General features: G+C 58.8%; 111 protein-coding genes (1 of these 111 cut by a window edge). 66 read left to right on the plus strand and 45 right to left on the minus strand.

The genetic code is table 11. From position 1 onward, the window contains the following. The first annotated feature begins 379 nt into the window (after nt 1–379). A complete protein-coding gene (locus IE111_RS16925; protein ID WP_189610942.1) occupies nt 380–1042 on the plus strand; it encodes a TetR/AcrR family transcriptional regulator in 663 nt (220 codons plus the stop codon). A 186-nt stretch (nt 1043–1228) separates the two neighbouring features. Here the strand turns inward: IE111_RS16925 and yfbR are convergent, their stop codons facing one another. Beyond that, complete coding sequence (gene yfbR, locus IE111_RS16930) at nt 1229–1837, minus strand: 5'-deoxynucleotidase (protein WP_189610944.1); 609 nt, start codon at nt 1835–1837, stop codon at nt 1229–1231. Next, nucleotides 1834–2460, minus strand: a complete 627-nt coding sequence (locus tag IE111_RS16935) for a helix-turn-helix transcriptional regulator (protein ID WP_189610946.1) — start codon at nt 2458–2460, stop codon at nt 1834–1836. Before IE111_RS16935 ends, yfbR begins: the two co-directional genes overlap by 4 nt. 184 nt (nt 2461–2644) lie before the next feature. Here IE111_RS16935 and IE111_RS16940 point away from each other — a divergent pair, with 184 nt between their 5' ends. The 3 genes from IE111_RS16940 (at nt 2645) to IE111_RS16950 (ending at nt 5899) form a co-directional block, all read left to right on the plus strand. After that, entirely contained in the window at nt 2645–3451 is an 807-nt protein-coding gene (locus tag IE111_RS16940; protein WP_189610948.1) for an HDOD domain-containing protein, read from the plus strand. 219 nt (nt 3452–3670) lie between these two features. Beyond that, nucleotides 3671–4723 (plus strand): S66 family peptidase, encoded by a 1053-nt coding sequence (locus IE111_RS16945; RefSeq protein ID WP_189610950.1) that lies wholly within the window; start codon nt 3671–3673, stop codon nt 4721–4723. A gap of 54 nt (nt 4724–4777) precedes the next feature. Beyond that, nucleotides 4778–5899: a 1-acyl-sn-glycerol-3-phosphate acyltransferase gene (locus tag IE111_RS16950; protein WP_189610952.1), complete on the plus strand. Its 1122-nt coding sequence runs from the start codon at nt 4778–4780 to the stop codon at nt 5897–5899. Between the two features lie 175 nt (nt 5900–6074). On the opposite strand, the gene lolB is transcribed toward IE111_RS16950, so the two are convergent. Beyond that, nucleotides 6075–6632, minus strand: coding sequence for a lipoprotein insertase outer membrane protein LolB (gene lolB, locus IE111_RS16955; protein WP_189610954.1), 558 nt, complete (start codon nt 6630–6632; stop codon nt 6075–6077). Beyond that, complete coding sequence (locus tag IE111_RS16960) at nt 6632–8395, minus strand: tetratricopeptide repeat protein (protein ID WP_189610955.1); 1764 nt, start codon at nt 8393–8395, stop codon at nt 6632–6634. Before IE111_RS16960 ends, lolB begins: the two co-directional genes overlap by 1 nt. Nucleotides 8396–8958: 563 nt before the next feature. Between IE111_RS16960 and hemA the strand changes: the two genes are divergently transcribed. From hemA to prmC, 3 genes are read left to right on the plus strand one after another with little or no spacing between them, the layout of a single operon-like run. After that, entirely contained in the window at nt 8959–10221 is a 1263-nt protein-coding gene (hemA, locus tag IE111_RS16965; RefSeq protein ID WP_189610957.1) for a glutamyl-tRNA reductase, read from the plus strand. A gap of 7 nt (nt 10222–10228) precedes the next feature. Continuing rightward, entirely contained in the window at nt 10229–11314 is a 1086-nt protein-coding gene (prfA, locus tag IE111_RS16970; protein WP_189610960.1) for a peptide chain release factor 1, read from the plus strand. Nucleotides 11315–11330: 16 nt separating this feature from the next. After that, nucleotides 11331–12173, plus strand: coding sequence for a peptide chain release factor N(5)-glutamine methyltransferase (prmC, locus tag IE111_RS16975; RefSeq protein ID WP_189610962.1), 843 nt, complete (start codon nt 11331–11333; stop codon nt 12171–12173). A gap of 306 nt (nt 12174–12479) precedes the next feature. Here the strand turns inward: prmC and IE111_RS16980 are convergent, their stop codons facing one another. Beyond that, on the minus strand, nt 12480–12743 hold the full coding sequence (locus tag IE111_RS16980) for a site-specific integrase (protein ID WP_189610964.1): 264 nt from the start codon (nt 12741–12743) through the stop codon (nt 12480–12482). A 286-nt stretch (nt 12744–13029) separates the two neighbouring features. Here IE111_RS16980 and IE111_RS16985 point away from each other — a divergent pair, with 286 nt between their 5' ends. The 6 genes from IE111_RS16985 to IE111_RS17010 all read left to right on the plus strand — a co-directional run bounded on the left by IE111_RS16985 (nt 13030) and on the right by IE111_RS17010 (nt 17809). Further along, nucleotides 13030–13407: a nuclear transport factor 2 family protein gene (locus IE111_RS16985; protein WP_189610966.1), complete on the plus strand. Its 378-nt coding sequence runs from the start codon at nt 13030–13032 to the stop codon at nt 13405–13407. A 67-nt stretch (nt 13408–13474) separates the two neighbouring features. Further along, nucleotides 13475–13918: a hypothetical protein gene (locus IE111_RS16990; RefSeq protein ID WP_189610968.1), complete on the plus strand. Its 444-nt coding sequence runs from the start codon at nt 13475–13477 to the stop codon at nt 13916–13918. A 131-nt stretch (nt 13919–14049) separates the two neighbouring features. Beyond that, the gene (locus tag IE111_RS16995) at nt 14050–15000 is read left to right on the plus strand and encodes a hypothetical protein (protein ID WP_189610970.1); all 951 of its coding nucleotides are present in this window, start codon (nt 14050–14052) and stop codon (nt 14998–15000) included. Nucleotides 15001–15120: 120 nt separating this feature from the next. Further along, nucleotides 15121–16287 carry an SH3 domain-containing protein gene (locus tag IE111_RS17000; RefSeq protein WP_189610972.1) on the plus strand — a complete coding sequence of 389 codons (1167 nt, stop codon included), beginning with the start codon at nt 15121–15123 and terminating at the stop codon, nt 16285–16287. Between the two features lie 89 nt (nt 16288–16376). Next, complete coding sequence (locus IE111_RS17005) at nt 16377–16934, plus strand: hypothetical protein (protein WP_189610974.1); 558 nt, start codon at nt 16377–16379, stop codon at nt 16932–16934. A 95-nt stretch (nt 16935–17029) separates the two neighbouring features. Then, nucleotides 17030–17809, plus strand: coding sequence for a hypothetical protein (locus IE111_RS17010; RefSeq protein WP_189610976.1), 780 nt, complete (start codon nt 17030–17032; stop codon nt 17807–17809). A gap of 613 nt (nt 17810–18422) precedes the next feature. On the opposite strand, the gene IE111_RS17015 is transcribed toward IE111_RS17010, so the two are convergent. Then, nucleotides 18423–19493 (minus strand): IS91 family transposase, encoded by a 1071-nt coding sequence (locus IE111_RS17015; RefSeq protein WP_189610978.1) that lies wholly within the window; start codon nt 19491–19493, stop codon nt 18423–18425. After that, a complete protein-coding gene (locus IE111_RS17020) occupies nt 19490–20263 on the minus strand; it encodes a tyrosine-type recombinase/integrase (RefSeq protein ID WP_308427555.1) in 774 nt (257 codons plus the stop codon). Before IE111_RS17020 ends, IE111_RS17015 begins: the two co-directional genes overlap by 4 nt. Nucleotides 20264–20545: 282 nt before the next feature. Here IE111_RS17020 and IE111_RS17025 point away from each other — a divergent pair, with 282 nt between their 5' ends. The 10 genes from IE111_RS17025 to IE111_RS17070 all read left to right on the plus strand — a co-directional run bounded on the left by IE111_RS17025 (nt 20546) and on the right by IE111_RS17070 (nt 26753). After that, entirely contained in the window at nt 20546–21022 is a 477-nt protein-coding gene (locus IE111_RS17025) for a DUF2306 domain-containing protein (RefSeq protein ID WP_189610980.1), read from the plus strand. A 588-nt stretch (nt 21023–21610) separates the two neighbouring features. After that, nucleotides 21611–21907, plus strand: coding sequence for a hypothetical protein (locus tag IE111_RS17030; RefSeq protein WP_189610981.1), 297 nt, complete (start codon nt 21611–21613; stop codon nt 21905–21907). A 69-nt stretch (nt 21908–21976) separates the two neighbouring features. Continuing rightward, nucleotides 21977–22414, plus strand: coding sequence for a VOC family protein (locus IE111_RS17035; protein ID WP_189610983.1), 438 nt, complete (start codon nt 21977–21979; stop codon nt 22412–22414). Nucleotides 22415–22503: 89 nt separating this feature from the next. Further along, nucleotides 22504–22878: a hypothetical protein gene (locus IE111_RS17040; RefSeq protein ID WP_189610985.1), complete on the plus strand. Its 375-nt coding sequence runs from the start codon at nt 22504–22506 to the stop codon at nt 22876–22878. Between the two features lie 87 nt (nt 22879–22965). Then, complete coding sequence (locus IE111_RS17045; RefSeq protein ID WP_189610987.1) at nt 22966–23523, plus strand: dihydrofolate reductase family protein; 558 nt, start codon at nt 22966–22968, stop codon at nt 23521–23523. A gap of 98 nt (nt 23524–23621) precedes the next feature. Beyond that, nucleotides 23622–24125, plus strand: a complete 504-nt coding sequence (locus tag IE111_RS17050; RefSeq protein WP_189610989.1) for a GNAT family N-acetyltransferase — start codon at nt 23622–23624, stop codon at nt 24123–24125. 48 nt (nt 24126–24173) lie between these two features. Further along, entirely contained in the window at nt 24174–24464 is a 291-nt protein-coding gene (locus IE111_RS17055) for a hypothetical protein (protein WP_229805410.1), read from the plus strand. A 106-nt stretch (nt 24465–24570) separates the two neighbouring features. Next, a complete protein-coding gene (locus tag IE111_RS17060) occupies nt 24571–24912 on the plus strand; it encodes a hypothetical protein (RefSeq protein WP_189610991.1) in 342 nt (113 codons plus the stop codon). Nucleotides 24913–25098: 186 nt separating this feature from the next. Beyond that, nucleotides 25099–25971 (plus strand): PhzF family phenazine biosynthesis protein, encoded by an 873-nt coding sequence (locus IE111_RS17065; protein ID WP_189610993.1) that lies wholly within the window; start codon nt 25099–25101, stop codon nt 25969–25971. Then, entirely contained in the window at nt 25968–26753 is a 786-nt protein-coding gene (locus IE111_RS17070; RefSeq protein WP_189610995.1) for a DUF2785 domain-containing protein, read from the plus strand. Before IE111_RS17065 ends, IE111_RS17070 begins: the two co-directional genes overlap by 4 nt. Before the next feature lie 135 nt (nt 26754–26888). Here IE111_RS17070 and IE111_RS17075 read toward each other — a convergent pair whose 3' ends face one another. Next, nucleotides 26889–27773 (minus strand): HEPN domain-containing protein, encoded by an 885-nt coding sequence (locus IE111_RS17075; protein WP_189610996.1) that lies wholly within the window; start codon nt 27771–27773, stop codon nt 26889–26891. A 106-nt stretch (nt 27774–27879) separates the two neighbouring features. On the opposite strand from IE111_RS17075, the gene IE111_RS17080 reads away from it, so the two are divergent. The 3 genes from IE111_RS17080 to IE111_RS17090 all read left to right on the plus strand — a co-directional run bounded on the left by IE111_RS17080 (nt 27880) and on the right by IE111_RS17090 (nt 30072). Next, a complete protein-coding gene (locus IE111_RS17080; protein WP_189610999.1) occupies nt 27880–28266 on the plus strand; it encodes a hypothetical protein in 387 nt (128 codons plus the stop codon). Between the two features lie 72 nt (nt 28267–28338). Then, nucleotides 28339–28890 (plus strand): NADPH-dependent FMN reductase, encoded by a 552-nt coding sequence (locus tag IE111_RS17085; protein WP_189611001.1) that lies wholly within the window; start codon nt 28339–28341, stop codon nt 28888–28890. 156 nt (nt 28891–29046) lie between these two features. After that, nucleotides 29047–30072, plus strand: coding sequence for a sodium:calcium antiporter (locus tag IE111_RS17090; protein WP_189611003.1), 1026 nt, complete (start codon nt 29047–29049; stop codon nt 30070–30072). Between the two features lie 217 nt (nt 30073–30289). Here the strand turns inward: IE111_RS17090 and IE111_RS17095 are convergent, their stop codons facing one another. Continuing rightward, nucleotides 30290–31417, minus strand: coding sequence for a GGDEF domain-containing protein (locus IE111_RS17095; protein ID WP_189611005.1), 1128 nt, complete (start codon nt 31415–31417; stop codon nt 30290–30292). A gap of 255 nt (nt 31418–31672) precedes the next feature. Here IE111_RS17095 and IE111_RS17100 point away from each other — a divergent pair, with 255 nt between their 5' ends. Beyond that, the gene (locus tag IE111_RS17100) at nt 31673–32851 is read left to right on the plus strand and encodes a M24 family metallopeptidase (RefSeq protein ID WP_189611007.1); all 1179 of its coding nucleotides are present in this window, start codon (nt 31673–31675) and stop codon (nt 32849–32851) included. Between the two features lie 23 nt (nt 32852–32874). Here IE111_RS17100 and IE111_RS17105 read toward each other — a convergent pair whose 3' ends face one another. Further along, complete coding sequence (locus tag IE111_RS17105) at nt 32875–33552, minus strand: MaoC family dehydratase (protein ID WP_189611009.1); 678 nt, start codon at nt 33550–33552, stop codon at nt 32875–32877. A 142-nt stretch (nt 33553–33694) separates the two neighbouring features. Further along, the gene (locus IE111_RS17110; RefSeq protein WP_189611011.1) at nt 33695–34645 is read right to left on the minus strand and encodes a D-2-hydroxyacid dehydrogenase; all 951 of its coding nucleotides are present in this window, start codon (nt 34643–34645) and stop codon (nt 33695–33697) included. Between the two features lie 288 nt (nt 34646–34933). Between IE111_RS17110 and IE111_RS17115 the strand changes: the two genes are divergently transcribed. Next, complete coding sequence (locus IE111_RS17115; RefSeq protein ID WP_189611013.1) at nt 34934–35446, plus strand: hypothetical protein; 513 nt, start codon at nt 34934–34936, stop codon at nt 35444–35446. A 262-nt stretch (nt 35447–35708) separates the two neighbouring features. Here the strand turns inward: IE111_RS17115 and IE111_RS17120 are convergent, their stop codons facing one another. From IE111_RS17120 to IE111_RS17130, 3 genes are all read right to left on the minus strand, one after another. Continuing rightward, nucleotides 35709–37547 (minus strand): methyl-accepting chemotaxis protein, encoded by a 1839-nt coding sequence (locus IE111_RS17120; protein WP_229805423.1) that lies wholly within the window; start codon nt 37545–37547, stop codon nt 35709–35711. A gap of 225 nt (nt 37548–37772) precedes the next feature. Beyond that, the gene (gene pta, locus IE111_RS17125) at nt 37773–39938 is read right to left on the minus strand and encodes a phosphate acetyltransferase (protein ID WP_189611018.1); all 2166 of its coding nucleotides are present in this window, start codon (nt 39936–39938) and stop codon (nt 37773–37775) included. 15 nt (nt 39939–39953) lie between these two features. Then, entirely contained in the window at nt 39954–41144 is a 1191-nt protein-coding gene (locus IE111_RS17130) for an acetate/propionate family kinase (protein WP_189611021.1), read from the minus strand. Nucleotides 41145–41417: 273 nt separating this feature from the next. Between IE111_RS17130 and IE111_RS17135 the strand changes: the two genes are divergently transcribed. Continuing rightward, nucleotides 41418–42908, plus strand: a complete 1491-nt coding sequence (locus tag IE111_RS17135) for a peptidoglycan DD-metalloendopeptidase family protein (protein WP_189611022.1) — start codon at nt 41418–41420, stop codon at nt 42906–42908. Between the two features lie 331 nt (nt 42909–43239). Then, on the plus strand, nt 43240–44439 hold the full coding sequence (locus IE111_RS17140) for an ABC transporter substrate-binding protein (RefSeq protein WP_229805424.1): 1200 nt from the start codon (nt 43240–43242) through the stop codon (nt 44437–44439). A gap of 334 nt (nt 44440–44773) precedes the next feature. On the opposite strand, the gene IE111_RS17145 is transcribed toward IE111_RS17140, so the two are convergent. The 5 genes from IE111_RS17145 to lnt form a co-directional block, all read right to left on the minus strand. Continuing rightward, nucleotides 44774–46042, minus strand: coding sequence for a branched-chain amino acid ABC transporter permease (locus tag IE111_RS17145; RefSeq protein ID WP_189611026.1), 1269 nt, complete (start codon nt 46040–46042; stop codon nt 44774–44776). Continuing rightward, the gene (locus tag IE111_RS17150; RefSeq protein ID WP_189611028.1) at nt 46042–47043 is read right to left on the minus strand and encodes a branched-chain amino acid ABC transporter permease; all 1002 of its coding nucleotides are present in this window, start codon (nt 47041–47043) and stop codon (nt 46042–46044) included. Before IE111_RS17150 ends, IE111_RS17145 begins: the two co-directional genes overlap by 1 nt. A gap of 19 nt (nt 47044–47062) precedes the next feature. Then, nucleotides 47063–47767, minus strand: coding sequence for an ABC transporter ATP-binding protein (locus IE111_RS17155; protein ID WP_189611030.1), 705 nt, complete (start codon nt 47765–47767; stop codon nt 47063–47065). Further along, the gene (locus IE111_RS17160; RefSeq protein ID WP_189611032.1) at nt 47754–48551 is read right to left on the minus strand and encodes an ABC transporter ATP-binding protein; all 798 of its coding nucleotides are present in this window, start codon (nt 48549–48551) and stop codon (nt 47754–47756) included. Before IE111_RS17160 ends, IE111_RS17155 begins: the two co-directional genes overlap by 14 nt. Before the next feature lie 633 nt (nt 48552–49184). Beyond that, nucleotides 49185–50711: an apolipoprotein N-acyltransferase gene (gene lnt / locus IE111_RS17165; protein WP_189611034.1), complete on the minus strand. Its 1527-nt coding sequence runs from the start codon at nt 50709–50711 to the stop codon at nt 49185–49187. Nucleotides 50712–51071: 360 nt separating this feature from the next. Here lnt and IE111_RS17170 point away from each other — a divergent pair, with 360 nt between their 5' ends. From IE111_RS17170 to IE111_RS17205, 8 genes are all read left to right on the plus strand, one after another. Continuing rightward, nucleotides 51072–51749: a cyclic nucleotide-binding domain-containing protein gene (locus IE111_RS17170; RefSeq protein WP_189611036.1), complete on the plus strand. Its 678-nt coding sequence runs from the start codon at nt 51072–51074 to the stop codon at nt 51747–51749. Nucleotides 51750–52078: 329 nt separating this feature from the next. Continuing rightward, nucleotides 52079–52795 carry an outer membrane lipoprotein-sorting protein gene (locus tag IE111_RS17175; protein ID WP_229805411.1) on the plus strand — a complete coding sequence of 239 codons (717 nt, stop codon included), beginning with the start codon at nt 52079–52081 and terminating at the stop codon, nt 52793–52795. Between the two features lie 9 nt (nt 52796–52804). Beyond that, entirely contained in the window at nt 52805–54043 is a 1239-nt protein-coding gene (locus tag IE111_RS17180; RefSeq protein ID WP_189611040.1) for an ABC transporter permease, read from the plus strand. Beyond that, a complete protein-coding gene (locus IE111_RS17185) occupies nt 54043–55269 on the plus strand; it encodes an ABC transporter permease (protein WP_189611042.1) in 1227 nt (408 codons plus the stop codon). The genes IE111_RS17180 and IE111_RS17185 overlap by 1 nt, the downstream gene beginning before the upstream one ends. Before the next feature lie 10 nt (nt 55270–55279). After that, the gene (locus IE111_RS17190) at nt 55280–55969 is read left to right on the plus strand and encodes an ABC transporter ATP-binding protein (RefSeq protein ID WP_189611043.1); all 690 of its coding nucleotides are present in this window, start codon (nt 55280–55282) and stop codon (nt 55967–55969) included. Further along, nucleotides 55962–57176: a hypothetical protein gene (locus tag IE111_RS17195; protein WP_189611045.1), complete on the plus strand. Its 1215-nt coding sequence runs from the start codon at nt 55962–55964 to the stop codon at nt 57174–57176. Before IE111_RS17190 ends, IE111_RS17195 begins: the two co-directional genes overlap by 8 nt. Before the next feature lie 382 nt (nt 57177–57558). Next, entirely contained in the window at nt 57559–57963 is a 405-nt protein-coding gene (gene hisI / locus IE111_RS17200; protein WP_189611047.1) for a phosphoribosyl-AMP cyclohydrolase, read from the plus strand. A gap of 163 nt (nt 57964–58126) precedes the next feature. Next, entirely contained in the window at nt 58127–59005 is an 879-nt protein-coding gene (locus IE111_RS17205) for a DMT family transporter (protein WP_189611049.1), read from the plus strand. A gap of 297 nt (nt 59006–59302) precedes the next feature. Here IE111_RS17205 and IE111_RS17210 read toward each other — a convergent pair whose 3' ends face one another. Continuing rightward, complete coding sequence (locus tag IE111_RS17210; RefSeq protein WP_189611053.1) at nt 59303–60406, minus strand: citrate/2-methylcitrate synthase; 1104 nt, start codon at nt 60404–60406, stop codon at nt 59303–59305. Nucleotides 60407–60506: 100 nt separating this feature from the next. Between IE111_RS17210 and IE111_RS17215 the strand changes: the two genes are divergently transcribed. Next, entirely contained in the window at nt 60507–61394 is an 888-nt protein-coding gene (locus tag IE111_RS17215) for a LysR family transcriptional regulator (RefSeq protein ID WP_189611055.1), read from the plus strand. 18 nt (nt 61395–61412) lie between these two features. On the opposite strand, the gene IE111_RS17220 is transcribed toward IE111_RS17215, so the two are convergent. The 3 genes from IE111_RS17220 to IE111_RS17230 form a co-directional block, all read right to left on the minus strand. Then, nucleotides 61413–62336 carry a hypothetical protein gene (locus IE111_RS17220; RefSeq protein ID WP_189611057.1) on the minus strand — a complete coding sequence of 308 codons (924 nt, stop codon included), beginning with the start codon at nt 62334–62336 and terminating at the stop codon, nt 61413–61415. A 65-nt stretch (nt 62337–62401) separates the two neighbouring features. Next, entirely contained in the window at nt 62402–63040 is a 639-nt protein-coding gene (gene pgmB, locus IE111_RS17225) for a beta-phosphoglucomutase (protein ID WP_189611059.1), read from the minus strand. After that, nucleotides 63037–65355 (minus strand): glycoside hydrolase family 65 protein, encoded by a 2319-nt coding sequence (locus IE111_RS17230; protein WP_189611061.1) that lies wholly within the window; start codon nt 65353–65355, stop codon nt 63037–63039. Before IE111_RS17230 ends, pgmB begins: the two co-directional genes overlap by 4 nt. Nucleotides 65356–65573: 218 nt before the next feature. On the opposite strand from IE111_RS17230, the gene IE111_RS17235 reads away from it, so the two are divergent. Further along, nucleotides 65574–66635 (plus strand): PA0069 family radical SAM protein, encoded by a 1062-nt coding sequence (locus tag IE111_RS17235; RefSeq protein ID WP_189611063.1) that lies wholly within the window; start codon nt 65574–65576, stop codon nt 66633–66635. 258 nt (nt 66636–66893) lie between these two features. Here the strand turns inward: IE111_RS17235 and IE111_RS17240 are convergent, their stop codons facing one another. Beyond that, nucleotides 66894–68078 (minus strand): amino acid aminotransferase, encoded by a 1185-nt coding sequence (locus IE111_RS17240; RefSeq protein ID WP_189611065.1) that lies wholly within the window; start codon nt 68076–68078, stop codon nt 66894–66896. Between the two features lie 15 nt (nt 68079–68093). Further along, the gene (locus tag IE111_RS17245; RefSeq protein WP_189611067.1) at nt 68094–69041 is read right to left on the minus strand and encodes a DMT family transporter; all 948 of its coding nucleotides are present in this window, start codon (nt 69039–69041) and stop codon (nt 68094–68096) included. 340 nt (nt 69042–69381) lie between these two features. On the opposite strand from IE111_RS17245, the gene IE111_RS17250 reads away from it, so the two are divergent. The 3 genes from IE111_RS17250 to IE111_RS17260 all read left to right on the plus strand — a co-directional run bounded on the left by IE111_RS17250 (nt 69382) and on the right by IE111_RS17260 (nt 71398). Next, nucleotides 69382–69849 (plus strand): Lrp/AsnC family transcriptional regulator, encoded by a 468-nt coding sequence (locus IE111_RS17250; RefSeq protein WP_189611068.1) that lies wholly within the window; start codon nt 69382–69384, stop codon nt 69847–69849. Nucleotides 69850–69924: 75 nt separating this feature from the next. Then, on the plus strand, nt 69925–70383 hold the full coding sequence (locus IE111_RS17255) for a YbjN domain-containing protein (protein WP_189611070.1): 459 nt from the start codon (nt 69925–69927) through the stop codon (nt 70381–70383). A gap of 31 nt (nt 70384–70414) precedes the next feature. Next, nucleotides 70415–71398 (plus strand): CorA family divalent cation transporter, encoded by a 984-nt coding sequence (locus IE111_RS17260; protein ID WP_229805412.1) that lies wholly within the window; start codon nt 70415–70417, stop codon nt 71396–71398. A gap of 492 nt (nt 71399–71890) precedes the next feature. On the opposite strand, the gene IE111_RS17265 is transcribed toward IE111_RS17260, so the two are convergent. From IE111_RS17265 to IE111_RS17275, 3 genes are all read right to left on the minus strand, one after another. Beyond that, nucleotides 71891–72715: a mechanosensitive ion channel family protein gene (locus IE111_RS17265; protein ID WP_189611072.1), complete on the minus strand. Its 825-nt coding sequence runs from the start codon at nt 72713–72715 to the stop codon at nt 71891–71893. 150 nt (nt 72716–72865) lie between these two features. Then, complete coding sequence (locus IE111_RS17270; RefSeq protein ID WP_189611074.1) at nt 72866–73258, minus strand: MerR family DNA-binding protein; 393 nt, start codon at nt 73256–73258, stop codon at nt 72866–72868. Then, nucleotides 73248–75650: a heavy metal translocating P-type ATPase gene (locus IE111_RS17275; protein ID WP_229805413.1), complete on the minus strand. Its 2403-nt coding sequence runs from the start codon at nt 75648–75650 to the stop codon at nt 73248–73250. Before IE111_RS17275 ends, IE111_RS17270 begins: the two co-directional genes overlap by 11 nt. A gap of 367 nt (nt 75651–76017) precedes the next feature. Here IE111_RS17275 and IE111_RS17280 point away from each other — a divergent pair, with 367 nt between their 5' ends. Next, nucleotides 76018–76293 carry a DUF4404 family protein gene (locus tag IE111_RS17280; RefSeq protein WP_189611076.1) on the plus strand — a complete coding sequence of 92 codons (276 nt, stop codon included), beginning with the start codon at nt 76018–76020 and terminating at the stop codon, nt 76291–76293. 8 nt (nt 76294–76301) lie between these two features. Here the strand turns inward: IE111_RS17280 and IE111_RS17285 are convergent, their stop codons facing one another. Both IE111_RS17285 and znuC read right to left on the minus strand, forming a co-directional pair. Beyond that, nucleotides 76302–77102, minus strand: coding sequence for an iron chelate uptake ABC transporter family permease subunit (locus IE111_RS17285; RefSeq protein WP_189611078.1), 801 nt, complete (start codon nt 77100–77102; stop codon nt 76302–76304). Then, nucleotides 77095–77856: a zinc ABC transporter ATP-binding protein ZnuC gene (znuC, locus tag IE111_RS17290; protein ID WP_229805414.1), complete on the minus strand. Its 762-nt coding sequence runs from the start codon at nt 77854–77856 to the stop codon at nt 77095–77097. The genes IE111_RS17285 and znuC overlap by 8 nt, the downstream gene beginning before the upstream one ends. 90 nt (nt 77857–77946) lie before the next feature. Between znuC and IE111_RS17295 the strand changes: the two genes are divergently transcribed. The 10 genes from IE111_RS17295 to IE111_RS17340 all read left to right on the plus strand — a co-directional run bounded on the left by IE111_RS17295 (nt 77947) and on the right by IE111_RS17340 (nt 84169). After that, nucleotides 77947–78876 carry a zinc ABC transporter substrate-binding protein gene (locus IE111_RS17295; protein WP_229805415.1) on the plus strand — a complete coding sequence of 310 codons (930 nt, stop codon included), beginning with the start codon at nt 77947–77949 and terminating at the stop codon, nt 78874–78876. Further along, the gene (locus IE111_RS17300; RefSeq protein WP_189611083.1) at nt 78873–79562 is read left to right on the plus strand and encodes an HAD family hydrolase; all 690 of its coding nucleotides are present in this window, start codon (nt 78873–78875) and stop codon (nt 79560–79562) included. Before IE111_RS17295 ends, IE111_RS17300 begins: the two co-directional genes overlap by 4 nt. Continuing rightward, nucleotides 79559–79960, plus strand: a complete 402-nt coding sequence (locus IE111_RS17305) for a YiiD C-terminal domain-containing protein (protein ID WP_189611086.1) — start codon at nt 79559–79561, stop codon at nt 79958–79960. The genes IE111_RS17300 and IE111_RS17305 overlap by 4 nt, the downstream gene beginning before the upstream one ends. A 54-nt stretch (nt 79961–80014) precedes the next feature. Beyond that, on the plus strand, nt 80015–80878 hold the full coding sequence (locus IE111_RS17310; protein ID WP_189611088.1) for a substrate-binding periplasmic protein: 864 nt from the start codon (nt 80015–80017) through the stop codon (nt 80876–80878). 43 nt (nt 80879–80921) lie between these two features. Beyond that, on the plus strand, nt 80922–81227 hold the full coding sequence (locus IE111_RS17315; protein ID WP_189611090.1) for a hypothetical protein: 306 nt from the start codon (nt 80922–80924) through the stop codon (nt 81225–81227). Nucleotides 81228–81270: 43 nt separating this feature from the next. Beyond that, on the plus strand, nt 81271–82005 hold the full coding sequence (locus IE111_RS17320; RefSeq protein ID WP_189611092.1) for a pyridoxine 5'-phosphate synthase: 735 nt from the start codon (nt 81271–81273) through the stop codon (nt 82003–82005). A gap of 25 nt (nt 82006–82030) precedes the next feature. Beyond that, complete coding sequence (locus IE111_RS17325) at nt 82031–82636, plus strand: flavin reductase family protein (RefSeq protein ID WP_229805416.1); 606 nt, start codon at nt 82031–82033, stop codon at nt 82634–82636. A gap of 5 nt (nt 82637–82641) precedes the next feature. Further along, nucleotides 82642–83055, plus strand: a complete 414-nt coding sequence (locus IE111_RS17330; protein ID WP_229805417.1) for a YqaA family protein — start codon at nt 82642–82644, stop codon at nt 83053–83055. Nucleotides 83056–83189: 134 nt separating this feature from the next. Next, the gene (can, locus tag IE111_RS17335; RefSeq protein ID WP_373300926.1) at nt 83190–83843 is read left to right on the plus strand and encodes a carbonate dehydratase; all 654 of its coding nucleotides are present in this window, start codon (nt 83190–83192) and stop codon (nt 83841–83843) included. 14 nt (nt 83844–83857) lie between these two features. Beyond that, nucleotides 83858–84169, plus strand: coding sequence for a hypothetical protein (locus IE111_RS17340; RefSeq protein WP_189611096.1), 312 nt, complete (start codon nt 83858–83860; stop codon nt 84167–84169). Here the strand turns inward: IE111_RS17340 and bioA are convergent. From bioA to IE111_RS17360, 4 genes are all read right to left on the minus strand, one after another. After that, nucleotides 84146–85441, minus strand: a complete 1296-nt coding sequence (bioA, locus tag IE111_RS17345) for an adenosylmethionine--8-amino-7-oxononanoate transaminase (RefSeq protein ID WP_189611098.1) — start codon at nt 85439–85441, stop codon at nt 84146–84148. The two genes, IE111_RS17340 and bioA, sit on opposite strands and share 24 nt — an antisense overlap. A gap of 299 nt (nt 85442–85740) precedes the next feature. Further along, on the minus strand, nt 85741–88596 hold the full coding sequence (locus IE111_RS17350) for a valine--tRNA ligase (protein ID WP_189611100.1): 2856 nt from the start codon (nt 88594–88596) through the stop codon (nt 85741–85743). 264 nt (nt 88597–88860) lie between these two features. Beyond that, complete coding sequence (locus IE111_RS17355) at nt 88861–89496, minus strand: hypothetical protein (RefSeq protein WP_189611101.1); 636 nt, start codon at nt 89494–89496, stop codon at nt 88861–88863. After that, nucleotides 89496–89924, minus strand: coding sequence for a DNA polymerase III subunit chi (locus IE111_RS17360; RefSeq protein ID WP_189611102.1), 429 nt, complete (start codon nt 89922–89924; stop codon nt 89496–89498). The genes IE111_RS17355 and IE111_RS17360 overlap by 1 nt, the downstream gene beginning before the upstream one ends. Before the next feature lie 407 nt (nt 89925–90331). Here IE111_RS17360 and IE111_RS17365 point away from each other — a divergent pair, with 407 nt between their 5' ends. Continuing rightward, nucleotides 90332–91261: a DUF3179 domain-containing protein gene (locus tag IE111_RS17365; RefSeq protein ID WP_189611103.1), complete on the plus strand. Its 930-nt coding sequence runs from the start codon at nt 90332–90334 to the stop codon at nt 91259–91261. 157 nt (nt 91262–91418) lie between these two features. On the opposite strand, the gene IE111_RS17370 is transcribed toward IE111_RS17365, so the two are convergent. Both IE111_RS17370 and IE111_RS17375 read right to left on the minus strand, forming a co-directional pair. Further along, on the minus strand, nt 91419–92891 hold the full coding sequence (locus tag IE111_RS17370) for a leucyl aminopeptidase (protein WP_189611104.1): 1473 nt from the start codon (nt 92889–92891) through the stop codon (nt 91419–91421). A 212-nt stretch (nt 92892–93103) separates the two neighbouring features. Further along, the gene (locus IE111_RS17375; protein ID WP_189611105.1) at nt 93104–93586 is read right to left on the minus strand and encodes an RDD family protein; all 483 of its coding nucleotides are present in this window, start codon (nt 93584–93586) and stop codon (nt 93104–93106) included. Between the two features lie 110 nt (nt 93587–93696). Here IE111_RS17375 and IE111_RS17380 point away from each other — a divergent pair, with 110 nt between their 5' ends. Beyond that, nucleotides 93697–94017: an ArsR/SmtB family transcription factor gene (locus IE111_RS17380; RefSeq protein WP_229805418.1), complete on the plus strand. Its 321-nt coding sequence runs from the start codon at nt 93697–93699 to the stop codon at nt 94015–94017. 279 nt (nt 94018–94296) lie between these two features. Beyond that, a complete protein-coding gene (locus tag IE111_RS17385; protein ID WP_189611106.1) occupies nt 94297–94695 on the plus strand; it encodes a hypothetical protein in 399 nt (132 codons plus the stop codon). Between the two features lie 19 nt (nt 94696–94714). Here IE111_RS17385 and IE111_RS17390 read toward each other — a convergent pair whose 3' ends face one another. From IE111_RS17390 to IE111_RS17400, 3 genes are read right to left on the minus strand one after another with little or no spacing between them, the layout of a single operon-like run. After that, nucleotides 94715–95095 (minus strand): diacylglycerol kinase, encoded by a 381-nt coding sequence (locus IE111_RS17390; RefSeq protein WP_189611107.1) that lies wholly within the window; start codon nt 95093–95095, stop codon nt 94715–94717. After that, nucleotides 95092–97464: an ATP-dependent helicase HrpB gene (hrpB, locus tag IE111_RS17395; RefSeq protein ID WP_189611108.1), complete on the minus strand. Its 2373-nt coding sequence runs from the start codon at nt 97462–97464 to the stop codon at nt 95092–95094. Before hrpB ends, IE111_RS17390 begins: the two co-directional genes overlap by 4 nt. Beyond that, nucleotides 97461–97859 carry a hypothetical protein gene (locus IE111_RS17400; protein WP_189611109.1) on the minus strand — a complete coding sequence of 133 codons (399 nt, stop codon included), beginning with the start codon at nt 97857–97859 and terminating at the stop codon, nt 97461–97463. The genes hrpB and IE111_RS17400 overlap by 4 nt, the downstream gene beginning before the upstream one ends. Nucleotides 97860–97947: 88 nt before the next feature. Here IE111_RS17400 and IE111_RS17405 point away from each other — a divergent pair, with 88 nt between their 5' ends. Continuing rightward, entirely contained in the window at nt 97948–98319 is a 372-nt protein-coding gene (locus tag IE111_RS17405; protein ID WP_189611110.1) for an SEL1-like repeat protein, read from the plus strand. Here IE111_RS17405 and IE111_RS17410 read toward each other — a convergent pair. The 4 genes from IE111_RS17410 to bcp form a co-directional block, all read right to left on the minus strand. Continuing rightward, the gene (locus tag IE111_RS17410) at nt 98308–99279 is read right to left on the minus strand and encodes an asparaginase (RefSeq protein WP_189611111.1); all 972 of its coding nucleotides are present in this window, start codon (nt 99277–99279) and stop codon (nt 98308–98310) included. The genes IE111_RS17405 and IE111_RS17410 overlap by 12 nt on opposite strands. Before the next feature lie 368 nt (nt 99280–99647). Then, entirely contained in the window at nt 99648–100028 is a 381-nt protein-coding gene (gene folX / locus IE111_RS17415) for a dihydroneopterin triphosphate 2'-epimerase (protein ID WP_189611112.1), read from the minus strand. Next, a complete protein-coding gene (gene folE / locus IE111_RS17420; RefSeq protein ID WP_189611113.1) occupies nt 100025–100585 on the minus strand; it encodes a GTP cyclohydrolase I FolE in 561 nt (186 codons plus the stop codon). The genes folX and folE overlap by 4 nt, the downstream gene beginning before the upstream one ends. Before the next feature lie 417 nt (nt 100586–101002). Further along, nucleotides 101003–101482, minus strand: coding sequence for a thioredoxin-dependent thiol peroxidase (gene bcp / locus IE111_RS17425; protein WP_268245037.1), 480 nt, complete (start codon nt 101480–101482; stop codon nt 101003–101005). Between the two features lie 466 nt (nt 101483–101948). Here bcp and IE111_RS17430 point away from each other — a divergent pair, with 466 nt between their 5' ends. From IE111_RS17430 to IE111_RS17450, 5 genes are all read left to right on the plus strand, one after another. Continuing rightward, nucleotides 101949–103421, plus strand: coding sequence for a Wadjet anti-phage system protein JetA family protein (locus tag IE111_RS17430; RefSeq protein ID WP_189611114.1), 1473 nt, complete (start codon nt 101949–101951; stop codon nt 103419–103421). Further along, nucleotides 103411–104199, plus strand: a complete 789-nt coding sequence (locus IE111_RS17435; protein ID WP_189611115.1) for a DUF4194 domain-containing protein — start codon at nt 103411–103413, stop codon at nt 104197–104199. The genes IE111_RS17430 and IE111_RS17435 overlap by 11 nt, the downstream gene beginning before the upstream one ends. A 3-nt stretch (nt 104200–104202) precedes the next feature. Further along, entirely contained in the window at nt 104203–107832 is a 3630-nt protein-coding gene (locus tag IE111_RS17440; RefSeq protein WP_189611117.1) for an ATP-binding protein, read from the plus strand. A gap of 481 nt (nt 107833–108313) precedes the next feature. Beyond that, on the plus strand, nt 108314–108943 hold the full coding sequence (gene upp, locus IE111_RS17445) for a uracil phosphoribosyltransferase (protein WP_189611118.1): 630 nt from the start codon (nt 108314–108316) through the stop codon (nt 108941–108943). 275 nt (nt 108944–109218) lie between these two features. After that, nucleotides 109219–109932, plus strand: coding sequence for a winged helix-turn-helix domain-containing protein (locus tag IE111_RS17450; protein ID WP_189611119.1), 714 nt, complete (start codon nt 109219–109221; stop codon nt 109930–109932). Between the two features lie 30 nt (nt 109933–109962). Here IE111_RS17450 and IE111_RS17455 read toward each other — a convergent pair whose 3' ends face one another. Then, nucleotides 109963–110931, minus strand: a complete 969-nt coding sequence (locus IE111_RS17455) for a class I SAM-dependent methyltransferase (protein ID WP_189611120.1) — start codon at nt 110929–110931, stop codon at nt 109963–109965. A 508-nt stretch (nt 110932–111439) separates the two neighbouring features. Here IE111_RS17455 and IE111_RS17460 point away from each other — a divergent pair. Beyond that, nucleotides 111440–112060, plus strand: coding sequence for a hypothetical protein (locus IE111_RS17460; protein WP_189611121.1), 621 nt, complete (start codon nt 111440–111442; stop codon nt 112058–112060). Between the two features lie 28 nt (nt 112061–112088). Here IE111_RS17460 and IE111_RS17465 read toward each other — a convergent pair whose 3' ends face one another. Continuing rightward, a complete protein-coding gene (locus IE111_RS17465) occupies nt 112089–112397 on the minus strand; it encodes a hypothetical protein (protein WP_189611122.1) in 309 nt (102 codons plus the stop codon). A 734-nt stretch (nt 112398–113131) separates the two neighbouring features. Here IE111_RS17465 and IE111_RS17470 point away from each other — a divergent pair. Together IE111_RS17470 and tsaB are read left to right on the plus strand one after the other, a co-directional pair. Continuing rightward, on the plus strand, nt 113132–113896 hold the full coding sequence (locus IE111_RS17470; RefSeq protein WP_189611124.1) for a hypothetical protein: 765 nt from the start codon (nt 113132–113134) through the stop codon (nt 113894–113896). 152 nt (nt 113897–114048) lie between these two features. Further along, nucleotides 114049–114565, plus strand: partial view of a tRNA (adenosine(37)-N6)-threonylcarbamoyltransferase complex dimerization subunit type 1 TsaB gene (tsaB, locus tag IE111_RS17475; RefSeq protein WP_189611125.1) — the 5' portion only. Its footprint extends 182 nt past the window's final position; only the first 517 of its 699 coding nucleotides appear in the window; it begins with the start codon at nt 114049–114051; its stop codon lies off the right edge, out of view.

Below are 114565 nucleotides of genomic sequence, written 5' to 3' on the forward strand. Positions count from 1 at the left end.
AAATACCAATTGCGGGTGCCGGAGGGCATTCTAACCAGCATGAACGAGCCTAAAACCAATGTGATGCCGGCAAAAAAATACTCTCACAGCCTCACGGCCCACCAATAATTCGACCGATCCAACCTACTAACCCGTGCCCATTGTCGGTCGTTGCGGTCAAACTATTGGTGGGCCGTGCCCACCCTACGAAACCACACGGTCGACAAAATGCATCATGCCTGCTCCTGTAAAACAACCGCTTGATAATTGATCTATCGGTCAACTTTGCTATTGTCCATCTGTTGCAAAGGACGTTTATCCACCATAAGCTTAAAAAACAGTGCCGAATCAACCAGTTAGATTTCGGCCCCCTGAATCATTCGATGCGTAGGATATGACCATGGTCGACCAGGCCCAAAAACGACTCAAAGAGGCATTCCAGACCAAGGAAAAAGCCGGACGAATTCGCCAGCAGAACGAAGCCGTCATCCTTGAGGCCGCCGAAATCGAATTCGCCCAGCATGGTTTCAAGGGCACCTCGCTCAACGCCATCGCCGAGCGCGCGGGTTTGCCGAAATCCAACATACTGTATTACTTCCAGAACAAAGTCGGCCTGTATGGCGCGGTGCTCTCGGACATCCTCGACATGTGGAACCAGTCCTTCAACGACACCACCGCCGACGACGACCCCTTCGAGACCCTCAACACCTACATCCGCTCCAAGATTCGCTACTCACGCAGCCATCCGCTGGCGTCCAAGATCTTCGCCATCGAGATCATCCAGGGCGCGCCGCATCTGAAGAAATTCCTGGCGCAGGAGCTGCACAACTGGGTGGGCGATCGCGCCCGGGTCATTCAGGCCTGGATCGACGCCGGTAAGATGGACCCGGTCGACCCCGTGCATTTGCTGTTCCTGATTTGGGGCGGCACCCAGCACTACGCCGACTTCGGCACCCAGGTTCAATGGGCGCTGGATAAACCCGAGCTGGGGGATGAGGACTTTAAAAAGGCGGAAGACACCCTGTGCCACATTATTTTGAAGGGGATTGGGCTCGCCCGGTAGGAGCCCAGGCCCCTGCGCGACCCGAACGCGACTCATAACGTAGGGCAGAAGAGCCTTAGGCGAAATCTGCCAAGTGGGCGAAGCCCACCGTGGTGCCAGTTGGACAACTTGTGGCAAGGACATGGCAGATAACGCCCTTCGGGCTCTTCTGCCCTACGGGTTATGGTCGCGCAGGGGCCTGCGCTCCTACGGTTGGGTTCGGTCGTGCTGGGTGAGCAATTCATCCAGCGTCAGCTGGTAGGATTCGACAAAGGTCGCCATGAAATACTCCACCTCCGGTCGCTTCAACTGACGGATCGACCGTTCGATGTCCCGCTCCGCCGTCGTGAATTCCCTGTTGCCGGCGTGTATCTCGCTCTGGCATTTCAGATAGGCGCTGATCAAGTCCGCCGCCTTCACCAGATTCGCCACTTCCGGGTCTGATTCCCGATGCAGTAAATACGGCCGAAAGGCGTCTTTCATCGTATCCGGCAATTGCGCCAGCATTTCCTGCTCGGCCTCGTCCTCGATCGCCTTGTAGGCTTGGGTGATGGTGCCGGAGTGATACTTGATGGGGGAGGGCAGGTCTCCGGTGATGATCTCGCTGCAATCATGGTACAGCGCCGCCGTCGCCACCTGCTCCGGAGAACAGGTGCCGTTGAAGTGCTTCACCTGGATCACCGCCAGCGCGTGGGCGATGGTCGCCACCTGCCAGCTGTGTTCCATGACGTTTTCCTCAATGACGTTGCGTTTCAGGCCCCAGCGCTTGATCCAGCGCAGACGGCCGAGATAGGCGAAAAAACGGTAGGTGGTCATTCAGATTCCCGATGGCGAATGCGGTAGCGGCATCGCTGTCCATCCTGCAACAGATGCTCCTCGCGTTCAACGACATAATCCGGCCCCATGGCATCGCGGAACACCGCCAGCTCCGAGCGGCAGAAATTCTGACAGCTCTCCGCCGCCGCGCAAATCGGGCAGTGATGCTCGATCAGTTCCCAACCGCCATCGGTCGCGATCACCTCGGCCATATAGCCCTCGCGCGAGCGCTCCGAGGCCAGCCGCCGGACCTTGTCGTCGTCGCTTTCGGCCTCGGCCAGGCTCTGCCTGTACCGTTCACGCTGGGCTTTCTCCCGCTCGTTGATCAGTCGATCCAGTCCCTCATCACCGAAAAGCGTGCGGATGTGGTTCAGCAGCTCGACGGTCAGGTTATCGTGCCGATCCGGAAAACGCTCATGGCCCGATTCCGTCAACTGCCACAACCGACGCGGACGACCGCGACCGGCCACTTCCTCGTGCCAGTGCACCAGACCATCCCGTTCCAGGCGTTCCAGATGCCCGCGCGCGCCCATGCTGGTCAGGCCAGTGGCCTGGCCAACCTCGGCGGCGGTGATGGGGGTGGATTGTTTCAACAGGGTCAGAATATCGTCGCGGGCGCTCATTGATACCGATTCTCAACGTCTTCCCCGCTAGTGTGGCTATCCCGCCCGTCATTTCAAGGCAATACCCCATAGTTTCGGTCTATACTCCCGATACTGTGGTTGTTTTTTTGGTGGCTGGAACCCGCGCCGGGTGTCGGGTAATGCCCGGCCCCCTGCGCGGGTTTCGTTGAAATTGGAGTACATTGTGAATACGTCGTTTATGGAACGTTTGTTGGACGCCTTGAACCAGAATCGACTGGTTCTGCCCGCCTTTCCCGAAGCGGCCATGCGGGCCCGGGACGTCGCCGAACGTCTCGACGCCTCCGCCCTGGACGTCGCCCGGGAAGTCGCCAAAGACCCGGCCCTGACCGCCCGCATATTAAAAGTCGCCAACAGCTCCATGTTCGGCTTCCGACAAAACACCGGCAGCCTGCAACAAGCCATCAGCCGCATGGGGCTCGACCACACCAAGACCCTGGTCACCAACTTCGCCCTCATGCAATTGATGGCCCCACCCAAGGCCGCCTACGGCCAACTCATTGCCCGCGTGCGTACGCACTGCGCCGAAGTCGCCGCCGTGGCCTACACCATGGCCGAAATCGGTGGCCGGCAAAGCAAGAATCGGGCGCTGCTCGCCGGGATGTTGCACGACATCGGCTACCTGCCGTTGATTCAGTTCGCCAAGAACGAGCCCGATGCCTTCTTGCTCGATCCCGCTTTCATGGCCGAGCTCAAGGAATTGCATCTCCAGGTCGGCAACATGCTGATGATGTACTGGCAATTCGCGCCGGATCTGATGAACACCGTGTCCGACCACCATAACCTGGCCTGCGACAACAGTTCCGAGGTCTCCCTGCGCGAGGTGGTCGCGCTGGCCAATGCCTGGGTGCGTGCCGACGAGGTCGAGCGGGCGGAGTTGTTGCAGAGCGAACTGGCGGAGAAGGTCAACGTGACCGGATTCGGGAAAGAGCAGGAAGCGCGCATCGGGGAGATCAAGCGGTTCTTCAGTTGATGACTCGGTCGTTTTGTCATTCCGTAGGGCAGAAGTGGTCCGACATCTCGGGGCGTAGCCGATATCTGCCGTTGGTGGCAGTAAGGCACTCCATGGCCTCACTCAAACGGCAGATATCGCTTCGCTCTTCTGCCCTACCGTTTTAATCCGATTTTGGCGTACTATGCTGGAAACAGCGCCTCCGTATGGAAGCCAGCATTCTGACAACAAGGAGTTCTTATGAAAAACCTGCTCACCCCGCAGGCTTTGCAGGCTGGCGATCGGATCGCGGCGGTCAGTCTGTCCTGGGGTGGCCCCGGCTCTTACCCGGAACAATACGAACTCGGCAAGCGTCAACTCGAGGCCGCGTTCGGGGTGGAGGTGGTCGATATGCCCAACAGCCGCAAACCGGCTGAATGGGTGTGGCGCAACCCTGAGGCGCGGGCCGAAGACTTGATGATGGCGTTCGAGGATTCCAGCATCCACGGCATTTTCTCGACCATCGGCGGGGACGACTCCATTCGGTTGTTGCCTTATCTCCACCTCGATGTCATCCACACCAATCCCAAAGTCTTCATGGGCTATTCCGACAGCACCATCACGCACATGGCCTGTCTGAAAGCCGGTGTGCGCAGCTATTACGGGCCGTCCATCATGGCCGGTTTCGGTGAACGCGGTGGTATTCTGCCGTTTACCGAAGCCTGTGTGCGCCAGACCCTGTTCGAACCCCGCGCCAACTGGTGCCTGCCGCAAAACAACGGCCCCTGGGTGACCGAGGTGGTGCCCTGGGAAGAACCGGTCGACAACGGCCGTACCCGACCCCGGGAGACCCCGACCGAGTGGCGCTGGCTGCAGGGCGAGGGCCACGTTAATGGGCGCTTGCTGGGCGGTTGCCTGGACGTGCTCGATTTTCTGCGCGGCACCGAATTCTGGCCGGCGCGGGAACACTGGCAAGGCGCGATCCTGTTTCTGGAAACCTCCGAGGACGCACCGCCACCGGCCAACGTTAGCTATTTCCTTCGCTGCCTGGCCGCGATGGGCCTGTTGCAGAAGCTCAATGGCCTGCTTTTCGGGCGGCCCGGCGGGTGCCGGCCGGAGCGTTTCGGGGATTACGACGAGGCGATTCTCAAGGTGGTGCGCGACGAAGTCGGGCTCGATATCCCGGTGATCACGCACCTCGATTTCGGCCACACCGACCCGATGTGGGTACTGCCCCAGGGCGCCTTGATCGACATCGACTGCCGGGCGCGTAAATTGGTGCTCGGCGACCGCGCGACTCAACCGAGAGCCTGATTTTCGGTCGAAAATCGGGTAGAGTGGCGCGCTTTCCACTCTAACCGAGCCGGTATGACGACAGAATTCGACGACATTCGCCCCTTTCAGGATCATGAAGTGCCCAGCGTTCTCAAACGCGTGCTGGCCGACAAGGACATGCACCGTTCCCTGGGTGCCTGGGTGTCACCGGGTTTGAACCGCAAGGCGCCCTGGCTGCTGCACCCCCTGATTCGTGCCTACCTCGGTTGGCAGTTCCGGGGCGTGCGCACCGTCGATGGCTTCCAACCCCGGCTGCGCGGCTATTTGAAGCGGATTCTCGATAAAAGCGTGCAGGACCTGACGGTCTCCGGCCTCGACAAGCTGGACCCGAATACCGCCTATCTGTTCGTCTCCAACCACCGGGACATCGTCATGGACCCGGCCATGGTCAACTGGGCGCTCTATCACGCCGGCTTCCAGACCGTCCGCATCGCCATCGGCGACAATTTGCTGAGCAAACCCTTCGTTTCCGACCTGATGCGGCTGAACAAGAGCTTCATCGTCAAGCGCTCGGTCAAGGGCATGAAAGAGCGGTTCAAAGAAGCCCAAAAACTCTCCCGCTATATCCATCACTGCATCACCGAAGACAACGCCAACGTCTGGATCGCCCAGCGCGAAGGCCGCGCCAAAGACGGTTACGACAAGACCAAACCGGCGGTCATCGGCATGTTCAGCCTGAGCAAACCCAAGGACCGCAGCTTTGCCAGCTACATCAACGAGTTGCGCATCGTTCCCGTCACCATCAGCTACGAAGTGGACCCGCTGGAGCTCTCCAAGGCGCGCGAACTCTACGCCCAGGAACACAAAGGCGGCTACAAGAAGCGCGCCCACGAAGACGTCCAGTCCATCGCACGCGGAATGACCGGTTGGAAAGGGCGGGTGCATCTGGCGTTCGGAGAGGTTCTGCACGGGGATTTCGAAAAGGACGACGACGTGGCTGCCGCCATCGACGAACAGGTGCATCAGCTGTATCGGGTGTATGAGTCCAACGAATGGGCCTATGCCGAGTTGATGGGCGAGCCGATCAAACCGGCGACCGAAAACGCCGAGCAACTGGCGAAACGCGTCGCCGCCGCCCGGGATGAACTCAAACCCTACTTACTGCGGCAATACGCCAACGCCGTCCGCATGAAACGCGGCGAAGACCCCCTGTAGGAGCGCAGGCCTAAACCCTGTAGGAGCGCAGGCCTCTGCGCGATAAAAACTGTGGGAGCGCAGTCCCCTGCGCGAGATAAACTGTAGGAGCGCAGTCCCCTGCGCGACAAGGCCGAATTGACCCAGTGTGTGCCAACACCCCGGTCGCGCAGGGGCCTGCGCTCCTACAGGTTCCTTAGCTCTCGGTCATCCAGTTGCGGATAACCAGTCTGCCACTGCGGTCGTCCCGTTCGAAATCGATCCGCCGGGGCAGGGCGGTGGCACCTTCGCCGTAGTAGGACGGGTAGGTCACCTCCCAGCCGGATTGCCGAATCGTCGTCACCTGGCCGCTGTCCTCGGCCCGCAGCAACTCCGCCCGGCTGCCGGGGAAGGGCTTGGCCCGCACCCAATATTGCAGATGATCCAGCGGTAATTGGAGGTCCGCCACCTGATCGGCCAGTTCGCTCAACGACCCCGCCTGCCAGACGTCATTGCCGCGTTGCATGGTGACAAAGCCGGGCTGGCCCTTGATCTGCGCTGCACCCTGGCCTAAGGGCCCGCTGAGCTCAATCTCGAACGCCTGGGCCATCTGCTGCCATTCCACATTGAAACTGCTGGCCTCGTTGGTGTTGCGCACCGCCATCTTGCCGGTGAAGGACCAATGCTCGGTCAGTTCACTGCCGTCCGGCTGGGGACCAAAGTTCGCGCAACCGGCCAGAGTCGCCACGATTAACAGACTGACGAGAACACGCATCACAGTTCAATACCCAATCGATCCTGAACGGACGTGGCCGTCGGGCTTTGCGGATTCAAATCGAACGCATGGCGCAGCCACTTGCGGGCCTCCTCGCGCTCGCCCTGCTGCCACAGCACCTCGGCCAGATGAGCCGCGACTTCGTCGTTATCGAACTCCGCCAGCGCCTTGCGCAGCCACTCTTCCGCCGTCTCCAGATTACCCAGTCGGTACTCCACCCAGCCTTTTGAATCCATAATCGCCGGGTCGTCCGGGCGGATGTCCAGGGCCCGGTCGATGTATTCCCGGGCTTGCTGCAGGTTGCGGTCCAGATCCGCCCAGGTGTACCCGAGGGCGTTCAACGACGACGCATCGTCCGGGTCCATTTCCAGCGCCCGGGTCAGATTGTCTTCCAGCACCTGATAGCGCTTGAGACGGCCCGCCACCATGGCCTGGTCATACAACAGATCGGGGTTGTCCGGGAAGGTGTTCAGGCCCTCTTGCAACGCATCGAAGGCTTGCTCGTATTCTTCCCGGTTGCGATACGCATCCGCCTCGATGCGCCACAACACCGGAGCCTGCTCCGGGAACCGGCCCCGGGTCCGTTCCAGCAGCGCCGTCAGATCGTCCATCCGCTCGTCGCGCCACAACTCGCTCAGCTCGGCCAGACCGGAGATCAGAAATGGGGGCTCCTCAATGCTCAGGAACTGCTCGGCCGCTTGCTCCTCACGGGCGTTATCTTTATTGATGCGCCCCAGAAAATAATGCGCCTCATCGGCATAGTCAGTGGTCGACGTCAGTCGCTTGAACAGGGCCTCCGCCGTGTCGAAATCCCCGTTATCGAACGACTCCCGAGCGAAAGCGCGCACAATCACCGGCTCGTTCGGGAACCGGTTGAACAGCGACTCCAATACGGCCGTCTTGTCCTCATCGCCCTCGGCGTAGGCAAACCCGGCATAGGCCGTCGCCACCTGACTGTTTTGCGGGTACTTCGCCGCCAGGTCTTCCAGCGCCGTCCGCGCTTCACCCAAATCGTCCTGCTGCAACAGAATGCGGTATTCCAGCAATCCCCGACGCGGGCTGTCCCGAAGCGCCCGGGCTTCCCGAACCTTCGTCAACGCTTCATCGTACTGCTGCCGACTCGCCAACAACTGCGCACTCGCGAACGGCAGGCCACTGTTTTGGGGGTGTTGCTCCGCCAACCGGTTCAGCATCGTCAGCAACCGACCCTGTTCCGTCTCATCCAGACCTTCCGAACCGATCAGCGCCGCTTCCACATCCGCCTGCGGATCGAGCGTCAGCCAGCGATTCAGCGCCGCCTCACCGGACTCGAACCGACCCTCGGCCAGGCTCGCAATGGCCAGCGCCTGCCACGCCTCCGTCGACTCCGGCGACAGCGACGTCCAATGCTCCGCATGCGAAAGCATCCGCTCGTAATTCCCGACCACCTGATTCAGCGCCGCCGCCCGCCGGGCAATCTCCGCATCCTCCGTCGTCTGATCCAGTCGACTGTACAACTCCGCCGCCGTCCCGTACTCCTGCCGGTTCGTCGCGATCTCCGCCAATAGCAACTGATACATAATCTGCCCCGTCAACGGCTCCCGCTCAAACTCAGGCTCCGCCGCCGCCCGGGACTCATCCACCGCCCCGGACGGCTCCGCCCCCACCGGATCGGACTGCTCCGCCTGCTCTTGCGGCATCGCACTGCACCCCGCCAGACTCAAACTGAGCACCAACACAGACACAGGAGTTTTCAACCATTGAAACGGAATCATCATAGGCATCACATTCATCCGGAAAACCGACATCCTTAAACCAACGAAAAACAATACGTGGAAACTCACCACCCGGACCGACAACGCCCGGGCTTGAACACCCACCTAGTGTGCCAGATGCCCCAGGTCGTGTCCCTTCAGCGGTGCCCGTCACAGAGCGCCCACGCGAGAATGGGAGAGCATTAGCACGCCCCGAGTATAGGCAAATTGGGGCTTTACGCTTTTTTCGAACCTCATTCGGAGATGAGTAAAAGCATGTAAAGAAACGGAGCGAAAGACCCCAGAGCACTGTTTCGAGCCACGGATGCTCGGGTTACTCCGTCGGGGGATGTTTGGTTGTGAGGTGGCACGATAGTAAGCACCAAGGGGCGGGGCAGGCTCTGGAGGGGACATCTGAGCCATGGACTGGTGCGCCAGCCCGGGGCTAAGTTAAGCGCCCATGGATGGGTTCACAGCGGTCCCCGGAAGAGCCTGGCCCGTTCCTTGGTGCGGACCAAAGCCACTGTCGCCTAGATGAGTGAAAATCGGTAGACTACGCGCCTTTCAGACGCAGAGAACAGGCCCCGCCGCAGATGTCATTGTTGGCCATCGGTATCAATCACAACACCGCCTCGGTCGAGATTCGGGAAAAGGTCAGCTTCGCCCCAGAGACCATGTCCGAATCCCTCGCCTCCGTGTTGTCGATTCCCGGTATCGACGAAACCGTCATCATGAGTACCTGCAACCGCAGCGAAATCTACTGCGCCGTGCACGAAGCCGACAAAAGCACCGAAGCCCTGATCCAATGGCTCGCCGCCCACCACAACGTCGAAGCCGACCATCTGCGCCAGGCCATCTACATCCACAGCGACAAAACCGCCGTCGAACACCTCGGCCGTGTCGCCGCCGGGCTCGACTCCATGGTGCTCGGCGAACCCCAGATCCTCGGCCAGCTCAAATCCGCCTTCGCCGTCGCCCAGGAATACGACTCCGTCGGTCGCGAACTGAACCACCTGTTCCAGCACAGCTTCCGCATCGCCAAGGAAGTCCGCACCCGCACCGCCATCGGCGAAAACGCCGTCAGCGTCGCCTTCGCCGCCGTCAACCTGAGCACCCGCATCTTCGACCGGCTCGACAAATGCAAAGCCCTGCTGGTCGGCGCCGGCGAGACCATCGACCTGGTCGCCCGGCACTTGATCGACAAAGGCGTCAAAGACATCACCGTCGCCAACCGGACCCTCACCCGCGCCCAGGAACTGGCCTCCGAATTCGGCGCCAAGGCCATACTGCTGAGCGACATCCCGGACGAAATGCCGAACGCCGACATCGTCATCACCTCCACCGCCAGCCAACTGCCCATCATCGGCAAGGGCGTGGTCGAGCGGGCCCTGAAAAAGCGCCGGCACAAGCCCATCTTCATGGTCGACATCGCCGTACCGCGCGACATCGAAGCCGAAGTGGGCGACCTTTCGGACGTCTACCTCTATACCGTCGACGACCTTAAAACCGTCATCGAAGCCAATGTCCGCAGCCGCCAGAAAGCGGCCGAGGAAGCGCGCGACATCATCGCGAAATCGGCCGATGCCTTCACATTGAGCTTGAAAGAACGCCAGGCCGCCGACATGATTCGCCAACTGCGCACCAAGGGCGAGGACCTGAAAAACCTCGAACTCGAAAAAGCCAGGCGCGCGCTCGCCCAGGGCGGCGACCCGGAACAGGTGCTCGAACAACTCGCCCGCGGGCTCACCAACAAACTGCTGCATTCCCCCACGGTGGCCCTGCGCAAGGCCCATGGCGAGGGCGAAGCCGAGGTCTCCCGCTGGGCCTCCCGACTATTCGATTTGGACAACTCCTGAAGGGTGTATGAAAGACTCCATACGTCAAAAACTGGCTGAACTGGCCGACCGTTACGAAGAACTGGCCCTGCTGCTCTCTCAGCCCGACGTCATCAACAACCAGACCCAATTCCGCCAGTATTCCCAGGAATACGCCGAGCTGGAAGACGTGGTAGCCTGCTTCGAAGCCTACAAAACCTGCGAGAGCAACATTGAAGCCGCCCGGGCCATGCTCGACGACGCCGACCCCGAGATGCGCGAACTCGGCCAGGAAGAACAGCGTGAAGGCGAAGCCCGCCTCGACATGCTCGACCAGGAACTGCAGATCCTGCTGTTGCCGAAAGACCCGAACGACGGCCGCAACGTCTTCCTCGAGATCCGTGCCGGCACCGGCGGCGACGAAGCCGCCCTGTTCGCCGGGGACCTATACCGTATGTACGGCCGCTACGCCGAGAAAATGGGCTGGCGCATCGAGATCCTCTCCGCCAGCGAAGGCGAGCACGGCGGCTATAAAGAGCTGATTACCCGCGTCTCCGGCGACCGGGTGTATTCGCACCTCAAGTTCGAGTCCGGCGCGCACCGCGTGCAACGCGTGCCCGAGACCGAAAGCCAGGGCCGTATCCACACCTCGGCCTGCACCGTGGCCGTGATGCCCGAAGCCGACGAACTGGAAGAAGTCGAGATCGACAAGAACGACCTGCGCGTCGACACCTACCGCGCCTCCGGCGCCGGCGGCCAGCACGTCAACCGCACCGACTCCGCCGTGCGACTGACCCACCTGCCGACCGGCATTGTCGTCGAATGCCAGGACGAACGCTCCCAGCACAAGAACAAGGCCCGGGCCATGAGCCTGCTCGCCGCCAAACTGAAAGACGCCCAGGAAAGCGCCGCCGCCCAGGAACAGGCCAGCACCCGACGCAACCTGGTTGGCAGCGGCGACCGCAGCGAACGCATCCGCACCTACAACTTTCCCCAGGGGCGTGTAACCGACCACCGCATCAACCTCACGCTCTACAAACTGGACGAAGTGATGCAGGGCGCCCTGGACCATGTGGTGAACGTGCTGATTCAGGAACACCAGACCCAACTGCTGGCGGACATGGCTCAGCCCTGAGGCCGAGCCCACCACCATGCCTACCGTCAAGACCGCCCAAGCCCACGCCCGCCAACACGGCCTGGACCGGCTCGACGCCGACGTACTGCTCGGCCACGTACTCGGCCAGACCCGAACCTGGCTGTTCACCTGGCCCGACAAACCGATCACCGACGATGACTGGACCCGCTTCGACACCCTGGTACAACGCCGCCAGGCTGGTGAACCCGTCGCACACTTGGTCGGCGAGCGGGAATTCTGGAGCCTGCCCATCGCCGTCAACCCCAGCACCCTGATCCCCCGGCCGGACACCGAATGCCTGGTCGAAGCCGTGCTGGAACAGTTCGATATCAGCCCCAGACGCCTCGTCGACCTCGGCACCGGCACCGGCGCCATCGCCCTGGCCCTCGCCAGTGAACGCCCCGACTGGCACATCACCGCCATCGACCGCATCCCCGAGGCCTGCGAACTCGCCCACTACAATGCCGACCGCCTGGGCCTGCCCATCGAAGTCCTCCAAGGCAACTGGTGCGACCCGCTCGACGACCACAGCGTCGACATCCTCGTCAGCAACCCACCCTACATAGACGCCACAGACCCCCACCTGACCCAGGGCGACGTACGATTCGAACCCAAAACCGCCCTAATCGCCCCGGACCAGGGCCTGGCCGACATCAAAACCATAGCCGAGCAGGGCAAACGCGTCCTAAAACCGGGCGGCGCCCTCTACCTGGAACACGGCTGGACCCAAGCCAAAGCCGTAACCACCATCCTCACCCAACACGGCTACCAATCGGTAACCACCCAAAAAGACCACGGGGAACGGGATCGAATCACCGTGGGGTGGGTCGGTCCGACGTCTCGGCCGCCCACCATCTAAACAAACCACCAAACCATCCCCAAACCCGGACACAAACGACACAACCCCAAACACAACCCTTGAACAAACCCCAAAACCAAGGTAAACATACACACACCACAAAAAAACCGACCCTACTTGGCGTGTCATATAACCGACCGGGCGGTAGCGTGCCTATTCCAGAATTTCAGCACACCGGAATTGTTCCCCCCTCCCTCGGACGAACCGACACCTCGGGAGGGATTATCGCCACCGATTTTATTCCCCTCTCCCCTTGGGAGAGGGGTTAGGGGAGAGGGTCAAGCCAAGTCTTTTTTTCTCTCAGTCTCAGTCAAGGCAACCTAGTTGCCACATCCGCCCCTGATTAGAAAAGCCCAGATCTTTAACCCACAAACGCACACCTTCCATGATTCGAAGGCCGCTGCAATACATAAGCTGAGTGATAAGGCGGTGTAAACCGGACAGGTGACCGATAATGCGTTGGGCTTCGTCACGAGACAGCACGGTCGGCAGTTTTCGTGGCATTTGTGCCTTATTGAAGGTGAGTTGGCCGACATCCTGTTGTAAAAACTTTCTAAACAGAAAGACCATGCATTCAACGCGGTTCGCTGAGTGTTGATGGATGTGGAAAGCTCAACATGTAACGCGACGCATATCCCGGGAAGAGTCCGGAATATGTGTCTCCGAAGACGCTGATTCCCGGAATATGCGTCGGGTGAGACGGTTTTGTGGGTTTGATATCCGGTTTAGGGACGTCCCGTGATGGCCTGTAAGTACCGTGGTTGCTGGGCTCGGTCAGATCAGTGTGGTATCGTCACAGCGGTGATGTGCCGGAATAAGGGGCGCAGGCGACGATGAATAAACTGTTAAGGTGTTTATGAGTACTGAGAATCAAATAATTGAACTGGAAAAGTCGCTTCTTACTTTCGATGTAAGGCATTCTGAAGCTGAGCTAAGAAAAAGGATCGCGCCAAACTTTAAAGAAATTGGTGCTTCGGGTGCATATTTCGGTTTAGAGAATATCTTAGAACGTTTGCCTACTGAACAGACATGGAGCGCCATAGTACAAGACTTCGAGTTTACTCAGCATAGCGAAGAGATCTGCCAGCTGGTCTTCAGAGTTTTTATAAAAGGAAGTGATACTGACGAAGGTACATATTCTCTTCGAAGTAGTCTATGGCAAATGTTTGATGGTGAGTGGAAAGTGATTTTTCACCAAGGTACAAAGGTGGAGCCTTTTAAACTCGCACCTTAACAAATACAGGCAGTCGACGCGGAAAAGCCCGCGCAACTGCTCCAAACGTTATGCATATGGGTAAGCGATGAAAGCACGAGAATGGTTGCAACGATCACGCGAGGCTGAAGATCCTATTGATGGATTCTCAAATGCTTGGCGCGCCTTCAATCATTTGTACTTCCCGGTAAACGGGAAAAATGAACGAGATAAGATTCGGCGTTACCTTAAAGACAGCGTTGATGAGGCGATGGCCGAGCACCTACTAGAAGAGCATGAGGGTGAGCTAGATTACCTCACGGCTGAGCCTGTGATCGACATGCGCGGCAACGGTCGAGATACTGCCCGTAACATTGAAGAATTTCAGGATGGACGCGCACCCGTAGGAAAACTTCAGGAGATTTTTATGATTATCTACCAAGTCAGGTGCAACCTTGAGCATGGTCAGAAATCACCGTCTAGAAGGCGAGATGTTGAGCTTTGCAGGTCGGCGTGCCCGCTGGTTGAGCGCATCGTGGAAGAAAATGCATAACCAAGCAATCAAGTTCGCTCCCTGCGGTCGCCGGACGCTCGTTCCTCGCGCCGCTTATTGCGAGCGTTAAAGTGATTATTACCATCATACACATAAACGCGATGCGGCTTTCGACACCTTTAAGGCGGCATATGAATAATATTGAGTGGCTCGATTTTATCCCTTCGGCGATGTCAGCAATCGCGGCTGTTGCAGCCGCAGTTGCTGCAATTGTCGCGTTGAATACCAGCCGAAAAGCCAACACTCTTTCTGAGAAAAGCCTATTAGCAATACATCACAATTCGACCGCCATAGAACTTTCAAATGCAATCGAGGAAGTTAGACGATCAACAAAAGACTTATCAACAATCTCCTACAACGTGTGGGAAAAATGGGCTAGAGAAATAGAATCAGAAGATAATCGATCCGAAGGTGGCTTAGATCCCAGACCATTGCGACACGTTCTAACAAATGGAAGCGAAATGTTAGTCGACCATGGTGCATCACGAGGCCAATGGTATCAGCGCGCAATGCAATCGATGTTCTCCATCATAAGAGATGGAGCTGGACGACTAGATGAAGCCGAATATAGGCTCCTGTTAAAAGTAGCCGACGGAACGTACGGTGATTTTGAAGGTGCGTTTGGGACGCCTCCTGCAGATAAGGCAATAACCAAATCAAAAGCTTTTAAGTGGGTGTGTTACCAACTAATAAAGCGAGTCCCCTCCGAGGCTTGGCACAACTCATGGCGTTCGGCATGGTTAGCTAATGGCTGGATTGATCAGTATCGAATGGAATTCAAAAAAACAAGGCCGATCCTGGAGCAAACACTTTCATCGCTGAGAAAAGAAAAAAATAAAATTGAACACAGCGCACTCCCTCTAGAGGCCAACCCCAAACTACAACGCAAATACCAAAAGGTATTGGCTGAACTGGAAGTACTGGTGGAGGACTGCGACTTGGATCACATGGAGCCTTACCAAGAATGGGAATACAACGAAGACATCAGCCTGTTAGTGATTTATTCTATGGCTATAGCATTTCTAACCACTAAAGTAATTGATTCCATCGTATCGGAAAGTGAGTATATAAATGATTTCTAACAAAGCGTTCAAAATCGTTCGCTTTGCTCACTTGGACCTTCAAAGCTACGCTCTTTCGGCTCTTTAACTGTGGCGTTAGGGCTTCCGTTTTCGGCAAGAGCTGCTCTTAAAAGAGAAAAAATGAGTAAGAAAAAAGTCGATTCATTAAAGAATATTCGCGAAATGTTAGGGGCGATATCAGACCCGCTGAAGGAACATCGCGAGCTGATGGCCTCCATAGCCGATCCTTTGAAGGAACACCGCGAATTGATGGCGTCCTTTTCTGATCCGCTAAAGGAGCACCGCGAACTGATAGAGTCCCTTGCAGATCCTTTGAAGGAACACCGCGAATTGATGGCGTCCTTTTCTGATCCGCTAAAGGAGCACCGCGAACTGATAGAGTCCCTTGCAGATCCTTTGAAGGAACATCGTGAGATGATGGCCTCCATAGCTGATCCGCTACAGGAACATCGCGAATTGATGAAGTCCTTGGCCGATCCGCTAGAAGAACATCGAGAGATGTTAGCGACTATAGCCGATCCACTGAAGGAACATCGCGAGTTAATGGCGTCTCTAGCTGATCCACTCAAAGAACATCGGGCATTAATGGCGTCATTGGCTGATCCGCTGGAGGAGTTTCGTGCATCGATTGCGGGCATCCCGAATCCGCTAAAGGAACTTTCAACTTCTATTACGGGTATCGACTCATTTGAGCTTCTGAGAAATGTAGCATTTGAAATTGGTGGCGATCTATCGTTTGATGCGGAAGGGCTTATTTCCGTAGCTTCGAAACGGATGGCTGTTTCGGATTTACAAGATCTTTCTTATCAGGTTATACACGATTCTTCACTTGAGCCTTCGGGCACATTAGAGGAATCATTAAACAACCTGATCAATGAAATAAGATCACAAAAGGATCCTCTAACTCAAAAGCTTTTGATGTGGTTTGTATACCCATTGATTGTTGCTGTGATAGTTTCCTTTATCAATCCTGTTGTGAATAATTACGTTGAATCACACCTAAATGAAGATAAGCGATCCTTATCAAAAAAGATCGAGGCAAATGCGAGAAGATCCGTAGCCGATGGTTCTGTGTTAAAAGATTTCCGGTATGTGACCGCTGACACGCTGAATGTCAGATCCTCAGCTACTCAAAAATCGAAAACGATTGGATTGTTATACTTTGGTTATGCCGTAATAATAGTTGACCGACAAAAGAGCTGGACTCTAGTTGAGTGGAATGATCCGGACTCTGAAGTGCGAATATCTGGTTGGGTGTTTTCAAGATACCTTGCGAAATTCAATTAAGGCCCTAACAAGGCGCTGCTGTCGGACAAATTTTACGCTGTGCTCCAAATTTGCCGCAGAGCGCGACGTTACACGTACAAGGAAACATAATGAAATACTATATCCCAGTTGTTCTTGCTTTATTTGGTGCAGTAGATTGTTTTGCAGATAGTGGTGGGAGCTTAACCTATAGCTTTGATAAATACCCAGAGATTACACAAATTCTAAATCAGAATAATAGTGAAACTAATTGCGGGTCATTCGTCGATGTAGTAAGCGGAAGTGAAGATGGTGTATTTGAAATAAGTGAGACTTCTGATGAAAAGTTATATTTGGTTAACTATATAGACAACTGCAGCCCTTCTTGGAACTATGGGAGCACACTGATATTAAAAGATGATCATGGCTATAGAAAGGCTGATATAAGATTGCCTTACCAAAGTAATGTTGAAATAGAAGGTGTGCACTATAGGCTCTACAAAAATAGATCTGAATACTCAGATGGTATATATGTGGTCTACTACGACATAGCATGTGAAGAGGGAGATGATTATCTTTCTATTGGCACTTGCGAAAGCAGAAAAAGTTACTCAGTAACAATGAAATATGAGTTTTCAGGATCTGAGTTTCAATTGATTAGCAAGAACGCTACATTAAGAGATTGGTAGTAACTAGTAATTCTTGTAACAATTCACGGAAGGCGGACGGCTATTGGCCGCCACTTCGTTCTGCGTTATACTCTCAAAGTAGATCAGGATACTTGATGTTAAAAGAACTAAGTACGTCATTAAAGGCACAGCTGTATGAAAAAGTAAGTAGCCCGATTTTGGGTAGTATTGTAGTTTTCTGGTTAATATTTAACTGGGAAGCGGTGTTCTATTTTCTCTTGTCAGACTCGGCAATAGAGGAGAAGTTGGCATATATCCAGAGCAACTTCAGAAATTTTGACCGCAATGTTTTCTACCCTCTATTGTACAGCGCGTTGTTTTGCCTGCTGTATCCCATTGTTTCCTACATTCCGTTCTATATATGGGAGTGGACCTCCTCGCATAAATTGAGGTCTAAGAGCAAGCTTTCCCTATCGGAGCCATTATCTATCGAAAACTCAATTGCTATCAGAAAAGAGTTGATTGATAAGGAAGCAAAAATAAGAAAGATAATCTCTGAAAACAATAATGAAAAAGAAGAATTAGAGAGCGTAATAGGTAAGCTGTCCAGAGATAATGAAAGACTGTACAAAGTTATATCAAAATTTGAATCAATTCGCCCAGCTGAATACGTCGAGTTATCAAATGACCAAGAAACAGTTTTGACGTATTTTTCAAAATTGGAAGACAATCATCAATACATACCGAGTGATATCATCGGGGACAATGACGTATCACTAGATTTTGCTGTTAAAACTCTTGAACAGCTGGAAAAGAAAGGGCTTCTCAATAAATCAGGAGAAACCTTTGGAAATGAAGAAGGGTATGAGATTACAAATGCTGGAAGAAAGTACCTGGCTGACAAGGTGATTTCAGAGCATGAAAATAAATCATAACAAGCGCATGTTGTCGGACTGGTTTTCCGCTGCGCTCCAAACCATCCGCAAATGCGGGCGTTAACCAGGGAGTGATCGGTGAAGGTTGAGGCAATGATTGATGATTTAGAGTCAGCCTTGGATGGGTATTTGGCTACATCCCCTGACCACTTAGCGATGCTTGAGGTTAGAAGGCTAAAGAACGAGCTCAGATCGAATCCAGAGCGGGTTGTTGTGGAAATATGCGACTTTTTTAGTGGCCCCAAGACTGTGGTGACCGACTCGTTCCAATCGCCGGCCAGCAGGGAGGCAGCGTCAGAGGTTGAGTCGGCGAGAAAGCCTCTTGGAAATCATTTCGCCAAGCAGCGCAGAGAGCGCGGCCATAATGGTTAACTAATAAGGATAGGTCGCGCGAAGCCGCGACTTAATCCGGTAGTTGGACAAGCCCGAGTGACTTATTTATAGGAAGTTTATTAAGGCTGGATTCGGTGTGTTCGGGTACAACTCAACACCGGTACTTTCTCAAGGCCGAGCGAGGCCCGGCCTCCAGAGAAGCGTTCTTTAACATCGTTGTGCCATAGCGGTGATTTGCCTCCTCTGCCACGCGTGAGTTTATTCCTTTAGTGGATCGTCCCTACGCCCGTGCCGTTCGTCTACGCGTGGCGTGATCCGGAAAGTGGCGATGCACCAACCGCCAGCTTCCGCCACAGGCGCATCGACACGACCGGGTCAGTTCATGTGATGGAGCCATAAAAAACGAAGGCGTCAGTAATAATTGAACACGTTGACGCCGCCGACGGGCATTGCCATGCAGCAACCCATAGTCGCGCACCCGGTGAAAGCCCTTCGGCAACACGTGCTGCAGCACCAGCCAGAGAAAATCGGCGGCATGAAGTGTACGCTTTCGCCACTGCCGAGTCTGGCCGTCCCGATAACGGAACGTGATGCAGTCATCGCTCAGGCTCAGTATATTGCGCTCACTGATCACGCCCCGATACAGGTAGCGGGCCAAATAGGTCAGAGCCGGCTCGCCCCGACCGACGCGTTCGCACTGAACCACCCAGGCTTTGGGCAGGTCCCGGGGCAGCCAATAACCGGCTTCCTTCATTGCGGCGAGGAATTTCGCCCGGAAGACCTGGGCCAGTGCCCGACCGTTGAACAGGTACTTCCCGGCCTTTGCTTTCCAGCACAGGCCGGACCGATCCAGGCTGCCGCCGGGGATAATCACATGCAGGTGCGGATGGTAATCCAGGCGGCGGCTGTGGGTGTGCAGCACGGCCGTCAGTCCCAGCCGATCACCGAGGGCCGGATCGTTCCGGCCGAAGGTCTGCAGCGTATCGGTCGCCATCCTGAACAGGGTGGCATAGGTCCACTCGGGGTGGGTGCGGGCGAAGCCCCGCAGCTTGGCCGGCAACGTGAAGGTCACCAAATAGTAGGTCACCGGCAACAGCTTCCGGCGTTGTCGGTCCAGCCACTGGTTGTTGGTGCTATGCTGACAGGCGGGACAGGCCCGGTGCCCACACGAAGGGTAAGCGATCCGGGTCGCCCGGCACGCCTCGCATCGGTAATCCAGCACACCCCGGGCCGGGGTGTGACAGGTGCGAATGGCGTTCATGGCGGCATGGTGGTCGGCGGTTAACTGAGAGCCATGCCGCCGTTCCAACTCAGGCCGGTAACGCTCGACCAGTTCGGCCAGGGGGATCATGGCGCCACCCAGTCGATCTCGAAGCGGTCGATCAAGGCGTTGATCATCAGGGCACCGTTCTGCTGGGCTTCCTCGGTCATCTTGGTATAGATGGCGGTGGTGACCGGACTGACGTGCCCGAGCAGGGCCTGGATGGTGCGCAGGTTGATGCCGTTTTCCAATAGATGCGTCGCAAAGCTGTGGCGCAGGTTGTGGATGTGGACGTTCTTACGGATGCCGCATTCCTTCGCCACCAGCTTGATGGCGCGCTGAACGCCGCCCTTGTCCATGACCAGGGGTTGACCATCACGTTCGTGCGGCGGCTTGCCGCCGGGAAAGAGTAAGGTCGAATGGCGATGCGTCACCCAGTAACGGCGCAGGGCTTTCAGCGTCAACAACGGCAGCGGCACGAACCGGTCCTTATTGCCCTTGCTGCGGCGGATGTGGACCCGCATCAGGTGACTGTCGATGTCGCCGACCTGAAGGTGCAGCGTCTCGCTGAGACGCAGACCGAGGCTGTAGGTAGTCAGGAAATAGACCTGATAGCTGAGCTTACGGGTATGGTTGATGATGAGGTTCAGTTCCTCCATCGACAGAACGTCCTGCAGTGGCTGGACTTTCGGCGGCTTGACGATGGGGATCCAGTCCCAGGGGCGGTCGAATACGAACCGATAGAAGAACTGGATGGCGTTGCGGGCGACCTTGACGGTGCTCCAGGATCGGGTCTCGACCAAGTGCAGGAAATAGGCCTTGAGATCGGCGGGGCGGCGGTGAGGTGGTCTGGACAGCAGTCAAGAAACTCGGCAGCCTGCTGCAGGTAGTAGCCGTACATCTGCTGGGTTTTGGGGCTCTTGCCCTGTAGGATGAGGGTATCGAGGTGCTGTTGGTAGAGGGTATAGAAACGGTTCTGGTCTTGGCGGTTCATGATCGTTCTCCTCCGTTGGCCCTTCGGTATGAAGGGGGGAGGAAAGTTAAGACCATGATCTACTCGGCCGCTTTAGCGGCTTCGTTTAACAAAGGCAGCGGATGCGTCGCACCGCTGCTTTGGGCGTTAGCGCGGCGAGGAGAGGTCAGTGTTTAGCTCGAATATCGGACTTGTACATACGTTATTCGCAATTGGTGCGATAGCAACTGGAGGGCTCGTGGTTCTTTCCCGAAAGGGAACAAAGAATCATAGATTGATGGGTTATATATTTTTCAGTGCTATGGTTATAATGAATCTTACGGCACTTTTCACCCAATCGATATATTCTTTTGGTCCGTTTCATTGGATGGCAATTGGATCACTTGTGTTTGTTACAGGTGGTGTAGCGGCGCCAGTATTGTTTCGAAAGAACAAAAATTGGCTAAGAGTTCATTATGATCTCATGCTGTGGTCTTATGTCGGGCTCATTGCCGCAATGTTTTCGGAGATCGCCGTGAGGGTTCCGGCAGTGGGCACGGTTATTGGTGGCGGGGCTTTGTTCTGGATGCTAGTGATAGGGTCTAGCGTCGGTACATTCATTATTGGCGGTTTACTAATAAACGGACGCCGACGCAACTTTTTTTGAACAGTGTCGCTAACCATGCCAAGCACTTCGCCCCAGCGAAGCTGGGGAGGGACCTCGCTACGCTCGGTCCGTGTTGGCGACGTTAAGCATACGAGACGTTTGCCACGCTAGGAATTGATATCCAGAAGATTCAGAATCGCACAGTCCATGCACTGAACATTGCTTCTCTGTCCACTCTCGCGGCTGCTTTAATGTTGCCTGTTCCGGTAATTGAACGACTCACAGCCGCAGCTTGGCAGTGGTATAAGTTTGCTGGCAGCTCCAACGATGGCCACATCAATCTAAGTCTTGGAACGGGTTTGCTATTCTCCGGCCTGCTCACGATGACGTTTTGCTTTGGTCTGTGCATTTATCACCTTGCCAAACGTTGCTCGGTAATCCTTGCTATGACTTTGTCACGTTGGTCAATGTACGTTGTCTTGGCTGTTGCGGTTATTTACTGGCTTATGGGCATGAGTGGCCTCAATGTATGGCGGGCCTAACAAAGCCTTCAAACTTGCGCATTCTGCGCTGGACTGCAAAAGGCTGCGCCTTCAGCGGCCGTTTTTGGTAATGTTAAAGCTACAAACATTCAGTGACCGAGGTGTCATGAAGAAAATCCACACTATCTGGCTACTTTGTGTAGCCTTGTCCGTCTCGGTATTCGCGAACGTCATACTAGCCAGAACAAATTACATATATTTTGACGAAGCTTACGGCCAACTGGCTCAGCAGCACCTACTTAACACAAAAGTACGAAGTCAGTTGGAACAAGGAGATGTTGTGGCCGCGAAAACCCTTCTTGATCAGGTAATCGAAAATAAAGGTTCAATACTTGCTGTTTGTTTGATGGAAGCCTGTTCCAGCAGTGCACAAGAAATCCTGCGTGACGCTGGAAACCTTTAACAATTCACAACACTGGACGCCGCTGAAGTGGCACTGGTGTGCTTGGCATTATGTGCCCAAGGAGACATCATGACCATAAAGCGCATGGACAACGTCGGCATTGTGGTGGAAGACCTCAATGCCGCCATTGAATTCTACACCGAACTAGGCCTTACCCTCGAAGGCCGCGTGCCCGTCGAAGGCGAATGGGCCGGTCGCGTCACTGGGGTGCGCGACCAGCGCGTCGAGATTGCCATGATGAGTACCCCCGACGGTCACAGCCGTCTTGAATTCACGCGCTTCCATTTCCCGACCATCGCATCCGATCATCGTACAGCGCCTGTGAACTCATTGGGATACCTGCGCGTTATGTTCACCGTCGAGGACATTGAGGACACGCTCGCCCGGATCAGTAAACTCGGTGCGACCCTTGTTGATGAAGTCGTCGATTACGAAGACATATACCGGCTCTGCTACATCCGAAGCCCCGATGGTACTCTCATCGGCCTCGCCGAGGAGCTCGGATAGGCATGGTGTCTAACCAGGCCATAAAGTTCGCACACTTCGTACGTGGGGCCTCGTTTCACTCGGCTGCTTATGGCATTCGCTAAGGTGCTATGAAATATCTGATCTGGCTATTCTTTTCGGTTATGGTCCTCGGTGGCTTTTCCGGTAGGGAAATCCACCAAACTGGAGCGGAGGCAGGCTTGACTCACGCTTCGCAGAATCTCACGCTGGTGATCCTTGCATCGGCCTTGGCTATGTTCATTGTAGTTGGAGCCCAGGTATTAAGAAAGGAGCCAAAATATGGCCGTTGGGCTATTACTTTTATGGCACTGGGCTGCACCTATTTTGTATCTGGTGGTATTTCGGCCCTTGTATATGCAGGCACCTTCACACCCGGGAGTTTGTTACATCTTGCTGTAGGGACAGGAAGTTTCTTTGGCTTGCTGGGGGCATGGTTCGTTTACAGACGCCGCCACCTGAACTAATAATGAGGAAGTGCGTCAACGGGTTTGTGATCGTGCTAAAGGAGTCAGACGGGGGCGGCTCGAAACGCAGCTAAAACGGAGGATGCCATGGGACTTTTAACTTTTAGCATCAACGTTACCCTGGACGGCTGTGTCGATCACCAGGAAGGAATTGCCGACGACGAGACACATGCCTTCTTTACCCGCCTCATGGAAGAAGGCGGGGCCATGCTGTGGGGCCGAGTTACCTACGAAATGATGGAGAGCTACTGGCCAGCGGTCGCACGCGGCGAAGTGGAAGCACCCCCGGCGATACGTGAATGGGCGGTCAAGCTGGAGGCAAAACCGAAATACGTTGTATCCTCGACGCGAAAGGACTTTCCGTGGACTAACAGCCACCACCTGGTTGGCGACCTGCGAACGGCTGTACTGAAGCTTAAAGACGCGACACCGGACGGTGTGCTCCTCGGTAGTGGCAAGCTTGCAACCGAACTGGACCGGCTGGACCTTATCGACGAATACAAGCTACTCGTCCACCCCAGAATCGCAGGCCACGGCCCAACTTTGTACGAGACTGGGCTCCCCAGTACGCGGCGGCTCGAGTTGATCTCGGCGAAGCCGCTCCGCTGCGGCGCGGTCGCCATGCACTACCGGCGCGCGCGATAACAGGGAAATGATCATGTGCCTAGCACACTCAAGCCAATGGACGATCACTGCGTTCGCGCTGCGGTTGAGGGGCACAGTATTTATTGGAGTGTTAATCTGTGATTGAGTATCGAAAGGCGCAAATCGAAGAAATAGACGCGTTAAAAAAACTTCTATGGGAATACGGTCCCAACGAATGGAACTACTTAACTCACGAAGGTGTGAATGAGGAGTTTTCACTTGTAGCCAGTGGAAATGCGCAAGCCATCGTAGCAACACACGGTTCAAATATTATAGGTTTTGCGGTTCTCATTGACGGCATATTTAGCCCGAATTACATTGAGAAGTATTATTCTTTGAATGACATCCAGTTTGTAGGCGATGTTGTTGTTTCTTCAATGTACTCGGGCAAAGGTATTGCAACAAAATTACTGGAAGAGTGTTTGGCAGTAGCTAAAAGTAAAAAATTGAGCGCTGTCTTGATTGAAAGGCATGAAGAAAACCTGGCTTCAGCAGGAATGATGCGAAAAGCCAGGTTTAAAATAGTGGACACATTTCATGATCCTGCTAAGAGGAGTACAGGCTCTCAGAATAGTGTGATACTTGAATATGAATTACAATAATAGCAGCGGAATTACCTCGCCTTGGGTGTTAACTGTAAGGAAAGTATAGTGAAACCATTGGTAGTTACTCTTTGTGGGAGCACAAAATTCAAGCAGGCGTTTATTGATGCCAATTTCAATGAAACCATGACAGGAAATATCGTGTTAAGCGTTGGTGGTTTTGAGCATACTGATCTTACAAACGACGAAAAAAATATGTTAGGTGCTCTACATAAACGAAAAATTGATATGTCTGATGAAATACTTGTTATCAATATCGGTGGCTATATCGGAAAAAGTACCGAAGAAGAAATAGAATACGCTAGACAACGCGGCAAAGGCGTGCGATTTCTTGAATAATAAGCAATCCAAAGGTCGGCCCTGGTCCAGCTACTTAGCAAACTCAGGCAATGCGTCTCGATTCACGGGCGTGGTGCGGATGTTGAAGTTAAATTAGGGATCTTATATGAAAAGCCTTAATTCCGGTAATGCAGAAAGCCTTTGTAGGCCAATTATAGAGAATATTTTAATTGCTCATGACCAAGCGGATCAATCCCTTTTATATGGTCAACTTCCTGAGCTTATAAATATGCTGTCAAGAGAAGATTTTGAAGAAGCTGTTCAAAACCTAAAATCTCTAGGGAAAACTACCGAAGTGATTTATTTAGGTCACCTAAATAAGGTTGACGAGCACTTGGTTGTATGGAAAGTCCGTTATAGCGATAGCCAAGAGGAGCTTCTATGGTCACTGAACCTTGCCGATTCCGAAAATGGCCTGGTCGTAAATGGGCTTCTATTTGATCGGTAACAAGTTATTTGTCCGTAACATAAACTATGACTCGTAAACTCTCGTGTGTTGAATACGTAATACATAAAGCTCGTCCGTTGGGATGCATCGTAGAGTGATGATCTCGAGTTGTATTTCTCGGATATCGTCTTCAAGAGAGGAAATTTTAACTTTGCCCGTGCAGCGGACGATTTGGAGAAATAGATATTGAAGAAAGTTGAGGCTTTTTTGGTTAGTTCCTTTACCGAGAATGGCAGAGGAGGAAACCCAGCGGGCGTAGTGTTGCACGCAGATAATCTATCAAACGAAGAGAAACTGGAAATAGCCAAGGCTGTTGGTTATTCGGAGACAGCGTTTGTTTCTCGAGATGACGAAGCCGATTTTGAGTTGTCTTTTTATACCACAACCGGTGAAGTTGATTTCTGTGGCCACGCAACTTTAGCAGCATTTTCAACATTGTATAAAGAAGGAGTTTTAATCGAAGGTCAGTATATTCAAAGGACTAAAGCAGGTTTACTTGCTGTAAAAGTAGAGTCTGGTGGCCACATTGTAATGGAGCAGAAATTACCAGAATACCTTGGGGTGCTTGGTTACGAGACGGTTTCAGATTTTATTGGAGTAGACTCTGCAGTGTTAGAGTCGACTCAGTTACCTATCGAGGTTATCTCAACAGGTTTGGCTGATATTATTGTTGCAGTACCACGTGGATATCTAGATAAAATCAAAGTGAATGAACGTTTGCTGAGTGACTTCTGTAAAAAGCATAATATGATTGGTGTCCACGCATTTGAATTATGCGAGAAAGACATAGAGTTGACAGCCAGTTGTCGAAATTTTGCCCCTTTGGTTGGAATCCCAGAGGAGTCAGCAACGGGAAGTGCTAGTGGAGCATTAGCATGCTATCTGACCAAGCACCTTAAAGGCGCACAATCTAATTATTTTACTTTCGAGCAAGGTAGAGCAATGGGCTGTGTATCAAGAATTACAGCAACAGTCGAGACGAATGAACAGGATATAACCAAGGTTATAGTAGGTGGCTTTGCTCAGGAGATCGGGCGGCAGGAAATCTCCATACCTTGATTAATAATATTTCCGACTCAGCTATATTTATGGATATCTACAACCTTAAAAATCCGGACTCAAATGAGAGAGAAGCCCTGCTAGATGAGATTTGTTCATCTATCGAAAATGCTACTGTCAGTGAAGAAGACATAGAGAATTCCTTACTTCCCAAGGGCGTGGAAATTTGCTTGAGAGGTATAGGTGACCTAGAGTCAGATACAGTATTTGGACGATCATTTGGTTTGATTGTCATTGCCTGCATATTGGATAAGGACAATCGAAGTTGCTTCTTGGATGCATTTTCAATAGCTGAAATTGTCGAGTTTGTACTAAATTATATGCACCAAGAAAGAGATTTTAGAGGCTATGTAAACAATGAAAAAGGATGGGCGCATAGTGTCGCACATTTAGGGGACCTGCTCCATGAATTGTTAATGAGCTGCAAAGTTGATGATAAGGTTAAGGTTGAGCTGTTAAGTGCTTTCAGTAAATTCCTGACCCAACCGGAAATGCCTGTGTTTCTTTATGATGAAGACCAGCGAGTGGCCAGGGCCATATTTGGTCCTTTAAATGGAAAGCGGTTGAGTATATCTGTCGTTGAACAGTTTCTGGCCGAGTTAATTGGTGACAAACAATTCTGGTTAAATGATTACTTCAAACGAAGTGAGTCAACATCTAGGAAAAATAATGTTGGAAACATTCTACGTTCACTGTTGGTATTCGACTGTTGTGCTGAAGATGGTGTGTTACAGTCAATAGTTTTGAGTTGTTTGAAAGAGATAGATCTAGGGTTTCTTTAGAAAAATAATAGCAAAATGCTTTTGCGATGTGACTTTGAAAAGTCGCTCCGTAAAAAAATTTCAGATTAGCTCTTTTTCTTAGTGCGAGAACCTGCCCGTCGGAGGGGATGTGTCATGACATTCGAGACGATTTAATTATTCGGTGAATTCCACCAATTTCTTATCACAAACATCCTGTGTCAACGTCTGTAACCGGCTGACCTCTTCGGAAAGCCAGTTCAATTCTTCGTGAGTGATTTCATGGTGTTCGGAATACCGGGCATCAACATAGGCTCGTTTCAGTCGTTGAAAACTGCGGCGGTGGAATTTGGTGTCTCCTGGGAATACTGAGGAAAAACGTGGGTCTTGCTGAGCGCATAGTGAGCGCAAGTGTTCGATGTCGTGGGTTTTTGGTAGATAGTTAGTGCATACCAACAGGGCACAGCTGAAGTATCTTTCCGTTGCTTGATGTAATTGAAAGGCAGACTGCTTTAGCCATCCTTTACTGAATACTTCATTGAATATATATAAGAACTGATCGGCACTTTCGAACCATTGCTCGTAGTGTTTCTCGGCGATTTCCTTCCGTTCTTCAGCTGACAAGTCACCCGGCAAGGCCAGTGCACGATTGTCCGCACTGTATAATTCGATGCCTTGCTCGCGGATGTCCCGGAAGAAGTAGTGTCCTTTTTGCAATTGTTCGTTTATTTCCCCCAGCGTATGGACGATTAACCCCAGAGGAGCGCTAACGCGCCGCTTGATTCTGTCTTCGGCAGTCTGCCAGACCTCGTACTCCTCCACCAGAGCCGGCCGGTTGACGATCACCAGGATGTCGTAATCGCTCACATAACCATTGGCGGGGTCGTTGACCCAGGTGCCTTTGGCGTGGCTGCCGAAGAGGATGATCTTCAGGATGCGGTAGTTTAGCCGGCTTCCAGTTTTACCCTGCAAAAATTCATCCAGCACGTCACGCAATACCGTGGCGATGGTCTGTATGTCCCGTTGTTTGCGCTCGGGGAGGTGGTCGAGGGTCGTTTTCATGGGTTTCAGTCTACTACAGGACCGAACTTGTGGTACATAGGGGGCCGAGACCGATTGATTCCACTCACCGTCGTTTACTCGATGGTTAACTGAGGATAAGCAAGAGATGTTGAATCCTATTGTGGCAGCGTATGTTTTTGGCCTGCTTGCGGGCGTTGCAGTCCTGTTCCAGTGGGCGCTCGCCTTGGGTGCACCATGGGGTGAAATGGCAATGGGAGGGAGGTACCCGGGGCGTTTTCCACCCGGTTTGCGATTCGCCGCTCTGGTGCAATCCTTCCTGTTGGTTGTGATCGCACTCGTCGTGTTTACACGAGCCGGCATGATGCTTGGTGATTACCTGGTGTTTTCCAGATACGCCATTTGGTTTGTAGTAGGTTTTTGTGGCATTAGCGCGGTTTTAAATACCATCACGCCCAGCAAAAAAGAAAGGTTGCTGTGGGCACCCGTGACATTCGGGTTGCTCGTTTGTGGTTTAATTGTCGCACTTAGCTAAAAGTAAGGAAGGCTCCTGTTTGGTACGCCAAAAAGCGGGGGCACAGTTCATTTTTTAGGGAGATAAAACTGGATGAAGAAAGTTAATCTGTTGGCTCTGTCGGGTAGTTTACGGGAAGTTTCCTATAATACCGCTGCCCTGAGGGCTTTGATGCATTTTGCCCCGGCCGATGTTGATATCAGGATGGGGAACATCGCCAATTTGCCCCTTTTCAATCCTGATCTTGAAGGAAGTGATATTCCACCACTGGATGAGCTGAACAAGGCTTTGAAGTGGGCCGATGGGCTTATTCTGGCCAGCCCCGAGTATGCACATGGAATAAGCGGCCCGATGAAGAACGCGCTCGACTGGTTGGTCGGGGGTGTCGAATTTCCGGATATGCCGATCATGCTGGTTAATACATCACCACGCGCTTTTCATGCACAGGAGGCATTGAAAGAAGTGCTGTCTACAATGTCCGGCGATATTGTCGAAGAGGCGTGTGTGACAATCCCGCTGTTAAGCAGTGGTCTGGATGAAACCGGTATCGTGGAAAACCCGGAATTGGCTGGTGTTCTGTTATCAGCGCTTGAAACCTTCTGCCGGTCTATCAGGTCTCACGAAAATAACTTGATTGTCAGCTAGGGTGGATAGGATTGCTAAGAACGGCGATGAGCCGGGGAAACTTTGACGCCATGAACCGCAATTTCCAGCGGCGTTGGCCTGGTATCGAGATTGTGCCATGGTAGCGGCCATGCTCATTTGAAGACTCGAAGCCTGTGCATCTGACGGGGGAATCGTGTGTTTGATTGGCCACTCTGGCTGAATATCAGTGTTTTCATCGCCGCGACGGGCGTTATTACCTATGCCGGCAGCAAGCTGTCCTACGTCGCGGACCGGCTGGCGGATCGGACTGGCCTGGGCGAGGCGCTGATGGGGGCTGTGTTGCTCGGTGGCAGTACGTCGCTGTCCGGCGTCGTGGTGTCCATCACCGCCGCCTGGCAAGGCGAAGCCCAACTCGCGGTCAGTAATGCCATCGGCGGCATTGCCGCCCAAACGGCTTTTCTGGCCGTGGCCGATATCGTATACCGCCGGGCCAATCTCGAGCATGCGGCCGCGTCGCTGGCCAACATCCTGTTTGGAGCGTTGCTGATCGCACTGATGGGCGGTGTCATGCTGGCTGCCACCGCTCCGGAATGGAGTGTGATGGGAGTGCACCCCTTTACCCCGATTCTGGTGATCGGTTACCTCGGTGGGTTGCGGGTGGCGCGGCGAAGTCGCGAGCGGCCCATGTGGAAGCCCCGTCAAACCAGGGAGACCCGGGTGGACCAACCGGACGAGACTCCCCCCGGTGAACGTTTGCCGGCGCTGTGGGGGCGATTCGCCGCGCTGGCATTCATGCTGGGGACCAGCGGTTGGCTGGTGGCCCAGTCCGGTATGGGTATCGCGCAGCAGACCGGGTTGAGCGGAACCCTGGTCGGGTTTTTATTCACCGCCGTGGCAACGTCTACCCCCGAACTGGTGACGACGATTGCGGCAGTGCGCAATGGCGCCCTGACGTTGGCCATTGGCGGTATTCTGGGGGGCAATGCCTTCGATGTGATGTTCGCCGTCGCGGCGGACGTCGCCTACCGGGAGGGCTCCGTCTATCACGCCATCACCTCCCATGAATTGTTCATGACCACGCTCGGCATGATCATGACGGCCGTACTTGTGATGGGGATGTTGAGTCGTCAGGAGCATGGAGTCGGGCGCATTGGTTTTGAAAGCGCCCTGATTCTGGTTTTATATGCCGTGGGTGTGACGGTTGTGGCCGTGTCGGGCTGATTCGGCGATGCTGGGGCGCATGTATCAGGTTTCCTAATGCGATCACAATATACCGGCTATTCCGCGATCGGCGCCGATACGAAGCCATCGGCTGATGTGGGATTGGTCGGCCGGGCGGGTGGGGCTGCTACCGTGCAACGTCAGACTTACCCACCGCTCAGGGCCTGGAAGATGTACACGGTGCCGCCGTGCCGGACCCGGTCTGTTAAGCGCAGCCTCATGGTATCGGCGGGGCGGTTTCCACCCGGTTCCGGCCATTGCTTTTGGCCGTGTACAACGCCTCGTCGACCATCTTGAGCAGGTCTTCCCGTTTTAAACCGAACAGTTCTGTTAAGGTGGCCACGCCAACACTGATGGTGACCGGTGAAGGAGGCGTGCAACCCTTGTTCATGATGTTCAATGCTTCGACCGCGCGTCGGATCTGTTCGGCTTTCTGCTGGGCACCGTACAGTTCTGTCTGAGGCAGAATGATGATGAATTCCTCACCGCCATAGCGAGCCACCAGGTCGGTCTGTCTCCGCACCAGGGATTCGATCACTCGGGCCACCTGTGTCAGACATTGGTCCCCGGCCGGGTGACCGTGGGTGTCGTTGAACCATTTGAAATGGTCCACATCGCACATCAGTATCGACAGGGGTTGTCGGTTGCGCTGTGCCAGGCCCCATACCCCTTCCAGAAAGGTATCCATATGGCGACGGTTGGCCAGGCCTGTCAGTTGGTCGGTCGTGCTCAGTCGGGTCAGCAATTGTTCGGACTCTTCGATGCTCTTGCCGAACAGGAAGAGGGTCACGGCCAGCAAACAGACGAGCCCGGCGGCGCTGCCGGCATACAGAACCTCCACGATGGGGGAGGGTACCGGAGTCAGTGCCGTTTGCTCGTTGAGCATGAAGTGGCAGACCAGATACGCCAGCGTCAGCAGGGCCATTTGCACCGTGTAGCGGACCGGGCGCGTTGGGTAGTACTGGAATGGCAGCAATGTGCCCAGGCCGAAATAGAACAGGTGCACCCCCGCTTCGGAGCCGATGAAGAGGTTGACGAAGAAGATGTGAACGACGGCATTCAACATCACCAGGTTGCGGGCCGGTATGTGATGTTGCCGATTATTCAGGCTAATGCCCAGGGCATACACCAGCATGAAAAACAGGTTGGTCAGAAGAATGCCCCGGTAGTAGGCCGGGTCGGTCGCCAGATAGACCACCTGATAGCAAGCGGTGGCGAGTATGGCGAACAGCGCCAGCTGATTACTGATGGAGACCTGCCGCCGAAAGCGCCGATATTGCACGGTTTCGGCTCGGGTATGAAGCGCCTGATGGTAGTCGTTTGCATCGATGTCGTGTTCGGCCACTGGCAACTCGATCTTGTTCTTTGGACATTGGGGTAAGTGTGGTTCATCGAGTCGAAATGTCGAGGTTGTCCAATACCGACCCATCCCGACCACGGGGCCATTTTCGGGGAATTTAGTGTTTGTGGCGGAGCGCTTTCCTTGTCTATAGTGTGAACTGTCGCTGATTTCGGCCGCAGCCCCGCCAAACGGGGCTTTCGCCGGTTCCAGCGCGTTTCCGGTATCGAGTGCTTGGCACTTCAGTGTTTGAGGTGATGGATGAAACTGGCGTTTACCAAGAAAGAGTACGCTCAACGGGTTAAGCGGGTTCGGCGCGAGATGCGCAAGCGCAGGGTCGATGTGCTCATCGCGACCGACCCCGGCAATATGAACTGGTTGACGGGTTATGACGGTTGGTCTTTCTATGTTCACCAGGGTGTGGTGTTGCATGTGGACCACGAAGAGCCGATCTGGTTCGGTCGTCGCATGGACGAGAGCGCGGCCTTGCTGCGGTGTTTCATGAAACGGGAGAACATGATCAGTTACCCGGAGGAGTACGTACAGAACCTCGAAAAGCATCCGATGACCTGGATCGCGGAGCATCTGTTCATCGAAAACGGTTGGGAAGGCTGCACCATCGCCACCGAGATGGACAACTACTATTACACGGCCGATGCCCATCGCTCACTGCAACTGGCGATGCCGCAGGCGCGGTTTGTGGACAGCTTCAATCTGGTGAATTGGTGTCGGGCGATCAAGTCGGCCAAAGAAATCGAATACATGAAAATCGCCGGGAAGATCACCGCCCGGATCCACCAACGCATTCTGGACGTGGCCCGCGTCGGGATTCCCAAGAGTCACGTGGTCTCGCAAATTTACGAGACCGCGATCGCGGGGGTCGACGGCCATGCCGGGGACTACCCGTCGATCGTGCCCTTGTTGCCGTCCGGCAACGAGGCCTCGGCGTCGCACATTACCTGGGACAACAAGCCGTTCCGGGCCAATGAGGGGACCTTTTTCGAGATTTCAGGCTGTTACAAACGCTACCACGCACCCATGTCGCGCACGCTCTACATGGGCAAGCCCAGTGAGCGGTTCCGAAATGCCGAGAAGGCCTTGCTGGAGGCCATTGACGCGGGCCTGGAACAGGCCAAGCCCGGCAACCGGACGTGTGACATCGCCAATGCGCTGGACGGGACCATGGCGAAATACGGGATCGACCGGCAGGGGGCGCGTTGCGGTTACCCCATCGGGGTGAGTTACCCGCCGGACTGGGGCGAGCGGACTTCCAGCTTGCGTGCGTCGGACGAGACGATTCTGCAGCCGGGGATGACGTTTCACTTCATGCCGGGTATCTGGCAGGACGACTGGGGGATCGAGATTACCGAGAGTATTTTGATCACCGAAACCGGGGTGGAGTTGCTGGTCGATTTCCCCCGCCAGTTGTTTGTTAAATAAGCCGCTTATGCGGCTTTTTGTGACTAATAAACCAGTCGCACCAGCGTCTGCGCCACGCACGCCGGCCGTCGGGTATTCTCGATCTCGACGGTGATTTCCTCGGTGATTTCCAGCCCGCGCCGTACCACATCCACACCGATAATCTTCTTGCTGCCGCGTACCCGGCTGCCTGCCTTGAGCGGGTAGGGGAAGCGGACCTGGTTGAGCCCCATATTGACGACCATCTTGGCGCCCTTGTACGGCGGGTTGTCCGGGTCCACAGCGTTTGTAAGCCGGGGGATGAGCGACAGCGTCAGGAAGCCGTGGGCGACGGTGGCCTTGAACGGGCTTTCCGCGGCGGCGCGGTCCGGGTCGGTGTGGATCCACTGGCGGTCTTCGGTGACTTCGGCGAATTGGTTGATGCGGTCCTGCTGTACCGTCATCCACTCGCCCACGTAAACCACTTCGCCGAGTTGCATCAGCAGTTTCTGACGCATGGCTTCGGCTTCGGGGTTTTCGCACTCCGTCAGAGGCTCTTCGGCTGCGTCGGCCGTCGCGCGCTGGTCGTGGTCGAGCACCCAGTTCACCCATTGGTGGTTCCGGGCGCTTTGCCAGAGTTCGCTCCAGTAGTCGCGCCATTGCGGAGCGATGAGCTCACGGAATTCCGCCTGGTTTTTGGCCAGACGTTCTTTTTTCTCTTTAAGCAGGTCGATAACGCTCATTTCTGGCAATCCTTTACAGAGATGACAGACGACAACCGGATTATACGGACCCTGACGGCCGTTGGCTGCATCCTTATCACACATTGACTCGTGATGAACCGTCAAGAATACCGGAAGCGGCTTCAACGGTCGGTGCGGTGGATCACAGGCTGTCCACAGCCTCGCCCCGAGCCCAGCCCGTCAGTTTGTCGTTGATCTGGTTCAGCAGTCGCGTCATGGCCTCATGCGAAGCCCAGGCGACATGGGGCGTCAGGATAACACGTTCATGGCGGGCCAGTCGCCAGATGGGGTGGTCGGCCGGTGGCGGTTCCTGGCTGGCTACGTCCAGACCGGCGCCGCCGATGCGCCCCTGTTCGATGGCCTCCAACAGGTCGGTTTCGTTGACCAGGTCGCCGCGTCCGGTGTTGATCAGGGTGGCGGTGGGTTTCATCCAGCCGAGCGTGGTGCGGTTGATCATCCGGTGTGTCCGGTCCGTCAACGGGCAATGCAGGCTGATGACATCCGCCGTTTTCAGCGCTTCTTCGAAGGCGGTATAGCCCGGGCGGACCCGGTCCGACCCGGGGCGCTCGGCGAATATCACCGTCATGCCCAGGGCCCTGGCCCGCTCGGCGGTGGCGCACCCCAGGTCGCCCTTGCCGACAATCGCCAGTGTCTGGCCGCTCAGCGTACCGATCGGCGCCACGCGGTGGCAGAAGAAGGGGCTGCGACTCCACCCCTGATCGGCTTCGTCCCGCAGGTAGGCTTTCAGGTTCCGGTTCAGCGCCAGCATCAGCATGACGGCGTGTTCGGCCACCGCATCGGTGCCATAGCCGGTGGCGTTAACGACCGTGATGCCGCGCCGGTGACAGGCTTCCAGGTCGATGTTGTTGATGCCGGTGGCGACCACGGCCACGCATTTGAGGTCCGGCAGTTGGTCGATCAGTTCACCGTCGAGCACCACCTTGTTGACCACGGCCAGGTCGCAGCCCTGCAGTCGCGACAGGCGCTCGTCGGGCGCTGTCTGGTGGTATTCCCGCCAATCGGTGATCTCGGCGGGTGGTTGAATGGTCAATGAATCGGGAAAGGTGCCCCGGTCCAGAAAAACGCCTTTCATTTTTATCCCCAAATCGGTTAGCCTGATTGGCCCCCGAGACGTTTCTGAGTGTGCCGCGGGTCAGGCTTTTCGCACTCACAAGCGCCTCAATTGATCATGATAAAACAGTGTGTCCGATGTTTGGACACTTGTCATAAAAAGAATGTTCGCGGCTGTATAAGAGCGAACCTCGAGGTACGCATGAAGTTAATGGTATTTGATCTCGACACAGCCTTGTGTCAGTCAAGTGCCATGGAAGGTCTGGCCTTGTGCCAAGCGGTGGAGGATCTCACCGGGACTCCTCCATCAATGGATGCTCCCCCCGTTTTCACCCAGTTCACTTCGGCCGTAGCGACATTGCTGGGCCGGGAACCCACCTCCGAGGAGGTGGATGTTGTCCGTGCGCGTTTCAGTGTGCATTTGCGCCGGCAGATGATGATCCGCACCGGTGTCATCGACCTGAACGTCCGTCTGATCGAAACCATGAACCGGCTGATGGGCCGGCGCGATACCGTCGTGGGTCTGGTGTCGTCCTGTTGCAGCCGGGTGATGCAGTTGAAGGCCCGTTCGATGGGGCTGGTGATCGACGCCGTGCCGAGCGCGACCCTGGATGACGGCGAGGATCTGTTCGATATTCTCAATGCCATCCGGACCCGGGTGAAGCGCAGCTATGGCTTCCGGTTCCGGGAAGCGACCCTGGTGGCCGATGCCGTATGGCAACCGGCGGCCGAGCGCTCCGGTTTTGATTGGGTGGCGCCTTCGGAGTTTCCGGTGTCCGGGGTGTCGGTGGATGCGCCGGCTTCGAGAAAGAGTTTGGTTTGAAGTCACCCTCGCAGTTGCCGAGAGTGTAGGGCGGAAGAGCGACAGCGACATCCGCCGCGAAGTGCTACCGGTAGACCTCCTGGCACGTCAGTGGGCTACGCCCACACGGCGGATGTCGCCTTCGGCTCTTCCGCCCTACGTTGCGTACCGTGCCTGTGGGTTGTTCTGTGGGCACAGTCAAAACGGCAGATAACGCTGTCGCTCTTCTGCCCTACCTACACGTTGAAACCGTGCCAGTGGCACGGCTTCCTTCCCTTATCGTTTAAATCTTGAACCGCGACAGGTTCGCCCGGATCGAGTCGCTCAGGTCGTGCAGTTCGTCGGATTGGGCGGTGGCCTGGTCGATGTTTTCCGCCAGTTGGTTGGAGGCGTCCTGGATGGCGGTGGCGATGCGGCTGATCTCTTCGGTGGCGGTGTTCTGCTCGCGCGAGGCTTCGGCGATGGTGCTGGCCCGTTCGGAGATGTCGCGGATGGATTCGGCGATGCTGTTCAGGCTGGTCGTGACTTCTTCGGCGCTGTTGGCGGTTTCCCCGGTCAGGTCCTTGCTCTTGTCCATGATCGAGACCGCGTTCTGGGTCTGGCCCTGAAGGGTTTCGATCATGGTCTGAATCTCGCCGGTGGCTTCGTGTGTGCGTTGCGACAATGCCCGCACTTCGTCGGCCACGACGGCGAAGCCCCGGCCCTGTTCGCCGGCCCGGGCGGCTTCGATGGCGGCGTTCAGGGCGAGCAGGTTGGTTTGCTCGGCGATGTCCTGAATCGTCGCCAGGATGGTGTTGATCTGTTGCGCCTGGTCGTCGAGCTGGCGGATCACGCCGGTGGCGGTGTCGATTTGCTCGGTCAGGTTCCCCATGCGCCGCTTGTTCTCGCGGGCGTTGGCCATGCCGTTCTCACCCTCGGTCGAGGCGCTCTGAGCTGCGCCGGCGGTGTCTTGCGCGTTGTCGGCGACATTGGCGGAGGTGGAACTCATTTCATTGATGGCCGCCGCGACCTGGCTGATCTCGGTTTGCTGGACTTGTACCGCCTGGTTGTTTTCCTTGGCGTTGTCACGCGCGAGTTCGGAGAGGTTCGCCAACTGATGCGACGAATCGAGACTCGCGGAGACCAGGGCATGGATGGATTCGATGAACTGATTGAAGTTCCGGCTCAGCGAGCCGATTTCGTCGTTGCGGACGACTTCAAGCCGCTGGGTCAGGTCGGCTTCGCCCTGGGCGATGTCGGACAGGGCCTGATTGAGGTTGACCAGAGGTTTGAGCAGCCAGGAGATCATGAAGCCGGAGACGACGGTCACAATGAGAATGGTCAGAGCCGAGACCAGCAGGTTGGACAGTGCCAGGGTACCGAGGTTCGCGAAAGCCTCGCCTTCCTTCATCATCAACACGATACGCCATTGCGTACCCTGAATCGGGAAGGCGGCGCTGAGCCAGTTGTCGCCTGCGGCCTGGACGGATTCCGGCTCCGGTGTCAGACCGGCCTGTCCGATCAGGCTGCGCAGCGGTTTGCCGAGCTGTGCCTCGTCGGGATGAATCAGGAAGTTGTTGTTGCCGTCGATGACGGCGGCGTAGCCGGAGTCTCCCAGGCGAACCCCGAGTACTTCGCCGACGATGTCGGTCAGCGCGATGTCGGCTGCGATAACGTCCTGGCCGACCGGCTGGGCGAAGCTCATGATCAGGTCGCCGCTGGAGGCATCGACGTAGGGCGGCGTAATGATCGGGCCACCGGCCTGGCGGGCCTGGGTGAACCAGGGGCGGGTGCGCGGATCGTAGTCGTCCGGGAGGGGTTCGTCCGGCCGCATGATCATCTCGCCGGAACGCGTGCCGACGTACATGTAGAGGAAATCACCGGAATCCGCACCCTGTTGGACTGCGGTGGCGATTTCGGTGCCCGCCTGGATGGATTGGGCGGCGCCATCCAGAACCTGTTGTTTGCTGTCGATCCAGTTGGTGACGAATCGGCTGGTGTTCTCGCCGCTGCGGACCAGCAGGTCGTTCACCGAATCGACCAGGTTCGACCGGGCCTGCTGATAATTGAAGAAGCCGTTGACGGCGACCAGCACCAGTACCGTCAGGGCGACGCCGCCCATTATGCGGGCGCGGATACTCATGGATTTCACGTGGGGTCCCCTCCTCACCACATTGAACACATTCGATTTTGTCATTCTTTTGTCTTTGTCGGCCGACAATGGGACAACTGAAATTAAAGATAGTTCGTTATGGGTAGGTTTGTGGGGAAAGAAGAGACTTCCTCACATTAAGCTTCTCCCTCTCCCTAGCCCTCTCCCAAAGGGAGAGGGGATGGAAGGGCGGTAGAGGGGTTGTGTAGAGAGAGGTTAGCTTTGGGTTTGGGAGGCCTGGATGGCGGTCAGGGCGATGGTGTAGACGATGTCGTCGACGGTGGCGCCGCGCGACAGGTCGTTCACCGGCTTGCGCAGGCCCTGCAGCATGGGGCCGATGCTGACGACGTTGGCGCTGCGCTGGACCGCCTTGTAGGTGGTGTTTCCGGTGTTCAGGTCCGGAAAGATGAAGACATTGGCGCGGCCGGCGACCTGGCTGTCCGGCGCTTTGCTCTTGGCGACGGAGGGTACGCTGGCGGCGTCGTACTGCAGCGGGCCGTCGATGACCAGGTCCGGACGTTTCTCCTGGGCCAAACGGGTGGCTTCGCGAACTTTCTCGACGTCGCTGCCGGAGCCGGATTGGCCGGTGGAATAGCTGATCATGGCGATGCGCGGATCGATGCCGAAGGCGCGCGCCGAATCGCCGGATTGAATGGCGATGTCGGCCAGTTCCTCGGCGTTCGGGTCCGGGTTGACGGCACAGTCGCCGTATACCACGGCCTGGTCCGGCAGCAGCATGAAGAAGACGGATGAGACCAGGGCCGCATCCGGCTTGGTCTTGATCAACTGTAACGCCGGGCGAATGGTGTTGGCCGTGGTGTGGACGGCGCCGGAGACCAGGCCGTCGACATCGTCCTGGGCCAGCATCATGGTGGCCAGCACCACGGTGTCTTCCAACTGGGCTTCGGCCATGGGTTCGCTCAGGCCCTTGTGTTTGCGCAGGGCGACCATGGGGGCGATGTATTGCTGGCGGGTCCGCTCCGGATCGACAATCTCGATGTCCGCCGGGAGACTGAGGTTCTGGCTGGCGGCGACGCGTTGAATCTCATCCGGGTTCCCGATCAACACGCACCGCGCAATGCCCTTCTGATGACAGATAACGGCCGCCTGCAGCGTTCTCGGTTCATCGCCCTCGGGCAGGATGATGCGTTTTTTCGCGTGGCGCGCGCGCTGGATCAGCAGGTGACGAAAGGCGGGCGGGGACAGGCGCCGTTCGAGTTTGACGCGGGCGCGTTCGGTCAGCCAGTCGGCGTCCAGATCGGCGGCGACCGCGTTCATCACGGCTTCCATTCGGCTGACGTCGTCGGCCGGCACTTCGGTGTTCATCCGGTTCAGGTGCTGGGCGGTGGTGAAGGTGTTGGTGTCCACCAGCATGATCGGCAGGCCGGTCTTGAAGGCCGCCTCGCACAGGCGCATGACGGCGGGCTCGGGTTCCATGTTGCCGGTGAAGATGATGCCGGCGAGCGGCACGCCGTTCAGCGCGGCCATGCAACTGGCGATCAGGATGTCTTCGCGGTCGCCGGGGGTGACCACCAGGGTGCCGGCTTTCAACGTGTGCAGCATGTTCTTCATGGTGCGCGCGCAGACGGTGATGTTCTGTACCCGGCGCTCCCGAATCTGTCCCTCGTGCAGAATGCGGGTGCCGAGGTGGTCGCTGACATCGATGGTGCGCGGGGAGACCAGCATGGGGTTCCACTGGATCGCGCCAAGACAGCGGAATTCCTTGCGCGCGAAGACGGGCAGCGAACCGGCGACCTGGTCGCGTCCGATTGTGGCCGGCAAGGGGGACTGCGGTTCCTCGGCGGCGAGCACCTGTTGGCTGTCGGTGTCCGGTGCGCCCACCTTGTTGAGAATGGCGCCGATGACCCGGTGGTGGTCCGGTCCGCCGTACAGGCTGGCGGTCATGCTGATGCGTTCGTTCAGTTGCGCAGTGCTGTCGTCGTTCTTCGCGGCGACGAGAATGATGTCCGCATCGAGCGATTTGGCGATGTTGACGTTCAGTTTGCCGATGTAGCTTTCATCGGCCAGAGGCACCAGCCCCTCCACGATCACCACGTCCGCTTCGCCGGCGGACTGCTGGTACAACTGGATCACTTCCTCCATCAGATCATCGGTGCGGCCCCGGGCCAGCATTTGCTGGGCGTAGCCGAGTTGAATCGGCTTGGCCGGCTGCAGGCCGAGTGTGGCCTGGATCAAATGGGTGGAGCGTTCGGGGCCCCGGTCGTTGCCGTATTGCTGGGCCACGGGTTTGCAGAAGGCGACGTGGACACCGCGCTGTTCCAGGGCGCGGACCAGGCCCAGGCAGACGGACGTCAGGCCGGTGCCGGTGCTGGTCGCCGTAACGAAAAAGGTGTGTTGGGTTTGAGCGGGTTCTTTGGTCATGGGGTCGGTCGGTCCTTAGTTGCGGGTCAGCCGATGGGCGTCGTGGGCGATCATCCATTCCTCGCGGGTGGGGATGACACAGGCGGGTGTACCGCTGTCGCGGGTGATGCGTCCATCGGCGGTGTTGGGGGCGGCGTTGCGGTCCGGGTCGCAGTCGAAGCCGAACAGGCTCAGCCGGTTCAGAACGTCGGCACGGATGCCGGCGGCGTTTTCGCCGATACCGCCGGTGAACACCAGGGCGTCGAGTCGTCCGAGTGTCGTGGCCAGGGCGCCGATCTGGCGCGCCAGACGGAAGCAGAAGACGTCGATGGCGCGTTGGGCATCCGAGTTACCGTCGCCGGCGGCTTCGGTCAGGGTGCGCATGTCGTTGGACAGGTTGGACAGCCCCAACAGGCCGCTGTTGCGGTTCAGCATCTGGGTGATCTCCTGGATCGACCAACCCTGTTGTTCGGCCAGGAATTCGTGCAGGCCGGGGTCGACGTCGCCGCTGCGCGTGCCCATGACGAGCCCCTCCAGCGGGGTCATGCCCATGGTGGTGTCGACCGACTGTCCGTTGCGTACGGCGGCGGCACTGCAGCCGTTGCCGAGATGCGCGGTGACGATGGCGTGGTCGTCGGGGTCGAGCTTCAGCCGGTCGACGGCTTCCCGGGCGACGTATTGGTGGCTGGTGCCGTGGAAGCCGTACCGGCGTACGCTGTGGTCCCGGTACAGGTGAATCGGCAGGGCGTAGAGGTAGGCTTCCTCGGCCAGGGTCTGGTGGAAGGCGGTATCGAATACGGCCACTTGCGGCACGCTGGGGTAGAGGCGTTGCATGACCTGTATGCCGAGCAGGTTGGCCGGGTTGTGCAGCGGGGCGAGGCTGGCGCAATGTTCGATGCCGCGAATGACGTCGTCGGTGATGACGACGGATTCGGCGAAGGCCTCGCCGCCGTGGACGACGCGGTGGCCGATGGCGACCGGGGCGCCGTTCAGGTCCGGCAGTTTGTCGAGGACCTGGTTGATGGCGGCCAGGGCGCTGGCGTGGCCTTCGCCGTGGAGCGGAAGCTTGTGTTTTTTACCGCCGGTCCGCCATGATAGTTCGGCGTCGGCGGTGTTGAGGCGTTCGGCGAGGCCGGAGAGGGCTTCATGGCCGGTGACCATGTCGAACAGGGAACACTTCAGGGAGGAGCTGCCGGAGTTTATGACCAGAACCGGTGTGGCAATCATGAGCGAGATACACCTTTTTGCTCTTTTGCATGTTTACGTTTTGGTGGTGGCTTTGGGTTCAGTGGCTTTGGTCCGCGCCGGATACCGGCTGTGCTCTTCCAGGGACCGCTGTGAACCCGTCCATGGGCGCTTAGCTTCGCCATCCATGGCTCAGATGTCCCTTCCAGAGCACACCCGGCATCCGGCGCTGTCTTAAGTGCCAGAAAGCCCCTAGCCGCATCTTTGGAATCAGTTAATCAGTTTGAAGTGTATAAGAGGTAACGAAGTATGGGTATGACCTGGCGCAAGTGTGTCCGCCGGTTTATCGGTTGTGTGGTCGGTTTTTCTGTGGTCGGGAGTGCGTTGGCGCAGGCGCCCGAGGGGTTTGGTGAGTGGGTCAGCGGTGGTTATTTTGTGGGCCGGACTGAGCCGGGGGCGGAGGTTTGGTTTGAAGGTGAGCGCTTGGCGGTGGATGCCGATGGTTTTTATCTGGTTCCGCTCGGGCGTGAGGCGGCCGGTGAGAAGCGGTTGGAGGTGGTGTCGGCCGCTGGGGATGCGCGGGTGTATGAGGTGGATGTTGAGCAGCGGTCGTTCGAGGTTCAGCGGGTCGATGGGTTGGATCCGAGCCGGGTGGTGCCGCCCGAGGAGGCGTGGGAGCGGATTCAGCGGGATGCGGAGTTGGTGGCTCGGGCGCGGTCCGCGGATGTGGTGGCGGACGATTGGCGGGAGCCGTTTGTCTGGCCGGCACATGGTCCGGTGACTGGGGTGTACGGCAGTCAGCGGATTTTGAACGGGGTGCCGCGCCAGCCGCATTGGGGCGTCGATGTGGCGGCGCCGACGGGTACGCCGGTGCGGGCGCCGGCCGGAGGTGTGGTGACGCTGGCGCAGCGGGATCTGTATTTCACCGGCGGGACGGTGTTGTTGAATCATGGTGCGGGGGTGACGTCGAGTTTTCTGCATTTGTCGCGGTTGGATGTGGCGGATGGTGAGCGCGTCGAGCGCGGTGATGTGATCGGGGCGATCGGTTCGACGGGTCGCAGTACGGGGCCGCATTTGGACTGGCGCATGAATGCGGGGGATGAACGCATCGATGCGGGGCTGTGGGTGCCGCCGATGGACGTTATTTGTGAACCCGAGGGCACGGGCGAGGAGGCGGTGGTGGTGCTGCACGGCCTGGGGCGGTCCGAGCGGTCGATGAATGACTTGGCCGGGTCGTTGCGCGAGGCGGGTTTCACCACCTGCAATCAGGCTTATCCGAGCCGCAGTGATTCGTTGCCGGAACTGGCCGGCTATGCGGCCAACGCCATCGATGCGATGCGCCACCGGGGGTATGCGCGGGTGCATCTGGTGACGCATTCGATGGGTGGCATTCTGGCGCGCTACTGGCTGCAGTACGGCGATTTGCCGGGCGAGGGGCGGCTGGTGATGCTGAGCCCGCCCAATCACGGCAGCGAGGTTATCGATGCCTTCGGCGACTTCGGCTGGTTCCAGCGCTTGATGGGGCCGGCGGCACTGGAACTGTCGACCGACCAGGAGGCGCTGGTGAATCGGCTACCGCCGCTGGATGTGACGACCGGTATCATTACCGGGAACCGCTCCAGTGATCCGTGGTTCAATTTTCTGTTCGAGGCACCGCACGACGGTAAGGTCTCGGTGGATAGCGCGCGGTTGACCGAGGCCGAAGGGTTTCGGGTGGTGCGGTCCGGTCATACCTTCATCATGAACGATCCGGAGGTGCGGTTTCTGGTGGCGTTCTTTTTGACCAACGGGTTCTTTCCCCAGTGAGGTCGCGCACGGAGTGCGCTCCTACATTGACTCCTCTGTAGGAGCGCACTCCGTGCGCGACAAAACTCAACGGAACACTTGCTTTACACCCAAAAGGTCTGAAAAATGACCGGTTATTGATGCCTGTTCGATCCGGATCGGATACAGGTAACAGATCAAGCATCACAAGTGCTTGGCATTCGCGGTCGAGCGGCTTGACGGGAAGACTGAACGGAGAATGAACAGACTGGCGGTTGGACGGCCGTCAGAGGGGTTCAGGCTCTTGTCTTTACCCGCAAATGCCCGCAACATGGCTGCGTCCCCATGGGAAATATAATAACAGCGAGAGAGAATCATGAATAAAAAACTATTGTTGGGTGTCGCCACGGCTGCTGCTCTGGTGGGTAGTGCTCACGCCGATGTCAAGATTGGCTTCCTCGGTGGCTTCACCGGTGCGATTGAAAGTTTGACTCCTCCCATTTTCGACGGCGCGCAACTGGCCGCCTCTCAGGTTAACGCTCAGGGCGGCATCCTGGATGGCGAGCAAGTGGTTATGCCGAGTGCCGACACCACCTGTGTCGACGCCTCCGTCGCGACCAACGGTGCGGACCGTCTGGTGAACTCTGAGAACGTGACCGCCATCGTAGGCGCCCTGTGTTCCGGTGCCACCATCGCCGCCGCCAACAACGTGGCCGTACCGGCCGGTGTGGTCATGGTTTCTCCGGCGTCCACGTCTCCGGCGATCTCCGAACTGAACGACAACGACATGGTCTTCCGTACGCCGCCGTCCGATGCGTTCCAGGGTGAAATGCTGGCCAAATTGCTGATCAGCAAAGGCATCGAAGACGTGGCCGTGACCTACGTGAACAACGACTACGGTAAGGGCCTGGCCGACGCCTTCACCAGCGCCTTCGAAAACCAGGGTGGCATGGTTACCGCCAACCAGGCGCACGAAGACGGCAAGGCCGACTACCGCGCCGAGCTGGGTGCACTGGCCGCCAGCGGCTCTATGAACCTGGCCGTACTGGCTTACGCGGACGGCTCCGGTCAAACCATTCTGCGTCAGGCCTACGAAGGCGGTAACTTCAGCACCTTCATCGGTGCCGACGGTATGGTTGGCGACCGTCTGGTCGAAGCCGTTGGTGGGGACGTTCTGGAAGGCATGATCGCCACCAAGCCGGGTACTCCGGAACTGCCGGGCGCGCCGATGTTCGCAAGCCAGGCGGCCGAAGCCGGTTTCGACCCGAACGCGGTCTTCGCCGGTCAGTCCTACGACGCGGCCTTCATGCTGGCGCTGGCCATCGAGAAGATGGGTGAGAACAAGCGCGACGGTCTGAACCAGGCTCTGCGTGACATCGCCACCGCTCCGGGTGAAGTGGTTTATCCGGGCGAGTGGGAAAAAGCCAAGCAATTGCTGGCCGACGGCAAGGACATCAACTACGAAGGCGCCACCGGCTCTCACGAGTTCGACGACGCCGGTGACGTCCCGGGTGTCATCATCGAAATGACCGTTCGTGACGGCAAGTTTGTTGAAGTGGGCCGCGTAGAGTAATACGCGAACCGCAGACAAACGTTAGATCGAAAAACCGGCCTCCCTGTGGGGCCGGTTTTTTTGTGTGTGGCTGAAAATGATATGGGGCTGGGAGAGTAGGGCAGAAGAGCGACAGCGTTATCTGCCGTTTTGACGAGGCCGAGGATAAACCCAGTGCGAATTGGTGGGCGGTGCCCACCCTACGAAATTGTCTTGGGAGAATAAGGTGCCCGTGGGCTACCCATTGGCAGCGTTGAGATGGCAGATAACGCTGTCGCTCTTCTGCCCTACTGGTTTTGTGCACAAAAAAGCCGCCCGAAGGCGGCTTTCTCTATCTCGATCCGCATCACCCCCGTCAGGTGTGATGCGCGACCTTCTCCGGTATCAACCCCTTCGGCGCGTAGCGCAGCACCAGCGAGATGATCAGCCCGATCACGAACACCCGCGCCTGCAGCGCTCGGCTGTCGAGGTCGGCCGGTGCTTCCCAGGCAAACCAGGCTTCACCCAGGTTGCGCATGACGTCCAGCAGGTAGAGCGCGACCGGTTCGGACATGGTCCAGACGACGTAGACAAAGACGGCGCCGAACAGGGTGCCGAGGTTGTTACCGGCCCCGCCGAGGATGACCATCACCCAGATCAGGAAGGTGTGGTTCAACGGCAGGAAGCCGCTGGGGTCGAAGATGCCGTTGAAGGTGATCAGGGCGGCGCCGCCGATACCCATCAGCACGGAACCGAAGATGAAGACTTCCAGACGGCGACCGTTGACGTTTTTACCCATGGCCGACGACGACAGTTCGTTGTCGCGAATGGCGCGCATGGTGCGCCCCCAGGGCGCGTTGTAGGCCCGGTACAGCAGGAAGACCAGTCCGGCGATGATCACGGCCGTCAGGCTCAGGTAAACCGCGCGGGCGGCGACGAAACCGATCTCGGCCGGACCGGGTCCGGGCCAGGGCAGGGGAGAGACCGTCAGGGTGCCGCGGGTGAGCCAGTCGGCGTTCTTCAGGAAGGCCTTGATGATCTCGGCGATGCCCAGGGTGGCGATGGCCAGGTAGTCACTGCGCAGACCGAGACAGATGTGGCCGATGAAGTAGGCGATCAGCCCGGCGAGTGAGCCGCCGACGATCCAGCCGATCCAGATCGGCCAACCGAAACCACCGATGAAGCCGGCCTGTGATTCGATGGCGGACGCCACCGGATCGAGCGACGTCTTGACCCAGAGATAGACCGCGAGGGACAGGACCAGGGTCAGGGTCAGGCGCAATTTCTTGCCCGGGAACCCCAGCTTGTACAGCTTGGTGGACCCGTAGATGAGCGCGATGCCGAAGAGGGCTTTCAGACCGACGCCGCCGAGCTGTGCCGGCAGGTCGGTGTTCCAGAAGTCTTCATTGACCGGAAACCCGAACAGCATGGCCATAAAGCCGCCGAGGGCGACAAAACCCATGATGCCCGCGTTGAACAGGCCGGCGTAGCCCCATTGAATGGTCAGGCCCAGCGCCAGGATGGCGTAACAGCTGGCCTCGGCCAGTACACGGACACCGAAGGCCGGTCCCATGGCGACCAGCACCCAAAGGACCAGCACGGCCAGCCCCGAGAAGAGGATGATTTCTTTTTTTGCATTCTGCATCAGATAACCTTCCCTTTGAAAATGCCGGTCGGGCGCCAGATCAGAATCGCGACCAGGATGAAAAACGGAATGGTGATTTTGTACTCGGTCGGGACGAACGCCAGGTTATTGGGCAGGTCCAGCCAGGGCAGCGCTTGTTCCAGCGGCCGCAGCAGGAAAGCCCAGTTGAAGACGGCGAGCGTTTCCGCGAACCCGACGACAAAACCGCCGGCCAATGCCCCGTAGGGATGACCCACGCCCCCCACAATGGCGGCGGCGAAGATCGGCAGCAGAATCATGAAACTCAGGTCGGGCTTGAGCGTCACGTCCAGCGACAGCAGGGTGCCGGCCGCGCACGCCAGAGCCCCGGCGATGATCCAGGTCACCCCGACCACGGTGTTGGTGTTGATGCCGGAGACCCGAGCCAGATCCGGGTTGTCGGACATGGCGCGCATGGCCTTGCCGAGCCGGGACTTGTTCAGGAACAAGTGCAGCGAGACCACGGCCACCGCCAGGAACAGGAACAGCAGGATTTGCGGTTCGGTGACGACGATGGCGCGCGAGGCGGACTCGAACGGCAGGTCGATGCGGAAGATGGCCTTGCGGTCGTCGACGAATAGGCTCTGCGAGCCGGTACCGGCGAAGAAACGGATCAGGCCTTGCAGCATCAGGGTGACACCGACGGAAGCCATCACCATGACCACCGGCTTGACGTTGTTTTCACGCAGCGGCTTGTAGAAGGCCTTGTCGATGCCGATGGCGATCACCGCCGTGGCGGCCATGGCGAGCGGCATCATCACGAAGGCGGTGGGTAATCCGATGGCGGGACCGACAGCCGGGAAGAGGGCGGTCAGCACCAGGACCAGGAAAGTGCCCAGGGTCATCATGTCGGCATGGGCAAAGTGGGCGAAACGCAGAATACCGAAAATCAGGGTGACACCGATCGCGCCGAGCGCGTAGATCGAGCCGATGACGGCGCCGGAGATCACCACGATGTTGATGAAGAAAATAAACTCGTTCAAAACGGACTCCTTCTAACCGTCAGCCACCCAGGAAGCTTTTCGCCACTTCCGGGTCGTTCAGCAGGTTTTCACCGGTGTCGGTGTAGCGGTTTTGGCCAGCGGCCAGCACGAAGCCCTTGTGGGCGATGCGCAAGGCCTGTTTGGCGTTCTGCTCCACCATCAATACACCGACGCCACTTTCATTGACGGCCACGATGCGATCGAAAATCTCGTTCATGTACAGCGGCGACAGACCGGCCGTGGGTTCGTCCAGCAGCAACAGACTGGGTTCGACCATCAGCGCCCGGCCCATGGCCACCATCTGGCGCTGACCGCCGGACAGTTCGCCGGCCGGTTGCTTGCGCTTGTCTTTCAGGTCCGGGAAGAAGCTGTAGACGCGCTCAAGCATGTAGCCGAAATCGTCCTTACGGATGAAGGCGCCCATTTCGAGGTTTTCCTCGACCGAGAGGCTGGTGAAGACGTTGTATTCCTGAGGTACGAAGCCCATGCCCTTGTGCACCAGTTTGTCCGGTGACAGGTTGGTGATGTCTTCGCCGCGCAGGGTGATGTTGCCTTCATTGACGTTGAGCAGGCCGAAAATCGCCTTCAGCGTGGTGGATTTGCCGGCGCCGTTGGGGCCCACGATCACACCGATCTCATCCTGCTCGATGCTCATGTTGACGCCGTTGAGGATGTTCATGCCGCCGTAGCCGGCATAGATGCTGTTCGTTTCAATCAGTGCCATTCGCTGCTCCGGATTCGTTCGGATCGCTGCCAAAATAGGCCTCGATGACTTGCGGGTTGTTCTGGATCTCTTCGATGGTGCCTTCGACCATGACGCTGCCCTGAGCGAGCACGATGATGGGATCGCACAGCTCGGCGATCATGTCCATGTCGTGTTCGATGACCAGGAAGGTGTACCCCATTTCCTGATTCAGGCGTTGAATATTGGCGACCAGATCCTGGAGCAGGGTGCGGTTCACACCGGCGGCGATTTCATCGAGCAACACGACCTTGGCGTTCACCATCATGGTGCGACCGAGTTCGAGCAGCTTCTTTTGCCCACCGGACAGATTGCCAGCCAGTTCGTTCTTGACGTGGCTCAGGCCGATGAAGTCGATCACTTCCAGGGCACGTTGGCGCACATCGGCTTCGTGCGAGCGCACCAGCTTGGGCCGGAACCAGGTGTTGAACAGGTTCTCGCCGGGCTGGTCCGGCGGCACCATCATCAGGTTTTCCAGCGCCGTCATGTGCGTGAATTCCTGGGCGATCTGGAAGGTGCGCAACAGGCCTTTGGAGAACAATTCGTTGGACGGTATGTTGGTGATGTCTTCCCCATCGAACCGAATGGTGCCGGAACTGACCGGAAAGGTGCCCGCGATGAGGTTAAACAGCGTGGATTTACCGGCCCCGTTGGGACCGATCAGGCCCGTGATCGAGCCTTCTTCGACGGCGATGGAGCAGTCGTTGATCACGTTCAGGGCGCCGAACGACTTCGACACCCCCTGTACTTCTATGATGGATCCCATTAACCCTCCCACATTCAGTCTCCGATGGTCGCTCTGCGGCGGCTCATCGGTTGTTTTTATGCCGCGTACCGCCTGGTGGGGCATCGGCCTTTATTATGTCGATCCGCTTCCTCGCGGGCATCCGGCGACCCGAGGGATAAGGTCGTTTCCGGAAAGCGCCTGGTCAGGCACTGTCATTCAGACACGGCATGGCGGGCTCGCCTTCTGATGGGGAGCTTGGCCCATGGCCTGAGATGAAGTGATCACGCCCGAGAAGTTAAAGCTCGATCATTGTTCGATTTTTTATTTTGATCGTCGCGTCAGTGAGGACGCCCCAGTATGTCACCGCCGGGGCGGGCATACCTTTTCTTTTTGTACACTGTCCGGCCGATTTCCGGCGGCAGCGGCGTTATAAAAAATCCCGGCGATTCTACCGTGACGCCCTTTAAAATCAAAAACTAAAGGCTCGGCGTCAAGTATTGAGCACAGATGGGGCGGTTTGAGAGTGTAGGCGTATGGTTACACTTGGGGGTTTAGAGTAGGGCAGAAGAGCGGAGCGATATCTGCCGGAGGGCTATAGCCCTCTTTTGGCCAAAGTGGAAAGTAAGGCGCGCTACGCACGCCATGGCAGATGTCGCCCAGAGCTCTTCTGCCCTACGGTCGCCTACCCAGCCAAATCAGAACGCCCAACGCCCCCAGCGGCAGGACAATCCACCAGGTGCTCCCCCAGCGCTGATAGGGCGTCAGCCCGTCCCGAAGACTCACGTCCCCCTGAACCACAGCCACTTCGAATTGCTCGCTCCGCTCCAACACATCCCCGTTGGCACCGATCAACGCCGAAATCCCGGTCTGGGTCGCCCGTACGATGGCGCGGCTGTTCTCGATGGCCCGCATCCGGGTGATCTGCAGATGCTGATGCGGTGCGAGGGAGTCGCCGAACCAGGCGTCGTTGCTGACCATGATCAGCAGGTCCGAGGTAGTGGCCAGTTCGCGGACGAGGCCGGGGTAGGCCGCTTCGTAACAGATGACCGGGGCCAATTCCCGGGTCTCGCCCCGGAACGACCAGGGCATGGGCGTTTGCGGGGTCGGTGCCGGAGAGAGGGTGCTCATCGGGATGTTGAAGAAGGCGATCAGGCCGCGCAGGTAGCGATCGAACGGCAGATATTCGCCGAAAGGCACCAGATGCTGCTTGCGGTATTCGCCGCTGGCCGTGCCGTAGCCGAGCAGGGCGTTGTAATAGCGGTCGTCCTCGGTGGTGATGATACCGGTAATAACACCCTGATCCCGGCTGGCGGCCAACTGATCCAGTTCTTCCAGATAGGTCTGAATGCGCTGCGGCCGCACGGTCAAAGCGGCCTCGGGCCAGACCACCAGATCCGGTTCGCTCAGGGTCCGGGCCTGGCGGCCGTAGAAGTCCAGCGTGGGCCGGACGTTGCGTGACAGCCATTTTTCCGATTGCTCGACATTACTCTGGACCGCGGCGACTCGGATTGACGCAGTCTCCTCGGACCACTCGGTCGCCGGGATCGCAATGCCCGCCCCGATGGCGAGGGCAGAGGCAATCGATGCGATGGCGACACCGGCAATGGCTCGATTGCGGAATACCATCAAACGCGTGATTTGCGCCGCACCGAAGGCCAAAACAGCCCCGATGCCATAGACACTGACCAGCGCCGACAACTGACCCAGACCGGTATCGGTATGGGAGTACCCGGCCAACAACCAGGGCAACCCGGTAAACAACCAACTGCGCAGCCACTCGAACACCACCCACAGCGCCGGCGCCCCCAGGCCCAGCGCCCAGGGCGCGGTTCTCAGGAAACGGTGATACAGCCACGCCTGAATGGCCGGCAGAAACGCCAGCGCACCGCAAAACAGAGCCGTCAGCGCCAGGGACAACGGAACGGGCGTCGCCACCGTCCGCATGCTGCCGTACACCCAGGACACCCCCAGCCCGAACATCCCGGCGCCGTACACCCAGCCCAGCCAGAACGCCTGCCGACCGGTCGCGGCCCGGTGGCTCAACCAGAAAAACCCCGCCAGACTGAGCCAGATCAACGGCCAGGCATTGAACGGCGCCATGCTGAGCGGCAGAGCCAGCCCGAAAACCAGAGACAGCGCGGCCAGAACCCAGAGGTTCAGGCGGCTCGAAGAGAGAGTGGCCGATTGAGTGGCGTCCATAGAGGTCATGATTCCCGGTAAACACAAAGACAGGTGCGCATCATGCCGTGCGCCGGTGACGTTTTGAAGGCTTGATTTGAGCGCCGCTCCCAGGGAGTGCCGGCATGTTGGGGGGTAGGGCAGAAGAGCGAGAGCGTTATCTGCCGTTGGGAGAAAACCGAGCCAAGGAGACATACACTGGCACAGCAACCCGTGGACGGCAGATAACGGCCTTCGGCCTCTTCTGCCCTACATCCACAACAACCTTCGGTGGCACGAATATAAGCCACCGCCCCTGGGGACGGTGGCACATCCGGACAGGGAGCACTAAAGTACACAGGCAAACACAGTTTCAAAACACCAAGACGGACTATCCACCCGATGAGAACCCTGGCCCTCAGCGACATCCCCGCCGTATCACTCGACGACCTCCTGTCCGGCATCTCCTTCTTTCGCGAATTGCGCGAGGTCGACCCCAAACAAGCCGACTTCCTGGCCACCTATGCCCGCATCATGGCCGCCGAGCCCGGCGAAATCATCATCCACCACGGCGAAAACGACCCCGCCTTCTACTTCCTGCTGCGCGGACAACTGCTCGTCTACCCCGACGACCACTCGACACAGGGCAAACCGCTCAACGTCATCACCCCCGGCCACATCTTCGGCGCCCTCGCCATGATCTGCCACGTCGACCGCACCGCCAGCATCGTCGCCGACCCGTCCGGCGGCGACGTCAAATTCGTCGCCATCGACGGCAGTGCCTTCGGCGAACTGAAAGACTATTCCCGCATCCGTCGGCACACCAAAATCCTCTTCTACCGCATGGTCGTCGCCAATACCCGGTGGAAACTCGAAGTCTACCGGATGCAACAACCCAACCACGTCATCAGCCGCGACATGCGCAAGGTTGAACTGTATCGGGGAGAACCGAACACCGACGAGGAACTCGAATCCCTGGCCCGTCAGGCGCAACAAATGACGGTTCTGTTGATGCGCTGGAATACGGTGTTTCAGGATGAGGGGTCGGATAGTGGAGTGAGTCCGATTCATACCGAGTAGATTGCCCCTCTCCCTAGCCTACTCCCTCTCCCTAGCCCTCTCCCAGAGGGAGAGGGGACTGTATGCAGCCATCGGATTGAGCAGCGGGTGCCGGGGTGTCTCATGAGGGGATGTCGGCAGCATGGATGCTGCCGCCAAGCCCCCATGGATGGGTTTACGGCGACCCCTCATGAGACACCCCGGTAGCCGATGCGGATTTCAACCGTCTCATCATGACAGCTGTCACGATATTGTCCGGGATCATTAACCGACCCCGCCCCCGCTGCTAAAGTGTCGCCATCATCTCCAATCGGAAGGACCAAACGATGCGACACCTCCTGGCATGCCTCATGGCTATCCCACTTTTACTGAGCCCCGCGCTCGCCGAACAAAACGACCCCAAAGCCGTCGAACTGCTCGAACGCATCGACCAGCTGTATCAGCAGGACTCGGCGCACGCCACCCTGAGCATGAACATTGTCACTCCCGACTACGAGCGCAGCCTCAAACTGGAATCCTGGTCCATCGGCCTCGACTACTCTCTTATTCGCGTCCTCGAACCGCGCAAGGAACGCGGAGTCAGCACCCTCAAGCGTGAAAACGAAATGTGGAACTACCTGCCCAAGATCCGCAAGGTGGTTAAGGTTCCACCATCGATGATGATGAGCAGCTGGATGGGGTCCGACTTCACCAACGACGACCTGATGCGCGAAACCTCCTGGGTCGAGGAATACACCGTAACGCTGGAAGAGACCGACGACCTCTACATCCTCGATCTGACACCGAAGGAACAGACCGTTACCGTCTGGGGTCGTATGGAAGTGACCATCCGCCAATCCGACCTGTTGCCGGTCACCCAGAAATACTTCGACGAAGACGGCAGCCTGAAGCGCGTCATGGAATTCAGCGACGTCACAACCTTCGACGACGTCACCCTGCCGGCAACCATGACGCTGATCCCGCAGGACGAGGAAGGGCATACCCGCATCACCTACGAAGCCCTGGAATTCAACGTCGATCTCGACGAATCCTTCTTCACCCTGCAAAACCTGCGCAAGCGCATTTGAGGACCGAGCATGTTGATGCTGAAACTCGCCTTTCGCAATATCCTGCGGAACCGGCGACGCACCATCCTGACCATCCTGAGCATGTTCGGCGGCTATGTGCTGATGTCCGTCCAGCTCTCGGTGACCGAGGGCAGTTACGACCAGATGCTCGAGTTTTACACCAAGGACACGACCGGCCATGTGCAGATCACCACGCCCGGCTTTGTGGAGCGGCCGACGCTGTACAAATCCGTGCCGGTGTCCGAGGACATCATGAGCGCTTTGTCCGAACAGCCGGACGTACAGGCCGTCACCGCCCGCATCGAAAGCAGCGCTTTGGCGTACGGAGACACCAAGAGTTTTCCCGTGGAAGTGAAGGGCGTGCACCCCGGCCGGGAAGCGGATCTGTCGTACCTCGCCGACAAGGTGTCCGAGGGCGACTACCTGACCGGAGACCCGGACAGCGACGGTTATTATGAAGCCATGATCGGCGCCCAGGCGGCGCGCCAGTTGAACCTGGGCATCGGCGATGAGCTGGTGTTGATTTCACAGGGCGCCGACGGTTCGCTGGCGAACGATCTGTACCGAATCTCGGCCATTCTGGGACAGCCCGAGGATGCCGAAGCCCGGTGGGTAGTGTTGCCGCTGGCGGCGGCCCAGGCGTTTTATGTCATGCCCGGTGAAGCCCATCGACTCATCGTCCTGGGGCGGAATCATCACCAGGCCCGGACCCTGGAAACCCAATTGCAGAACTGGGTCGATAACCGATGGCCCGAGAGCGACTACCGGGCCACAGCCTGGCAGGACGTCGCCAAAGATTTCTACCGCACCATGCAAGCCGATAAGGAAGGCGGCCAGGTGACGCTGTATATCCTGGTGTTTCTGGTGTGCATCGGCGTGCTCAACACTGTGTTGATGTCGGTGATGGAACGCACCGGGGAGTTCGGTGTACTCAAGGCGATCGGCACCTCGCCGTCGCGATTGTTCTGGTTGATTGTGCTCGAAACCCTGGTGCTGGCGTTCTCCGCCTGTGTGATCGGCGTCCTGGCCGCCTGGCCGATCAATGCTTGGTTCACGGCCGTGGGCATCGAGATGGCCGAGCCGATGGAGATTTCCGGCATCGTGTTTTCGCACTACAAAGGCCAACTGTCGTGGTATGTCTTTGCCTACCCGGCCGTGGTCATTCTGCTGGCGGCTGTGATCATCGCGCTGATGCCCGGCTTGCGGGCGGCGCGCATTGTACCGGTTGACGCGATGAGGACTCTGTAATGGGACTGACCTGGCGACTGGCGCTGCGCAACCTGATGCGCAACAAGCGCCGTACCTTTTTAACGGCCATGATCATCAGCCTGAGCCTGACGGCGTTGATATTGACCGATGCGTTTATCGAAGGCATGTCGGATGCCATGGTCCGTTCGGCCACCCGGCTGTATTCGGGCGATGCGCAAATTCACCATCGCGATTATCTGGCGCAACGGGAAGAGTCTCTGGCGATCGACCCGGATCCGTTTCTGGAAAAACTGACGCAGGAAACCGACGTTTCCGGCTATGCGCCCCGGGTGCTGGCCTTCGGCATGATCTCCAGTGCGGCCAACAACCGGGCGATACAGGTCTCCGGCATCGACCCGGACCGGGAGGCGACGGTATCGAAGTTACGCGGCGCGATCCGGGACGGTAACTATCTGGATTCCGATGGACCGCGCACGCAGATCCTCATCGGCAGCCGCCTGGCGGATCTGCTGGAGGTCGAACTCGGCGATCGCATCGTGGTGTCGGTGAACAATCAGGACACCCAGGGCGCCGAGCAGCAGCTGTTTCGCGTCAGTGGCATCTTTCACTTCAATGCGCGTGCCCTGGATGAAAACACGGCTTTTGTGTTGTTGCCCCGATTGCAGGAGATGATGGGCCTCGGCGAGTCGGTTCACGAGATCGCGTTCAATTTCGAAGAGGCGAACCAGGCCACCCAAACCGACCGACCGATCTGGTCCCGGTTGTCGACCGACACGGCCGTCGCTCAGGGGTGGACCGAATTGATGCCGCAGTTGGCGACCATGTTGCAGTTATCCAACAGCAGCACGCTGATCGCCGCTGTCATCCTGTTTATCCTGGCCGGCCTTGGTGTCATCAACGGCATGTTCATGTCGATCTACGAGCGGACCTATGAATTTGGTGTGTTGCTGGCCATCGGGACCCGGCGTACCAGTATTTTCCGACTGATTCTGGCGGAAGGACTGGTGTTGGCGGTAGGCGCTATCACGATCGGGGCGATTCTGGGGGTTGTCGTAACCGCCACCATGGCGGCCGTCGGTATCGACTACGGCAACATGGAAATCTCCGGCGTCAGCATCGCCGAGGTCATTCGACCCGAGTACCACATCAATCAATACACAGTGCTGCCGGTCTGGGTGCTGATCATGACCCTGATCGCCTGTGTTTATCCGGCCGTTCACGCGGCGCGCATTGTGCCGGCCCACGCCCTGCATAAAAGCCTGTAAGGAGAATGGAATGAACCCTGTTATCGAAACCCGTCAGGCCAGTCGGCATTACGGCGAAGGCGACACCCTGGTCAAAGCTCTGGACGAGGTGAGTCTGCAGATTCAACCCGGAGAATTCACCGCCATTGTCGGTCCGTCCGGGTCCGGTAAATCGACCTTGTTGCAACTGGTCGGCGGCCTGGACATCCCCTCCGAAGGCTCGATTCACCTGAGCGGCAAAGCCATTTCGCAGATGAGCGGTCGTGAGCTGTCGGACTTTCGCCGCGATCACATCGGCTTTATTTTTCAGGCGTATAACCTGATTCCGGTGCTGACCGCGGCCGAGAACTGTGAATACATCATGCTACTGCAGGGCATCGCCGAAAAAGAGCGCCGCGAACGGGTGCGGGCCATGCTCGAACGCGTCGGGCTCGGCGGCAAGGAAAACCGGCGACCGAATCAGTTGTCCGGCGGCCAGCAACAGCGTGTCGCCGTGGCGCGGGCCATGGTCAGTCAGCCGGACATCATTCTGGCGGACGAACCGACCGCCAACCTGGATTCGCAAACCGGGGCGGATTTGCTCGACATGATGCACGAGCTTAACCGCAAGGAAGGCATGACCTTTGTGTTTTCCACCCACGACCCGATGATCATGGAGCGCGCCACACGCCTCGTGCATCTTCGCGACGGACGCATCGAACAGGAGGAACACCGTGCGTAGCTTCCAGTTGATGGCCTGCATCCTGGTCTTGTTCACGTTAATGGCCGGGCGCGTATGCCAGGCCGACAGCGACCTGTGGTTCGATGTCTCCGCCGGTGGCGACGCCATCGGCTACCCGCAACCCGAGGGATTGCCCGAAGCGCAAATGCCCCCGGCCTGGGCGGTGGACGAGCACCTCGAAGGGCGCATTAATTATTCCTATTTTCCGGGGCCGGACAGTGAACTGACGGTGCAATACGGATTGGAACAACGCTGGCGTCTGGCCCAGGACGAGGGCAGCACCGAGCTCGCCAGCGCCCTACAACCCGGCGGCGCCGACTTTCGGACGTGGGACCTGGATTCGGAGCTGGTCGAGTCCGACGACGGTGACTTCGCCGTGTATCAGAACCTGGACCGGCTCTATGGCTTGTTTTATACGCCCGCGGGTACGGTGACCGTCGGTCGTCAGGCGATCAGCTTCGGTCTGGCCAAGGTGTTTTCTCCGGTGGATGTGGTGTTGCCGTCCGGCATTCGCGCTCAAGAGCCCAGTTACCGCCCCGGCGTCGACGCCGCCCGCTGGCTGGTGCCGTTCGGAGCGGTCAGCGAGTTGGATCTCGGCTGGGTGGCCGGTGACGATAACCTGTTGTTCGCTCGCGGTTACAGCACCATCGATGTCTGGACACTCGAAGCCACCGCCATCGAGTTGAACAGCTCGAACTATTTGTTCGGCTTCGGCGCCCAGACCGCACTCGGAAGCTGGGGTGTCTGGCAGGAACTGGCCTGGCTCGATGGCGAGGATGATGAAGGCGTGCGTTTGACCTTGGGGGTCGATCAGCAAATCCTCGGCGATGTCTACGTGGTGGCGGAATACCATTACAACGGGCTGGGCGACGACGGCGGACCCTATTCCCAGGTGACCGATCCGGGGGTGTTTTACCGGAAGGGTATGGTCGTGCCCTGGGGGCGGCATTATGCCAGTGTACAGGCCAGTAACCCGCTGACGCCTCTGGTTCAGGGGCAGGTGGGAACGACGATCAACCTGTCGGATGGATCGGCGTTGTCGACGGTGGCTGTGGATTGGAGCTTGTCGAACAACAGCGGTTTGAAGGTCGGCGTCGAATGGCCCTGGGGGGCGGAGCCGGTGATTGACGGTCAGGTGCCGGAGGTGGAAGAGGAATTCGGGGTGTATCCCAGTCGAATTACGGTAAACTGGTCGACCGTTTTTTAATTTGGTGTTGTTTCAGGAATCCGTGCTGGCATCAGATCACTGAACCACAGCGTTAGAGCGACTGTTTAATCGTTGGTTTTCGTTAGATAGTAGGTTGGATTAGCCGAAGGCGTAATCCAACTCTTTTGCCAGGAGGTAGTCATTCGGCACCGTAGTCATGTTGGATTACGCCTTCGGCTAATCCAACCTACCCGCTAGAGGCTAGCTCCGGATACCGGGTGAACCTATTCGGGGATGTCGTCCGCCAGGAAGGCGGCCGTCAAGCCCCCATGGATGGGTTCACGGCGAGCGATGTGTCGCACCACCCGAATAGGTTCACCCGGTAGCCGGGGCGGGTTTGGGCACAAGGTTTAATAATCGAAACGTCAGCAAGAGAGTTTTCATGTTCAAAGACTGGGAAAAAGCAGAGAAGGGCACCCGACTGCCTCTGGAAACAGTGCTGGATGCGCTGAAATACAACGCCGACGGTTTGGTGCCGGCCATTGCTCAACAGCATGACACGGGTGAAGTGTTGATGATGGCGTGGATGAATCGGGCGTCGATTGAGGAGACGCTGGAGACGGGGCAGGTGTGTTATTGGTCCCGGTCCCGGCAGACCTATTGGCGCAAGGGGGAGAGTTCGGGGCATCGGCAGCGGTTGAAGTCGCTGAAGATCGATTGCGATGGCGATACGCTGTTGTTGCAGGTCGATCAGCAAGGGCCCGCCTGCCACACCAATCGTCGGGATTGCTTCTACTTCGAGGCGGATTCGAATGGGGTGACGGTGACGGCCGATCCCGTTAAATGAGCCGATGATCTCGACGATCTGGCTTCTCTCGAATTCCCGAATCCGATCCGGGTTGGTTAGGAGCGTTCATTTCCCGGAACAGTGGGTTCCGGTTCCAGCCAGATGTGCGGTCGCATAACGCGGTAGGATGCCGACCCTCTGAATCGTCCGTATAGGAATCCCCATGTCAGGTGTTGATACATTTCGGTTGGTGTTGCTGTCCACGCTGTGGGGCATGTCGTTCCTGTTCATGCGCGTGGCGTCGCCAGAGTTCGGCGCCGTGCCACTGGTTATGGTCCGTATGGGCGTCGCGGCGCTGGTGTTGTTGCCGTTGTTTACCGTGGCGCGGTATCGGCAGTTGTTCTGGCAGCACAAGGGCTCGCTGGCCATTTTGTCGGTCACCAATCACGTTATTCCCTTCAGTTTGCTGGCCTACGCGACCCTGAGTCTTGAAGCCGGTTTTACCTCACTGATCAACGCCACCACACCGATATTCACGGCTCTGATCGGCATGGCCGCGTTCGCCACGCCCATCACCCGGCAGCAATACTTCGGGCTCGCCATCGCCTTCTTCGGCGTCTATGTGCTCTCCGCCAACCGACTCGACTTCTCCACCGGCGGTGATGGTTGGTCGATTCTGGCCACAATGGGCGCGACCTTTTTCTACGGCATCGCCGGTAATTTTTCCAAGGCGCGGCTGTCGCATTTGCCAATTCGAGTAGTGGCCGGCGGCAGTGTGTTGATTTCGGGGTTGATACTGTCCATCCCCGGCTTCCTGTTCTGGCCCGAGACCATGCCGTCCACGCAAGGGTGGTTGAATGCGTTGGCCTTGGCTGTGCTGAGTACCGCGTTCGCGTTCTTTTTGTATTTTCAGTTGCTGGCCAGTGCCGGCGCGACGGCTACTTCAACCGTGACCTTTCTGGTGCCGGTGAGTGCCTTGATTTGGGGGTATCTCATTCTGGGCGAGGTATTGAGTCTGCAGGTGATCGCGGGGATGGCGATAACCCTGGTGGGGACGGCGATTACGACGCGGATTTTGAGGTTCAAGCGGTTGGATCGGTAGGTCGGCAATAGTTCGAGCGACCGATATCGGAGGTGCTTGACCGAGTAGGGCGACGTTTAGGTCACCATTGATGTTTAATCGGTATTTATTGTGCCGCGGTCGAAATGGTGGGCGATGCCCACCCTACGTATGAAATAGCCAGCGTTGGCAAAAATGTGAGCGCCGGGTGCCAGGGGTGTCCCAGCCGGGGAAGTCCGCAGCAGGGATGCTGCGGTCTAGTCTCCATGGATGGATTCACGACGGCCCCGGATGGGACACCCCTGGCACCCGGTGCGGACCACAGGCATAAAATGCAACCTAGCGCCCGGAGTACAACGCCCGGGGCCGAATCAAGCGGGGGGCCCGGTTGAATTCGTGGAAGTGGGAGATCCAGCCGAAGACCCGGCTGCAGGCGAACAGGGAGGTGAAGTAGCGTTCCTGGACCCCGAGCGCCAGATACACCGCGCCCTTGTAGAACTCCAGGTTCGCGTGAATCTCCTTGCCCTTCTCGCTGAACACCGCCTGACAGGTATCCTCGACCGCCATCAGTGTCTCCATCAACGGCTGCCACTGGGTGCCTTCGCAGAAATGCTTCGCCATCGGTTTCAGAATCGCCGCGCGCGGGTCCAGCCGCTTGTACTCCCGGTGGCCCATGCCCATGATCTTCACCTTGTTGGCCAGCGCGTCCCGCACCCAGGTATCCGCCCTGGATGCATCGCCGATGTCGCGCGCCATCATCACCGCCGCCTCGTCGGCACCGCCGTGCAGGGGGCCGGACAGGGCGCCCAGGCTGCCGGCGATGCTTGCCGACAGACTGGCGCCGGTACTGGCGATCACGCGGCCGGCGAAGGTGCCGGCGTTGAAGCTGTGGTCCAGTTGCAGAATCTGGGTGGTGTTGATCGCCTTCAGCGCCCCCTGGCCCGGTGCCTCGCGGTTGAGGCCATAGAGCAGCTTTTCCAGGAAACCGAGACCGTCGGGTACGTCGAATGGGGCCCCGTGCGTCGCCAGGTTGTGCCAGATGCGCACCGCCGCGTTGATGCGCGCGGCCAGTACCAGGCCGGGCACCCAGGTCTGCTCCAGCCAGGTGGGCGGGGTCCGCATCGGCTCCAGATGCGCGATCGGGGTCAGCGCCTGCAGCACGGCCATGGGGTGGGTGTCGCGCGGCAGTTGCGCCAGAACCTGGTGCTCGACGGCACTCAGTTCCGATTCGTCCGCCAGCCATTTATCCAGCTCGCGGCACTCGTCCGGGCTGATCCAGTGCCCGGCCATCAACCAGATGATGACCGCCGGGAAGTCGCGCTCCACCAGGGTATCGATCGATTCGCCCCGATACGTCAGTCGGCCGACATCGCCTTCGACATTGGACAGTTCGGTTTGGCCAACAATCACACCTTCCAGACCGGTATTGATCGCATCAGTCATGACAGCCTCCGTCATCGTGTTTTCGGATGGCGCTATTAAAGTGCGAGATCGGCTGTTAATCTAATTAAACTTTATAAAGCAATGATCAGTATGGCTTATCATGCGACTGGAAAGCAGTGAAGTCCGGATCTTTCATTCCGTCGCCCGCTCCGGCGGGTTCAGGGCGGCGGCCCAGGAGCTGCATTTGTCGCAGTCCGCGGTCAGTCAGGCGGTGAAACAGCTCGAATCCAAATTGAATCAACCGCTGCTGGTGCGTGACCGGCCGGTGCGGCTGACGCAGGCCGGCCGTCGGCTCTATCGCTACATCGACGACCAGCTTCAGCAGGAACAGGCGGTACTGGCGGACCTGTCGCGTCTGTCGCGCGGGTTGGACCAGCAGTTGAGCGTGGCCATCGACAGCACCAACAACCGTTTCGCCGGTGCCGATCTGATTCATACCTTCATCGGGCGCTGGCCGGAAGCCCGCCTGAAGCTGGTCGAGCAACCCTCGCGTGCCATCGTGCAGGCGGTGATGAGTGGCGAGGTCGAACTGGGGCTCGGTCCGTTTCAGACCCGGATGGACCGGTTCGGCACGGTTCCGCTGTACAACGAGCATCGGCTTTTGATGATCAGCCCGACCCATCCGCTGTATCGGGACGAGATGACCCCGGACGATCTGCAGCGCATTCCGCTCGTGGTCTCTTCGCTGGATGAGCCCGACCAGCGGCCTTATCAGGAAAAGCTGCGCGATCGGTTTCGGATGGTCTGGCAGATCAGCAGTCTGAACGTCCGGCTGAATCTGATCGATCGGGGCCTGGCGGTGGGGTACATCAGCACCGAGGTGACCCGGCAACTGCCGCAAATCCAGCATTTCCGGGCCTTGCAGGCTTTCGACTTCGCCAGCATCGAGCGTCAGGTGGGGGTGTTCTACCGCAAGGACCGTTATTTGAGCCCCGTCGCGCAGGATTTCATCGAGGTCTGTGGCCGGTACTGGGGTGCCCAGCGTTAGCCCTGGAGAGGGGGCGGTTCAAATGCCCGTTTCTTCCAGCCAGAAACCGTCGAAAAACACCGTCCTGGGTTCTCTCAGGTTGGTGGTGAAGATTTCCATTTGTGAGATTTTACCGAGGTCCAACATCCTGTCCGAAGGCGCGTTTTTCACATCCTCCAGATCGACAATGATTTCGTTCCAGCCGTTTTCGACGGTATAGGACTGGTGGAAGCGATCGCTGTACAGCAAGGGTTGGCTCTCGTTCAGCCGGTCGAGAATTCGCAGCGTCAGGTTCAGCGGGGTGAGATAGGGGTTGTAGACATGAAACCGGAGCCGCTCGTAGCCGGTCCAGTCCCTGGGCAGGGTTTCGAGCCGGGCGCCCGAGTGGCTGTCGGTGGTGAAGTCGACCCGCAAGCTGTGCTCGCCGCTCCAGGCGACATCGTTCGTGCGACTGACGGGGCCTTGCCACCAGCGAGCCTCATAGGGCATTTCCAGGCCGGTAATCAGGGGCATGCGTTCCTTGATGCGGTAATCGGTGAGACCGGCCTGGGTGACGATCAGCAGTTGGTGAACGAACAGCCCGGTGGCGATGACGCGGCCGGTCCAGATCTGGGGGCCGCCCGGGTTAAGCCAGAACAGTCCCAGCCAGGCGCCGATGAGGTTGAGCTCGATTTCGTGCCAGCCCTGATCACGGCCGACACCATACTGCAGGTATTCGATGATGATGCTGATCAAAAAAACGGCGATGCTGATGCTCAGCCAATGCGGCCAGTCGCGCATGTCGAGGTGACGACGCAATGCAACGATGGCCAGGCAGAAATACAGGATATGGCCCAGGTTCCACAGCGCGGGTACTAGTTGGTCGGCGTCTCCACTCGGGTCTTCGACGAAGAAGAAGGGGAGGCAGACCAACAACAGTGCGGGCAGTGTCCACTTTTTGAGGAAGGCCGGAATAGAGGTCATTCGAACCAAATTTTCCTTCAAAAAGCGTTACTATGCCGTGGATCCCGGGTTCAGTCCATGACCGTTTAGGTCAGCAGTTCATCCAGCCGGTGCACATGCGCATCGCTGTATCGGCGCAGGTCGTCGTGCCCGACGGACACGGCGAACATGGAGCAATCCTTGATGGCTTGCAGGCCGGCGATCGAATCCTCGAAGGCGATGCACTGTGTCGGATGCACTTTCACGCCATAGGCGGCGTAGAGAAAAATGTCCGGCGCCGGTTTGCTGCGCGCGTAGGTCGGATCGGCGATGTAGTCGAAACGGTCGGTCAGTTGCAGGCCGTTCAGAATGGTGCGGGCGTTGCGACTGGCCGACGCGATGGCCAGCTTGACGCTGTTCTTCGCCAACTGGTCGAGCAACGGCATCACGCCCGGCAGGATATCCTCGGCCGTCAGTTGCTCGATCAGTTGCTGGTAGTAGGCGTTCTTGTCGGCCGCCATGGCCTGTTTTTCTTCGTCGCTGTAGCGGTGCTCGCCGAGAGCCAGCAATCGCTCCAGCGACTCCATGCGATCGACGCCTTTGAGTTGTTCGTTGTCTTCCTCCGTGAACCGGATGCCCAACTCGTCGGCCAGTTTTTTCCAGGCCTTGAAATGGAACGGGGCGGTGTCGGTAATGACACCGTCCAGATCGAAAATCGCGGCTTTGTAGGCACTGAAATCAATCATCGGGCCGTCTCCTTCGATACGACCTCGCCCCGCGTCAGCGACAGGGGCTGGCCATGGTGTTCAATCGTCAGGGTATCGCCTTCCAGCAGTTTATAGTGCGTGGCATCGGCCCTGAGTGTGACTTGCAGTTGGCGCTGCTGATAACGCACCTTGAACGTCAGCGCGCGCCACTGCTCCGGCAGGGCCGGCTTGAAGGACAGGCGACCCTGACCGTAACGCAGGCCGGCGAACCCCTGAACGGCGCCCATCCAGATGCCGCCCATGGCCGCTGTGTGCACGCCGTAATAGGTGTTCTTGTGATCGTCGTCCAGATCGACCCGCAAGGTGTTCTTGAAGTAGTCGTACGCCTGTTGGTGGTAGCCGATTTCACTGGCCAGCACACCGTGCATGCAAGTCGACAGGGTGGAGTCGTGCGTGCAGATCGACTCGTAATAGTCGTAGCAGCGGCGTTTGAGGTCGACGTCTTCGGACTCGCCTTCCAGCACCAGGGCCAGCAGGGCGTCCGGCTGCTTCAACACCTGATGGCGATAGATGACCAGCGGGTGGAAGTGCAGCAACAGCGGGTACTTGTCCTTGGGCACATTGGCGAAGTCCCACTTGGGTTTTTGCAGAAAGTTGTCGTCCTGGGCGACGATTCCCAGCCGCTCATCGTAGGGCAGGTGCATGTGGTCGGCGGCGCGTTGCCACACCGCCAGTTCGTCCTCGCCGAGTTCGATGGCGTCGGCCAGTTGCCGGTAGTCATCGGGCCATTCGTTCTGCATCAAACGGGCGACTTCGACGGCCCAGCTCAGGTGCATCTGCGCCAGTTTGTTGGTGTAGTAGTTGTTGTCCACGACGGCCGTGTATTCGTCCGGACCGGTCACCGAGAAGATCTTGAACCGACCCTCGTCGCTGAAAGTGCCCAGGCCGATCCAGATACGCGCTGTTTCCAGAATGAGCTCCGCCAGCCCTTCGCGCAAAATGGCCTGGTCGCCGGTGATGCGTACATAACTGCGTGAGGCATAGGCGATGTCGGCGTTGATGTGGTATTGCGCCGTTCCCGCCGGGAAAAAGGAGGAGCACTCCTCGCCGCCGATGGTCCGCCAGGCGAACAGGGCCCCTTGTTCATGGCCGAGTTCGCGCGCCCGTTGCTTGGCGGCCGGCAGGGTGGACATACGGTATTCGAGCAGGTTCTTCGCCACCTGCGGGTCGCTGAACAACCAGAACGGAAACACATAGGTTTCCGCGTCCCAGAAATAGTGGCCGTCGTAACCGGAACCGGTCACGCCCTTGGCGGCGATGCTGCTGACACCGTCGGTACCGGTGGACTGCAACAGGTGGAAAAGGGCGAAGCGGGCGGCGTACTGCGCACCGTCGTCGGAGTCGATCTCGATATCGGCATTGGACCAGAACCGATCGAGAAAGGTCTCCTGCTCGGCCAGCAAGGCCGCCAAACCGGTGTCCATGCCTTCACTGGCCAGGGACCGGGCCCGGCTCACCAGTTCTTCGGTGGCCGTAACCCGGCTGTCGACGTAGGCGATCACCGTCTCCAGCGAATACTGTTCACCGGCACGGGCATCGATATCGTAGTGGTTGCCCAGATCCGACCCGGTTTCAAAGGCTTCGGCATTCGCTTCGGGGCCGGTGGTCACCATGGCGGCCGCCATGTGCAAACCGCTGTTGCAGGTGCGGTACTGGACCGCCGACACCGTCCCGGTCTGCTCCTGCTGGACCCGCTGCCAATGGCTGGCGGGAATCGACCCGCCCTTGCGCGGGTCGTCGATGTCGTTGCCCGTACCCTGACCGGTTTCCAGCGCCGACGCCAGACGCATGGGACCAGTGTAATCGACCGATTCCACGATCACCCTGGCCAGCATCAGCGAACGTTGTGTCAGCGACGCGGCGCGAGTGAACGTCAGTTTCACGGTATGACCGGTCGGGCTGCGCCAGGTCAGATGGCGCTGGTACTGACCGGTGCGGAAGTCGAGAAACCGGTGGTGCGACAGCACATCGCCTTCGGCCAGGGAAAGCCACTGGCCATCCAATTGCAGTGAAAAGCGGTGGCGGGGTACCGAGACGATCCGGTGGCAATTGCGAGCGAAGCCGTACGCGGATTCATCGTACTCGATCGGCAGGGATTCGTAGACGCCGTTCAGGAAGGCGGCCCGGGTCGCGTTCGCGACCGGACCCGGATACCCCTCGTCGAAGTACCCACGCACCCCCAAATAGCCGTTGCCAACGGCAAACAGACTCTCGTTGCAGGCAGCGCGTTCGGCTTCAAAGCCGGTTTCAACATAGCGCCAGGATTGTGTGTCGAAGTCGGACGGTGTACTCACGATGGGCCTCGGAAATCTAACTGAAAACAATGACTTAAACGATTAAGATGCGCTGCGCATTGTACGGAGAAAGCCGCTCAATCACCAGAAAAATCGGGTTCCATCCCCAAAGGGTAGTACATCGAAGGCAAATGATTTGAAGGCTGTATGGATATACAGTATTGTGTGGTTGTTCATTCGCAAGTCCGCAAACTGAATCGACCACTGAGGACTGTGCCATGCGCACCCGAGGAACCCCCAAAAACCCGCACAACCGGTTTCAGCACCGGGTGACGGACCGGGCCGTGGACGATGGCTGGTACCGGGACCCCGAAGACGAATGCAACCCGGACAGCCTGGCGACCGAGGTGGTGTCCGAGCAGGCGAAAACCATCATCAGCACCAACCAGTCGCCGGATGTACCGTTCGACCAGTCGATCAACCCCTACCGTGGGTGCGAACACGGCTGTGTCTATTGTTTCGCCAGGCCGTCCCACGCCTACTGGGACTATTCACCGGGGCTGGACTTCGAAACGAAACTGATCGCCAAAACCAACGCCAATGAGCGACTGCTTGAAGCGCTGGACAAGCCGAGCTACGTCTGCAAACCGATAGCGCTGGGCATCAATACCGACGCCTACCAGCCGCTGGAAAAGCATCAGCGGATCACACGGCAACTGCTGGAAACCCTGCTCGACTGTCGCCACCCGGTCTCCGTCATCACCAAAGGCGGCCTGATCCTGCGCGATCTGGACCTGTTGTCGGAATTGGCGCGCCAGGGCCTATGCACCGTCCGTGTCAGCCTGACCACCCTGGATAACGACCTGAAACGTAAAATGGAACCGCGAACGGCGTCGCCCGGTACTCGACTGAAGGTCATTCGACGGTTGAGCGAAGCCGGTGTGCCGGTCGGCATCATTATGGGGCCGGTCATCCCGTTCGTGAACGACGCCGAAATCGAATCCTTGCTGGAAGCCGCCTTTGAGGCGGGTGCGCAGCGTGCGACCTGGATCCTATTGCGTCTGCCCCTGGAAATCTCGGAGCTGTTCGAAGACTGGTTGCAGCGGCACTACCCCGATCGGGCGGAGCATGTCATGAACCGGATTCGGGACATGCGAGGCGGCAAGGTATACGACAGTACCTTTGGTAAACGGATGAGCGGGGAGGGGTTGTACACGGACATGATTCGGCAGCGGTTCGACAAACAGTGTCGAAAGCTCGGTTTGAACAGCCACGACGAACCGCCATTGCGAACGGATTTGTTCCGACGGCCATCAGGGCAGCAGATCGATTTGTTTTAAACCCCAGGAACCGCGGAGAGTAGGTTGGATCGGTCCGACGTCTCGGTAGCGCGTGAGCGCGTAACCCAACAAGCAAACCGTGCCCGGAAAGCAGACAGTGCCAACGATGAAACTGTTGGATTACGCCTTCGGCTAATCCAACCTACACGCTGCTTAAAGCAGCCAGAGCATCATGTAGGTTGGATTAGCGCGTGAGCGCGTAATCCAACATTTAATGCAGGCCCGGCAGCCGGTGCGGGTTCAGCCACCTGAATGTTTTTAAGCCCCCACAGCCAAAAATGCCTTAACAACCTGCGGAATGTCTTTCTCGGTCAGACCGGCGACATTGACGCGTCCGCCGCTTACCACATAGATGGCATGGTTCTGTTTCAGTTGCTCAATCTGGGCCGGGCTCAGACCGGTGACCGAGAACATTCCCCGGTGTTCGCCGAAATAGTCGAACCGGTCACTGTCGCTGGCTTCGCGGAAACCGACCACCAGTTGCTCGCGCAGACCATTGATGCGCTGGTTCATGGACGCCAGCTCCTTCATCCAGTTCGCCTTCAACTCTTCCCGGTTCAGAATCATCGACACCAGGGCGGCACCGTGATCGGGCGGCATGGTGTAGGTCGCGCGCGCCATCCGCTGGATATGGCCCTTGGCTTTCAGACTGTCTTCCGGCGTCTGGCCGACCACAATCGCCGCCCCGGTCCGTTCGCGATAGAGACCGAAGTTCTTCGAGCAGGAGGTCGCGATCACCAGCTCCGGCACCGAATCCGCCAGAACGCGCAAACCGGCCGCGTCCTCCATCAGACCATCGCCGAAGCCCTGATAGGCAATATCGACGAACGGCAAAAAGCCGCGCTCATGGGTCAGCTCCGCGATGCGTTGCCAGCTTTCGATGGAGATGTCCCCACCGGTGGGGTTGTGGCAGCAGCCGTGCAGCAAGAGCACATCCTGCTCGCCCAGTGATTCAATCTGCGCCAGCATGGCGTCTTCGTCGACCGCCTTGGTCTCGGTATTGAAATAGGTGTACTCGCGCACGGTCAGGCCTGCGGCTTCCATGACCGGGCGGTGGTTCACATAACTGGGGTTGCTGATCCAGACCGTCGCACCCGGACGGGAATAGGCGATCAGATCCGCCAGCATCCGCAGGGCACCGCTCGCGCCCGGTGTCTGAATCGCCGCCGCCCGGCTGTATGCGGCCGTATCCGCCAACAGCAGGTCGGTCATCGCCCGGTTGAACTGCTCATCGCCGGCCAGGCCGACATAGCTTTTCGTCACCTGGGTCTCCGCCAGCTCGATGGCCGCCGTGCGCACGGCCTCCATAATGGGCGTGATGCCCTCGCTGTTCCGATAAACGCCGATGCCCAGATCGATCTTCTCCGGGCGTGGGTCTTCACGAAAGGCAACCGTCAGGGACAGGATCGGATCCTGCATCGGGGCATCCAGGTGTTCGAACATCGATGTCTCTCTCCGTTATTTTTTCTCGGGGTGTATCAGGCCACTGGCACAGATAACACCAAGGGTGACCAAGGATAACCCCAAGGCCGTACTCAATTCGATGCTTTCCCGCAAAAAGACCCAGGCCAGCACCGTCGCGCACACCGGCGTCAACGACCCGATCGCCGAAGTGATTTCCGCGCCCAGTTGACGAATCGCAAACCCGTACAAAAAGCCCGCACCCAGGCCAACCGCCAGCCCTTGCACCAGCAACTGGACCACCCACTCACCGGTCGGCACCGCCGCCAACGTCAACGCCGGCTGCGCCGCCACCGCGTAAAGTGTCAACAGCACTGTACTCGGCACCGTCACCACCGACGCCGCCTCCAACGGTGACAACCCGCTCTGACGCACCGACAGCGTAAACACCGCCCACAAGAAACTGCACACCAGAAACAACCCCTGGCCCTGACCCAGCCCCTGTGACGCACCGGACAAACCGGTCCACAACAAACACACCACACCCGCGACAACGGCCACCAACCCGAACCGTCGCCAACCGGACAACGGCTGCGCGAACACCAACACCGCCATCGCCGTCACAAACACCGGCGCCGTCCCCGGAATCAAGGTACTGCCGTGCGCCACCGGCGCCCAACGCATCCCCACCGCACTCAACAGGAAAAAGGGCAGCCCGGCACCGACCGCCATACCCAGCAACCAGACCGGATTGACCCGGCGTAGTGTGTGCCAGCGTTTAATGAACAACGGCAACAGGATCAGACCGGGTACGCCAAAGCGAAAAAGTGTCAGATCAAAGGTCCCCAGCGGCGACAAGGCCCCCTGGCGCAGGGACAGGAAATAGCAGGACCAGATAAGAACCGTGGTTGCCGCCGCCAGATAACCCAGGTAACGCTGGGTCTGGCTGGATAAAATCGGAGTGACCGCTGTCAGTGAATGGGTAGGTGCAACTTGTTGGGACATAAAGGGTATTTGGCTCAGTAACTGAATTTATGTCATTGGTGGCCCAGCTCTACTAGGCAGCGCCCGGTGTCGGGGTATAGCTCCACAGGGAAGTCCGCAGCAGGGATGCTGTGGTCTAGTCCCGAAACGTCGGACCGCCATGGACAGATTCACGACGACCCTATAGGGCTATACCCCGCCACCGGATGCGGATTTCGGGCACTTCAAAAACAGGAGCCACCAAATTCGAAGGCGTATGATGCAACCAACCCAGCGACTGATGCAGGTAAAAACGGGCCATATATTCGACGCCGTTAGCACGTCGTGCTAAAAATACCATAAAGCCTAACCGGACAAACCCATGCAGCCCGAAAAGATCGACCGCATCGACCGCCGCCTGCTCGACTACCTGCAACAGGACGCCCGCCTCACCACCGCCCAACTGGCTGAACGCGTGGGCCTCTCCGCCTCCCCCTGTGCCCGCCGCATCCGCCGACTGGAACAGGACGGCTTCATCGAAGGCTACCGCGCCCAACTCAACCGCCAGCGCCTCAACCTCGGCATCACCATCTTCGTGCACGTGCGCCTCAGCCAGCACCAGGACAAACTCGTCGAAGCCTTCGAAGACACCGTGCGCAACATGGCCGAAGTCATCAACTGCCACACCGTCTCCGGTCCGTTCGACTACCTGCTCCAGGTCGTCACCCCCGACTTGCCCGGCTATGAACAATGGGTGCGCCGCCTGCAGAAACTGCCCAACGTCAACACCGTCGACAGCAGCTTCGCCATTCGTCCCGTAAAAGAGCAGGGTCCGCTGCCGCTGGTGTGAATCCGGCTTTCATCGCCAGTAGTCGGGGCCGGGCAATCCTCGTACAATGCCGCCAAATTCAGAAATACCGAGACTATGAAAGCACTGACCCGAGAATTGATCGAAGACTGGCTGGACGAGCTGGAAGTCCGCCACACCCTGTGTCCGGATTGCGACGGCATCCACCTGATGGACTATGAAGAAAAACTGGGTGTGCTCGAGAGCCGTGTACTGCTCGAAGACGATCTGGTCATGGTGTTCACCGAACTGGCGATTCGGCCATCGGCCATACTGCCGCTGCAAGGCTCGTTGCACCTGATCAACTACGACCACCCGTTGCTCAAAGTGGGCCTGTCCCTGGATGACGACGACGTACCGCGACTGACGCTGATCGCGGCATTGCCCACTCAAGGTTTGAGCGGCGACTATTTCGCCCATTGGCTGCCCCCCATCCTGACCGCCACCCAGGCCGTGCTCGACCAGGCCTCGCAGATGGATGTCCTGTTCCTGGACGAAGGGGCCTTCGACAACCCCGAGGGCGACTCGCTGCACTGAGTCGACCGGATCCACAACAAGGGTTTCTCCGATGACAACCACCGACCCGGCCATGACCGGTCAGCCATCCTTTATCATCGATCAATGGGATTTCACGGCTACGCCAGCCCAACGTCAGGATGGGCTGATCGATTCACTGGCCGGCCGCTGGATTCACTGTCAACGTGATCAGGCCGGCCTGGACGAATGGCTGGATCGTCTCGGCATCCATTCCGGATTGCGCCAGGCGGTGTTGGCCGAGGATACCCGCCCCCGTTTCGAAGAGGTGCCGGGCGGGTTTCTGTTGATCCTGAGGGGCGTCAACCTGACCCCGGGGGCCGAGCCGGACGACATGCTTAGTCTGCGCTTGTTGTGGTACAAAGACGGCCTGATCAGTTTGCGCAAGTGGCCGTTCAAGGCGATTTCGTCAGTACGTGAGACGCTTGAGCAGGGCAAGGGGCCGACCACGCTCGATGCCTTGTTGGTGACCATACTCGAGGCCATCAACCTGCGGATCGATGAGCTCCTGGAGGCTCAGGAACTGGAGCTGGAAGAGCTCGAAGCGATCGACCACATCACCAATCCCCAACAGCATCTGACCCGTTTGACCCAGTTGCATCGCCGCTTGTTGCGACTGGATCGGTTTATTCGCCCGCAGGTCGGTGCGCTGGAGCGTATGGCGATCGATGCGCATGCCTGGCTGGGACATCGGGAGCTGCAGTTGTTGTCGAATCAGCGTGATACGACGATGCGGATTCTGGAGACGATCGAGATGTTGTTGCAGCAGATTCAATTGGTGCGCGATGAGCTGCAGCAGGATCTGGCGGAACGGATGAACCGCAACACCTATTGGTTGTCGGTGATCGCGGGGATCTTTTTGCCGCTGGGTTTCCTGACGGGGCTGCTGGGGATCAATGTCGGGGGAATGCCGGGCGTGGAGGACCCCCGGGCGTTCTGGCTGACCTGTTCGGCGTTGGCCGTGGTGGCTGTGGTCGAATTCCTGTTGTTGCGTCGGCTCCGGTTTTTCGGGAAGTAATCCTTTTTGCCAGTGGTGAGTTGGTTGCCCGGGTTAAAGCGATAAATTGCCAATCGCCCGCAGCGGCTGCCCGGGTTGCTCCTGAGGGGTCGCCGTGAACCCGTCCATGGGGGCTTGGCTTCGGCATCCATGCCTCAGACATCCCCTCACGAGCAACCCGGGCATCCGCTGCTAGTGTCTGGTATCACATTCAACACTGAGACTCACCACCGATGGAAAAGAGTAGTTCTGTCTCGAATCACACTCCAACTATGTTGGAACAAATTACCTCTCTGACTGCCATAGGCGTCACTCAAGTTCCGGAGTTCGCCGAGTTAGCTAGCGGCGGATGCCGGGGTTGCCCCTGAGGGGAAGTCCGCAGCATGGATGCTGCGGTCTAGTCTCCATGGACGGATTTACGACGACCCCTCAGGGGTAACCCCGGTAGCCGACGTGGACCATTGCCACTATGCCTACCCGAACTCCGGGTCTTGAGTGTTCCATTCAGCCACTTTATTCCGATTTGTACATATGTACATCCCGCTGCGGGAACGGGATGGACAGACCGGCGGCTTCTACTTCGTCTTTGAGTTTTTTCTGCATTTCCCACCAGATGGTCCAGAAGTCGTCAACGGTGGCCCAGGCGCGAATCTGCAGGTTTACGGAGCTGTCACCCAGAGACTGGACCATGATTTGAGGGGCCGGGTCCTTGAGGAAGCGGGGTTCGTTGTCGACGATTGTCTGCAGGGCGCGGAAACCGGCGTCGAGGTCGTCGTTGTAGGCGACGCCGACAACCAGGTCCATGCGACGGGTGCCGTTGCGGGTGGAGTTCTGGATCGTGGCGCCCCAGACGTTGCTGTTGGGTGCCGAGATGTATTGGCCGTCCGGGGTTTTGAGGATGGTGTTGAACAGGCTGATTTCCTCGACGGTACCGCCTATGCCGTTGAAGGTGATGTAGTCGCCGATTTTAAAGGGGCGCAGGAAGAGCATCATGATGCCGGCGGCGATGTTGCTCAACGTGTCCTTGAGGGCCAGGCCGACGGCGAGACCGGCGGCGCCGAGCAGGGCGACGATGGAGTTGGTGTTGACGCCGAAGATGTCGAGGATGATGACGATCGCGACGATGTATACGGCGTAGCCAACGATGCCGGCGAAGATGGGCACCAGGGTGGGGTCGAGCCGGCTGTAGCGTTTCGAGCTGTTCCGGATGGAGGATTTCAGGGTTTTGGATACGATGCCGGCGACGATGAAGATGGCGACAACGAGTATGATTTTGTAGCCGACGCCGAGAATCAGGTCGGCGTTGTTTTGCCAGAAAGTGGCGACCCAGTCCTGCATGGTGATCTCCTTGGGGTGAGTGTATTTTTCAAGCTAGAGTAGCCGGATGTCATGGCGGTGAAAAGCACAATACGCGGCGGCGGGATGATTGGATGAGGCTTTTCGACAGAGGTGTCCAGGTTGGATGCGGGCGTCCTTGCCCGCAAGGCGTCAGCGGTCGTCGCCGGCCAGGGTGTCGAGGATGGCGCAGTCCGGCGAGTCGTTGCCGGGGCACTGCTGAATCAACTCGCCCAGGGAGGCTTTGAGCTGCTGCAGCTGTTCGATCTTGGCGTTCACCTCGACGAGATGGTGTTCGGCGATGCGGCGGACTTCGGAGCTGGCCCGGGTCGGGTCCTGATAGAGCTCCAGCAGGTCCCGGCATTCGTCGAGTGAGAACCCCAGCGAGCGGGCGCGGTGCAGAAAACGCATCTGCTCGACATCGTCTTCGCTGTAGCGGCGATAGCCGTTGGCGGCCCGTTTGGACCGCAACAAGCCGAGGCTTTCGTAGTAGCGGATCGTCTTGGCCGGCAGGCCGGAGGCGAGTGACGCGGCTTTAATCTGCATACTGGGCTCCTGTGACGCCGGGTTCGGGCGCGTTCCGGGGTTGTTTGCTCAGTTGTGTGCGCGGCCGCCAGTTTTTCAACAGCAGCGAACTGGTGACGACGCTGACCGAACTGAACGCCATGGCGGCGCCGGCCAGCATTGGGTTGAGCATTCCGGCCATGGCCAGCGGGATGCCGATGACATTATAGATGAACGCCCAGAACAGGTTTTGCTTGATCTTGCGGTCTGTAGCGCGGGACAGATCGATGGCGGCGGGGATCAGGTTCAGATCCGCCCGCATCAGGGTAATGCCGGCGCTTTCCATGGCGACGTCGGTGCCACTGCCCATGGCGATGCTGACATCGGCTCGCGCCAGCGCCGGGGCATCGTTGATGCCGTCGCCGACCATGATGACCGGGGCTTCCTTGGCGTGCAGCCGGTCGACCAACAGGCGTTTCTGGTCCGGCAGCAATTCGGCGTGCGCTTCGGTCAGGTTCAAGCGTGTGGCGAGATGATCGACCGCCGCGCGCCGGTCACCGGACAACAGGTAACGGCTGATGCCCAGATCCGCGAGGCGATCGAGCAGGGCGGCCGCGTCGTCGCGGAGCGGATCGGCCAGTCGGACATGGCCCAGAACCCGATCATCGCGCACTACCCAGACTACCGATTCCCCGACCTGTCCGGCCGGTTCCACAGGGCCCGCGTTGAAGCGTGACAGCAGGGCTTCGTTACCCAACAGCCAACGTTCACCGTCGACGGTCGCCTCGATGCCTTCACCCACCCAGGCCTTGCTGGCTTCGACTGTGATGCCGCTGGAGGCCGGTAAATAAGCCACCATGGCCTTGGCCAGCGGGTGGTCGCTCTGTTGCTGGATGGCGCTGATCCGGTCGGTTACATCGGGATCGTCCAATAAACCATCGCTGACGCCGACGACCGCCGGTTGTCCGCGAGTCAGGGTACCGGTCTTGTCGAACAGGATCGCTTTGGCGTGTTTCAGTTGCTCCAACTGACCCAGATCGCGCACCAGCAAACCATGACGTGCCGCCGCGCCGGTGGCGGTGACAATCGCCGTCGGCGTCGCCAAGCCGAGCGCGCAGGGGCAGGCGATGACCAGCACGGCCACGGCCGCCACCAGCGCCGCTTCGAAACCGACCAGCCACCACCAGCCGACAAAGGTGAGCGCGGCCAGAACCAGAACGGCCGGCACGAACACCGCCGCGATCTTGTCCACAAACGCCTGCACCGGCGGCTTGCCCATCTGTGCCTGTTCCACCAGTTCGATGATCCGGTTAATCCGGAACGACTCGGCCGAAGCGGTCGCTTCCACCTCCAGCACACCGGTCAGGTTCACCGTCCCGGCGGTCACCGCATCACCCGGGCGGACCGCGACCGGTTCGCTTTCACCGGTCAGCATCTGGCTGTCCACCTCGGACAGACCCTGGATCACCCGGCCATCCACTGTGACCTGTTCACCCGGCTTGACCTGAACCCGGTCACCCGCGCCGATTTCGCTGACATCCACATCCTGCCAGCGTTCATCCCGCCAGGTGCGGACCTCGGACGGCCGCAGCTTCATCAAAGCCCTCACCGCCGAACCGGTCGCCTCACGCGCACGGTGCTCCAGCCACTTGCCGAACAGCACCAGGGTGATCACCACAGCCGCCGCCTCGAAATACAGGTGCCCGGCCCCGAGCCAGACCCCCGCGACCAGACTGTAGAGATAGGCCGCCGACGTGCCGAGCGCCACCAGCACATCCATGTTCGCCGAACCGTGCTTCAAACTGCTGTACGCACCGCGATAAAAACGGGCGCCCAGATAAAACTGCACCGGCGTCGCCAGTAACCACTGCACCCAACCGGGCAGCATCGCACCGATGCCGACTAACTCAAGCGCCATAACGATGACCATGGGCAGGCTCAGAATCGCCCCCAACGCCACCTGCCAACCGGCCACACCGGTCGAGGCCGACCGACCTTCCTCCTCGGTCTCCACAATCGGCTTGTTGATCCCCTTCAACGTCCGTCTTATAGCGCCAATGTCCGTCATGCCCGGAACCCAGGACACCTGCAACTGACTGTTCGCCAGATTCACCTCAGCGCTCAACACACCCGGATCCGCCAGCAACGCCTTCTCCACCGAGCGCACACACCCGGCGCAATTGATGTTGTCCAGCCGATAACGACCGGACTCCGTCACCAGATCGTACCCGGCGTCCACCACCCAGTCGCGCAAGGTGTCCGCCTTCGGCGTCTCACCGTCGACCGTGATATCCAGCGTCTCCGTCGCCAGGTTCACCTTCGCCTCGACCACCGAAGGCCGGTCGCTCAAGGCGCTTTGCAGTTTCTTAACACAACCGGCGCAACTCAGACCGGTTACCGGTGCAATGACATGATGCGGTGTTTGAGTGCTCAAAAGGGTGTCTCCACTGTGTCAGATCTCAATGGTGAGGCATTTTCAACCTTACAGCTAGTGGAAGGTCAAGTGGTTGAGTTGAGTCAAGTTCGGGGTTGGGACGGTCGCGCACGGAGTGCGCTCCTACAGGAATTTAGAGGAAGGTGATTGTGGCTTGGTCGCGAGTGCCTGGTACCGGGGCAGGTCCAGCCGGGGAGTCCACAGCATGGATGCTGTGGCCTAGCCTACATGGAAGTATTCACGGCGACCCGGTCGGGCCTGCCCCGGTACCAGGCACGGACCCTAACCGGGGTACCCAACCGAAGCCGCTCTGACCAAACCACAGCCAACGAACCCAACCATCTGCTATAGTGAACAGGAACTCACAGTGAAGACCGGAGCAGCCACCATGCCCAAGGACCAGTTAGCCGCACTACTGGAACGCCTGCGTCAAACCATGGACGAAAAAGAAGTCAGCGAGCAACAAAAAGAGCTGATGGCCAAGGTCGAATACCACATTCACAACGAAGGCGAACCCGACCCCGAAGAACCCTCCCTGCGTGAATCCCTCGAAATGCTGATCGAAGACCTCAGCGTCGACCACCCGCGCAGCGCCTCCATCGCCCGCAACATACTCGAAGCTCTCGCCAGCATGGGCATCTGATTCGCGGATTAGCTCCGAGCCGGGCGCTTCGCCTGGCTCACACCCATCAGCACCACAAACGCCACCGTCGCCGTCACGACAATAGCCGGCCCGCTGGGCGCGTTGCTGTACCAGGACACGGCCAGCCCCAACCAGACCGACGCCATACCCAACACCGAGGCGCCAATGGCCATCTGCTCGGGCGTGTTCGACAGCCAACGCACACCGGCGGCCGGAATGATCATCAGGGCCGTGATCAGCAGAATGCCGACAATCTTCATCGCCACCGCAATCACCAAAGCGATCAGCACCAGATAGAGGATGCGGATGCGCTCAGTGGCAATACCTTCCGCACGGGCCAAATCCTCGTGCACGGTGATGGCGAGCAGGGGACGCCAGATCAACAGAATCAATGGCAGCGCCACCGCTGTAACCAGAGCGACCCAGAGGACATCCTGCGGATTCACAGCCAACAGATCCCCGAACAACAGGCCGCCCAGGTCCATACGCACCGAATCCGAGAATGCCAGTACCAGCATGCCGATGGCGAGTGCCGAATGGGAAAGAATGCCGAGCAGGGTATCCGGCGGGACCCGGCGCTGTCGTTGCAGAACGAACAGCAGCAGTGCGAGCGTGGTGGTCACCAGCGCGATGCCGAGCGTCAGGTGTATGTTCAGGACGACGCCCAGGGTGACACCCAGTAAACCGGAATGCGCCATGGTGTCGCCGAAATAGGCCATGCGTCGCCAGACCATGAAACTGCCCAGCGGGCCGGCGATCAGGGCAATGCCGGTACCGGCGAGAAGGGCGGGCCAAAGCAGTTCAATCATGGCTGTGCCCTCCCAGTTCCGCCAGGCTGTGTTCATGATCGTGTTCGTGGCTGTAGAAGGCGAGGGCGTCGGCGTGGCGATGACCGAACAACTGGGTGAATTCCGGGGCTTGGGCGACGGACTCGGGTGTGCCGGTGCAGCAGACGTGGTGGTTCAGGCAGACCACTTCATCGGTCGCGGCCATAACCAGGTGCAGATCGTGGGAGACCATGACAATGGCGCAGCCGCGATCGTCGCGAATGCGTTGAATCAGACGGTAGAGCTCGATTTCGCCGTTGAAGTCGACCCCCTGGACGGGCTCGTCCAGAACCAGGACGTCCGGTTGCTTGAGCAGGGCCCGCGCCAGCATGACCCGCTGGAATTCACCGCCGCTCAATTGTTGCACCGGCCGGTCGATCAGGTGCGGCACATTAGTCAACTTCAAAGCCTCGGTGATCTCGGTTCGTCGGGCGCGATGCGTCAGGGTCATCAGACGATCGACCGTCAGCGGCAGACTGTCCTCGATGTGGGTCTTCTGCGGCATGTAGCCGATCTTCAGCCCGGGTTTGCGCCACAACTCACCGCTCGTAACCCGGTGAATGCCGAGCAGAGCCTTGATCAGCGTGGATTTGCCGGCGCCATTGGGACCGATCAGCGTGACAATCTGACCCGGGTAGACGTTGAGGTCGACGTGATTGAGGATGGGTTCGCCGCCCAGCCGCACTCCAAGGTGTCGGGCGCGAATCAGGGCGTCGGTTCTGGGCTGGTCAGGCAAGGGGCCGGTCTCTCCTGGATCATGCGGTGCTTGACGATACAGTGTATCATACCGTTCCGAGTTTCCGTTAGATAGCGAGCGAGTCCCCGCATGTTGCAACCCCTTCTCCGCTGGATGTCCATTGTGTTGTTGTGCCTGCCCCTGACGGGGTGGAGCGCCCCCCGGGTGGCCGTGTCCATCGCGCCCCTGCACGGTCTGGTCAGCGACATCATGGCCGGCGTCGCCCAGCCCGATTTGATCTACGAGGGCAGCCAGTCCCCGCATTCGAGTGCGTTGTCGCCCTATCAGTTAAAGATTCTGGTCGAGACGGACCTGTTGATCTGGGTCGGCCCGGAACTGGAAACCAGCCTGGCCCGTTTGACCCAGCGCTTGTCGCCTGAAGCGGTCAATCTGCGATTGCACGACTATGACGCCGGAATGACGCTGCACGAGAGTCGTGAATCCTTGTTCGAAGAAGGCGGCGAAGATGCCGGGAACCATGGCCACGATCACGGTGATCTGGACCCGCATTTCTGGTTGTCGATGGCCAATGCCCGGGTATTCGTACGCGCCATGACCGACCGTTTGGTCGAACTGGATGAGAGCAACGCCGACCGTTACCGGGCAAACGCCGAGGCCCTGCTGGCGGAACTGCAAGCACTCGACCGGCAACTGACCGACCGCTTGGCGCCGTTGACGGACAAGCCGTTCATCGTGTTCCACGACGGGTTTCAATATTTCGAGCGGGATCATCGGCTCAATGCACTGGGCGCTCTGGTCCTGCAACCCGACGTTCCGCCGGGACCGCGCACGGTTGCGCGCCTGGTTGAACTGGCGAAACCCCACGATGGCCTGTGCCTGCTTCACGAACCCCAGTACAGCGACCGCTGGCTGCAGTCGATGACCCGCTCGCTGCCCAATGCCCGGATTGCGCAAATCGATCCGCTGGGCTTTGAACAAACGCCCGGCGCCGGGCATTATCAGGCCCTGATGACGCAACTGGCGACCGACCTGGCTCGCTGTCTGGAGCAATTGCCATGACTGTATTGACCGATCGACCCTACCTGGGGGTTCTGTGGGACATGGATGGCGTCCTGATCGATTCCGAACGCCTGGTGCGCGCGGTATTCGTGGATGTGATGACCGGGGGCGGGCCCGTGCCCGATCCCGAGCAACGTTATCTGGAAACCATCGGCCTGAATCGGACCGGTCTGATCCAGTGGTTTCTGCAATTCGTGCCGGACGAAACCACGGCTGAATTCTGGATCGACCAGACACGGGACGGGTTCAATGCGCGAGCCAAGACCGAACTGGAGTTGAAGCCTGGCGTGATCGACGCCCTGAACCACGTTCGGGATGCCGGTTTGCGACAGATGGTGGTGACCAGCACCCGTACAACCATGGCCGAGGACAAACTGGCCCGGGTCGGATTGCTCGACTATTTCACCGAGGTGTTGGGCGGTGACCAGGTCGCCCAGGGCAAACCCCATCCCGAACCGTATCAAAAAGGCTGTGAACGTCTGGGTCTTCAGTCGCATCAGGCGCTGGCCATCGAAGACAGCCCCAACGGCGTGCGCTCGGCATTGGCCGCCGGCTGCGCTGTCATTCATGTCCCGGATTTGATCGAAACCGATCCGGACTGGCATGCCGACCTGGCCGGTGCCCTCGACAGTCTGGCGGATTTGCCGCGCTGGATGACGCAGCAAGAGGGTGGGCACTGGCTATGAATCTCGATGCGATCGAACCCCTCGCCAAACTGGGCATCGAATGCGTAAGCCGCGATGCGGAAAGCGCCGAGTTTTTCATTCCACTGGTCGGAAACCGCAATGACAAGGGAACTCTGTTCGCCGGCAGTCAGTATTCCGCCCTGGTGCTGGCCGGGTGGTACCACGCCAGCCAGTGGGCTGTGGAGCATGAACTGCCCGAGAAAGTGGCCATTAAGGACTGTCAGGTCAGCTACCCCAAGCCGGCCCTGTCGGATTTACGCGTTGTCGCGCGGTTCGAGGACGTGCCCGACCGGCGACCGAGTGGGCACTGGCGGGCGAGGGTCCGGGTGGAAGCATTCGATGACAGCGATGACGTCGTCGCCCGGTTGACCGGAGACTACCGGGTCCTGGCGGGATAGCGTATCGGTGCTAGGGTAATTGTAAGGTGTCAGCCATTGGGGTGCGCGACGGTGATGTCCAACTTGAAGGCGCTGGTCTGGTTGGTGTGCCTGACAATGATATCGGCGGTGTCACAGGCCGACGCCCTGATCGTGCGTTACCCCAAGCCGGAGACCGAATTCGATCGTCGTACGGACTACCCCCTTCGCCTACTGCAATTAGCCTTCGACAAAACCGGTGCCGAGGTGTCCCTGGTTCCCTCGCTCCAGGCGATGCCTCAGGGGCGAGCCCTGGTGCAACTGAAAAACGGCATCGATGTCGACGTGGTCTGGTCGATGACCTCCCGAAAACGGGAAGCCGACCTTCAACCCATTCGAATTCCCATTTACAAAGGGTTGATCGGCTGGCGGATCTTCCTGGCTCACGAACGGGGCCTGCAACGATTCAGCGAACCCCATTCGCTGGATGAATTGCGGGATTATATCCTCGTTCAGGGGCACGACTGGCCGGACACCGACATATTGAGGTCCAATGGTTTTCAGGTATTCGGGACACCGAGTTACGACACCATTTTTACCATGGTCGCCCAGCATCGGGCGGATTTGTTCCCACGTTCCATCGTCGAGATCTGGGCCGAGGCGAAAACGCACGAAAACAGTGGCATAGTAGTCGAACCCACCAAATTGCTGACCTATCCCACGGCGTTTTACTATTTCGTCAATCCGGAGGATACGGAACTGGCACTGTTGATCGAGCGCGGACTCAAAACCGCGCTCGCCGATGGCAGTTTTGATGCACTTTTCCACGAATACCATGCGGACCTGATCGAAAAAGCCCGTCTCGAAGAGCGCGAGCGTTATCGGTTGAACAATCCTTTGTTGCCCGAGCTGACGCCACTGGGGAGCGAGGCTTTGTGGTTTTCCTTATCGGCCGAGTGAGCTTTGTCGTATTATTCGACGATTCTTTAAGCGAAGGAACATCATGAGACGGGTACCGCTGGACAAGATTTTTCTGCAACCGGGTGTTCATCTGCATTGGTTGCGGTTGGCCGGTACGGTCCGTTTCGAGGTGGGGGCCGAGCTGGCCAGCCGGTTCGATGAGGTCTGGCGGGCGTTCGAGATCGAGGGTTGCCCGGCCCCCACGACCTTTCTGGAGGGACATCCGTTGAGCGAAGACGATTTTCTGTTCGCTTTGTTCGCTGGAGCCGTCCATGCCCGAGAGCAGATGCCGGAATTCTGGGTGGAAATCGAACCCGACGCTGTCGTCTGGCACGGTGCATTCGACTGATCTTTGTTACAATCGGTAGCGAATCATCGACCTAGGACCTCCCATGACCCAGCTCAGCGTCAACCTGAACAAAATCGCCCTGTTGCGCAACTCACGCGGACGCGATTTTCCCAACGTCGTCGAATTCGCGCGCAAGTTCATTGGCCTGGGGGTTCCTGGCATCACCATCCATCCGCGACCGGATGAACGTCACATCACCCGGCAGGACGCCTTCGACCTGAAAACCGCCCTGGCGGACTATCCGGAAGTCGAACTGAACATCGAAGGGTATCCGTCCGACGATTTCCTGAAACTGATCGAACAGGTCAAGCCGCATCAGTGCACCCTGGTTCCCGACGATCCCAATCAGTTGACCTCCGACCATGGCTGGGATTTTACCCGGCATGCCGACGAGCTCGACACCATCCTCAAACGCATCGGCGATGCCGGTGTGCGCACCTCCGTATTTCTCGACCCGGATCCCGAACAGGTTCGGCTCGCGGCTCAGTCACGCGCCAACCGGATTGAGCTCTATACCGAAGCCTATGCGTCCGCGCATGGCACCGACCGTCAGAGCGAGGTTCACGAACAGTACCGTGCCGCCGCCGCACTGGCCCGGGAACTGGGACTCGAACTCAACGCCGGACATGATCTCGACCTCGACAACCTGCCGGGCTTTCTGACCATACCGGAGATACTGGAAGTATCCATCGGTCATGTGTTGACGGTTGAGTGCATCGAAATGGGTATGCCGACGGTGGTTAACCGGTACCTGGATATTTGCGCGAACAGTGCGTAAACGCATACCCCAATGGGAGTAGGAATTGGAACTTTCAATCAGTGATCTCGACACTCAGTCCGTCTACAAACTGATGACGGGCTCGATCCAACCGCGTCCGATCGCCTGGGCCTGTACTCAAGGCGGGAGCGGCCGGCTCAACCTGGCGCCGTTTTCCTTTTTCACGCTGGTCAGTGTCAACCCCACGGTCGTCGCCTTCGCGCCATTGGTGAAGGCCGACGGTACCGAGAAGGACACCATACTCAACCTGCGCGAACACCACGAGTTCACGCTCAACATCGTCAGCCACCGGGTGGCCGATGCCATGAACCAGACGTCCGCCGCCTTGCCTTATGGTGAGAGCGAACTTGATTTCGCCGGGCTGACGCCGGCCCCGTCACGGTCGGTTTCGACACCGCGCGTGAAAGAGGCCCTGATTCATTTCGAATGCACGCTGAGAGAGATTCAGTCGTTCGGCGACCAACCCATGGCCGGCCGACTGGTGCTGGGTGATGTGCGTCATGTTCATGTCGATGACGCCCTCTACGATGAAGGCCGAATCCGGGCCGACAAGCTGGATGCCGTCGGTCGTATGGCCGGCAATGCCTACGCGACCACGCGCGACACGTTCGAGCTGGAACGGCCGGGCTGAACGACGTGTCGGCCCTGATTCTGTTCAGCGTGGCTTTTGTGTCGGCCACGCTCTGGCCGCTGGGGTCTGAGGTGCTTTACGCCGGTCTGGTCCACCAGACGCCAGAGCGATTGGGTCTATACTGGTCGGTGGCTACGTTCGGAAATACCCTGGGTGCCTTGCTGATGCTGGTCATCGCCCGCTGGCTGAGCGAGCGAGTGGCCGAACGGGCGTCGCAGCGATTCGTGCCCGACGAGCGCGCGCGAAAACTGCTGGACAGGTTCGGCGCACCGCTGCTGTTCTTCGCCTGGTTGCCCGTGGTCGGCGATCTGTTGCCGGTCGCCGCCGGTTGGCTCCGTCTTCGGCTTTGGTGGTGTTCCGTTTGGATCGCTATCGGAAAGGGGGCTCGCTTTGCGTTGTTGACGTTGCTTTTGGTTTGACGCGTGAGGGTTGAATTGTCCGAAAAGCAGTGCTTGCTTTCAGCACCGCTTGATGCCTGTGACGACTCCGCTTACTGTTATCAGCCAGTAGGATGAAGAGTCCATTAATAGCCAGCTGAAAAAGGTATGTGCCCGTGAATCTGGATCAATTACTCGAAAAGAATCGACACTGGGCAGAAGAGATCAAGTCCGAACAACCGGAATTTTTCAAGCAGCTGGCCCGTCAGCAAAAACCGGAACTGTTGTGGATCGGTTGCGCCGACAGCCGGGTTCCCGCGAACGAAATCATGGGTTTGATGCCCGGCGAAGTCTTCGTGCATCGCAACGTGGCCAACCTGGTTGTGCATACCGATTTGAATTGCCTCTCGGTGCTGCAGTTCGCGGTGGAAGTCCTGAAGGTAAAGCACGTGATCGTGACCGGCCACTACGGCTGTGGTGGTGTGGCGGCGGCGCTTTCCAATGCGCGGCTGGGGTTGATCGATAACTGGCTGCGCAAAATCCAGGATACCATGAAGCAGTACGGACCTTATTTCGAGGCCCTGCCGGACGACGAAACGCGTCTGGACCGGTTGTGTGAAGTCAATGTGATGGCGCAGGTGCTGAGTCTGGCCGAGACCACGATTGTTCAGGACGCCTGGGATCGCGGTCAGGACCTGGCCATACACGGCTGGATCTACGGTCTCGACGACGGCATTCTGCACGATCTCGGCGTCACCCATAAGGATAACTCGCCGTTAAGGCCGAAAATGCATGAACGCATCAAGGCGATTCTGACTGACAGTGACTGAGAGGGTTCACCACGGTGTTCATCGACAGGATCCTGCCGCCTAAGATATCCGCCTCGGTTAATCAAAGTGACCGCTTGGACGGTATTGCCGACTACCTGGGCAGTGAGGGCATGGTCGATAAACTCGTGTGGATCGCCATTATTCTGATCGGGATGCTGGTGCTGATCCAAATACTGCGATGGACGGCCGCACGCAAGAAAAAACGGGACCGCGCCCGGCGCGAACAGCGTCGGGCCAAGGCGCAGGAGGAAAAACAGCGAGGGTCGCGTCGCCCACCTCCCGGAGTCGGGCGACGCCCCGGATCACAGCCGCCCCGCCGCCGCTGATTCCGCCAGCATTCGCATCGCCCCGGTCAACCGGGACAATTCTTCGGCGTTCATCACGAACGGTGGCATGATGTACACCAGTTTACCGAATGGTCGAATCCAGACGCCGGCCTCGACCAGGGCTTTCTGAGCCCGTCCGACATCGACCGGCTCGGTCATTTCCATCACGCCGATGGCGCCCAGCACCCGAACGTCCGCCACCGAATCAAGGTCGGCCAGTGGCGTGAGTTCCTCCTTCAACTGGGATTCCAGCCGGGTTACGGCGCTTTGCCAGTCCATTTCCATCAACTTGTCGAACGACGCGCAGGCTACGGCGCACGCCAGCGGATTGCCCATAAAGGTCGGGCCGTGCATGAAGACACCCGCTTCGCTCGCGCAGACGCCTTCGGCCACCTCGTCGGTGGCGAGTGTGGCCGCCAACGTCATGGTGCCGCCGGTGATGGCCTTACCGAGGCTCAGGATGTCCGGCACGACAGCGGCGTGTTCGAGCGCGAACAGCTTGCCGGTGCGCCCGAAGCCGGTGGCGATCTCGTCGAAAATCAGCAGCAGTTCATGTTTGTCGCACAAGCGGCGCAGTTCGGCGAGCCAGGCCGGGTTGTAGATGCGCATGCCGCCGGCGCCCTGGACGACGGGCTCGACGATGACCCCCGCCAGTTCGTCGGCGTGTTCGGCCAACCGGCGGTCCAGTTCGGCCAGTCGGTCCGGGTCGACGGGGGTGTCGAATCCGGCGGGCGGTGTGTCGAGAAACAGGCTTTTCGGCAGGACATCGGCGAACAGGCTGTGCATGCCGTTGACCGGGTCGCAGACGCTCATGGCGCCTAGGGTGTCGCCGTGGTAACCGTTACGGAAGGCGGCGAGGCGGGATTTGCCGGGTTTGCCCCGTCCGCGCCAGTACTGGATGGCCATTTTCAGGGCGACTTCGACCGAGACGGACCCGGAGTCGGCGAGGAACACCTTGTTCAGCGGTTCGGGCGTGGCCCGCACCAGGCGTTTGCCGAGTTCGACCGCCGGGGCGTGGGTAATGCCGCCGAACATGACGTGGGCCATGCGCTCGGTCTGTTCGATGATGGCCTGGTTGAGTTCGGGGACGTTGTAGCCGTGGATGGCGCACCACCAGGAAGCCATGCCGTCGATCAGTCGCCGGCCGTCTTCGAGGATGAGTTCGCAGCCTTCTGCGGCTACGACGGGGTAGCAGGGCAGGGGATGGGTGGTGGAGGTGTACGGATGCCAGAGGTGGTTCAGGTCGAATTCGGTGTCGACGGTCAGATTCATGGTTCGTCGTCCGGGGTTGTTGTTGTGCCAGGGGTTCGTGCCGGGGGATGGGGGTACCCCTGGAGGGTCGCGCGGGATGCCGCCCACTCAACCCGTCCATGGGGGCTAGACGGCAGCATCCATGCTGCCCACTTCCCTCCAGGGGTACCCCCGTCCCCCGGCACTTGATCAGGTGGTTGCAACTCCACCGTAGGGTGGGCACCGCCCACCATTGAATGGGGCAACCACGGTCATTCAATGTACATTGGATCGCGTGCCATGATCGAATGCATTGGTGGGCGGTGCCCACCCTACGGGTCCTACGCCAACTCCTCCAATTGCTTCATTTGCCCTTCCAATTCCTGGATGGTGGCGGCCAGGCCGTCGGCTTTTTCGCGTTCCTTGGCGATGACCTGTTCGGGCGCTTTGGAGACGAAATTCTCGTTCTTCAATTTGCCTTCGACGCGTTCCAGGTCTTTGCGGGCCTTGTCCAGGGATTTGGTCAATCGCGCCTGTTCGGCTTCGACGTCGATCAAACCGGCCATGGGGACGAGGACCTTGAGATGTCCAACCAGTTGGGTGGCGGACATGGGGGCGGTGTCGTCTTCGTTCAGCCAGGTGATGGACTCGAGTTTGGCCAGTGTCTTGAGGAAGTTTTCGTTTTCTTCCAAGCGACGCTTGTCCTCCAAACTGCCTTTCTGGAACAGGACGGGCAGCGGTTTGCCGGGGGCGATGTTCATTTCGCCGCGGATGTTGCGCACGCCGACGATGACGCCCTTGAGCCATTCGATGTCGGCTTCGGCCTGTTGGTCGATCTTGTTCTCGTCCGGCTGCGGGAAGGGTTGCAGCATGATGGTGTCGCCTTCGCGCGCGGCGAGGTCCTTGACCGATTGCCAGATTTCTTCGGTGATGAACGGCATGATCGGGTGCGCGAGGCGCAGGATGGCTTCGAGCACGCGCACCAGGGTGCGACGGGTGCCGCGTTTGATCTCGGCACTGGCGTTGTCGTCCCAGAGGACGGGTTTGGACAGTTCCAGGTACCAGTCGCAGTATTCGTTCCAGATGAATTCGTACAGCGCCTGGCTCATCAGGTCGAACCGGTAGTTTTCGAAGTGGCGGTGGACGTCGGCTTCGAGGCGCTGCAGGCGCGAGCTGATCCAGCGGTCGGCGAGGGTCAGTTGCACGTCGCCGCCGTTCTGGCCGCAGTCTTCGCCTTCGGTGTTCATCAGCACATAGCGGGCCGCGTTCCAGATCTTGTTGCAGAAGTTGCGGTAGCCTTCGAGACGCTTGACGTCGAAGTTGATGTCACGCGCCTGGGTCGCCAGTGACGTCAGGGTGAACCGCAGGGCGTCGGTGCCGGACGGTTCCATGCCTTCGGGGAAGGCTTTGCGCGTGTTCTTTTCGATCTTCTGTGCCAGTTTTGGCTGCATCAGGCCGCTGGTGCGCTTGGCGACGAGGTCGTCGGCGGAGATGCCGTCGATCAGGTCGATCGGGTCGATGACGTTGCCCTTGGACTTGGACATCTTCTGGCCGTTTTCGTCGCGGATCAGGCCGGTGACGTAGACCTTCTTGAACGGGACCTGGGGCGTGCCGTCGTCGTTCTTGATGAAGTGCTGGGTCATCATCATCATCCGGGCGACCCAGAAAAAGATGATGTCGAAGCCGGTGACCAGGACGTCAGTCGGGTGGAAGGTCTTGACCAGGTCTTCGCGCTCGGGCCAGCCGAGGGTGGAGAAGGTCCACAGAGCGGAGCTGAACCAGGTGTCGAGGACGTCTTCGTCCTGGGTCAGTTCGATGTCGTCGCCAATGTTGTGCTTCTCGCGGACTTCCTGCTCGGAACGGCCGACGTAGAAATGTCCGTCTTTGTCGTACCAGGCCGGAATCTGGTGGCCCCACCAGAGCTGGCGTGAAATGCACCAGTCCTGGATGTCGCGCATCCAGGAGAAGAAGGTGTTTTCCCATTGCTTGGGTACGAATTCGATGTCGCCGTTTTCGACGGCCTTGATCGCCGGTTCGGCCAGCGGCTTGGCGGAGACGTACCACTGGTCGGTCAGCCAGGGTTCGATGACGGCGCCGGAGCGGTCGCCACGCGGCACCATCAGGGTGTGGTCCTTGATCGAGTCCAGCAGGCCGAGGGCGTCGAAGTCGGCGATGATTTTCTTGCGCGCTTCGAAGCGGTCGAGGCCGCCGTAGCCGTCAGGCAGGGTGCCGTCGAAGTCGTCGATCGGACGACCTTCGTAGGTGTAGGCTTCGGCTTTTTGCAGGACGGCGGCGTTCTGGTCGAGGATGTTGACCAGGGTGGCGCCGTGGCGCTTGCCGACTTCGTAGTCGTTGAAGTCGTGCGCGGGGGTGATCTTGACGCAGCCGGTGCCGAATTCGCTGTCGACGTAGTCGTCGGCGACGATGGGCAGACGCCGACCGACCAGCGGCAGTTCGACTTCTTTGCCGATCAGGTGGGTGTAGCGTTCGTCGTCCGGGTTCACGGCGACGGCGGTGTCACCGAGCATGGTTTCCGGGCGCGTGGTGGCGACGACGATGTAGTCTTTGCCGTCGCTGGTTTTGGCACCGTCGAGCAACGGGTAGCGGAAATGCCAGAGCGAGCCCTGTTCTTCCTTGTTCTCGACTTCGAGGTCGGAGATGGCGGTGTGGAATTTCGGGTCCCAGTTGACCAGGCGCTTGCCGCGGTAGATGAGGTCTTCTTCGTACAATTGAACGAAGACTTCGCGTACGGCGTTGGAGAGGCCGTCGTCCATGGTGAAGCGTTCGCGGGTCCAGTCGACGGAGTCGCCGAGGCGGCGCATCTGGGAGGTGATGGTGTTGCCCGATTGTTCTTTCCATTCCCAGACTTTGTCGATGAAGGCGTCACGGCCGAGGTCGTGGCGGGTTTTGCCTTCGCGGGCGAGTTCGCGTTCGACGACCATCTGGGTGGCGATGCCGGCGTGGTCGGAGCCGGTTTGCCACAGGGTGTTGTCGCCCTGCATGCGGTGGTAGCGGATGAGGGCGTCCATGATGGTCTGCTGGAAGGCGTGCCCCATGTGGAGACTGCCGGTGACGTTGGGGGGCGGGATCATGATGCAGTAGGGGCTGCCTTCTCCCGAGGGCTGGAACCAGTGGTTCTCTTCCCAACGCTGGTAGTGTTTGCCTTCAATCGCTTGCGGTTGGTAGGTCTTCTCCATGGGGTCTCGAACTCGCCTCAAGATATCGGTGGTTATGCTACGATGGCCTGGTTGGATACGGTGCCTGGAGTCCGCGCCGGTGACCTGGGATACTCATACGGGGCCGCCGTTAATACATCCATGTAGGCTTAGCCTCGGCATCCATGCCTCGGATATCCCCGTATGAGCATCCCAGGCCCCCGTCGCTCGCCTGGAAGCCAGATCAAATCATCAAAGCCATATTCGTAAAGTAGCCCGCCATTATACACGGCTGGGCCTGTCTGGCTAAGACGACTCCGAGCCGTCGTTGCGTTGCTTGCGGGCGCGGTGTTCGCCGAAGGTTTTCGGGCCTTCGTCCCGTTCGCGTGCGAGAAAGCCCTCGGGGATGGGCAGTTCGTGTTCTTCGTACCAGTTCCAGATGAGTTTGCGGAAGTCCTGTTGCAGGCGGTTGCGGATGTCGTTTTCGAACAGTTGGACGTAGCTGGCGACGGCGTCGTCGATCCAGTGTGAGAAGGCGGTTTCGAGTTGTTCGAGGATGAGTTCGGGGTCGGGGCCTTTGGGGAGTTCGGGTTCCGGCTCCGGCTCTGGGTCGCCGAGGTCGAGTTGTTGTTGCTCTTCGGCTTCCAGTTCTTTCTTTTCCCGCTTCTGGCGCTCGATGATGTCTTCGATGGGGCGCAGGGGGGCGAGGCTGGCGATTTCCTCGGCGGCGCGGGCTTCGGCTTCGTTGCGGATACGGATGAGTTCGGACAGCGATTGACTGGAGAGGAAGGGGTTGTCCGGGTTGACGTGTGTCGGGGTCCGCTTGTCGACGATTTCGTCGAGCAGGGGGATGGCGGATTCGGAGTCGACGATGCGGTCGAGGCTCTGGCGGATGTCCTCGAGGTCTTTGAGCAGGCTTTTGGGGTCGTCGTTCTGGCTCACTAGACGCGGTCTCTCAGGTCGTGCCGGGACAGGGGGTAGCCTCTGTCCTGGTAGAAGCGGTAGTGGTCTCGGGTTTGGGCCAGTATGTCCGGGTCCTGGCTGACGACTTCGAAGACACGGTGGAAGCGTGAGAAGTATTCGGGGATGTCGGCGGCCAGGTTGATGAGGATGTCGTGGTGGTCGCCGGGGTGGTCGTGCCAGCCGATCTGGACGGCTTCCGCTTCCTGGTCGAGCCGGCCGTGGGCGAGGAAGCTTTCCGGGCTGGCGCCCCAGAGGGCGTTGCTGAGGTTCTGGGCTTCGGTTTCGTCGTTGACGGCGAGCAGGACGCGGTGTTGCCGACCGGTGGCTTTGGCGACCAGGCGGGCGGCGTAGGCGTAGCGGTCGGTTGCCTGGAGGACGGGCAGGATGTGGAAGTCTACCTGGGTCATGGTTCGGTTCGGTCAACGATTTGCGCCATGTTAACCAAAGGTGTGGGTGCTGGGAAACTCTGTGGTTTCTTGGTTGGGTGGGGTTGGTTGCCAGGAACCCGCCTTCTGGGGTCGGTGACGCTCTTCCAGGGGCCGCTGTGAACCCGTCCATGGGCGCTTAGCTTCGGCATCCATGCCTCAGATACCCCTTCCAGAGCATCACCCACCCCAGAAGGCTAGCTACTGGGGGCTTCCGACCAGTAGGTCGGACCGCTCCAACCTTGCTACTGTATGGTTGCACTTCGCCAACTGGCGCGCATGGCCTACCTCTCCGACTTCGATCAATCGGACATCGATCCCTGTCTTTATGAAACTCTTGTTCCAATCGCCGGTCTCAATCGACATCGATCCGATTGGGAGGCGAGAACATGAAATCGTGGTGGCTGTCTGTTGTATTGATCGGGGCTATGGTGCCCTGGTCGGAGGCTCGAACGCTGAACGGCTTCGAGTTGGAGGGCGCATCGGTGCCGGAGGGGCAAATCCTGCGCGGCGGTCCGCCCCGGGACGGGATTCCGGCGATTGATGAGCCCGCGTTCGAGCCGGTGGACGATGCGGACTGGCTGTCTGCGGACGATCGGGTACTGGGGGTGAGTCTGGGCGGTGTGGCCAAGGCGTATCCGATCGCGATTCTGAATTGGCATGAGATTGTGAACGATCGGATTGGGGATCGGCCGATTGTGGTGACGTTTTGCCCGTTGTGTGGCACGGGAATGGTGTTCGACGCCCGTGTGGACGGAGAGGCGTTGAGTTTCGGGGTGTCGGGCCTGTTGTTCGAGAGTGATGTGCTGTTGTATGACCGCGAGACGGAGAGTTTGTGGTCGCAGATCTGGAGTGAGGCGATCAGCGGGCCGATGAAGGGGCGGTCGCTCGCGATGGTGCCGGTTGAGCATACGAGTTGGGAGGAGTGGCGGTCGGAGTATCCGGAGACCCTGGTTTTGAGCCGGGATACGGGGTATTCGCGGAATTACGATCAGGATCCCTATGCCGGGTATGAGGCGTCGCCGCGGACGATGTTTCCGGTGGCGAACAAGGCGCCCGGACCCTGGCATTCGAAAGAGTGGGTGCTGGGCGTGAGCTTCGCGGGGAAGCATAAGGCGTATCCGTTCGCTGAATTGGAGGCGAACGGTCAGGCTCGATTTACCGATCGGCTGGGCGGGCAGGAATATACCGTTATCTGGAATGAAGACGGCCGCTCGGCTCGGGTCGAGGTGGGCGGTGATGTGGTGCCGACCACGACGGCGTTCTGGTTTGCCTGGTATGCGTTTTATCCGGAGACGGAGGTGTTCGAGGTGAAGTAACCTGGAAGCGCCGGCGTCCCGCCGGTATGGTGTGAAACGTCACCGAGACGAGCAGCGGATGCCCCGGATTAGCATCCAGGGCAGCCGATGCGGATTCCTGGCACCTACTGCAACTTGATCGCCATGCCGGCGGGACGCCGGCACTCCCGGAGAGGGATCAGCTCAACCGATCCAGCAGGTACTGGGTCAGCATACCCACCGGTCGACCGGTGGCGCCTTCTTTGGCGGAGGTCCAGCCGGTGCCTGCGATGTCGAGGTGGGCCCATTTGTAGGCTTTGGTGAACTCGTTCAGGAAGATGGCGGCGGTGATGGAGCCGCCCGCACGCCCTTGACCGATGTTGCGCAGGTCGGCGAAGGGGCTTTCCAGTTCTTCGCGGTAGTCTTCCCAAAGTGGCATCGGCCAACCGCGGTCCCAGTTGGCTTCGCCGGCGCTGCGAATCTGCTGCTGCAGTTCCTCGTCGTTGGCGTAGATGGCGGTCGGGTGGTGCCCCAGGCCGATGACGATGGCGCCGGTCAGGGTGGCGATGTCGATGACGGTGGCCGGTTCGAAACGTTCGGCGTAGGTCAGCGCATCGCACAGGACCAGACGACCTTCGGCGTCGGTGTTGATGATTTCGATGGTCTTGCCGGACATGCTGGTGACGACGTCGCCCGGGCGGGTGGCGGTACCGGAACACATGTTCTCGGCGGCGGCGACAATGCCGATGACGTTGATGGCCGGTTTCAGTTCGGCGATGGTGCTCAGGGTGCCGAAAACGGAGGCGGCGCCGAGCATGTCGTATTTCATGTCTTCCATGCCCTGGGCGGGTTTCAGCGAGATGCCGCCGGCGTCGAAGGTCAGGCCTTTGCCGACCAGGACGTGGGGCTTCTGGTCGTCGCTGCCGCCCTGGTACTTCATGACGATCAGGCGCGGCGGGTTGGCGCTGCCCTGGGTCACGGCCAGATAGGAGCCCATGCCGAGCGCTTCCAGTTCTTCCTGCCCCAGTATCTCGACACTGACTTCATCGTAGGCGTCGGCCAGGTTTTCCGCCTGTTCGGCCAGGTACAGCGGGTTGCAGACGTTGGCGGGCAAATCGCCCAGTTCCCGGGCGACGTTGCGGCCGTGTGCCAGCGCCTTACCGGTTTTTATGGCCAGGTCCAGATTCTGCTCCTGGGCCAGGAACGACAGGGCTTCCAGCTTGTTGGGATCGGCTTTCTTGGATTTGGTGGTGTCGTACTGGTACAGGCCGGTCAGCAACAGTTCGGTGGCCTTTTCGGCACTCCACTGCACGGTGCGCTCACGCGGTTTGATGTCGTCGAGCGCCAGGCTGGCGGTGCCGACCTGAGCGGTTTTCAGGGCGCCGGAGACGGCCTTCATAACTTTGACGAACTGGTTTTCGCCGAATTCGGCCTGTTTTCCGGCGCCGATGATCAGAACCTGACTGGCCGGCAGGTCGGTGTGACCCAGAAGGGGGGTGACCTGGCCAAGCTTGGCGGAGAGCAGATTGGCATCGCGCAGGCGGGTGAGCAGTTTTTCGTTCTTATCGGTCAGCGCCGTCAGGCTGGCGGTGTCTTCGTCCTCGAAGTGAAAGAGGATCAGGGCATCGGTTTCGATGGACTCGAGCGAGCCCGCATTCACTGTAAATTGCATGCTGTCTCCATTTGCTGATGGCGGGGGTGCTGCCAGCGACCGTGGGTCCGGCCGGGCCCTGGCACCCCGGTTTGGATGTTCGGTGGGGTAGAATAGCCCATTGACGGGTATCTACCGCCTTAACCTGTGACGGGCATCATAACGAATGGCGGTGCGAGTGGGCAGGGGAAGGGGGTATCCAAGGGCCGAAGACGGGCGTTCCGACTGTCAGGTCAGGCAGACGGCTTGTTCTGCCTGACCGATTTGCCCGACTTGACTTTGGGGGTGTGCCTCAGGGTGGTCCAGCTGGCGCGGTCCTGCCAGGAGCGGCGCTCCCGGTCGGTATAGCGCCAGAGTATGCCGGCGAGCAACAATCCCCAGGCCGGCAGAGCGGTGAGGAAGCGCAATGTGCAGTGCATCCAGCCCAATGGCCGGCCATTGGTCGATTCGATGTGCAATCGCCAGACCCGCATGCCGACGGTCTGCCGCTTGGTCAGCCAGAAACCGGCGAAGTAGAGGTAGATGATGCCGATATTCCAGAGAACGAAAAGGGGGTTGCCGGGGGCGATGGCATCCTGTCCGGTCACCAGTTTGTTGAAACCGACGGCGACGAACCCGGCGACCATCAGGACACCGATCAGAATCAGCCAGTCGTAGATCAGAGCGCCGATCATATGGATCAGGCCGGGTGCGCGCGTTTGGGGTCGGGTCGTCATCGGTTTGTCGGGTTGATTCGGATGAGGGCGCAGATTAATGGAATGACAGGGCGCTGCCAAGGGCCGCCTTCTTCGGTATCATGGTGCGGACAAAACCTGGGAGGGGATGTATGAAGTCCAATCAAACGGGGATATCGCTGTCCAGCATGGAAGAGAAAGCCGGACAGGCATCCCGGCTGTTAAAAGCATTGAGCAATGAATGCCGCTTATTGATTTTGTGTAATTTGGTGGGGGGAGAAAAGTCCGTTACCCAATTGAACGATAAAGTGGATTTGAGTCAGTCAGCCTTGTCGCAACACTTGGCCCGTTTGCGCAATGAAGGCTTGGTGGCGATTCGCAAAGAAGCCCAGACGGTCTATTACCGAATCGACAGTCCGGAAGTCGAACAGGTTATTCGCCTGATGTACGACCTCTATTGCCGGGGAGACTGATCGCGTCATTGTTTTGTGGTTAAGGGGCTTCTGGATATGAATCCCTTCACGTTTTGACTATTCCGCTGGGGAGAAAGGCGAATAGGATTTGACATTGCTGTCAAAGTGTATAGGTTACTTTTTATTCAGGGAGGCGAGTAAAAGGAGTATTTCCAAAAATATCGGAATCGGTCGGAATAGAAAGATTCTTCAATGAAAACCTATTTCACTGAAGGGTTCCATTACTGACAGGTCGATACGCGAGTTGAATCCGTTTCACAGCAACCAAGCAGGGCAATGATGTCAGAAGCCAAATACAGGACAGACGCCAATGTCAGCCGATTGCACGTTCCGGAGTACAACGAGCATGACTACCCACCCTTACCCCCGCGTATTCGTCTGGCCGCCAATTGTTTCGAGCGGGTCTGGGCGCTGACGCTCACCGAACCCCTGAATCAGCCCGAACGCCTGAAAGATTTCGTCAAACGTTTTTGCTCCGACACCGTTACCGTTCGTGCAACGTTGCGCACCCGTAGACGTCTCTGCTTCGCCGTTACCGCATCCGATCTGGACCAGCAATCCGAATTCGAACTGGCCATGTTGATCATGGCGCACATCGAGCGTGATTTCGGCTTGATCGAACGGGTGGAAGACCGGGCGGCCACCGTTTGGCCTTATCGGGATTTCGGACGCGGCTAATGGCCTGTTCAGAGGCTCCCTAGGCAAACCGCTGCCAGAGGGCGGCACCCCAAAGCACTACCGCGACCAGTATAGACAGCAATACCGCGGCTGAACCCATGTCCTTGGTTCGGCCCGAGAGTTCGTGAAAGTCCGTTCCCACCCGGTCCACCAGAGATTCCAGCGCGCTGTTGATCATTTCAACGACCATGATCAGCATAAGACTGGCGATCAGCAAAGCGGTCTGCCAGAGATCGGTTCCCACCCAGAAAGCGCAGGGCACGCCCACCACCAGGACCCAGCTTTCCTGACGGAAGGCGGCTTCGTGCCGAAAGGCACTGCGCAATCCCTGAGCGCTGTATCGGGACGCATTGATCAGTCGACGCAGTCCGGTGGCTTGCTGTTTACGCAGTTCTGTCATGATAAATCCTGTGTTCGGCGCAATTGGCGGTTGGTGGCCCGGGTGGCCGCTGCGGTCATCGGGTCTTCGGGCCAGGGGTGTTTGTTGTAGCGGCCGCGCATCTCCTTTCGTACCTGTGGATAAACGCTACGCCAAAAATGCGGCAAATCCGTGACCCGGGCCAGGGTGCGACCGTTCGGGGCTTGCAGATCCAGGGTGATGGCCTGGCGGCCACCGGCCAGTTTGGGTGTGTCCGCCAGTCCGAAGGCCTCCTGCAGCTTGAGGGCGGCACTGACCCGGTCGTGAACGGCATCGTACACCAGCTCGCAATGCCGCCCGGAGGGCGCTTCCCAGCGCGTCGGGCACAGATCGTCCAGGCGACGACAGGCGTCGTAGCCCAGCCAGGCTTGCAGAATGGCAAGGGTGTCGAGTGCGTCGAGCCGTTCGAGCGAGCCCAGGTAGGGTTCGGCCAGTTCGGACAGTGATTCGCTGTCGGGCAGGTTTGGCCATTCCGGGTCGAGCCGCCGCAACAACCGGTATCGTTCCAGCCAGCCGAGCGCGCGATCGACATTCGGCCAGTGGTCCAGTGGGGTCCGGGCGAGCCAGTCGAGCCAGGCGGACTGGCGGGTGTCCGAGTCCGGCCGGGACGGCTGTTCGGACATCAGAAACGGTCCCAGCCAGCGTTGTTCGGCAAACCCGCTGTGCCGGTAAGCCGGATCGAAGACAACCCGGGTCCGCTCGGGGAGCCGGGTTTGAACGGTCTGCTCGTCCAGGGGCCAGGCGACATCGGCCTGTATGGATGAACCCTTGTCCCGGCCGTGCAACAGCAGGGCCCAAGCCGAGGAAGGGGGACGGGTCGCGAAGCGGACTTCACGGCCCGTGTTCATCCGGGCCCGGCCGGTCGGTTCGATGCGGATCAGCCAGTGTGGCAGGGCCTCGACCAATACGGCGTCCGGCAGCGGACGGACCCGGCCATCGAGTGTGATACCCAGTCGCCGGGCCAGTCGGCCGGCTTCGCGTTTCAGGGCCGGGTGAGCCTGTTGTACCGTCTCGGTGAGGTTGCTCGGTTCGTCCGTCAGTGGTTCGCCCCGGGCCAGGCAAGCGGCCAGCCAGACGGCGTCCGAACCCCGGTCGTGCCGGCGGCCGACCAGTGCAAGGTGGGCCAGTGCGGGCTCCACCCCAAGGGTGTCCAGTTGTTGTCCGTGCCCGGTTAATCGACCCTGGTTGTCCAGCGCGCCCCAATCCCGTAGACGCTCATGCGCGGCCTGCCAGCGGCCCGCTGTCGGTGCGCTCAGCCAAAAGGCGTCGTGTCGATCCAGCCCCCAGGCATTCAGGGTCAGCACCAGAGGGGTCAGGTCGGCCTGGGTGATTTCCGGAGGCTGATCGGGCGCCAGGGCATCGTGGGCCGACTCGCTCCACAACCGATAACACAGGCCGGGCCCCAGGCGGGCCGCCCGGCCGGCCCGCTGGGTGGCGCTGGATTTGCTGATGCGGCGGGTTTTCAGTTCGGTCAGCCCGGTCAAAGGGTTGATCACCGGATACCGTTCGAGCCCCAGGTCGATCACGGTGCGCACGCCGGGCAGGGTGACGCTGCTTTCGGCGATGTTGGTGCTGAGAATGACGGTCGGCCCGGCCGATTCGAGGCGCTCGTAGAGGTCGTCCTGGGGAACCTGGCTGTGAACGACGCAGTTTGGAACGCTGTCGGACAGCGCCCGGGCCGTTTGTTCGATCTCGCGCAATCCGGGCAGGAAAACCAGTTGGTGACCGTCGCGTTCCTGTCGAACCTGACTGAGCAGCCTGGCCAGTTCCACGGGCCAGCGTTTGTCGTCGACCGGGTGGTAGCGGAACGCCAGCGGGTGCAATTCCCCGTCCGATTCGACCCGGGGAAGGTCGAGTGCTTTCTGCAGAGTGTCCAGCGTCAGGGTGGCGGACATCACCAGCAGCTTCAGATCGTCGCGAAACAGGTCACGGCAGGCGTGTAGCAGCGTCAGGCAGGTGTCCTGATCCAATTGGCGTTCGTGGAATTCATCGAGAATGACCGTGCCGACACCCTCGAGACCCGGATCGTTCTGCAACCGGCGTATAAAGCTGCCGTAGGTGGTCACGGTCAGTCGGGTCCGGGGGCCGGCCTGGTTGTCATCGCGCAGCCGGTAGCCCACGCTCTGGCCGACGGGTTCACCCCGTTGTTCGGCCAGACGCTTGGCCGCGAGCTTGACCGGCAGGCGACGGGGCAGAAGGAGTACGACTTCCTGCTCACTGGCCTCCAGCAGCCACAGCGGAATCCGTGTGGTCTTCCCCGAGCCCGGCGGCGACTGCACCAGGCAGCCCCGGTTCCGCCAGTGGGACAGAACCGGTTCGCGGATGGCGTCGACGGGCAGGTGGGGGGTCATGCCAGAGGGTTGCCGTAAGGCAGGAAGCGGTTTTCGGTGTGGGACTTGATCCACTGCGTCAATTCGGCGTCCGGAAAGGCGTCCCGGGTTTTCAGTTCCTTGCAGATCCACACAACCGGGTTTTTATCCTGGCCTTCCCAGCCCGCCCAGTGGTGTTCGGCCAGCGTGAAAAAACGCACCAGTCGCACCAGTTGTTCGGTGGGTAGAGGTTCCAGTAAGGGAGCCCAGGCCGAGCGCGACTGGCGCATCCAGACCTGCAGCGGTTCGAGTGCATCGACCGGGTTCGACGGGAACCGGTCGGCGGACTCGACCCCGAATTCGGCGGCTTTGGCCAGAGTGTCGGCGTCGGGCGGCGTCGGCGCGCCCTGGTCGGGTGTCCAGGTTCCGAGCGTCATAGAAGCTCCTGTTCGGGTTGATTAACGTTTCGGCCGGCATTATATCGGTTGAGCTGACGAACCACACGGGCTGTGAGGAGGATCCTGCTTGACCGGCTACCCCCTATTGAAATGGGTCTTTCACCAGGCCTGGCTAACGCGCCATCGCTGGGTACACGATCGCCTGATGCGCGGCTTTCGCCGCTACGCCGATCGGGGCGAGGCCGATGCCCAGGAATTGTACGGCTTTCTGTTGCTGCACAAAGGTGTCGATGAGGCGAGCCGGTCTTCCGGTGCCCGATACTTGCTGTCCTGCGCCGAGCCCGGCCGCCCCAGAGTGGCCTGGCAGTTGTACCAGTGCTATCGGGACGGCGGTGTCGCGGGGATCGCTAAAAACCCCGAACGGGCGCACCACTTCCTGGCGATGGCGGCCGAAGGCGGGCATCCGTTGGCCGAAGAGCAACTGGCCTCAGGCCAGTGATTGCCATTCCCGGGCCCAGGGGCGCTTGAAGCCCTCGACGATTTGATCGGCCCGGTCGTATTCCGAACACAGAACCTGCAACTTGGTCAGGACCGCTTCCAGCGGCATGCCGCCACAGGACACCGCACCGATCTCGGTCAACAGGCTGCTGGCCGCATACTGACCCAGGTGGACCTCGCCGTGCAGGCACTGGCTGCGCACGAAGACCGGGATGCCCTGATCATGCGCCCGACCCAGGATGCGGCGCATGGCGTCATCGTTCATCAGATTGCCGCTGCCGTAGGTGTTCAGCACGAGAGCGCGGTAGTTGCGCTCCACCATGCTCATCAGGCCGTCCATCGGCATGCCCGGAAACAGGATTTGCAGGCCGATGGCGGCGGGGCGCCATTGTTTGCCGAGCGGTGTCTCGGGCGCGCCCGGCGCCTGATCCCACAAGGACTCGGACCAGTTGGGGGTCAAAAAGGCATCGTCGGCCGTTGTATCCGCCTTGGTGATGCGGCTGGCCGGCAGGACCCGGCCGCTGAAGGCGACGCAGACTTCGGGTCGTTTGGCGGTCAGGGCGTCGAGAGCGGTGTTCAGGTTGGGGATGCCGTCGTTGTCCGGCTGGGACAGGGGCGTCATCGACCCGGTCAGAATGACTGTCTTGCCCGAGCCGGCCAGCAGGAAGCTCAGGGCCGCCGCGGTGTAGGCCAGGGTGTCGGTGCCGTGGATGATCAGGAAGGCGTCGGCGTCCGAGGCCAGGATGTCGTCACGCAGGCGATACCAGTGGCCGGGGCGGATGTCGGAGGAGTCGATCAGCGGTTCCCATTCGTCCCAGCTCAGGTCGTGCTCGCGCCAGCCGGCGAGATCCGGGTGGCCGGTGAGTTGCTCGCGCAACAGGCCGGGCTGGGGGGCCAGCCCCTGGTCGGTGGCGGCCATGCCGATGGTGCCGCCGGTATTGATAATCCGATAATGTGCCATGACCGCTGACATCCCCTGAAAATGAAAGCGGCGTATCAAACCACTGAACTTCCGGCTATGCAACCTGGGGCGGCTCAAACCCGCGCCGGCGGCCGGGTCGCCCTATTCGAGGTCGCCATTAACCCGTCCATGGGGGCTTGACGGCAGCCATCCATGGCTGCCGACATCCTCGAATAGGGCAACCCGGCCCCCGGCGCTAGCCTTCAGCGGCTCCGTAATCACAGCTCGTAGGGTGGGCACGGCCCACCAGTCCAGTCTATCTAACCACCGGATTGTGCCATCGCCGCACCCATTGATTCGGGTATGGACTCTTGGCGTGTTGTCCTCCCATGGTGGGCAATGCCCACCCTAGGAGGTCTGTGGCTAAATCAGGAGTCCGGCCGACGCTCGGCGCTCAATGCGATGGATACGGATTCCGCGAAACGCAATGCATGAGGTTTGTCGATTTCGACTTCGGCGAAGCGGACTTCGGTGTGTTCCATGATTAGAGCCAGTACTTCGTGGGTCATGCGTTCGAGCAGCAGGAAGCGGTTGCCTTCGACGAAGTCGATGATTTCCTTGCAGATCGACCGGTAGTTGAGGGTGTCCTCGATCTCGGTGGAGTGAATGGCGTCGCTGGCGTCGAAGCGGATGGTGATGTTGAGCAGCACGTCCTGCTTGTTTCTGATTTCCTCCTCCTTGATGCCGACGTGGGTGCGCAGGCGGAGGTCTTTGATGCGAATGCAGGCTTCGGTGTTTTCGCGGATCATGCGCGTCGTCCTATCAGTGTCAGAAATTCGTTGCGGGTGTTTTGCGAGTGCCGGAGACCGCCGAGCATGACGGAGGTGGTCATCAGGGAGTTCTGTTTCTGAACGCCGCGCATCATCATGCACATGTGCCGGGCTTCGAGCACCACGCCCACACCGGTGGCTCCGGTGACATCGGCGACGGCATTGGCGATTTCCTTGGTCAGTTTTTCCTGGATCTGCAACCGTCGGGCGTACATGTCGGTGATGCGTGCGAATTTGCTCAGGCCGAGTACCTTGCCGTCGGGGATGTAGGCAATGTGCGCCTGACCGAAGAAGGGCAGCATGTGGTGCTCGCACAGGGAGTAGAATTCGATGTTCTGGACCACGACCATTTCGTCGGTGTCGGATTCGAAGATGGCGCCATTGACGATAGTCTCGAGGTCTTCACTGTAGCCGCCGGTGAGGAACTGCATGGCTTTGGCCGCCCGCTCGGGGGTATCGGCCAGGCCGTCCCGTTCGGGTTGTTCGCCCAGGTCGCTCAGGATGTGGCGGTAGTGATCGGTCAGTTTGGAGGTCATGGAATTACGTCCGGCATTGCTTGAGTCGATGATACGACACTTTAGTGACAGCGGATGATTGTCGGCAAGTGGTTTGATTGTGCCAGTGGTTTGGCTTTGTGGCCTCTACACCTTTTTGGTACTGTGGTTAAAGTGTCCCTTTTGCCAGGAACTCGTGTCCGGCACCGGTGATCCTCGCTCCGGGGCCGCCGTGAATACATCCATGTAGGCTAGGCCGCAGGATATGAATCCCATCCATGGGATTCACCCTTCGTGCTCGCTGCGCTCATGCTAAAACGCTCCTGGCGTTTTAGTCCTTGCTGCGAACACCCCTCCGCGAGCATCCCCGGCACTGGTCACTGGCACTATGTGCCGCTTCTCAGATGGGCTTCCAGCCGGTCGGATTAGGCCGAAGGCCGTAATCCGACATCGATCCAATCACCCCATCTCATCCAAAACCGCCAACACATCATCGTGATGCGATTTGGTTTTAACTTTCTCCATCACATGAGCCAGTTTGCCGTCCTCATCGATAATGAAAGTGATCCGGTGGATGCCCTCGAACTCCCGTCCCATGAACTTCTTCATACCCCAGACACCGAACTTGTCCGCGATGCTGTGGTCTTCATCGCTCAGCAGGTCGAAATTCAGGCCTTCTTTCTCGATGAATCGGGTCAATCGCTTGGGGGCGTCCGGGCTGATGCCGATTGCCACGGCGTTGCGCTTGTCCAGTTCGGTCTTGGTGTCACGCAGACCGCACGCCTGGGTGGTACAGCCCGGAGTCATAGCTTTGGGGTAGAAGTACAGGACGACTTTTTTGCCGCGATAATCCGCCAGGGAGACTTCTTTGCCGTCCTGGTTGACGGTGGTGAATTCCGGGGCCGGGTCGCCGGCCTTGGGAAGGTTCAGTTGGGTCATGTCGTTTCCTTATTATGGAGTCATGCTCTGTTAGCTTGGAAATTTTCCAGGCTCGGGTTTCAGTTACGGTTCCTGGGTTGCTCTGGTTCAGTACTGTACGGGAAAGGTCTGTGTACAGTCCGTTCCCGTTGTTGTGAGGGGTAGTGGGGCGTCCGGTGTGAGCCCCGAGGTGGGGGGAGTCCCTGTCGGGGATGTCCGCAGCATGGATGCTGCGGTCAAGTCTACACGGATGTATTCACGACGACCCCGACAGGGACTCCCCCCACCTCGGGGCGGATTCAGCCACCGAACCCCAAGAAACCACAGGCTTAAACATACCAAGTGAGGCCACAAAAGGAGCATTCAAGCCACAGACCCAGCCCGTCAACCGAGCGATGTTCAAAAGCGTTCACCGTCTGTCCGGGAAAGCCAATTTAGGGTATCCTCGGGCGTCCGGTGTTGTCACCCACAAGATATTGATTTTCCTATGTTTTTCGAAAACGAGCGCAGCCAGTTCTTCAAGCCGCTGACGGGTAAGTACCGTGAGCAGCTGGTCGAGTGCCTGAAAGAGCTGTACCGGCGTCTCTACACCAGTTCCAGCGCCGACTACGGCCACGCCCTGACCCGGGACGATATCATCGACACCTTCCAGGGCGCCCTGGCGCGCGCGCCCGAGTTGACCACCGACGACGGCGAGTCGGAAGGGCGTTTTCGCAGCGACCGGGAGCAGGCCGTCTGGTCGCTCAATTTCCTGATCGAACACGGCTGGCTGGAAAAACAGGTCGACGAAGCCACCCTGCTCAGCAGCTACAACTTCAGCCGCATGGGACGCCAGTTCACCGAGCCCTTCGTCGGCAGCGACCTCAGTAACATACGAACCCGGCATCGCAACACCCGGAACGTGCGGAACTCCCTGCAATCCTTCCGGGAACGGGGCGAAGTTTACGATCTGCTCGACGCCTGGGAGCATTCCGAGCGGATCATCAGCGATTTCACCGACATCATCGCCGAACTGGACGAACGCAAGCGCGATCTGGTCCGGCAGATGGAAAGCCAGGTGCTGGTGCAGCGCGCCAGCCAGGATTTCTTCGATTTCATGGAAAAGCGATTCCAACCCGACCTGGCCATTCGCCTGAGCGCGGACAACGTCGAAAAGTACCGCGACGACATCGCCCTGTGCATCCGCGCCATCCGCGCCCGTGACCGGGATTTCAAAGCCCGGGCGGAACGACGCCTGCGCGAACTGCTGCCGGAAGAAGTGCGGGACGGCCAGAGCCTGCTCTGGACCGTGCTGGACAATATCGAGAGCCGGTTGAAAGCGGCCAGCGACATCATGGTACCGGCGCTGCGCCGGGCGTTGCAGGGCTTCACCAAGCGGGCGGACGTCATCATCCGCCAGATCAGCTATCTGGCCAGCCAGCAGCACAACGACGTGGTCAAGGTCTGCAAACAGTTGAGCGAGTTTGACGAGACAACCCGTAACGAAGCCCTGGCCCGGGCCGGGGCCGAGATGGCCGTCCCCCATATCGGCTTCATCGACCCGGCCAGTGTGCGCATGCACGCCCAGCGAACCCGCCGCACCTTCTCCATGGACGTCACCGAAGACAGTCCGGACGATTTCGATGTCGAGGCGCGCAAGGAGCTCTATGTCCAGCAGGTCCTGGATCAGGCGTTCCTCATCAACGACAACCGGGTGCGTCAGTATCTGGTGCGCCAACTGAGCCGGGGCGAGGTGGTCACAACGTCCGAACTGCCGGTGCACTCGGCGGACGACCTGCTGGCGCTGGCGCACGCCATCGAAGTGGGCTCGGCCCAGTCGCTCTCGTCCGAGTATCGCTTCATCGTCGAGTGGCGCAATGCCGGCGAGCCGTCCGAGTATTTCGAATCCCGCGACAACTTCACCATTCGTCTGGAAACCCGATCCGACCAAGCACAAGAGGAAGGCCACGATGTTTCATGAGCTGGATCAACGACTGGAGCAGGAAGGATTCAGCCGCAACGACTACAGCGAGCTGTTGATCCGCCTGCTCGACTACGGCGTGATCTGCCGCGACGAAAGTCAGGTCGAACAGCAGCTGTATGACCGTTATTTGCGCCTGGAAGGGCCGGTCACCGACTACCTGAGCCTGATCGGTGTTCAGGTGCAGCACGACAAACGCTTCAACTTCGTACGCCTGTTCCCGCCGGGAGCGGAAGTACCCGGCCTGGACGACAGCGGCGAGGGGCCGTTCAACGGCGGTTTCCGGGTGCGGCTGTCGCAGCAGGAAGTGGCGTTGGTTCTGGTGCTGCGCAGTCTCTATGACCGCGCGCTGCGCGAAGGTCAGGTCGACGACAACGGCTGTGTATTGGCCTCGCTCGAGAACATCAGCATCTCGTTGCGCAATTTGTTGAAGCGCACCCTGCCGGAAGGCGTGACAGAGCGTAAGCATCTGTTCCGGCGCCTGCGCCAACTGCGCCTGATTCAGGTCAGTCAGGAAGAAGCGCTCGAAACCGGCGATTTCTGGGTGCGCATTCGGCCGATGATCATGAGCTATGTGTCCGACGATGTGCTGTCGGCCTTGCTGGCCGGGGTTGAACCGGCGGACACGCCGGTCGATCCGACTCCGGACGACAACGACGGCAACGACTCCGACACAACAAATGAGACGGCCGACGACGAAGACGCACCCACCGCCGAACCCGAGGAACCCCGGGTCACGGTACTCGACGACACGGCTTCGGTATTTTCACGGGATTGACGCATGTTTCTGAAAAAGTTCATCTACGTTAACTGGGGCAATATCCCGCTGCTGGAATTCGATTTCGGCCCGATCAATCTGTTGAGCGGCGGCAACGGTTCCGGTAAAACCACGGCGGCGGACGCCATTCAGACGGTGATGACCGCCGCCCACGACACCCTGTTCCATTTCAACCCGGGACAGGACGAAGCGACCCAACGCGGTCGCGGCAAGCAGGTGCGCACCCTGGCATCCTATGTGCTCGGCTGTGATGACGGCTCATACGCCCGACCGGACGGAGCCGTCGGCTATCTGGCCGCGGTCTTTCACCCGACCCAGGGCGAGCCGGCCGAACCTTTCACCGCCGTCATCGGCGTCAGTGCCTACCTGGATAAAGCCGGGGCGCAGCCCGTGGCCCGTCAGGGCGATCTGCTGTACATGATCACACCCGGCGAGCAACTGACCCAGTCCGATTTCGTCATCGAGTCCGACGACGGCCGGTCCGTGGTGACGCTCGACAAGATCGTCGGCCGGTTGAAGGGGCAGGGGCTGGACGTCGAAAAATACGACACCAAGAAACAGTATCTGCGTCGTCTGTATTCCGCGATTCGCGGTCGCTCCGATGCCGTCAGCGAACGCGAGGCGATCAATGCCGCCCGCGCTTTCTCCCGTTTCATGGCCTACAAACCGGTGCGCAGCATCAACGCCTTCGTGGCCCAGGAAATCCTCGAGCAGAAAGACCTGGGCGAGGCCATCCGCACCGTCTCCGACCTGATGAAAACCATCAGCGGCATGGAAGCGGAGGCCAATCGCCTGAAGGAAACCATCGACCGACTGGTCGGCGGGCGCACCCAGGCGGATCAGTACATCCAGCAATGGATCGAGTACAACGTCGCCGACTACATCGCCGCCAAGGCCCGCTTCGTCAAAGACCAGAAGCGGTACCTGCAAGCCAAGAATGAACAGCAAGCCCTGTTGCAGGAACGCGACGGGGTACACAGCGAGCTGGAAGTCACCGAGCAGCGTCGCGACCAGACGCACGAGCAACTGGTCTCGCTGGAAGCGCAGCGCCGGGGCGTTGGCGCCCTGCAGGACAAGGACAAGTTCGAGCGCGCCATCGAAGAAAATAATCGCAAACTGATCCAGCAGGCCGAGCCGCTGCTGAAACAGGATGAATGGCTGCAACGCAGCATCGACGCCAGCAGCCATATCCAGCAGGCGTTGCTGAAGACCAGTCTGGCGACCGAGTTGCCGGAACTGGGTGGTAAGGCGTTAGGGCAACTGGCCAAAGAGGTGATGCAACACAGCCGCAGCCCGGTCGATTTCCGCTCGCTGATGAACCGGGACTGGATCGATATCTCACCGCTGGAGCAGCATCTGGACGAGGTTTTGGCCCAGCAGCGGGTGTTCAACCGCTGGCGCGATACCTGGTTCAGCGAAGAGCACTCGACTTCAGGCGTCAGCCTGCGCGATCAGCTGCAACGCCTGCAGGACCGGCGCGAACAACGCCTGACCCAACTGCGCCAGTCGCTGACGCGCAAGCAACAGGACATCGACAGCCTCGAAGGCCAGCAGTTGAACTACCCGCCGCATGTCCGGGCCGCCATCGATGCGATCCGACGCGAGTGGCCCGACGCCGACCCGCGCGTGCTGTGCGATCATGTCGAAATCAAGGATCCGGAGTGGCAATCCGCACTGGAGGGGTACATCGGCGGTGCCCGTTTCGCCATCCTGGTGGAACCGGAATACGAGGCGCGCGCCATTCAGACGGTTCGTAATCTGCCCAAGGACAACCGTGCCCGGGTTATCCAGGGCAGCAAGGCCAAGGGCGATGCCGATCGCATCAAGCTGCCATCGAATTCGATCATCCATCTGATGGCCTTCGATCACTCCGTCGCGCGCACCTACCTGACCGCCAGTTACGGTCTGGTCGAGCAATGCTCGGACGCCGAGGAACTGAAGCGTACCCGGCGCGGTGTCACCCGCAACGGCCTCGGCAGCGGCGCCTACGCCATGTATCGCTGCGACATGCCGGTGGCGAATCTGGTCTTCGGCCAGGGTGCGCGCGAACGCGCACTGGAAGCGAAAAAAGAGGAATTGATGACCCTGGCCGCCCAGGCCAATGAGTTGCAGGACCAGGTCGGGGAAGTGCGCGACCTGTATCGTGCCGTCAACCAGCTGGCTCACCTGAGTCACGCCGATCTGATGCGCGAGATGCTGGAAACCCAGCGAGCCCTGCGTACCGCCGAGCAATCGTTGACCGCGCTGGATTTGAGCGATACCAGCGGGTTGGAAGCCGAATATCAGTCCGTCAACCAGCAACTCAAAGAGCTGGACAACCGCATCCGCGAACTGATCGAGCGGCGTGGCAGCCTGGGCGAGCGCATCGAAACCCTGTCGCGCCAGTGCAAGGCCTTGAGCGACCAACAGGAAGACACCGAACTGCGCAGTGAGCAGAAAGAACAGTCCCTGCGCGATATCGTCTCTGTCTGGCCGGAGTTCGATGTCGAAGCCCGGCTGTTTGATGCGGATGAAACGGCCGATTCGGCCGACCCTGAGATTCAGGAAAACCTGCGCAAATCACTCGAAGGCGAGCTCAACGCCCGTGCGCACGAACTGGAACAATTGCTCAAGGACCACAATCAGGATTGCCAGCCGCAGGACGCCATCGCCCTCGATCTGAATTACAGCGAGCTGCACAGCGCCGATTTTTTCCAGGGCATCGTCTCCCTGCGCCGACAGGTCGATCAGGTGCACAACCGCCTGAAGAACAACATCCTGGTGGAAAAGGTCGACAACCTGACGGCGTTGAAAGACAGCTTCAACAACGCCTTTGTCACCAACCTCTGCCACGCCATTTACCAGTCCATCAACGACGGCAAGCGCGTGCTCGAGGACTTGAACAAGGAACTCGAACACCACCGCTTCGGTGCCGACCGCGAACGCTACTGGTTCGACTGGGACTGGGTACCGGAATACAAGGAATACTGGCACTTCTTCGACGAAGTCATCAAAAGCCCGTCGCTGGGCGAAGGCCAGACCCTGTTCGACACCGAACTCAGCCAACGCTCCGCCCGTATTCGCGATCAGTTGATGGAGATGTTGCTGGACGACGACGAACAAAAAGCGCTGCGTGAACTGGAGCGGATATCCGATTACCGGAACTACCGCAACTACGAGATCTACAAGCAACCGGACGGCAAGCAGCCGATCGCCTTGAGCCAATACGGCACCGGGTCCGGCGGCCAGTTGGAGACACCGGCCTACATCATCCGCTCGGCGGCCATCACATCGGCGTTCCGCTTCAACGAAGGGGACAGCCAGTTGCGGATGGTGCTGGTGGACGAGGCGTTCTCGAAGATGGACGAGACTCGTTCGAAGGAGGTGATTCGTTACCTGACGGAGTCCCTCGGGTTGCAGTTGCTGTTCATCATGCCGACCAGTAAGTCAGGCCCCTTCATGGACATGATTTCGAACCAGTTCGTGTTCTCGAAGGTGCCGTTGGCGGGCGCCAATCGGATCGGTGAGTTGAATACCCGGGTGCTGGTGGATCGCCAGAAGTGCAATCAGGACAAGATCAAGACGCTCTGGGCCAATCACCGCAAGGTCATCCGCCAGCAGGCCGAACTCGATTTCATGGCCGACGTTGAGTAGAGTCCTCTGCCAGTGGATGGCTTTTAGGGACTGTGGTTTGTTCTGGCTATGTGCCTAGGAACCCGTGGCCGTTGCCGGTGATCCTCCCTCCGAGGCCGCCGTGAATACGTCCATGTAGGCTTAGCCGCAGCGTCCATGCTGCGGATGCCTCTGCGTGAGCATCCCCGGCACCGGCCACTCATCACCCCAACCACCAGCCATCAATGTATATAACCTTTCCTAGAAAGGAACCACTGCCTGTATATCGTAGGGCAGAAGAGCGACAGCGTTATCTGCCGTTGTCGACCCAGTCAAAAAGATGGCCCACTCAAAGTGAACATCCCTGCGGGTAGTCACAGCTTCCCGCCACAAAACCAAACCCAGCCACAGTACAAAACGAGTAAATGGGCACAATTCTCAACACGTCAGTCCCCATATCGGTGGCACAAACACCAACTCATAGTAAAGTGGTAACCGACAGAATAGATGAGGATCCAACCCTATGGCGGTTCATGAAATTACGCATCCGTTGATTCAGCACAAATTGGGCATCATGCGGGAAGTGGGGACGAGTACGAAACACTTCCGGGAGCTGGCCAGTGAGGTGGGTAACCTGCTGACCTATGAGGCCGGACGGACGCTCGCGACCGAGTCGGTCGAGATCGAGAACTGGACCGGGTCGACGTTGACGGTTCAGCGGATCAAGGGCAAGAAGATCACCGTGGTTCCGATTCTTCGGGCGGGCCTGGGTATGTTGGACGGGGTGTTGCAGTTGATCCCGAACGCCAAGGTCAGTGTCGTGGGTTTGTATCGGGATGAGGAAACCCTGGAACCGGTGCCGTATTTCGACAAGGTGATCGAAGACGTCGAGGATCGCACGGCTCTGATTGTCGACCCCATGCTGGCCACCGGCGGAACTCTGATCGCCACCATCGATCTGCTCAAGCAAAAGGGTTGCCAACGTATCATGGGCTTGTTTCTGGTCGCGGCGCCGGAGGGGATCGAGGCGGTAACCAAAGTGCATCCGGACATCGAGATCTATGTCGCGTCCATCGATGAGCGTTTGAACGACCAGGGTTATATCATTCCGGGCCTGGGGGACGCCGGTGACCGGATCTTCGGCACTCGTTGATGCCCGAAAATGTCGACAATGTCCGGTTCGGAAGCGGTAAATTTGCTGCAAAGTCCCAAATACCGTCTAGAGTTATAGGATGTAACGGCGGGTAACCGGCGTCGGCGGTTGTTTGACGAATTCGGCGCCGGAAATTCAACCGAATGGTCCAATAATGGCACATTCGGGAGACGCCCGGCCGTCCCGGATGAGCCGACCCCGAAGTCCTGCCGGGTGGGGCGGTGACCACGTCAACCAGACGGAGTCAGTCTTCTGTGGGATATCGAGCGGATACGATGACCAAAAAGCGTTTCCTGATCATTGATGACAACCTCGACTATGCGCGACGGTTGCGGGATTACCTGGCCAGTAACGAGTACGAGGTGGAGGTCGAACCGGAATCGTCCCAGGCGTTGAAGCGCATTCGGGACGAGCAGCCCGATCTGGTGCTATTGGAGGTCGACCTGGAAGGGGAAAGCGGCCTGACCATCTGCAAACTGTGCCGGAAAGACTATAACGGCAATGTCGTTCTGCTCAGCCATCGCTCGGATGAGCTGGACCAGGTGCTGGGCCTGGACATGGGTGCCGACGACTACATCGTCAAGGACGCCTCCCTGCGCCTGATCCTGGCGCGATGCCAGGCCATTCTGCGACGCGGCGAACACGGTCGCAAGGCGGAGTACAAACGCGATACCGAGCGCCTGGAATTCGGTGACCTGATCATCGACAACACCATGCGCGAAGCCTGGCTCGGCAACGCGCCGATCGATCTGACCAGTGCGGAATTCGATTTGCTCTGGCTGCTGTCCAGCCACGCCGGGGAAATCCTGACGCGTGAGGAAATATTCAGCCGGTTGCGCGGCATCGAATACGACGGGCAGGACCGCTCGGTCGATGTCCGTGTATCCCGAATCCGGCCCAAGGTCGGCGACGACCCGGTGCACCCTCGACGCATTAAAACCGTGCGCAGCAAGGGATACCTGTTCGTCGGCGACCTGTCCAGACACTGAAGAACGGACATCGAGTTGTCCGGTCGCGGGTTACTTGCGTGCCCGGAAAATGCGAAACCCCTGGTGATGGCGTTTCTCATCGCAAAACCGGAATTCGGACCCCAATACCGACTGATAATCCAGAAAATCGTTCGCCACCCACCACAGCTCGCCGCCGGGTCTGATCCACTGATGGCACTCGCGGAAGAACCGTTCGCTCGGCTCGTAATGCGTCTTGATGCCCGCATGAAAGGGTGGATTGGTGACCAGAACATCGAAATGCTCACGCGGCACCTCCGACAAGCCATCCGACCACAACACCCGGCTGCGATCACTGAACCCCGCTTCATCCAGAGTCCTTTGAGTCGACTGAACCGCGGCCCAATCGACATCGACCGCCGTCAATTGCGCACTGTCCGAACGGGACAGCAGATCGCAGGCCAAAACCCCGCTGCCACACCCGAATTCAAGGATTCGCCCCTTAAACACCGGCAGCGTATCCAGTAGCAACGCCGTCCCTTTATCCAGTTTCTGCTGACTGAATACCCCCGGCAACGCGTAAATCCGATGCTCGCCATGCTCGAACGTCCGCCAACCCTCACCGGCCGGCACCTCACCCGTAGCCCGATACGTGAACAACGCACAATGACGCGCCGTATCCAACTTCTCTACCACCGCAAACGGCTTCACCCGCTTTGCAAAACTCTTGACACCCCCATTGTTTTCACCGACGACCTGAACCTCCGCATCCGGCGCATGGCGCTGAATTTGACCCAACCACCAATCCAACCGCTCCTTCGCTTTCGGATAGAACAAAACCACCCGTGACAGCCCTCCGGGCCATTCATCGGCCGGCGTTACCCCGCGCGGACGACTGTGCCGAAACAGTTGACGATTCAAGGTCACCAGACCGTCCTGGGGTTTCATCAAATCATGGTCTTCCGGTGGATCGATCCAGAGAACGGCTTCCCGATCCAATTCGTCGCGGTGGCGTTCCAGTAATTGCCAGGTAGGATGCATGGTGAGGGTCCTTGAAAATGGTGGGGTAGTGTAACAAAGGGAACGATGTGACAGAAAAGTTGGATTATCCGACATGATCGACAAGCCGGATTAAGATTTCAGAAGGCATTACCGGGATTTGGTCACTGATGATTAGCGACAGGTGGCGGGGGTTCTCTTTTGGGGATGTCTGAGGCAGGGACTGCCGAAGTCAAGCCCCCATGGATGGGTTCATGGCGACCCCAAATGAGAACCCCCTCCACCTGTTGCGGGTTCCCGGCACAATACACAGATAAAAGAACGGACGCCGGGGAGGGCGTCCGTTTGAACATGGGGCAGGGCCCACATGGGAGTAGTCACCATACTGCTGCTGCTACGATCAACAGTATGATTGACTATAGCAACGCATTGTGTTTTCGCCCCCGAATTGATGAACCGATCTTTTCTAACATCAAGATTTTTATGTCCATACCGACATAAACTCAAGGCAAGGCCACGCATCACGGGGCCTCCAGGCCAGGAGACGAGGATGACCATCCATAAGAACATTTTTTTATTATTGTTACTCCTTTTATTCTCCAATCACCTATTGGCCTATGGAGCCACCGGGCATGCCCGCCAACAGCTGCGCCTGATCGCCTCCGAACAGATCGACGAAGCCCTGAGTCGGGCCGTCATGACCCTCAACCTTCCCGAACTGCCGCTGACACTGATGGAAGGCCAGACCCCCGAACTGAAACACCAACTCGATGTACTCGTCGCGGAATCACTGCTGCAACGGGATGACGTGGTTGCTCTTCAACGCGAGCTGACCGCCAACGGCTGGGTGCAACGCAATACCGCGGGTGTTCGTTATTACCGCGATCTCGACCGGATCGGCCAACCCGTCCGTTTTGGCAATGCTCGATTGAACCGGGTCGGTGAAGTCATGACGGATCCGCAACCGGACGGTCGGACGATCGCGCGTATTCGCTTCAGTTGGCAGGCCATCCAACTGGACGAATGGGTTTGGGCGCCGGCTTTCGATGGGGATGCCCGCTTGAACCGCATCAAGACCAGTCTGGACAATCCGGTCGAAGGCACCGCGACCCTGGAATGGCAGCAGGACCAATGGGTATTGACCTCACTGCGACCCTTCACGAGAGATTAAAAGGTTCCCGCTCTCGCGTACTCCCTGATCACAGTCGTCGTTCCAACTGACTGATGGCGCCCAGCAGAGGTGCGGGCATCCGCGTCTCGGTTTGGGTTTCCTGTTGCAGCAACAGTGCCTTGATGACCTGGTTCAGGATGCAGGACCAGTCGTCCGCGATGAAACTCTTCGGCGGAAGGTGATACAGCGCATCGATCAGCAACCCTTTCATGGTCGGGAGTTGTTGTCGGGCGGCTTCATTGAACGACAGTTCTATGATCATGTCCGCCACCTGTTGTCGGCGCAGAAAAACCAGAGTCGGTGTCGAATCCGCAATCGCAGTGGCATTGGCGGTCACGAGAGAGTCCCTCCAGATGATGCATGGCACAGCACGGTACGCCTCGTCTGCTTCGCGGGCAAAGGATAAGTCTGGGGAGTGCTTGTGGATAAGGTGTCATTATCCCGATGTGAGCAAGCGCTCACGCGTGAGCCCATGGGGAACGTGGATGTGACAATTGTAGAACTTTGTAATCAGCGGGTTGTAGCGCTCCGCATTCCCGGGATCGGTCGCAATTGAAGTTGATATGGAATACGCCTATCGAAGGGGATCCTGCTCGGCATGATCGTCGGTATATGTCACCGTCCTCGGAGCAGTATGGTTTCGATACTTTTTTATTCGCCTGAATGGAACACCGGAACCAATTCCGAGAACGATATTCGCGGACTTAAAAAACCCGGGCGTGTGTTTTCGGCTTCGTCGTGTGTGTCGCAAGTGAACCTTCCGTGATCCGCGGACAGTTCAGGAATACGGATTATTCGGAACAGCAAAGGTATTGGATCTGAAATTGGCGATAAAAGTACCTTTGAATTGAATCTCGAATTTGAGTTCGTCCGCGAAATGAACAAGTCTATTGGGGAGGCTTATCCGGTATTTTTTCACATCCTTGTACAAAATGATTAAATCTTTTGGAAAAAAGTGAAACTTTCGGCAAATTTGAGCCATATTAATTTGCATCTTTTATATCAACTGACTAAATTACGTTTGACGGTAAGCTATTCGTAGTTTGATAGTGAAACAATAAGGAGACAGCAATGGCTGCAGCTAAAAAGAAAACGGCCGCAAAGCGCGGACCGAAACCCGGCACCAAACGTACTGCACGAAAAACCGCGGCAAAGAAAACCGCCGCTAAAAAGACCACAGCCAAGAAAGCACCCGCCAAGAAAAAAGCGGCGACTCGTCGAGCGGCCACAAGCGTCGCGACGGTAGCGGCCGAACCGGTCGTTAACGCCGGTGTTGTGGCGGCTTCCAAGAAGCTGGACAAGGCTGAAACCGCAGTCGCCAAGGCCGAGGCTAAGCTGAACGCGGCTGCTGCTAAGAAAACCACCGCCAAGACCAAGGCGGCGACTGTGAAATCCGCCGCCGCCAAACGTCAGCTTGAAACCGCCACGGCACGGGAAAAAGACGCCCGCGCAGCCGTCGCCAAAGCCAAGCAGGATGTAAAAGCCGCCAAGTTCGACCTGAAAGTCGCTGAAATTCAGGCTCAGGAAGAAGAGCACAAGGCCAAGATGGAGCTGCGTGTCGCGGAATTCGAAATGGGTCTGACCGCCAAGCAGGAAGAAGACCTGGCGAAAGACATCGCCAAATTCGAGACGAAATGGCGTGCCGACCGTCAACGCAAAGATGCCAAGAAGCTGAAAGCCTTCCGCACCAAAGAGGAAGCGAAGGTGAAAGCCCAGGCCAAGAAGATCAAGTCGAAGATCAAGGCGTTGGAAAAGAAAGAAGCCGCCAAGAAGAAACCCGGACCCAAAAAACGGGGTCGTCGCCCAGGTCGTCCGCCGAAGAAGGCCGCGAGCTGATCACCCCTCTGTTCGGTTGAGTTACCGTCACCGCAAAAAGCCACCTCCGGGTGGCTTTTTTGTGGCAGCCCCAGTTTCCGGTGTGGCGAGGTCGTATTCTGGTCCGGGCTTGTGCGTGTTAGAATACCCGCCTTTTAGACAGAGCCGGCCCGATGCCCCGTATACTCGCCATCGACACCACCGCTGACGTCTGTTCCCTGGCGCTGCTAAGCGCCGATGGGCTGTTGACGTTTCATGAACCCCTGCCTCGCCAGCACGCCCGGCAAGTGCTGCCCCAGCTGGACAGGCTGATGTCCGAGGCCGGCTGGTCCAAGCGCTCGATCGACTTCGTCGTCTACGGTCGTGGTCCCGGGTCATTCACCGGGATCCGCATCGCCGCCGGTGTGGCACAGGGCATCGCCCTGGGTGCGGACTGTGGCGTCGTACCCGTCAGTACCCTGCAAACTCTGGCGTTCGAATGCGCGGCCGGTGACGATAAAGAGATCTGGACCGCTCTGGATGCCCGCATGCGGGAGCTGTATTTTGCCCGATATCGTAAAAACGAAGACGGCGTTCCGGAATTGATCGGCCACGAACAGCTGTGCATTCCCATGGCATTGCCGGAACCCGATCCGAACGCGGTCCTGAGCGGCAACGGCTGGCTGACGGACTACGACTTTTCGCAGGCCT

Origin of the sequence: Saccharospirillum salsuginis, from assembly GCF_014651855.1 — a bacterium.
In the GTDB taxonomy this organism is placed as follows: Bacteria; Pseudomonadota; Gammaproteobacteria; order Pseudomonadales; family Natronospirillaceae; genus Saccharospirillum; species Saccharospirillum salsuginis.

What these genes read in the sequence shown, in the direction of transcription:
- IE111_RS16925 (WP_189610942.1), top strand. Translation starts at nt 380, where the DNA reads ATGGTCGACCAGGCCCAAAAACGACTCAAAGAGGCATTCCAGACCAAG.
- yfbR (WP_189610944.1), bottom strand. Translation starts at nt 1,837, where the DNA reads ATGACCACCTACCGTTTTTTCGCCTATCTCGGCCGTCTGCGCTGGATC.
- IE111_RS16935 (WP_189610946.1), bottom strand. Translation starts at nt 2,460, where the DNA reads ATGAGCGCCCGCGACGATATTCTGACCCTGTTGAAACAATCCACCCCC.
- IE111_RS16945 (WP_189610950.1), top strand. Translation starts at nt 3,671, where the DNA reads ATGAAAAACCTGCTCACCCCGCAGGCTTTGCAGGCTGGCGATCGGATC.
- IE111_RS16950 (WP_189610952.1), top strand. Translation starts at nt 4,778, where the DNA reads ATGACGACAGAATTCGACGACATTCGCCCCTTTCAGGATCATGAAGTG.
- lolB (WP_189610954.1), bottom strand. Translation starts at nt 6,632, where the DNA reads ATGCGTGTTCTCGTCAGTCTGTTAATCGTGGCGACTCTGGCCGGTTGC.
- IE111_RS16960 (WP_189610955.1), bottom strand. Translation starts at nt 8,395, where the DNA reads ATGCCTATGATGATTCCGTTTCAATGGTTGAAAACTCCTGTGTCTGTG.
- hemA (WP_189610957.1), top strand. Translation starts at nt 8,959, where the DNA reads ATGTCATTGTTGGCCATCGGTATCAATCACAACACCGCCTCGGTCGAG.
- prfA (WP_189610960.1), top strand. Translation starts at nt 10,229, where the DNA reads ATGAAAGACTCCATACGTCAAAAACTGGCTGAACTGGCCGACCGTTAC.
- prmC (WP_189610962.1), top strand. Translation starts at nt 11,331, where the DNA reads ATGCCTACCGTCAAGACCGCCCAAGCCCACGCCCGCCAACACGGCCTG.
- IE111_RS16980 (WP_189610964.1), bottom strand. Translation starts at nt 12,743, where the DNA reads ATGGTCTTTCTGTTTAGAAAGTTTTTACAACAGGATGTCGGCCAACTC.
- IE111_RS16985 (WP_189610966.1), top strand. Translation starts at nt 13,030, where the DNA reads ATGAGTACTGAGAATCAAATAATTGAACTGGAAAAGTCGCTTCTTACT.
- IE111_RS16990 (WP_189610968.1), top strand. Translation starts at nt 13,475, where the DNA reads ATGAAAGCACGAGAATGGTTGCAACGATCACGCGAGGCTGAAGATCCT.
- IE111_RS16995 (WP_189610970.1), top strand. Translation starts at nt 14,050, where the DNA reads ATGAATAATATTGAGTGGCTCGATTTTATCCCTTCGGCGATGTCAGCA.
- IE111_RS17000 (WP_189610972.1), top strand. Translation starts at nt 15,121, where the DNA reads ATGAGTAAGAAAAAAGTCGATTCATTAAAGAATATTCGCGAAATGTTA.
- IE111_RS17005 (WP_189610974.1), top strand. Translation starts at nt 16,377, where the DNA reads ATGAAATACTATATCCCAGTTGTTCTTGCTTTATTTGGTGCAGTAGAT.
- IE111_RS17010 (WP_189610976.1), top strand. Translation starts at nt 17,030, where the DNA reads ATGTTAAAAGAACTAAGTACGTCATTAAAGGCACAGCTGTATGAAAAA.
- IE111_RS17015 (WP_189610978.1), bottom strand. Translation starts at nt 19,493, where the DNA reads ATGATCCCCCTGGCCGAACTGGTCGAGCGTTACCGGCCTGAGTTGGAA.
- IE111_RS17030 (WP_189610981.1), top strand. Translation starts at nt 21,611, where the DNA reads ATGAAGAAAATCCACACTATCTGGCTACTTTGTGTAGCCTTGTCCGTC.
- IE111_RS17035 (WP_189610983.1), top strand. Translation starts at nt 21,977, where the DNA reads ATGACCATAAAGCGCATGGACAACGTCGGCATTGTGGTGGAAGACCTC.
- IE111_RS17040 (WP_189610985.1), top strand. Translation starts at nt 22,504, where the DNA reads ATGAAATATCTGATCTGGCTATTCTTTTCGGTTATGGTCCTCGGTGGC.
- IE111_RS17045 (WP_189610987.1), top strand. Translation starts at nt 22,966, where the DNA reads ATGGGACTTTTAACTTTTAGCATCAACGTTACCCTGGACGGCTGTGTC.
- IE111_RS17060 (WP_189610991.1), top strand. Translation starts at nt 24,571, where the DNA reads ATGAAAAGCCTTAATTCCGGTAATGCAGAAAGCCTTTGTAGGCCAATT.
- IE111_RS17075 (WP_189610996.1), bottom strand. Translation starts at nt 27,773, where the DNA reads ATGAAAACGACCCTCGACCACCTCCCCGAGCGCAAACAACGGGACATA.
- IE111_RS17080 (WP_189610999.1), top strand. Translation starts at nt 27,880, where the DNA reads ATGTTGAATCCTATTGTGGCAGCGTATGTTTTTGGCCTGCTTGCGGGC.
- IE111_RS17085 (WP_189611001.1), top strand. Translation starts at nt 28,339, where the DNA reads ATGAAGAAAGTTAATCTGTTGGCTCTGTCGGGTAGTTTACGGGAAGTT.
- IE111_RS17100 (WP_189611007.1), top strand. Translation starts at nt 31,673, where the DNA reads ATGAAACTGGCGTTTACCAAGAAAGAGTACGCTCAACGGGTTAAGCGG.
- IE111_RS17105 (WP_189611009.1), bottom strand. Translation starts at nt 33,552, where the DNA reads ATGAGCGTTATCGACCTGCTTAAAGAGAAAAAAGAACGTCTGGCCAAA.
- IE111_RS17110 (WP_189611011.1), bottom strand. Translation starts at nt 34,645, where the DNA reads ATGAAAGGCGTTTTTCTGGACCGGGGCACCTTTCCCGATTCATTGACC.
- IE111_RS17115 (WP_189611013.1), top strand. Translation starts at nt 34,934, where the DNA reads ATGGATGCTCCCCCCGTTTTCACCCAGTTCACTTCGGCCGTAGCGACA.
- IE111_RS17120 (WP_229805423.1), bottom strand. Translation starts at nt 37,547, where the DNA reads ATGAGTATCCGCGCCCGCATAATGGGCGGCGTCGCCCTGACGGTACTG.
- pta (WP_189611018.1), bottom strand. Translation starts at nt 39,938, where the DNA reads ATGACCAAAGAACCCGCTCAAACCCAACACACCTTTTTCGTTACGGCG.
- IE111_RS17130 (WP_189611021.1), bottom strand. Translation starts at nt 41,144, where the DNA reads ATGATTGCCACACCGGTTCTGGTCATAAACTCCGGCAGCTCCTCCCTG.
- IE111_RS17135 (WP_189611022.1), top strand. Translation starts at nt 41,418, where the DNA reads ATGACCTGGCGCAAGTGTGTCCGCCGGTTTATCGGTTGTGTGGTCGGT.
- IE111_RS17145 (WP_189611026.1), bottom strand. Translation starts at nt 46,042, where the DNA reads ATGCAGAATGCAAAAAAAGAAATCATCCTCTTCTCGGGGCTGGCCGTG.
- IE111_RS17155 (WP_189611030.1), bottom strand. Translation starts at nt 47,767, where the DNA reads ATGGCACTGATTGAAACGAACAGCATCTATGCCGGCTACGGCGGCATG.
- IE111_RS17160 (WP_189611032.1), bottom strand. Translation starts at nt 48,551, where the DNA reads ATGGGATCCATCATAGAAGTACAGGGGGTGTCGAAGTCGTTCGGCGCC.
- lnt (WP_189611034.1), bottom strand. Translation starts at nt 50,711, where the DNA reads ATGGACGCCACTCAATCGGCCACTCTCTCTTCGAGCCGCCTGAACCTC.
- IE111_RS17170 (WP_189611036.1), top strand. Translation starts at nt 51,072, where the DNA reads ATGAGAACCCTGGCCCTCAGCGACATCCCCGCCGTATCACTCGACGAC.
- IE111_RS17175 (WP_229805411.1), top strand. Translation starts at nt 52,079, where the DNA reads ATGGCTATCCCACTTTTACTGAGCCCCGCGCTCGCCGAACAAAACGAC.
- IE111_RS17180 (WP_189611040.1), top strand. Translation starts at nt 52,805, where the DNA reads ATGTTGATGCTGAAACTCGCCTTTCGCAATATCCTGCGGAACCGGCGA.
- IE111_RS17185 (WP_189611042.1), top strand. Translation starts at nt 54,043, where the DNA reads ATGGGACTGACCTGGCGACTGGCGCTGCGCAACCTGATGCGCAACAAG.
- IE111_RS17190 (WP_189611043.1), top strand. Translation starts at nt 55,280, where the DNA reads ATGAACCCTGTTATCGAAACCCGTCAGGCCAGTCGGCATTACGGCGAA.
- hisI (WP_189611047.1), top strand. Translation starts at nt 57,559, where the DNA reads ATGTTCAAAGACTGGGAAAAAGCAGAGAAGGGCACCCGACTGCCTCTG.
- IE111_RS17205 (WP_189611049.1), top strand. Translation starts at nt 58,127, where the DNA reads ATGTCAGGTGTTGATACATTTCGGTTGGTGTTGCTGTCCACGCTGTGG.
- IE111_RS17210 (WP_189611053.1), bottom strand. Translation starts at nt 60,406, where the DNA reads ATGACTGATGCGATCAATACCGGTCTGGAAGGTGTGATTGTTGGCCAA.
- IE111_RS17215 (WP_189611055.1), top strand. Translation starts at nt 60,507, where the DNA reads ATGCGACTGGAAAGCAGTGAAGTCCGGATCTTTCATTCCGTCGCCCGC.
- IE111_RS17220 (WP_189611057.1), bottom strand. Translation starts at nt 62,336, where the DNA reads ATGACCTCTATTCCGGCCTTCCTCAAAAAGTGGACACTGCCCGCACTG.
- pgmB (WP_189611059.1), bottom strand. Translation starts at nt 63,040, where the DNA reads ATGATTGATTTCAGTGCCTACAAAGCCGCGATTTTCGATCTGGACGGT.
- IE111_RS17235 (WP_189611063.1), top strand. Translation starts at nt 65,574, where the DNA reads ATGCGCACCCGAGGAACCCCCAAAAACCCGCACAACCGGTTTCAGCAC.
- IE111_RS17240 (WP_189611065.1), bottom strand. Translation starts at nt 68,078, where the DNA reads ATGTTCGAACACCTGGATGCCCCGATGCAGGATCCGATCCTGTCCCTG.
- IE111_RS17245 (WP_189611067.1), bottom strand. Translation starts at nt 69,041, where the DNA reads ATGTCCCAACAAGTTGCACCTACCCATTCACTGACAGCGGTCACTCCG.
- IE111_RS17250 (WP_189611068.1), top strand. Translation starts at nt 69,382, where the DNA reads ATGCAGCCCGAAAAGATCGACCGCATCGACCGCCGCCTGCTCGACTAC.
- IE111_RS17255 (WP_189611070.1), top strand. Translation starts at nt 69,925, where the DNA reads ATGAAAGCACTGACCCGAGAATTGATCGAAGACTGGCTGGACGAGCTG.
- IE111_RS17260 (WP_229805412.1), top strand. Translation starts at nt 70,415, where the DNA reads ATGACAACCACCGACCCGGCCATGACCGGTCAGCCATCCTTTATCATC.
- IE111_RS17265 (WP_189611072.1), bottom strand. Translation starts at nt 72,715, where the DNA reads ATGCAGGACTGGGTCGCCACTTTCTGGCAAAACAACGCCGACCTGATT.
- IE111_RS17270 (WP_189611074.1), bottom strand. Translation starts at nt 73,258, where the DNA reads ATGCAGATTAAAGCCGCGTCACTCGCCTCCGGCCTGCCGGCCAAGACG.
- IE111_RS17285 (WP_189611078.1), bottom strand. Translation starts at nt 77,102, where the DNA reads ATGATTGAACTGCTTTGGCCCGCCCTTCTCGCCGGTACCGGCATTGCC.
- IE111_RS17295 (WP_229805415.1), top strand. Translation starts at nt 77,947, where the DNA reads ATGTTGCAACCCCTTCTCCGCTGGATGTCCATTGTGTTGTTGTGCCTG.
- IE111_RS17300 (WP_189611083.1), top strand. Translation starts at nt 78,873, where the DNA reads ATGACTGTATTGACCGATCGACCCTACCTGGGGGTTCTGTGGGACATG.
- IE111_RS17305 (WP_189611086.1), top strand. Translation starts at nt 79,559, where the DNA reads ATGAATCTCGATGCGATCGAACCCCTCGCCAAACTGGGCATCGAATGC.
- IE111_RS17310 (WP_189611088.1), top strand. Translation starts at nt 80,015, where the DNA reads ATGTCCAACTTGAAGGCGCTGGTCTGGTTGGTGTGCCTGACAATGATA.
- IE111_RS17315 (WP_189611090.1), top strand. Translation starts at nt 80,922, where the DNA reads ATGAGACGGGTACCGCTGGACAAGATTTTTCTGCAACCGGGTGTTCAT.
- IE111_RS17320 (WP_189611092.1), top strand. Translation starts at nt 81,271, where the DNA reads ATGACCCAGCTCAGCGTCAACCTGAACAAAATCGCCCTGTTGCGCAAC.
- bioA (WP_189611098.1), bottom strand. Translation starts at nt 85,441, where the DNA reads ATGAATCTGACCGTCGACACCGAATTCGACCTGAACCACCTCTGGCAT.
- IE111_RS17350 (WP_189611100.1), bottom strand. Translation starts at nt 88,596, where the DNA reads ATGGAGAAGACCTACCAACCGCAAGCGATTGAAGGCAAACACTACCAG.
- IE111_RS17360 (WP_189611102.1), bottom strand. Translation starts at nt 89,924, where the DNA reads ATGACCCAGGTAGACTTCCACATCCTGCCCGTCCTCCAGGCAACCGAC.
- IE111_RS17365 (WP_189611103.1), top strand. Translation starts at nt 90,332, where the DNA reads ATGAAATCGTGGTGGCTGTCTGTTGTATTGATCGGGGCTATGGTGCCC.
- IE111_RS17370 (WP_189611104.1), bottom strand. Translation starts at nt 92,891, where the DNA reads ATGCAATTTACAGTGAATGCGGGCTCGCTCGAGTCCATCGAAACCGAT.
- IE111_RS17375 (WP_189611105.1), bottom strand. Translation starts at nt 93,586, where the DNA reads ATGACGACCCGACCCCAAACGCGCGCACCCGGCCTGATCCATATGATC.
- IE111_RS17380 (WP_229805418.1), top strand. Translation starts at nt 93,697, where the DNA reads ATGAAGTCCAATCAAACGGGGATATCGCTGTCCAGCATGGAAGAGAAA.
- IE111_RS17385 (WP_189611106.1), top strand. Translation starts at nt 94,297, where the DNA reads ATGTCAGAAGCCAAATACAGGACAGACGCCAATGTCAGCCGATTGCAC.
- IE111_RS17390 (WP_189611107.1), bottom strand. Translation starts at nt 95,095, where the DNA reads ATGACAGAACTGCGTAAACAGCAAGCCACCGGACTGCGTCGACTGATC.
- hrpB (WP_189611108.1), bottom strand. Translation starts at nt 97,464, where the DNA reads ATGACCCCCCACCTGCCCGTCGACGCCATCCGCGAACCGGTTCTGTCC.
- IE111_RS17400 (WP_189611109.1), bottom strand. Translation starts at nt 97,859, where the DNA reads ATGACGCTCGGAACCTGGACACCCGACCAGGGCGCGCCGACGCCGCCC.
- IE111_RS17410 (WP_189611111.1), bottom strand. Translation starts at nt 99,279, where the DNA reads ATGGCACATTATCGGATTATCAATACCGGCGGCACCATCGGCATGGCC.
- folX (WP_189611112.1), bottom strand. Translation starts at nt 100,028, where the DNA reads ATGATCCGCGAAAACACCGAAGCCTGCATTCGCATCAAAGACCTCCGC.
- folE (WP_189611113.1), bottom strand. Translation starts at nt 100,585, where the DNA reads ATGACCTCCAAACTGACCGATCACTACCGCCACATCCTGAGCGACCTG.
- bcp (WP_268245037.1), bottom strand. Translation starts at nt 101,482, where the DNA reads ATGACCCAACTGAACCTTCCCAAGGCCGGCGACCCGGCCCCGGAATTC.
- IE111_RS17430 (WP_189611114.1), top strand. Translation starts at nt 101,949, where the DNA reads ATGTTTTTCGAAAACGAGCGCAGCCAGTTCTTCAAGCCGCTGACGGGT.
- IE111_RS17435 (WP_189611115.1), top strand. Translation starts at nt 103,411, where the DNA reads ATGTTTCATGAGCTGGATCAACGACTGGAGCAGGAAGGATTCAGCCGC.
- IE111_RS17440 (WP_189611117.1), top strand. Translation starts at nt 104,203, where the DNA reads ATGTTTCTGAAAAAGTTCATCTACGTTAACTGGGGCAATATCCCGCTG.
- upp (WP_189611118.1), top strand. Translation starts at nt 108,314, where the DNA reads ATGGCGGTTCATGAAATTACGCATCCGTTGATTCAGCACAAATTGGGC.
- IE111_RS17450 (WP_189611119.1), top strand. Translation starts at nt 109,219, where the DNA reads ATGACCAAAAAGCGTTTCCTGATCATTGATGACAACCTCGACTATGCG.
- IE111_RS17455 (WP_189611120.1), bottom strand. Translation starts at nt 110,931, where the DNA reads ATGCATCCTACCTGGCAATTACTGGAACGCCACCGCGACGAATTGGAT.
- IE111_RS17460 (WP_189611121.1), top strand. Translation starts at nt 111,440, where the DNA reads ATGACCATCCATAAGAACATTTTTTTATTATTGTTACTCCTTTTATTC.
- IE111_RS17470 (WP_189611124.1), top strand. Translation starts at nt 113,132, where the DNA reads ATGGCTGCAGCTAAAAAGAAAACGGCCGCAAAGCGCGGACCGAAACCC.